101 protein-coding genes, 2 tRNA genes and 1 riboswitch (2 of these 104 cut by a window edge) are annotated in these 114,138 nt (G+C 67.8%); of the genes, 79 read left to right on the plus strand and 24 right to left on the minus strand.

What is annotated here, in order from left to right; genetic code table 11:
- The 4 genes from ABIE65_RS06410 to bluB all read left to right on the plus strand — a co-directional run.
- Positions 1 to 127, plus strand: partial view of a CheR family methyltransferase gene (locus ABIE65_RS06410; RefSeq protein WP_354076409.1) — the final stretch only. Its footprint begins 1,829 nt before the window's first position; the window shows 127 of its 1,956 coding nt (coding positions 1,830–1,956); its start codon lies off the left edge, out of view; its stop codon occupies positions 125 to 127.
- A complete protein-coding gene (locus ABIE65_RS06415) occupies positions 52 to 612 on the plus strand; it encodes a sensor histidine kinase (RefSeq protein WP_354076411.1) in 561 nt (186 codons plus the stop codon). Before ABIE65_RS06410 ends, ABIE65_RS06415 begins: the two co-directional genes overlap by 76 nt.
- Entirely contained in the window at positions 609 to 974 is a 366-nt protein-coding gene (locus tag ABIE65_RS06420; RefSeq protein ID WP_354076413.1) for a response regulator, read from the plus strand. Before ABIE65_RS06415 ends, ABIE65_RS06420 begins: the two co-directional genes overlap by 4 nt.
- 102 nt (positions 975 to 1,076) lie before the next feature.
- Positions 1,077 to 1,712 (plus strand): 5,6-dimethylbenzimidazole synthase, encoded by a 636-nt coding sequence (gene bluB / locus ABIE65_RS06425; protein ID WP_354076415.1) that lies wholly within the window; start codon positions 1,077 to 1,079, stop codon positions 1,710 to 1,712.
- A gap of 18 nt (positions 1,713 to 1,730) precedes the next feature.
- Here bluB and ABIE65_RS06430 read toward each other — a convergent pair whose 3' ends face one another.
- Positions 1,731 to 2,930, minus strand: a complete 1,200-nt coding sequence (locus ABIE65_RS06430; protein WP_354076417.1) for a mandelate racemase/muconate lactonizing enzyme family protein — start codon at positions 2,928 to 2,930, stop codon at positions 1,731 to 1,733.
- Positions 2,931 to 3,153: 223 nt separating this feature from the next.
- Here ABIE65_RS06430 and ABIE65_RS06435 point away from each other — a divergent pair, with 223 nt between their 5' ends.
- The 3 genes from ABIE65_RS06435 to ABIE65_RS27870 all read left to right on the plus strand — a co-directional run bounded on the left by ABIE65_RS06435 (position 3,154) and on the right by ABIE65_RS27870 (position 9,570).
- The gene (locus tag ABIE65_RS06435; protein WP_354076419.1) at positions 3,154 to 5,079 is read left to right on the plus strand and encodes a TonB-dependent receptor plug domain-containing protein; all 1,926 of its coding nucleotides are present in this window, start codon (positions 3,154 to 3,156) and stop codon (positions 5,077 to 5,079) included.
- A gap of 64 nt (positions 5,080 to 5,143) precedes the next feature.
- Positions 5,144 to 6,085, plus strand: a complete 942-nt coding sequence (locus tag ABIE65_RS06440; RefSeq protein ID WP_354076421.1) for a FecCD family ABC transporter permease — start codon at positions 5,144 to 5,146, stop codon at positions 6,083 to 6,085.
- A gap of 350 nt (positions 6,086 to 6,435) precedes the next feature.
- Positions 6,436 to 9,570, plus strand: coding sequence for an adenylate/guanylate cyclase domain-containing protein (locus ABIE65_RS27870; protein WP_502918515.1), 3,135 nt, complete (start codon positions 6,436 to 6,438; stop codon positions 9,568 to 9,570).
- Here the strand turns inward: ABIE65_RS27870 and ABIE65_RS06455 are convergent.
- Both ABIE65_RS06455 and ABIE65_RS06460 read right to left on the minus strand, forming a co-directional pair.
- Positions 9,560 to 10,387, minus strand: a complete 828-nt coding sequence (locus ABIE65_RS06455; RefSeq protein ID WP_354076423.1) for a hypothetical protein — start codon at positions 10,385 to 10,387, stop codon at positions 9,560 to 9,562. The genes ABIE65_RS27870 and ABIE65_RS06455 overlap by 11 nt on opposite strands.
- A gap of 108 nt (positions 10,388 to 10,495) precedes the next feature.
- Positions 10,496 to 11,236, minus strand: coding sequence for a DUF3750 domain-containing protein (locus ABIE65_RS06460; RefSeq protein ID WP_354076425.1), 741 nt, complete (start codon positions 11,234 to 11,236; stop codon positions 10,496 to 10,498).
- A gap of 199 nt (positions 11,237 to 11,435) precedes the next feature.
- On the opposite strand from ABIE65_RS06460, the gene ABIE65_RS06465 reads away from it, so the two are divergent.
- Both ABIE65_RS06465 and ABIE65_RS06470 read left to right on the plus strand, forming a co-directional pair.
- Positions 11,436 to 12,557, plus strand: a complete 1,122-nt coding sequence (locus tag ABIE65_RS06465) for an ABC transporter substrate-binding protein (protein WP_354076427.1) — start codon at positions 11,436 to 11,438, stop codon at positions 12,555 to 12,557.
- A gap of 49 nt (positions 12,558 to 12,606) precedes the next feature.
- Complete coding sequence (locus ABIE65_RS06470) at positions 12,607 to 13,917, plus strand: NtaA/DmoA family FMN-dependent monooxygenase (RefSeq protein WP_354076429.1); 1,311 nt, start codon at positions 12,607 to 12,609, stop codon at positions 13,915 to 13,917.
- 3 nt (positions 13,918 to 13,920) lie between these two features.
- On the opposite strand, the gene ABIE65_RS06475 is transcribed toward ABIE65_RS06470, so the two are convergent.
- Positions 13,921 to 14,511, minus strand: a complete 591-nt coding sequence (locus ABIE65_RS06475) for a histidine phosphatase family protein (protein ID WP_354076431.1) — start codon at positions 14,509 to 14,511, stop codon at positions 13,921 to 13,923.
- Positions 14,512 to 14,614: 103 nt separating this feature from the next.
- Here ABIE65_RS06475 and cobT point away from each other — a divergent pair, with 103 nt between their 5' ends.
- From cobT to cobO, 21 genes are all read left to right on the plus strand, one after another.
- On the plus strand, positions 14,615 to 15,643 hold the full coding sequence (cobT, locus tag ABIE65_RS06480) for a nicotinate-nucleotide--dimethylbenzimidazole phosphoribosyltransferase (protein WP_354076433.1): 1,029 nt from the start codon (positions 14,615 to 14,617) through the stop codon (positions 15,641 to 15,643).
- A complete protein-coding gene (gene cobS / locus ABIE65_RS06485) occupies positions 15,640 to 16,416 on the plus strand; it encodes an adenosylcobinamide-GDP ribazoletransferase (RefSeq protein ID WP_354076435.1) in 777 nt (258 codons plus the stop codon). The genes cobT and cobS overlap by 4 nt, the downstream gene beginning before the upstream one ends.
- 35 nt (positions 16,417 to 16,451) lie before the next feature.
- On the plus strand, positions 16,452 to 17,672 hold the full coding sequence (locus ABIE65_RS06490; RefSeq protein ID WP_354076437.1) for an MFS transporter: 1,221 nt from the start codon (positions 16,452 to 16,454) through the stop codon (positions 17,670 to 17,672).
- Between the two features lie 122 nt (positions 17,673 to 17,794).
- A complete protein-coding gene (locus ABIE65_RS06495) occupies positions 17,795 to 18,745 on the plus strand; it encodes a Bug family tripartite tricarboxylate transporter substrate binding protein (protein WP_354076439.1) in 951 nt (316 codons plus the stop codon).
- Between the two features lie 27 nt (positions 18,746 to 18,772).
- The gene (locus ABIE65_RS06500; protein ID WP_354076441.1) at positions 18,773 to 19,249 is read left to right on the plus strand and encodes a tripartite tricarboxylate transporter TctB family protein; all 477 of its coding nucleotides are present in this window, start codon (positions 18,773 to 18,775) and stop codon (positions 19,247 to 19,249) included.
- Between the two features lie 9 nt (positions 19,250 to 19,258).
- On the plus strand, positions 19,259 to 20,755 hold the full coding sequence (locus ABIE65_RS06505) for a tripartite tricarboxylate transporter permease (RefSeq protein WP_354076443.1): 1,497 nt from the start codon (positions 19,259 to 19,261) through the stop codon (positions 20,753 to 20,755).
- Positions 20,756 to 20,894: 139 nt separating this feature from the next.
- Positions 20,895 to 23,939 carry an intermembrane phospholipid transport protein YdbH family protein gene (locus tag ABIE65_RS06510; protein WP_354076445.1) on the plus strand — a complete coding sequence of 1,015 codons (3,045 nt, stop codon included), beginning with the start codon at positions 20,895 to 20,897 and terminating at the stop codon, positions 23,937 to 23,939.
- Positions 23,940 to 24,012: 73 nt separating this feature from the next.
- Positions 24,013 to 24,201 carry a YnbE family lipoprotein gene (locus ABIE65_RS06515; protein ID WP_354076447.1) on the plus strand — a complete coding sequence of 63 codons (189 nt, stop codon included), beginning with the start codon at positions 24,013 to 24,015 and terminating at the stop codon, positions 24,199 to 24,201.
- Between the two features lie 7 nt (positions 24,202 to 24,208).
- A complete protein-coding gene (locus ABIE65_RS06520) occupies positions 24,209 to 24,556 on the plus strand; it encodes a YdbL family probable chaperone protein (RefSeq protein ID WP_354076449.1) in 348 nt (115 codons plus the stop codon).
- Positions 24,557 to 24,606: 50 nt separating this feature from the next.
- The gene (locus tag ABIE65_RS06525; RefSeq protein ID WP_354076451.1) at positions 24,607 to 25,521 is read left to right on the plus strand and encodes an AAA family ATPase; all 915 of its coding nucleotides are present in this window, start codon (positions 24,607 to 24,609) and stop codon (positions 25,519 to 25,521) included.
- A 211-nt stretch (positions 25,522 to 25,732) separates the two neighbouring features.
- Positions 25,733 to 26,914, plus strand: a complete 1,182-nt coding sequence (locus ABIE65_RS06530; RefSeq protein ID WP_354076453.1) for a vWA domain-containing protein — start codon at positions 25,733 to 25,735, stop codon at positions 26,912 to 26,914.
- The gene (locus ABIE65_RS06535) at positions 26,890 to 27,231 is read left to right on the plus strand and encodes an XdhC family protein (protein WP_354076455.1); all 342 of its coding nucleotides are present in this window, start codon (positions 26,890 to 26,892) and stop codon (positions 27,229 to 27,231) included. The genes ABIE65_RS06530 and ABIE65_RS06535 overlap by 25 nt, the downstream gene beginning before the upstream one ends.
- Positions 27,228 to 27,956, plus strand: a complete 729-nt coding sequence (locus ABIE65_RS06540; RefSeq protein ID WP_354076457.1) for an XdhC family protein — start codon at positions 27,228 to 27,230, stop codon at positions 27,954 to 27,956. The genes ABIE65_RS06535 and ABIE65_RS06540 overlap by 4 nt, the downstream gene beginning before the upstream one ends.
- Positions 27,953 to 29,581, plus strand: coding sequence for an NTP transferase domain-containing protein (locus ABIE65_RS06545; protein ID WP_354076459.1), 1,629 nt, complete (start codon positions 27,953 to 27,955; stop codon positions 29,579 to 29,581). The genes ABIE65_RS06540 and ABIE65_RS06545 overlap by 4 nt, the downstream gene beginning before the upstream one ends.
- Before the next feature lie 243 nt (positions 29,582 to 29,824).
- A complete protein-coding gene (locus ABIE65_RS06550; protein ID WP_354076460.1) occupies positions 29,825 to 30,916 on the plus strand; it encodes a 3-deoxy-7-phosphoheptulonate synthase in 1,092 nt (363 codons plus the stop codon).
- Positions 30,917 to 30,965: 49 nt separating this feature from the next.
- A riboswitch (cobalamin riboswitch) is annotated at positions 30,966 to 31,172 on the plus strand.
- Positions 31,173 to 31,450: 278 nt separating this feature from the next.
- A complete protein-coding gene (locus tag ABIE65_RS06555; RefSeq protein WP_354076462.1) occupies positions 31,451 to 33,334 on the plus strand; it encodes a TonB-dependent receptor plug domain-containing protein in 1,884 nt (627 codons plus the stop codon).
- Between the two features lie 42 nt (positions 33,335 to 33,376).
- Positions 33,377 to 34,183 carry an ABC transporter ATP-binding protein gene (locus ABIE65_RS06560; protein ID WP_354076464.1) on the plus strand — a complete coding sequence of 269 codons (807 nt, stop codon included), beginning with the start codon at positions 33,377 to 33,379 and terminating at the stop codon, positions 34,181 to 34,183.
- The gene (gene cobU / locus ABIE65_RS06565; RefSeq protein WP_354076466.1) at positions 34,176 to 34,700 is read left to right on the plus strand and encodes a bifunctional adenosylcobinamide kinase/adenosylcobinamide-phosphate guanylyltransferase; all 525 of its coding nucleotides are present in this window, start codon (positions 34,176 to 34,178) and stop codon (positions 34,698 to 34,700) included. The genes ABIE65_RS06560 and cobU overlap by 8 nt, the downstream gene beginning before the upstream one ends.
- 2 nt (positions 34,701 to 34,702) lie before the next feature.
- The gene (gene cobW, locus ABIE65_RS06570) at positions 34,703 to 35,737 is read left to right on the plus strand and encodes a cobalamin biosynthesis protein CobW (protein WP_354076468.1); all 1,035 of its coding nucleotides are present in this window, start codon (positions 34,703 to 34,705) and stop codon (positions 35,735 to 35,737) included.
- Positions 35,737 to 39,480: a cobaltochelatase subunit CobN gene (cobN, locus tag ABIE65_RS06575; protein WP_354076470.1), complete on the plus strand. Its 3,744-nt coding sequence runs from the start codon at positions 35,737 to 35,739 to the stop codon at positions 39,478 to 39,480. The genes cobW and cobN overlap by 1 nt, the downstream gene beginning before the upstream one ends.
- An 11-nt stretch (positions 39,481 to 39,491) precedes the next feature.
- On the plus strand, positions 39,492 to 40,100 hold the full coding sequence (gene cobO, locus ABIE65_RS06580; RefSeq protein WP_354076612.1) for a cob(I)yrinic acid a,c-diamide adenosyltransferase: 609 nt from the start codon (positions 39,492 to 39,494) through the stop codon (positions 40,098 to 40,100).
- A gap of 9 nt (positions 40,101 to 40,109) precedes the next feature.
- On the opposite strand, the gene pdxH is transcribed toward cobO, so the two are convergent.
- The gene (gene pdxH / locus ABIE65_RS06585) at positions 40,110 to 40,703 is read right to left on the minus strand and encodes a pyridoxamine 5'-phosphate oxidase (RefSeq protein ID WP_354076472.1); all 594 of its coding nucleotides are present in this window, start codon (positions 40,701 to 40,703) and stop codon (positions 40,110 to 40,112) included.
- Between the two features lie 118 nt (positions 40,704 to 40,821).
- Between pdxH and ABIE65_RS06590 the strand changes: the two genes are divergently transcribed.
- The 9 genes from ABIE65_RS06590 to ABIE65_RS06630 all read left to right on the plus strand — a co-directional run bounded on the left by ABIE65_RS06590 (position 40,822) and on the right by ABIE65_RS06630 (position 50,034).
- The gene (locus ABIE65_RS06590) at positions 40,822 to 41,742 is read left to right on the plus strand and encodes a DnaJ C-terminal domain-containing protein (RefSeq protein WP_354076473.1); all 921 of its coding nucleotides are present in this window, start codon (positions 40,822 to 40,824) and stop codon (positions 41,740 to 41,742) included.
- The gene (locus ABIE65_RS06595; RefSeq protein WP_354076475.1) at positions 41,742 to 42,068 is read left to right on the plus strand and encodes a chaperone modulator CbpM; all 327 of its coding nucleotides are present in this window, start codon (positions 41,742 to 41,744) and stop codon (positions 42,066 to 42,068) included. The genes ABIE65_RS06590 and ABIE65_RS06595 overlap by 1 nt, the downstream gene beginning before the upstream one ends.
- Positions 42,069 to 42,135: 67 nt before the next feature.
- Positions 42,136 to 43,575, plus strand: a complete 1,440-nt coding sequence (locus ABIE65_RS06600) for an amidase (protein WP_354076477.1) — start codon at positions 42,136 to 42,138, stop codon at positions 43,573 to 43,575.
- Positions 43,572 to 44,000, plus strand: coding sequence for a MaoC family dehydratase (locus tag ABIE65_RS06605; protein ID WP_354076478.1), 429 nt, complete (start codon positions 43,572 to 43,574; stop codon positions 43,998 to 44,000). The genes ABIE65_RS06600 and ABIE65_RS06605 overlap by 4 nt, the downstream gene beginning before the upstream one ends.
- Before the next feature lie 173 nt (positions 44,001 to 44,173).
- A complete protein-coding gene (locus tag ABIE65_RS06610) occupies positions 44,174 to 44,842 on the plus strand; it encodes a tetratricopeptide repeat protein (RefSeq protein WP_354076480.1) in 669 nt (222 codons plus the stop codon).
- Positions 44,839 to 46,164: an outer membrane protein assembly factor BamB family protein gene (locus ABIE65_RS06615; protein ID WP_354076481.1), complete on the plus strand. Its 1,326-nt coding sequence runs from the start codon at positions 44,839 to 44,841 to the stop codon at positions 46,162 to 46,164. Before ABIE65_RS06610 ends, ABIE65_RS06615 begins: the two co-directional genes overlap by 4 nt.
- Before the next feature lie 11 nt (positions 46,165 to 46,175).
- Positions 46,176 to 47,591, plus strand: coding sequence for a ribosome biogenesis GTPase Der (gene der, locus ABIE65_RS06620; RefSeq protein ID WP_354076483.1), 1,416 nt, complete (start codon positions 46,176 to 46,178; stop codon positions 47,589 to 47,591).
- A 38-nt stretch (positions 47,592 to 47,629) separates the two neighbouring features.
- Positions 47,630 to 48,553, plus strand: coding sequence for an SMP-30/gluconolactonase/LRE family protein (locus tag ABIE65_RS06625; protein ID WP_354076485.1), 924 nt, complete (start codon positions 47,630 to 47,632; stop codon positions 48,551 to 48,553).
- Positions 48,554 to 48,585: 32 nt separating this feature from the next.
- Complete coding sequence (locus ABIE65_RS06630; protein WP_354076486.1) at positions 48,586 to 50,034, plus strand: TrkH family potassium uptake protein; 1,449 nt, start codon at positions 48,586 to 48,588, stop codon at positions 50,032 to 50,034.
- A gap of 369 nt (positions 50,035 to 50,403) precedes the next feature.
- Here ABIE65_RS06630 and ABIE65_RS06635 read toward each other — a convergent pair whose 3' ends face one another.
- The gene (locus ABIE65_RS06635; RefSeq protein ID WP_354076488.1) at positions 50,404 to 51,108 is read right to left on the minus strand and encodes an OmpA family protein; all 705 of its coding nucleotides are present in this window, start codon (positions 51,106 to 51,108) and stop codon (positions 50,404 to 50,406) included.
- Positions 51,109 to 51,290: 182 nt separating this feature from the next.
- On the opposite strand from ABIE65_RS06635, the gene ABIE65_RS06640 reads away from it, so the two are divergent.
- Together ABIE65_RS06640 and ABIE65_RS06645 are read left to right on the plus strand one after the other, a co-directional pair.
- Positions 51,291 to 52,379 (plus strand): acyl-CoA dehydrogenase family protein, encoded by a 1,089-nt coding sequence (locus tag ABIE65_RS06640; RefSeq protein WP_354076489.1) that lies wholly within the window; start codon positions 51,291 to 51,293, stop codon positions 52,377 to 52,379.
- Between the two features lie 22 nt (positions 52,380 to 52,401).
- Positions 52,402 to 53,496, plus strand: coding sequence for an alpha-hydroxy acid oxidase (locus ABIE65_RS06645; RefSeq protein ID WP_354076490.1), 1,095 nt, complete (start codon positions 52,402 to 52,404; stop codon positions 53,494 to 53,496).
- A 43-nt stretch (positions 53,497 to 53,539) separates the two neighbouring features.
- On the opposite strand, the gene ABIE65_RS06650 is transcribed toward ABIE65_RS06645, so the two are convergent.
- Positions 53,540 to 53,731, minus strand: a complete 192-nt coding sequence (locus ABIE65_RS06650; protein WP_354076492.1) for a DUF465 domain-containing protein — start codon at positions 53,729 to 53,731, stop codon at positions 53,540 to 53,542.
- Between the two features lie 163 nt (positions 53,732 to 53,894).
- On the opposite strand from ABIE65_RS06650, the gene ABIE65_RS06655 reads away from it, so the two are divergent.
- Positions 53,895 to 54,725, plus strand: coding sequence for a universal stress protein (locus tag ABIE65_RS06655; protein WP_354076494.1), 831 nt, complete (start codon positions 53,895 to 53,897; stop codon positions 54,723 to 54,725).
- A 52-nt stretch (positions 54,726 to 54,777) separates the two neighbouring features.
- Here ABIE65_RS06655 and ABIE65_RS06660 read toward each other — a convergent pair whose 3' ends face one another.
- Both ABIE65_RS06660 and ABIE65_RS06665 read right to left on the minus strand, forming a co-directional pair.
- Entirely contained in the window at positions 54,778 to 55,596 is an 819-nt protein-coding gene (locus tag ABIE65_RS06660) for a phosphodiesterase (protein WP_354076496.1), read from the minus strand.
- Positions 55,593 to 56,798, minus strand: coding sequence for a pyridoxal-phosphate-dependent aminotransferase family protein (locus ABIE65_RS06665; protein ID WP_354076497.1), 1,206 nt, complete (start codon positions 56,796 to 56,798; stop codon positions 55,593 to 55,595). Before ABIE65_RS06665 ends, ABIE65_RS06660 begins: the two co-directional genes overlap by 4 nt.
- Positions 56,799 to 56,954: 156 nt before the next feature.
- Here ABIE65_RS06665 and ABIE65_RS06670 point away from each other — a divergent pair, with 156 nt between their 5' ends.
- The 5 genes from ABIE65_RS06670 (at position 56,955) to ABIE65_RS06690 (ending at position 63,779) form a co-directional block, all read left to right on the plus strand.
- Positions 56,955 to 58,583, plus strand: a complete 1,629-nt coding sequence (locus ABIE65_RS06670) for a thiamine pyrophosphate-requiring protein (protein WP_354076499.1) — start codon at positions 56,955 to 56,957, stop codon at positions 58,581 to 58,583.
- Between the two features lie 199 nt (positions 58,584 to 58,782).
- Positions 58,783 to 60,123: a PAS domain-containing sensor histidine kinase gene (locus ABIE65_RS06675; RefSeq protein WP_354076500.1), complete on the plus strand. Its 1,341-nt coding sequence runs from the start codon at positions 58,783 to 58,785 to the stop codon at positions 60,121 to 60,123.
- 109 nt (positions 60,124 to 60,232) lie between these two features.
- Positions 60,233 to 60,928 (plus strand): dienelactone hydrolase family protein, encoded by a 696-nt coding sequence (locus tag ABIE65_RS06680; protein ID WP_354076502.1) that lies wholly within the window; start codon positions 60,233 to 60,235, stop codon positions 60,926 to 60,928.
- Between the two features lie 82 nt (positions 60,929 to 61,010).
- Positions 61,011 to 61,982, plus strand: a complete 972-nt coding sequence (locus tag ABIE65_RS06685; protein WP_354076504.1) for a quinone oxidoreductase family protein — start codon at positions 61,011 to 61,013, stop codon at positions 61,980 to 61,982.
- Between the two features lie 135 nt (positions 61,983 to 62,117).
- Positions 62,118 to 63,779, plus strand: coding sequence for a thiamine pyrophosphate-binding protein (locus ABIE65_RS06690; protein WP_354076506.1), 1,662 nt, complete (start codon positions 62,118 to 62,120; stop codon positions 63,777 to 63,779).
- Positions 63,780 to 63,810: 31 nt separating this feature from the next.
- On the opposite strand, the gene ABIE65_RS06695 is transcribed toward ABIE65_RS06690, so the two are convergent.
- A complete protein-coding gene (locus ABIE65_RS06695; protein WP_354076508.1) occupies positions 63,811 to 65,172 on the minus strand; it encodes a pentapeptide repeat-containing protein in 1,362 nt (453 codons plus the stop codon).
- Between the two features lie 186 nt (positions 65,173 to 65,358).
- Between ABIE65_RS06695 and ABIE65_RS06700 the strand changes: the two genes are divergently transcribed.
- A complete protein-coding gene (locus ABIE65_RS06700) occupies positions 65,359 to 67,170 on the plus strand; it encodes an ABC transporter transmembrane domain-containing protein (protein WP_354076509.1) in 1,812 nt (603 codons plus the stop codon).
- A gap of 2 nt (positions 67,171 to 67,172) precedes the next feature.
- Here the strand turns inward: ABIE65_RS06700 and ABIE65_RS06705 are convergent, their stop codons facing one another.
- The gene (locus ABIE65_RS06705) at positions 67,173 to 67,544 is read right to left on the minus strand and encodes a DUF423 domain-containing protein (protein WP_354076511.1); all 372 of its coding nucleotides are present in this window, start codon (positions 67,542 to 67,544) and stop codon (positions 67,173 to 67,175) included.
- 77 nt (positions 67,545 to 67,621) lie between these two features.
- On the opposite strand from ABIE65_RS06705, the gene ABIE65_RS06710 reads away from it, so the two are divergent.
- The 5 genes from ABIE65_RS06710 (at position 67,622) to rpsD (ending at position 73,369) form a co-directional block, all read left to right on the plus strand.
- Positions 67,622 to 69,355, plus strand: a complete 1,734-nt coding sequence (locus ABIE65_RS06710; RefSeq protein ID WP_354076513.1) for a GMC family oxidoreductase — start codon at positions 67,622 to 67,624, stop codon at positions 69,353 to 69,355.
- A gap of 59 nt (positions 69,356 to 69,414) precedes the next feature.
- Positions 69,415 to 70,452 (plus strand): TIGR03617 family F420-dependent LLM class oxidoreductase, encoded by a 1,038-nt coding sequence (locus ABIE65_RS06715; RefSeq protein WP_354076515.1) that lies wholly within the window; start codon positions 69,415 to 69,417, stop codon positions 70,450 to 70,452.
- Between the two features lie 64 nt (positions 70,453 to 70,516).
- Positions 70,517 to 71,725: a CaiB/BaiF CoA transferase family protein gene (locus tag ABIE65_RS06720; RefSeq protein WP_354076517.1), complete on the plus strand. Its 1,209-nt coding sequence runs from the start codon at positions 70,517 to 70,519 to the stop codon at positions 71,723 to 71,725.
- A 73-nt stretch (positions 71,726 to 71,798) separates the two neighbouring features.
- Entirely contained in the window at positions 71,799 to 72,596 is a 798-nt protein-coding gene (gene otsB / locus ABIE65_RS06725; protein ID WP_354076519.1) for a trehalose-phosphatase, read from the plus strand.
- Positions 72,597 to 72,751: 155 nt separating this feature from the next.
- On the plus strand, positions 72,752 to 73,369 hold the full coding sequence (rpsD, locus tag ABIE65_RS06730) for a 30S ribosomal protein S4 (RefSeq protein ID WP_354076520.1): 618 nt from the start codon (positions 72,752 to 72,754) through the stop codon (positions 73,367 to 73,369).
- Between the two features lie 110 nt (positions 73,370 to 73,479).
- Here the strand turns inward: rpsD and panE are convergent, their stop codons facing one another.
- Together panE and ABIE65_RS06740 are read right to left on the minus strand one after the other, a co-directional pair.
- Positions 73,480 to 74,409 carry a 2-dehydropantoate 2-reductase gene (gene panE, locus ABIE65_RS06735; protein WP_354076521.1) on the minus strand — a complete coding sequence of 310 codons (930 nt, stop codon included), beginning with the start codon at positions 74,407 to 74,409 and terminating at the stop codon, positions 73,480 to 73,482.
- A gap of 108 nt (positions 74,410 to 74,517) precedes the next feature.
- Positions 74,518 to 75,063, minus strand: coding sequence for an RNA methyltransferase (locus tag ABIE65_RS06740; RefSeq protein WP_354076522.1), 546 nt, complete (start codon positions 75,061 to 75,063; stop codon positions 74,518 to 74,520).
- Positions 75,064 to 75,131: 68 nt separating this feature from the next.
- Here ABIE65_RS06740 and ABIE65_RS06745 point away from each other — a divergent pair, with 68 nt between their 5' ends.
- From ABIE65_RS06745 to ABIE65_RS06785, 9 genes are all read left to right on the plus strand, one after another.
- On the plus strand, positions 75,132 to 76,163 hold the full coding sequence (locus ABIE65_RS06745; RefSeq protein WP_354076523.1) for an NADPH:quinone oxidoreductase family protein: 1,032 nt from the start codon (positions 75,132 to 75,134) through the stop codon (positions 76,161 to 76,163).
- A 34-nt stretch (positions 76,164 to 76,197) separates the two neighbouring features.
- The gene (locus ABIE65_RS06750) at positions 76,198 to 77,169 is read left to right on the plus strand and encodes an NADPH:quinone oxidoreductase family protein (RefSeq protein ID WP_354076525.1); all 972 of its coding nucleotides are present in this window, start codon (positions 76,198 to 76,200) and stop codon (positions 77,167 to 77,169) included.
- Positions 77,166 to 78,410, plus strand: coding sequence for a class I SAM-dependent methyltransferase (locus tag ABIE65_RS06755; protein WP_354076526.1), 1,245 nt, complete (start codon positions 77,166 to 77,168; stop codon positions 78,408 to 78,410). The genes ABIE65_RS06750 and ABIE65_RS06755 overlap by 4 nt, the downstream gene beginning before the upstream one ends.
- Positions 78,411 to 78,501: 91 nt before the next feature.
- Positions 78,502 to 81,129, plus strand: a complete 2,628-nt coding sequence (locus ABIE65_RS06760) for a DUF2339 domain-containing protein (protein ID WP_354076528.1) — start codon at positions 78,502 to 78,504, stop codon at positions 81,127 to 81,129.
- Positions 81,129 to 81,899, plus strand: coding sequence for an RNA methyltransferase (locus ABIE65_RS06765; RefSeq protein ID WP_354076530.1), 771 nt, complete (start codon positions 81,129 to 81,131; stop codon positions 81,897 to 81,899). Before ABIE65_RS06760 ends, ABIE65_RS06765 begins: the two co-directional genes overlap by 1 nt.
- Before the next feature lie 110 nt (positions 81,900 to 82,009).
- Positions 82,010 to 83,116: an ABC transporter substrate-binding protein gene (locus ABIE65_RS06770; protein WP_354076531.1), complete on the plus strand. Its 1,107-nt coding sequence runs from the start codon at positions 82,010 to 82,012 to the stop codon at positions 83,114 to 83,116.
- A 29-nt stretch (positions 83,117 to 83,145) separates the two neighbouring features.
- Entirely contained in the window at positions 83,146 to 83,934 is a 789-nt protein-coding gene (locus ABIE65_RS06775; protein ID WP_354076533.1) for an ABC transporter ATP-binding protein, read from the plus strand.
- Between the two features lie 13 nt (positions 83,935 to 83,947).
- On the plus strand, positions 83,948 to 84,736 hold the full coding sequence (locus tag ABIE65_RS06780; RefSeq protein ID WP_354076534.1) for an ABC transporter permease: 789 nt from the start codon (positions 83,948 to 83,950) through the stop codon (positions 84,734 to 84,736).
- Between the two features lie 10 nt (positions 84,737 to 84,746).
- On the plus strand, positions 84,747 to 85,535 hold the full coding sequence (locus tag ABIE65_RS06785) for a class I SAM-dependent methyltransferase (RefSeq protein WP_354076536.1): 789 nt from the start codon (positions 84,747 to 84,749) through the stop codon (positions 85,533 to 85,535).
- Here the strand turns inward: ABIE65_RS06785 and ABIE65_RS06790 are convergent.
- The 3 genes from ABIE65_RS06790 to ABIE65_RS06800 all read right to left on the minus strand — a co-directional run bounded on the left by ABIE65_RS06790 (position 85,516) and on the right by ABIE65_RS06800 (position 91,388).
- Positions 85,516 to 88,257, minus strand: coding sequence for an HAD-IC family P-type ATPase (locus ABIE65_RS06790; RefSeq protein ID WP_354076538.1), 2,742 nt, complete (start codon positions 88,255 to 88,257; stop codon positions 85,516 to 85,518). The genes ABIE65_RS06785 and ABIE65_RS06790 overlap by 20 nt on opposite strands.
- A 225-nt stretch (positions 88,258 to 88,482) precedes the next feature.
- Positions 88,483 to 89,724, minus strand: a complete 1,242-nt coding sequence (locus tag ABIE65_RS06795; RefSeq protein WP_354076539.1) for a pyridoxal phosphate-dependent decarboxylase family protein — start codon at positions 89,722 to 89,724, stop codon at positions 88,483 to 88,485.
- 26 nt (positions 89,725 to 89,750) lie between these two features.
- Positions 89,751 to 91,388 carry a long-chain-fatty-acid--CoA ligase gene (locus ABIE65_RS06800; protein WP_354076540.1) on the minus strand — a complete coding sequence of 546 codons (1,638 nt, stop codon included), beginning with the start codon at positions 91,386 to 91,388 and terminating at the stop codon, positions 89,751 to 89,753.
- 162 nt (positions 91,389 to 91,550) lie between these two features.
- Here ABIE65_RS06800 and ABIE65_RS06805 point away from each other — a divergent pair, with 162 nt between their 5' ends.
- Complete coding sequence (locus ABIE65_RS06805) at positions 91,551 to 92,645, plus strand: 2OG-Fe(II) oxygenase (RefSeq protein ID WP_354076542.1); 1,095 nt, start codon at positions 91,551 to 91,553, stop codon at positions 92,643 to 92,645.
- A gap of 25 nt (positions 92,646 to 92,670) precedes the next feature.
- Here the strand turns inward: ABIE65_RS06805 and ABIE65_RS06810 are convergent, their stop codons facing one another.
- The 4 genes from ABIE65_RS06810 to ABIE65_RS06825 form a co-directional block, all read right to left on the minus strand.
- Entirely contained in the window at positions 92,671 to 93,315 is a 645-nt protein-coding gene (locus tag ABIE65_RS06810; protein ID WP_354076543.1) for a TerC family protein, read from the minus strand.
- Between the two features lie 268 nt (positions 93,316 to 93,583).
- Positions 93,584 to 93,660: transfer RNA gene (locus ABIE65_RS06815), tRNA-Arg, on the minus strand.
- A gap of 21 nt (positions 93,661 to 93,681) precedes the next feature.
- The gene (locus ABIE65_RS06820) at positions 93,682 to 93,975 is read right to left on the minus strand and encodes an ETC complex I subunit (RefSeq protein ID WP_354076545.1); all 294 of its coding nucleotides are present in this window, start codon (positions 93,973 to 93,975) and stop codon (positions 93,682 to 93,684) included.
- A 79-nt stretch (positions 93,976 to 94,054) separates the two neighbouring features.
- A tRNA-Pro gene (locus tag ABIE65_RS06825) sits at positions 94,055 to 94,131 on the minus strand.
- Positions 94,132 to 94,406: 275 nt separating this feature from the next.
- On the opposite strand from ABIE65_RS06825, the gene ABIE65_RS06830 reads away from it, so the two are divergent.
- Positions 94,407 to 94,775 carry a hypothetical protein gene (locus ABIE65_RS06830; protein ID WP_354076546.1) on the plus strand — a complete coding sequence of 123 codons (369 nt, stop codon included), beginning with the start codon at positions 94,407 to 94,409 and terminating at the stop codon, positions 94,773 to 94,775.
- Here the strand turns inward: ABIE65_RS06830 and ABIE65_RS06835 are convergent.
- Positions 94,664 to 95,917 (minus strand): phage tail protein, encoded by a 1,254-nt coding sequence (locus ABIE65_RS06835; protein WP_354076547.1) that lies wholly within the window; start codon positions 95,915 to 95,917, stop codon positions 94,664 to 94,666. The genes ABIE65_RS06830 and ABIE65_RS06835 overlap by 112 nt on opposite strands.
- 23 nt (positions 95,918 to 95,940) lie before the next feature.
- Between ABIE65_RS06835 and ABIE65_RS06840 the strand changes: the two genes are divergently transcribed.
- The 4 genes from ABIE65_RS06840 (at position 95,941) to ABIE65_RS06855 (ending at position 100,752) form a co-directional block, all read left to right on the plus strand.
- Complete coding sequence (locus tag ABIE65_RS06840) at positions 95,941 to 96,294, plus strand: hypothetical protein (protein WP_354076548.1); 354 nt, start codon at positions 95,941 to 95,943, stop codon at positions 96,292 to 96,294.
- A gap of 718 nt (positions 96,295 to 97,012) precedes the next feature.
- Complete coding sequence (locus ABIE65_RS06845) at positions 97,013 to 99,484, plus strand: pectate lyase (RefSeq protein WP_354076549.1); 2,472 nt, start codon at positions 97,013 to 97,015, stop codon at positions 99,482 to 99,484.
- 87 nt (positions 99,485 to 99,571) lie between these two features.
- Positions 99,572 to 99,850 (plus strand): hypothetical protein, encoded by a 279-nt coding sequence (locus ABIE65_RS06850; RefSeq protein ID WP_354076551.1) that lies wholly within the window; start codon positions 99,572 to 99,574, stop codon positions 99,848 to 99,850.
- Between the two features lie 233 nt (positions 99,851 to 100,083).
- Complete coding sequence (locus ABIE65_RS06855) at positions 100,084 to 100,752, plus strand: class I SAM-dependent methyltransferase (RefSeq protein WP_354076613.1); 669 nt, start codon at positions 100,084 to 100,086, stop codon at positions 100,750 to 100,752.
- Between the two features lie 4 nt (positions 100,753 to 100,756).
- Here the strand turns inward: ABIE65_RS06855 and mtgA are convergent, their stop codons facing one another.
- Positions 100,757 to 101,500, minus strand: a complete 744-nt coding sequence (gene mtgA / locus ABIE65_RS06860) for a monofunctional biosynthetic peptidoglycan transglycosylase (protein ID WP_354076552.1) — start codon at positions 101,498 to 101,500, stop codon at positions 100,757 to 100,759.
- 147 nt (positions 101,501 to 101,647) lie between these two features.
- Here mtgA and ABIE65_RS06865 point away from each other — a divergent pair, with 147 nt between their 5' ends.
- Positions 101,648 to 102,748: a DUF2336 domain-containing protein gene (locus tag ABIE65_RS06865; protein ID WP_354076553.1), complete on the plus strand. Its 1,101-nt coding sequence runs from the start codon at positions 101,648 to 101,650 to the stop codon at positions 102,746 to 102,748.
- Positions 102,749 to 102,804: 56 nt separating this feature from the next.
- Entirely contained in the window at positions 102,805 to 103,485 is a 681-nt protein-coding gene (locus ABIE65_RS06870; RefSeq protein WP_354076555.1) for a hypothetical protein, read from the plus strand.
- Positions 103,486 to 103,548: 63 nt separating this feature from the next.
- Here ABIE65_RS06870 and ABIE65_RS06875 read toward each other — a convergent pair whose 3' ends face one another.
- Positions 103,549 to 104,751: an MFS transporter gene (locus tag ABIE65_RS06875; RefSeq protein WP_354076557.1), complete on the minus strand. Its 1,203-nt coding sequence runs from the start codon at positions 104,749 to 104,751 to the stop codon at positions 103,549 to 103,551.
- A gap of 42 nt (positions 104,752 to 104,793) precedes the next feature.
- On the opposite strand from ABIE65_RS06875, the gene ABIE65_RS06880 reads away from it, so the two are divergent.
- Both ABIE65_RS06880 and ABIE65_RS06885 read left to right on the plus strand, forming a co-directional pair.
- Positions 104,794 to 105,384, plus strand: coding sequence for a TetR/AcrR family transcriptional regulator (locus tag ABIE65_RS06880; RefSeq protein WP_354076558.1), 591 nt, complete (start codon positions 104,794 to 104,796; stop codon positions 105,382 to 105,384).
- Between the two features lie 31 nt (positions 105,385 to 105,415).
- Positions 105,416 to 105,739, plus strand: a complete 324-nt coding sequence (locus tag ABIE65_RS06885) for an NIPSNAP family protein (RefSeq protein ID WP_354076559.1) — start codon at positions 105,416 to 105,418, stop codon at positions 105,737 to 105,739.
- On the opposite strand, the gene ABIE65_RS06890 is transcribed toward ABIE65_RS06885, so the two are convergent.
- The gene (locus ABIE65_RS06890; RefSeq protein ID WP_354076560.1) at positions 105,729 to 106,634 is read right to left on the minus strand and encodes a LysR family transcriptional regulator; all 906 of its coding nucleotides are present in this window, start codon (positions 106,632 to 106,634) and stop codon (positions 105,729 to 105,731) included. The two genes, ABIE65_RS06885 and ABIE65_RS06890, sit on opposite strands and share 11 nt — an antisense overlap.
- A gap of 96 nt (positions 106,635 to 106,730) precedes the next feature.
- Between ABIE65_RS06890 and ABIE65_RS06895 the strand changes: the two genes are divergently transcribed.
- The 7 genes from ABIE65_RS06895 to typA all read left to right on the plus strand — a co-directional run.
- Positions 106,731 to 107,471, plus strand: a complete 741-nt coding sequence (locus ABIE65_RS06895; RefSeq protein ID WP_354076561.1) for a sulfite exporter TauE/SafE family protein — start codon at positions 106,731 to 106,733, stop codon at positions 107,469 to 107,471.
- An 89-nt stretch (positions 107,472 to 107,560) separates the two neighbouring features.
- Entirely contained in the window at positions 107,561 to 108,859 is a 1,299-nt protein-coding gene (purB, locus tag ABIE65_RS06900) for an adenylosuccinate lyase (RefSeq protein WP_354076563.1), read from the plus strand.
- Positions 108,860 to 108,929: 70 nt separating this feature from the next.
- Complete coding sequence (locus ABIE65_RS06905) at positions 108,930 to 109,928, plus strand: cysteine synthase A (RefSeq protein ID WP_354076565.1); 999 nt, start codon at positions 108,930 to 108,932, stop codon at positions 109,926 to 109,928.
- A gap of 29 nt (positions 109,929 to 109,957) precedes the next feature.
- Positions 109,958 to 111,010 carry an ABC transporter ATP-binding protein gene (locus ABIE65_RS06910; protein WP_354076566.1) on the plus strand — a complete coding sequence of 351 codons (1,053 nt, stop codon included), beginning with the start codon at positions 109,958 to 109,960 and terminating at the stop codon, positions 111,008 to 111,010.
- A 168-nt stretch (positions 111,011 to 111,178) separates the two neighbouring features.
- Positions 111,179 to 111,475 (plus strand): ACT-like domain-containing protein, encoded by a 297-nt coding sequence (locus ABIE65_RS06915; protein WP_354076567.1) that lies wholly within the window; start codon positions 111,179 to 111,181, stop codon positions 111,473 to 111,475.
- The gene (locus tag ABIE65_RS06920) at positions 111,472 to 112,317 is read left to right on the plus strand and encodes a DUF4743 domain-containing protein (RefSeq protein ID WP_354076568.1); all 846 of its coding nucleotides are present in this window, start codon (positions 111,472 to 111,474) and stop codon (positions 112,315 to 112,317) included. The genes ABIE65_RS06915 and ABIE65_RS06920 overlap by 4 nt, the downstream gene beginning before the upstream one ends.
- Positions 112,318 to 112,414: 97 nt before the next feature.
- Positions 112,415 to 114,138, plus strand: partial view of a translational GTPase TypA gene (gene typA, locus ABIE65_RS06925; RefSeq protein WP_354076569.1) — the 5' portion only. It continues 100 nt past the right edge of the window; the window shows 1,724 of its 1,824 coding nt (coding positions 1–1,724); the start codon lies at positions 112,415 to 112,417; its stop codon lies off the right edge, out of view.

Raw genomic sequence — 114,138 nt, forward strand, 5'->3', positions numbered from 1 at the left:
CCTGCTGGTCGCCGAGCTGAACCACCGCGTGAAGAACATGCTGACGGTCATTTGTCGCTCGCCTCGCAGACGCTGCGGCGGGCGCGATCGCTGGAGGAATTCGGCCAGTCGTTCCTGGGGCGGCTGAACGCGCTGGCGGCCACCTACACGCTGGTCTCGGACGTGCAGTGGTCGACCGTATCGCTCCGCGACCTGCTCATCGCCGAACTCGATCCCTACGATGCCGAGCCGAAGCACATCCACCTCGACGGCCCCGAGGTCCTGCTGGCGCCGCGGGCGGCCCTGTCGCTCGGAATGGTCGTTCACGAGCTCTGCACCAACGCCGTCAAGCACGGCAGCCTTTCCGTCGCCGGCGGTACGGTGCAGGTCGACTGGAGCGCGCCGGACGACCCGGGCGGGACGCTCGTCATCGTCTGGAGCGAGCGCGGCGGGCCGCCTGCCACTCCGCCGGAGCGACCCGGATTCGGCACGCAGCTGGTGGAGCGTAGCATCGGTTTCGAACTCGACGGAGACGTCCACTACGCCTACGGGGCATCCGGCCTCGTGGTCCGGATCACATTGCCGCTGACGGGGGATCTCGTTCGACTTCCCCCGGGCGAGGAGGCGAAATGACGATCATGCGGATCCTCATCGTGGAAGACGAGGTGCTGATCGCAATCAGCCTGGAAGCCGCGATCAGCGATGCCGGCTTCATGCCGGTGGGCCCGTTCAGCCGCCTCGACCAGGCCGTTTCCGCCGCGGAAACGGAGGCGCTCGACGGCGCCGTGCTGGATGTGAATCTGGGGGGCGCCAAGGTCTTCCCCGTCGCGGATGCCCTCATCGCGCGCGGCATTCCTTTCCTCTTCCTCACCGGCTACGCGAACAGCCAGCTGCCCCCCGAATACCGAGGGACGACCACCCTCGCCAAGCCGTTCCAGGAGCGCCAGATCGTCGATCGTGTCGTCACGCTGCTCGACCAGCGGGCGGAGGCGTAACCGGTTTCGGCGGCAGCTGATGATCGAGGGAGCGCGGGGTAGCCGTCGCGCCCTGCGATCGCTAAGACGCGCTCTCATCGATCAGCCAGACGAGCCACTTGAATGGCGACGACCTTTTCGCAGGAGTTCATCGACGCACTCGACCGGCTGTTTCGGTGGCGACGCGACGTACGGTCGTTTCGCACCGATGCGGTGCCGGAGGACCTGTTGGGCGAAGTTCTGGCCGCCGCCGGCGAGGCGCCGTCGGTCGGATTGAGCGAGCCGTGGCGGATCGTCCGCGTGCGCAGTGCCGCGGCACGCGATGCCGTGCGGGCCAGCTTCGACCGCACGAACGCGCGTGCGCTGGCCGGCTTCTCGGGGGAGCGTGCACACCTGTACGCCTCGCTCAAGCTGGCCGGCATCGACCGCGCCCCCGAACAGCTCGCGGTCTACACTGACCACGAGGGCGGGCAGGGGCACGGCCTCGGCCAAATCTCGATGCCGGAGACACGCGACTATTCCGCGGTCTGCGCGGTGATGCTCATGTGGCTCGCGGCACGGGCGCGCGGCCTCGGCCTGGGCTGGGTATCCATCCTCGACGAACAGGAGGTCGCCGCGGCGCTCGACGTTCCCGACGGGTGGCGCCTGACCGCCTATCTCTGCCTCGGCTGGCCGGAACGCGAGTCCGACACCGCCGAACTGGAAGCCGTGGGCTGGGAGAGGCGGCGCCGAATCCTCGACAGGATCGTGGAGCGCTGAACCGGCGTCGCCCCGTGTTCACTTCTTGCCGTAGTGCAGCATTCCCCCGCCGCCCTTCGGTGGCCGAGCGCGGATCGCCTCCTCGTTCGGCTCGGTGCCCCAGCCGGGCGTGTCCGGGATGACGAGGTAGCCGTCCTCGATCGGCGGCAGGACCGTGAACAACTCGTGGTCCCAGTCCAAGCGGTCGATGTCGATCTCCATGATGCGCAGGTTCGGCACGGCGGCCGCGAAGTGGGCGTTCATCATCGTGCAGAGGTGGCCGTAGAAGTTATGTGGCGCGACGTTCATCTCGTGCGCCTCGGCAGATGCCGCGATCTTCATCGACTGCCATACGCCGTTCCACACGGCGTCGATGATCGCGACGTCCATCGACTGGTGCTGGAAATAGGGCAGGAACTCTCGCAGTCCCAGCAGGGTCTCGCACGAGCTGATCGGGTGATGGCTGTGGCTGCGGATGTAGGCGAGCGCCTGGGCGTTGTAGCTGTCGATCTCGATCCAGAACATGTCGAGGTCGGCGATCTCGCGCAGGATCTTGAGATAGCCCTCCGTCTTCGCGTTGAAGTTCAGGTCGAGCAGCATGTCGACGTCCGGCCCGCAGCCGTCGCGGAACGCCTCCAGGTGGGCGCGCAGATTGCGCAGCACGTGCCGGTCGACGTTCAGCTCCGGCATGAACGGAACGCCGAAGCCCGGCCGCCAGCCCTTCGCGCCGTTATCGCCATGAATGAAGATATTCGTTTTGAGTGCTGTAAAATTTTTCTCTTTCACCTCCGCGCCCATCGCCTTCACGCCGTCCAGGTCGGTGATAGGCGGCTTGTAGAACGTCGGGTGATTGATGCGCCATGTGGCGCAGTGCGACCAGTAGAGCCGGACCCGGTCGCGGACCTTGCCACCGAGCAGTTCGTAGCAGGGGACACCGAGCGTGCGCGCCTTCGCGTCGAGCAGTGCGTTCTCGATGGCCCCCAGGCCCTCGGCGACGACGCCACCGGCGGCGGGCCGCGTCAGGCAGTAGAGTTCGGCGTGGATGCGCTCATGGTCGCCGGCGCGTTGGCCGATCACCCGCTCACCCATCTTCTCGATGACCGCGGTGACGCCGGGCGATCCGAAGCCCTCGTCGAACTCGCTCCAGCCGACGACCCCATCTTCGGTCGTCAGCTTGACGAAGTGGTAGTTCCGCCAGCCGGCGTCGCAGTGCAGCGTCTCGATCTTCGCGACCTTCATGGCCTTCTCCTCCGCGCTTCTTGTGTGGGGCATCGGAGACCCGGGCCGGCGCAGTGTCAACGCTCGGAGCGCGGATCAGCGGCGCGCGAACCGAGCCTGTCGGCGCGACCTTGACGTCGCCCGCCTCGCCACGCATTCATGTTGCCGCCTGCCTCATGCAGGCCTCCCCGGGACACGCTAGGCGTGACGGGGGTCCGAAACCGGAACCAGGCAGATCTCGACGATGTCTGAAGGCCCCAGGGCGCGAGCGGCGACCGCCGCGCGCGCAGGAATCGTTTTCGTTCTCTCTGCAACTCTCTCGCTCTCGGTTGCCGCCGCCGAACCGGGCGACGGGTCGACCATCGTGCTGGCACCGCTCGTGGTGAGCGCCACCCGCGTGCCGACTCCCGCCGACCGGCTTGGTAGCGCGGTGACTGTAATCGACCGGGCCGCTATCGAGGCGAGCGGCGCTACCAGCGTCGAGGCGTTGCTGCGCCGCGTCGCCGGCGTGACCGTGGTCAACAGCGGCGGGCTCGGCGCGCGCACCGATGTCTCGATCCGCGGCGCGGACGAGGACCAGACGCTGGTCCTAGTCGACGGTGTCCGCGTCAACGATCCGGCGAGTACCGGTGGACGCTTCGACTTCGCCGGCCTGTCCGTCCAGGGAATCGAGCGCATCGAAGTGCTGCGCGGTGCCCAGAGCGCGCTCTATGGCGGCGAGGCGATCGGCGGCGTGATCAACATCGTCACGCGCCGCGCGGACGAAGGCGTCGGTGGCTACGTCGGGCTCGGCGGCGGCAGCTACGGCACCTTTCGTCAGGAGACCGGCTTCGGGGCGAGGCGGGAGGGTTGGGACTTGACCCTCGACGCCGTCAACCAGACTGCCGAAGGCTTCTCGCGATCGAAGGACGGCGACGAGAAGGACGGCGCGAAGCTGCGCACCCTGTCCGGCCATGGCGGCTATGAGGCGAGCGAGCGACTGCGCTTCGACGCTGCCGCGCGATACGAGGACGTGTTCGCCGAACTCGACCCCACGGCGACCCGCGACGGCTTCGCCGATAAGCACGACCGCGTCTGGTCGGGGCGCTTGGGGGCGGAACTGGCGCTTCTCGATGGCGCCTGGACTCAGCATCTCGATCTCTACGGCAGCCGTACGCTCCGTCGTTTTGAGGACGAATCGACGGCCGGCGTCCGAACCGTGAGCGATTTCGACGGCGCGCGGGCCGGCCTGGAGTGGCGCCACGACCTGGCCTTCGACGATGCAAATCAACTCACGCTAGGCGTCGACGTGCATCGTGACTACGGACAGGCGCGGGAACGGTCGGCCGGTGCGTCGCGGGAGCGCTACGATCGCGACGAGGATGCCTATGCGGCCTATGGGCTCTACAGCCTTGAACTGTTCGACCGGCTGAACCTGACCGCCGGAGGCAGGTTCGACGATTTCGAAGCGTTCGGCACCGAATTCACGTATCGCCTCACGGCGGCGCTGCCCATTACGGAAACCGGCACGGTGCTGCGTGCCAGCCACGCCACCGGCGCCAAGGCGCCGACGATCCAGCAACGCTTCGACGATACCTTTTTGTTCGGTTTCCTTCCCGTGCGAGGCAATCCCGACCTGGGTGTCGAGCGCAGCCGCAGTTGGGACGTGGGTGTGGAGCAGACCCTGTTCAACCGCATGGCCGTCGCCTCCGCGACGCTCTTCCGCAACGACTTCGACGACCTGATCGAGTACGACGCTGGTGCAGGGACGTTTCTCCAACTCGACGAGGCGACGACCGAGGGCGTTGAACTGGGGCTTAAGGTGACGCCGACCGATCGGGTCACGCTGACCGGTAGCTACACCTTCATGACCACCGAGGACCAGAGCGACGGCAGCGAGTTGGCGCGCCGGCCGCGTCATGCCGGTTCAGTGGTCGCCGATGTATCACTGACCGATCGCCTGTCGTTCCAGGCTAGTGCCAGCCATATCGGAAGACGCTACAACCAGAGCGGCGAACGTGGCCGCCTCGATGCCTATACGTTGGTAGGCCTTGCGGCGAGATACGCGCTCCTCGATGGGCTGGAACTGCACGGCCGCATCGACAACCTGTTCAACGCGGACTACGAGGAAGCCGAGAATCTGGCCACCCCTGGCCGATCGGTCTTCGCGGGGCTGCGTGCGACCTTCTGAACAGCGAGCGAGGGCGGGGATCGGGCAGGGTGCCCTGCTCGGCGGCCTACTGCTGCTCGTCCTGGTGCTGGCCGCAGCCGGACTGACGGTCGGTCCGGTGACCATCCCGCCGGGCCGTCTCGTCAGTGCACTGCTCAGTCCCTCGACCCCCGAAGGGATCATCGTCGGCGAGATCCGACTGCCGCGCGTGCTGCTGGCGCTGCTGGTAGGGGCGACGCTGGCGCTTTCGGGCGCGGCGCTGCAGGGACTGATGCGCAACCCCCTCGCGGAACCCGCGGTTATAGGGACCTCGGGGTTTGCTGCGCTCGGCGCCGTCATTGCCCTCTATTTCGGCCTTGCCGATCTCTTCCCGATGGCGCAGCCACTGGGCGGTATCGCCGGCGCCCTCATCGGTATCCTGCTGCTGCGTGCTGTCGCCGGACGCGACGCATCGGTCCTGACGCTGATCCTGGCGGGCGTCGCCCTCGGCAGTCTCGCTGGCGCCGGCGTGTCGCTGGCGCTGAATCTGGCGCCGAACCCTTTCGCGGCCCTCGAAATCGCCTTCTGGCTGCTCGGTTCGCTCGAAGATCGCAGCTTCCTGCATGTCGGACTGGCTGCGGCGCCGATGCTGCTCGGTTGCGCGATCCTCCTCGGTTGCGGCCGCGCGCTCGATGCGATGAGCCTGGGCGAAGAGGTGGCGCAGACACTGGGCGTGTCGCTGCGCGGCGTGCGGGTGCGTGTGATCGTGGGAGTCGGTCTGGGCGTGGGCGCGGCGGTTTCAGTGACAGGTCTGATCGGCTTTCTCGGGCTCGTCGTACCGCACCTGATCCGGCCATTCGTCGGCCACCGGCCGGCGTCGGTGCTGCTTCCTTCGGCGCTGGCGGGCGCCGCTCTTCTGCTCGCTGCCGACAGCCTCGTCCGCCTTGTTCCAACGACAGCCGAGATTAAGGTCGGCGTGGTTACGGCGTTGGTTGGGGTGCCGTTCTTTCTTCTCCTCGTCGTTCGCGCCCGCCGCCGCCTCGTCTGAGGCAGGTGCGCATCTTTTTTGAGCGTGTCGGAGCCGGAGCGACGAGGTAGACTTGCCCCATGCGCGCCGGCTCAGGTGGACCGTCCATCGCGAATAGCCGGCCATGCCTCCGCGAGGCGCCGTTGAGCGCAGATCGGCACTTCAACGCGCCGGCCACGGCCTGACCGCTCATGACCGAAGATCAAATCGCCTGTCCGGCCTGCGGCACTACCTTTCCGGTCAGCTTCAAGTTCTGCGCGGACTGCGGCCAAAGGCTGGGCGGAGTGGCTCCGCCTCCGCCGGTCGATGTGACGACCGACGAACGCCGTGACGTGACGGTCCTTTTCGCCGATGTCAGCGGCTTTACGGCGATGTCGGAGCGGCTCGATCCGGAAACGGTGCATCGGATCATGAACGATTGCTTCGATGGGCTCGGCGTCGCGATCGCCGACGAAGGTGGGCACATCGACAAGTATATCGGCGACAACGTGATGGCGCTTTTCGGTGCTCCCGTGGCGCACGCCGACGATCCCGCACGCGCGGCGCGTGCCGCGCTGTCGATGCAGGCCTATCTCGCTGATTTTGCCGATCGCAATCGAGAAAGGGCGGGCGTGATCTTCCGGATGCGGATCGGAATTCACTGCGGGGTCGTCCTGGCGGGGAGGGTCGGCGCGTCCACGCGTCGCGACTATTCGGTGATGGGTGACGTGGTGAACTTGGCCTCGCGCCTCGAATCGAACGCCGCTCCTGGCACGATCCTCGTCTCACACGAGATGATGCGGCGCCTCCGCGGGCAGTTCGCATTTGGACCGGTGCGTCGCCTGGACGTGAAAGGGAAGACCGGGCAGGTGATCGCGCACGAGCTTCTTCGCGAACTGACCGACGCACCCGATCCGTTTGACGAGTGGCCATTCGTCGGCCGCGCCGACGCGCTTGCGCGGCTCACCGGAAACTGGCGGTCAGGCGCTTTGCCGATGCGCGCGATCGTCTGCGGTCCGTCGGGCATTGGCAAGACGAGGCTGGTAAGAACGGCGGCGGCGAGCGCCGGCATGCGGCTGCTCCCTGTATCGGCCCGTCCGGCGACCCGAAGACGGCCGCTGGCGCTGGTTCGCCGCATCGTGCAGTCGGTCCGAGCGCACGTGTCTAATACGCCGGTGCCCCGATCGTTCGAAGCGTTCACTGCCGACCTTGCGCCGCTGACCGCCGGTCTGGATCCCTATCTCGGCGCGCTCTGGTACCTCGCTGCGCCGGACACGCTGGCGGTCCGGCCGCCGGATCCGGACCCGAGGACGCTGCGTCGCACTCTGGGGGAGGGCTTCGGGCGATTGCTCGCCAATCTTCGTCGGCACGACGACCGCCTCGTCCTGTTCCTCGACTCCTTCGACGATTGCGACGAGGCCTCGGCCCTCCTGCTGCACGATTTGCCGGAAGCGGACACGGAGCCGCTGCCGCCGATCGTGACTGCGGTCCGCGCAGCGCCGTCGCCGGCGGCACCCGACGACGTGCTCGTGGTTCAGCTGCCGCCGCTGACCCCCTGTGAGTCCGAGCAACTGCTCGATCGGCTCGATTATGCCCAGGCGCTGTCGCCCGCACTTCGGGAAGACGTTCTCCGACGGGCGGAGGGGATCCCGCTTTACCTCCGGGAGATGTTGCTGAAGCTGGTCGATGCTGGCGTCCTTCGCCGCTCAGGAGCCGAATGGGAGTCCGATCCGACGGCGTCGGCTGTGATCCTGCCGGAATCCCTGTTCGGCGCGCTCGTGGCGCGGGCTGACGCTTTGGAGCCGCGCCTGAAGCGGCTCCTGCTGGAATGCGCCGTGCAGGGTCCGGAGTTCGATGCGGCGGTCACGGCGGCCGTCGCAGAAGCCGCGCGCGGCGAAACGGCCGACACGGGGGAATCGCTGCGCCGTCTCGCCGAACGCGATCTGGTCGAGCAGGATCCGAGCCAAGCGGGGCGGTGGTACTTCCGTCAGACACTGATGCAGGCGGCCTGCTACGAGACCTTGCTGCTGAGCGAGCGTCGTCGCCTTCATCGCGAAACCGGCCTCGCGCTCGCGGCGACCGCCGGTGGCGTCGAGGCCGTCGCGCCGGAGTTGCTGGCACTTCATTTCGAAGCGGCAGAGGCGTGGGCCGATGCTGCAGCGGCCAACGTCCGTGCCGGCATCCGGGCTGCCGGCCTTTTCGCGAACGCCGACGCGGGGGACCGCTTCGCGAAGGCCATCGCACAGTCGGCATCGGCAGGAGGCCCTGCCGCGGCGACAGCGTTCGCGGCGCACGATGCAGCCGCACGCCTCCGCTTACGGCTCGGTGCCTACGACGAGGTCGAGCAGCACGCCGCATCCATGGCGATGCATGCGGATGGTCCTGCTCAGCATGCTGCCGCGCTGCGCCACCTTGCGGCAGCGTGCGCCAGTACCGGCCGTGCGGAGGCCGCGGCCCAACATCTGACCGAAGCGGTGGCCATGCTCGACGAGCATAATGGTGGTCATGTCGAGGTTCTGAGAGACCTCTACTTCGATCTCGCTCATGTCGAACTGCGGGCGGCGCGTCTATCCCAGGCACTCGACCATGCGGCGCGTTCGCGTCGTCTGTGTGATCCCTCAGATCGGCCCGCGCTGGTGCGCCTGGACATCCTGGACGGAAGGCTCGCACATACCGGCGGCCGGTTTGCGGAGGCCGCTGCACATTTCCGGGCGGCACTCGCGGCAGCCGAGGTCCTGGGAAGCCTCTCGGAGCAGGCGCGGGCCTGCAATTACATGGGCGATGCCGCCAGGGATGTCGGCAACTATGAGGACGCGGATCAACTCTTCCGACGGGCCCTCGAACTGTGGAGACGCATCGGCGACGCCGAAGGCGTGGCGGGCGCGCAGAACAATCTCGCAAACCTTGCCATGAGCCGCGGCGACCTGGAGGGCGCGGCGCATCGGCATCGGCTGGCGCTGCACGCATTCGAGGAGATCGGGAACGTCAATGGTGCGGCCCTCGCGCGCGCCAATCTGGCGATCCTCGCCTTAGAGAATGGCCGGCCGGACGAGGCCATAGCCGAAGCTGGCCGTAGCTTGGCGCTTCTAGACGATCTCGGAACGGCACTGCTGCACGCCTTGACGCGCGTGGTTCTTGGGGAGGGGCATCTGGCGGCAGGTGCATGGGACGAGGCCGAACGCGTGTTCCGCGGGGTCCTTGATTCGGAACCTCCGCCGCTCGCGGTGGCTGGTGCCGAACGAGGACTGGGCCGCATCGCGCTCGCCCGCGGCGACGCCGGAGCTGCACGTGAGAGACTGGAGATCGCATTTGCAGCCTTCGGTCGCCTCGAACGAAAGCAGGAGGCTGCGCGAACGCTCCTCGATCTCGCCGAGGCCCGACACCGGCTCGGCCAGATCGATGAGGCTCGCGACACCGTTGCTTCGGCGATAGAGGGCTTCGATCGGCTCGGCGCGACGGCGGATGCCGCCCGTGCTCGCTCTCTCGCCCTGCGGCTGAGACAGACGGCGGCCGATCTCAGAAGTTGAAGCCGATACCGATATAGGCGGCATCCTCGCCCCAGTCGTCCGACCGTACGAAGGCGAGGCTGGCGCCATAGCCGCGCGCATCCCGCCACTGCACACCCACTGAAAAGGGGGTGCGGTCGTAGACATCGTCTTTGCCGGACACTTCGCCCACCAGATGCAGGTCGTGGGGCAGGGCGACCTCCATTCCGCCGTAAGCGATCGAGCCGTTGCGCTCCTTTACGTCCGGGTCCTGCCACAGCTGCCGGAAACCCACATGGAACCGTACGCCGCGGACCACACCCTCCGGGTCCAGGTCGAAGCCCTTCGAAGCGGCGACGAACAACTGCTCCTGTCGCAGGTACTCGTCGCCCGCACGGAACATGCCGCCGATACTCACCTCGGGAAGGATGCCCTCGTCCTTTAGGAGACGGAGGCGGACATTGCCCTGTCCGGCGCCCATCGTCCTGTTCGCACCCGACAGTCCGTCATCCCCCGGGCCGGGGCCGCCGTCGCCGGTCGGAACGCCATAGACGCCAATCCCGTAGACGCCGAGTTCCAGCCAGTCCGCAGCCCCTACGGTGGCGAGAACGGCATGCGAGACGACGGTCTCGCCGCCGATATCGAAGATCAGCGCGCAGGATTGAAGGGAGATGTCTCCGGCGTTCGCGGTTCCGGACGTCGGATTCAGGAACATCCCCGTCTGGCCAGAGTAGGTGATGAGTCCCCTGCCGCCCGAATAGCCTTCGGTGCGGTCCGCATCGTCGCGTCCGAACATCGCAGCGGACGCGACGAAGGACTGAGAGACTAATGCCGTGGCAAGGACTGCCGCGCGGATCATGGTCATCTCCGATCCCCCTGTTCGAGTACCCTACTACAAGGTCTCGCCGTGTGTAACTGCGCCGGAATCTCAAGGGGATCCAAGTGCCGGGCGTCATACGCCGATACGTCACATGCCGACTCTGCCGAGGGCGGGCAGCTTCACTGCTGGGCGCCGGATATCGAGGCCGACGACGGCGCCCAGCAGGCTGAACTCAAGCCCCTCGATCCAGCCGACGGTCAAGGTGAGGTAGCCGCCGAGCGTCATTCGGAAGCCCGTGCCGGAGGGAGTGGGCGCCAGCCATCGCCCGTGATGCGGATAGTCCTTTCCGATTGCCGTCGGGGGCAGGGCTTTGCGTATTTCGGGCACAGCTTCCATCACCGCGGCGACGAAGGTGTTAGAGTTGGGGCCGGGCCAAGCCCTGTAATCGCCGTACTCGCTATACGAGTAGCTGGCGATCGCTGCCTTCATCTTCGGGATCAGGCGGGCCGCCGATTCTCCGTCGGCGGCATAGACGAGTTCTGGATACCTGCCGAACCAGCGGCCGTCGGCGACGAAGCCGTTCACCCGGATGGGCTGGCCCCAGGCCGTATAGTCATAGCGTGTGTAGGCGTCTTCGCCAGCGTCCTTGATGACGATCCAGGTGTGGGTTGCGAAGATGCCGCGCCAGCGGACGGTGCGCGCAGCGAATATGCGCACGACGGCCGGCGTGTTCCGCGCCGCCGCCGGCAGCAGGCCGGAACTCGACCGATCGGCTGCTCGCCAGTCGACGCCGTGGTCCCGGGCGAAATAGACCCCCGCCGCCAAACCAATGGGCAGCACGAAAAGGATGGCGAACGCGAGAAGCGCAGTGCGCAGGAGGTCCAGCATGCAGGAGGGGCTCGGGTGACGGAATCCGCATCGAACGCATGCAGAGATGGTGCCGCATCGGTCGGAATCCGAGCCGCCGCGAGGTGCGGCTGCCGCCCTCGTGCATCATGGCACGCGCCTTGCTGATTCGGAACTGCCGGAGGGGCGGCGGCATCGGCCGTACCACCTGACGGCAGACCCCTAGCGGACCGAGGTGATCATGTCGCGGTACCAGACCCATGCCGAGGATTGCGGCGAGATCCTGAAGGAGGAACTGGCTGCCGGCCGGCTCGGGCGGCGTCAGTTGCTCGGCCTGATGGCGGCGCTCGGCGCGACGACAGCACTCGGCGGTCTGGGCGGCCGCGCGGCGTCGGCTGCCTCAGGCGAACTCGTGCTGTGCAACTGGGGCGGCGATGCCGTCAAGGCGTTCACCGAGGCCTTCAAAGCCCACTACGACAGCGGTTCGCCGCTCAAGATGGTGGTCGAAGGCGGCGGTCCCTCGTCGGGGAAGGTCCGCGCGATGGTCGAAGCCAAGAACGTCATCTGGGACGTTTGCGATTCAGGTGCCGGCGACTCCATCGTCATGGGCAAGGCCGGCGTCCTGGAGGAGATGGATTACGCGATTATCGACAAGGCGAAGATGATCCCAGGCTTCGCGTACGAGACCGGCTGCATCAACTACACGTTCGGTGTCGTGCTCGCCTACAACGCAGAGAAGTACAAGGACAATCCGCCGAAGACGATGGCCGACTTCTTCGACCTGAAGAAGTATCCGGGACGGCGCATGCTGCGGAAGCGCGCGCTCGCTATGCTGGAATGCGCCCTGCTCGCCGACGGCGTGCCCATGGACAAGATCTATCCGATCGATGTCGACAGCGCTCTGAAGAAGATCGGCTCGATAAAGGCGGAATCGCTCTACTGGAGCAGCGGTGCCGAGAGCCAGCAGCTGCTGCGCAGCGGCGAGTGCGACATGGGCCTGCTCTGGCACACGCGCGCCCACCTGCTGAAGCGCGACAGCGACGGCCGCATCGACTGGACCTTCAACCAGGGCATCCTGCACCCTGGCATGTGGATCGTCCCGAAAGGCAATCCTGCCGGCAAGAAGGCCGCCATGGAGGCCATTGCCAGCATGCAGGCCCCGGAAGGTCAGGTGAAGCTGCTGGAACTCATGGCGAACGGCCCCGCCAATCCGGCGGCCACCGCCTTGGTCCCGGCGGAACTGAAGCCGATCAACCCCTCCGACCCCGCCAACCAGAAGGTGATGCTGGCTTCCGACGGCCGATGGTGGGGTGAGCACAGTCCGACCGTCGAGCAGAAGTACGCGGACCTTATCAGTTCCTGAACAGCCTCCGCACCGACACTCTGTCCGGTCTTCATCGGAGATACGAAAGATGCAAGCGAAGCCTTTCCACCTCGGGTGGTTTCTCCAGGGCTCCAGCGTCCAAGCGTGGGGCGAGCCCTGGACCGGGAATATCGGCACCGAGTGGATGGTGCCGGAGTTCTTCGTCGGGATGGCGCGCGAACTCGAGCGGGCGGGCTTCGATTATCTGCTGATCGAGGATTCCTCTTATGTTGGCGAGAGTTACGGAGGGTCGCGGGAGGTTTATCTGAAGTACGGCCTGTCGGTGCCGCGCCAGGATCCATCGGTCGTGGCGGCGCTGATGACGGCGGCCACCTCGCGAATCGGCATCGTGCCAACCTTTGCCACCTTCGCCTATCCGCCCTACCTGCTGGCGCGGCTCGTCGCCACCCTCGACCAAGTATCGTCCGGCCGGATCGGGTGGAACGCCGTCACCGGCAGTTCAGACATGGCTGCCCGCAATTTCGGGCTCGACGGTCTGCCGGAGCACGACCTCCGCTACGACATGGCGGACGAGTATATGGAGGTCGTGAACGGGCTATGGGGGTCGTGGGAGCCGGGGGCGATCGTCGCCGACCGAGAAACCGGAGTCCTCGTCGATCACACCAAGGTCCATTCGATCGACCATGAGGGGAAGTTCTTCAGGTCCCGCGGCCCGCTGAACTCCGGACCATGCCCACAAGGGCGGCCCGTCATCGCCCAGGCGGGCGGTTCGCCACGTGGCCGCCAGTTTGCGTCCAAGCATGCCGACACCATCGTGACGCATGTGAAGGGCATCGCCGCGATGCGCGAGTATCGCGACGACATCCGGGCGCGCATGGTCGCGCACGGCCGCAACCCGGACGACTGCAAGGTGCTCTTTCTCGTAGCGCCCATCCTCGGGGAGACCGAGGCCGACGCGATCGAGAAGAAGAAGCTGCGTGAGATGAGGGCGGAGACGCACATCGCTCAGCGGCTCGCCCATTTCAGCAAGATCACAAATATCGACTTCGCCCAGTTCGACCTCGACCAGCCGCTCGGCAAGCTGACGACGAACGGCCACCAGCAGAGCCTCGACATGTTCCTGAAGAAGGCCGGCGGCAGGACGCTGCGCCAGACCATGACCGAGGGGAGCACCGAACTTTCGGTTGAACTGGTCGGCACGGCCGATTCGGTGGCGGCACGGATGAGCGAGGTGATGCAGGAAGTCGGCGGCGACGGCTATCTGATCTCGCTGCCGAACGTCAGCCGGCGTGTCGTCGCGGAGATCACCGACGGCCTGGTGCCGGCGCTGCAGGCGCGCGGTCTCGCCCGCACGGCCTACAGCCACGCCCAGTTTCGCGACAATCTGCTGGAATACTGATGCTTATGGCCGCACGTTCACCTGCTCGATCCGTCGGCCCGCCGGCCCGAGGCAGGTGATGCGCGTGATGCTGCCGCAGTCGACGGCGAAGGCCTGTGCCTTGGCCGGCGGCATGTCGAGGGCGTGGGCGAGGGCGGCGCGGATCACGCCGGCGTGGGTACACACGATGAGGGGAACATCGGATCCCACCGCATTGTGGCCCTCGATCCCGCCCGCCACACGGGCGCACATCGCGGCAAAGCTTTCGCCGCCGGGCGGCGCCTTCTCGGCGTAGTCGTGGATCGTCCAGGACGATAGGGCCGGTATGTCCGCGTAGCGCCGGCCCTCCCAGTCGCCGAAGGACTGCTCCAGGAATTCCGGCGCCGGATCAGGGTCAGCCTGCGGGCCGCCCGCCGCGCGAATGGCGGCCATCGTCTGGCGGCAGCGGGCGAGGGGGCTCGACAGGACCTGCGCCGTCGTCGGCAGCGAAGCGGCCAGCGCGGCGGTCCGCGCCGGATCCGGCTTCGCGATGGGTGGATCGAGCCGCCCGCACAGCGTCCCCTCCGTCCCGGCGGCAGGCAGGTGTCTTAGCCAGATCCAGCTGACCGGAGTCATTGCGGCATCCGTTTCTCTCCTTGCCGCCACCCTATGCCACGGCCGGCAATGCCAATATGGTCGATGCCTATTCCAGTCACCATTCCCCGCGGTTCTCATCTCCATGTCTACCGACCGACAGGCCTTCCACGGCCTGCTGCGTGACCTGCCCGGGCCGTCTGCCGCTGCGACCGAGGCGGCCCGCGCGCGCCAATCCATATTGACCAAGCCGCCCGGCTCGCTGGGGCGACTGGAGGCGGCGGCGGTCTGGCTGGCGGGCTGGCAGAATCGCGAGCGGCCCCGGCTGGAGCAGGTGCAGGCGCTCGTCTTCGCCGGTAACCACGGGGTCTGCGCACGCGGGGTATCACCCTATCCGGCGAGCGTTACCGCGCAGATGGTCGCGACCTTCGAGGCGGGCGGTGCCGCGATCAGCCGACTGACGCGCGCCTATGATGCGGCCCTGTCCGTCATCGCCCTGGACCTCGACCGGCCGACCGCCGACTTCACCGCAGCCCCGGCGATGAGCGAGGCGGAATGCCTCGATGCCGTTCGCCGCGGTGTCGCGGCCGTGCCGGAGACGGCGGACCTGCTGCTTCTGGGCGAGATGGGAATCGGCAACACGACCGTCGCAGCCGCCCTCTGCTGCGCGCTGTTCGGCGGCGCGCCCGCCTCCTGGGTCGGCCCCGGCACCGGCCTCGACGATGTCGGTATGGTGCGTAAGACGGAGACTGTCGCGGCGGGAATCGCGCTGCATCGTTCTAACCTCGACGATCCGTTCGAGGTGCTGTGCCGGGTCGGTGGCCGGGAGCAGGCGGCGCTGGTCGGTGCGATCCTGGCGGCGCGGCGGCGGTCGATCCCGGTTGTGCTCGACGGTTTCGTCTGCTGCGCGGCCGCCGCCGTCGTGGCCAAGCTCGCGCCCGCAGGCCTCGCTCACTGCCTCGCCGGCCACCGCTCCGCCGAACCGGCGCACGGACGCCTGCTCGAGATGCTCGGGCTGGTGCCGTTGCTCGATCTCGGCATGCGGCTAGGTGAGGCCAGCGGTGCGGCGATGGCGCTCGGCATCTTGCGCGGTGCCGTCGCCTGCCATGCGGACATGGCGACGTTCGCCCAGGCCGGCATCGACGATCGCGCCGCCGCGGAGCCTGCGCCGTGATCCGCGTCTTCGCTGCCCGAGAGCGGGTAGACGAGATCCGAGCCGCCATTCAAGTCCTCACGCGGCTGCCGGTTTGGCGCCCGCAGGCTGAACAGGCTCCGACCACGGGGGTTTGTATCTGGGCCTTTCCGTTGGCCGGTGCAGCCGTCGGCGCGATCGGCGGCGCCGCCTACGCATTGGTCGCCGGTTGGGGGGGCGCATCGCCTGCGCTTGCAGCCGTGGTGGCGCTAGCGGCGATGGTGATGGCGACCGGAGCGTTCCACGAGGATGGGTTGGCGGATACGGTCGATGGCCTCGGCGGTGGGCGGACGCGCGAGCGAAAGCTCGAGATCATGCGCGACAGCCGGATCGGCACTTACGGAACCTTGGCCATTGTCCTGAGCTGCGCTTGGCGTGTCGCCGCCCTGGCCGCGATCGCCGATCCGTGGACGGTCGTCGGCGCGCTTGTCGGTTGCGGCGCCCTCAGCCGCGCGGCCATTCTGCTACCGATTGCGCGGCTGCGGCCGGCACGAACTGATGGCCTAGGTATCTCTGTCGCGGCACCCGACGAGCGTCTCGTGACCGCCGGCTTCGCTATCGCATTCGTCATAGGTTCGGCGACGCTGCCGGGGGCTGCTGTGCTGATCCTGCCGGTCGCGGCTATCGCGGTCGCATTCGCGATGATCCTGATCGCCAAGCGCCAGATCGGCGGCTACACCGGCGATATTCTCGGTGCGACACAGCAGCTTTCCGAAGGGGCAATGCTGCTGGCTCTGGTCATGCTCCTCGCCTGAGGATGGGCACCGCTGCGCCGGCAGGGAACTGAGCGATGAATCGGCAACTCATGATCATCCTGGTGCCGTTCGCGCTGACTCCGATGGTCTCCTTCCTCTACAGGATGGCAAATGCGGTGATCGCACCGGACCTTGTCGTCGAACTCGGCCTCGATGCGGCAGGCCTTGGCTTGCTCACCAGCGCCTTCTTCATGGGCTTCGGGCTGACGCAGCTACCGCTCGGCATGTCTCTCGACCGATGGGGCCCGCGACGCGTTGCTGCGCTGCTTTTCCTCGTCGGAGGCGTAGGTGGTGCCGTGTTCGCAACCGGACAAACGGTGCTGCATCTCGGCATCGGCCGGGCGCTGATGGGGGTCGGCATGGCGTGCAGCGTCATGGCGGGCCTCAAAGCCGCCAATCTTTGGTTTCCGCCGGGCCGGGTGCCGCTGCTGACGTCATTCTTCTTCGGTATGACCGGGGTCGGCGGCATGCTCGCCACCGTACCCATCGCCGCGCTGCTCGAAGAGGTGCATTGGCGCATTGTTCTGCTCGGTATCGCGGCGCTGGCGGTGGTCGTCGCGGGGCTGATCTTCTTGCTGGTGCCGGAGAAGCCTGCTTCATCGGGCCGCTCGGTCAGTTTATTCACCCAGGTGCGTCAGCTGGGCAGCATCTTTGGCGCGCTCGCTTTCTGGCGCATCACGCCACTCGCGGCGATCGCGATCGGCGCTTCGGCCGCTTACCAGAGCCTTTGGGTCGTGCCCTGGCTACGCGATATTGCCGGTTTCGACCGACAGGCGCAGGCCTTTGGCCTGTTCGTGATCCTCAGCGGTTCCGTTATCGGTAATTTTGGCTTCGGCGCGCTCACCCAGTTGCTGGCCCGTTTAAACATCCCGCTGATTGTGCCGGCAATCGCGGGACTATTGGGCTGCATGGCAATTCAGGTCCTGCTCGCCACCGGCTACACCGGCGCGGTGCTGCTGATGTGGTTCCTCTTTGGTATTCTGGCGGCAGGTCCCATCGGCCTCTACGCCGTGCTGGGTCCGAACTTTCCGGTTGAGCTCTCGGCCCGCGTCAGTACCGCGATGAACCTCTGCGTCTTTCTCACCAGCTTCGCCTTCCAGTGGCTGGTTGGTGTGATCATCGACCAGTGGCCGCACTTGCCGGAAGGCGGCTATCAGTCAGACGCTCACGCTGCCGGGCTGATGTTCGTTGTTGCCGCCCAGGCTGCCGCACTTTTCTGGTTCATCGTGTCGGGGATATGGGCCAGAACCCGTTGAGGGCGTTTTCGATCCGGTCGCAATGGCCTCAGCTGACCCGAGATGGCAGTCGCGGGTTGTGCAGGACGCTTCATCCGCTAAGCTTCCATGAATAAAGAAAAGGGACACGGGAGGAGATGATGATGTCACGCACTCTGTTCAGCGGATTCGCGGCGGGGGTGCTTGCTATCGCGGCAGCGGTGGCGCCTGCAGAGGCCTGGGAGCCGAAGAAGCCGATCAACGTCGTCGTCGGCTTCGCGCCGGGCGGCGGCACCGACATCATCGCGCGCACTGTGACCAGTGCGGCGCAGCCGTTCTTTCCCGTGCCGCTGGTCATCGTGAACCGGGCCGGGGCGTCGGGGACGATCGCGGCGGAATATGTCCGCAACGCGCCGCCCGACGGCTACACGCTGCTCGTCGCCGGCGGCAGCGAGAGTACGTCGGTCGGCAACCACCAGAACCTGCCCTACGACATCCGCACCGACTTCACCTCCATCATCCAGTTCAACCGCCAGCGCACGCTCCTTGCGGTCAAGGGCGATGCGCCGTTCAAGACGCTGCAGGACTTCGTGACAGAGGTGAAGGCCAACCCGGGCAAGTACACCTACGGCTCGTCCGGCGCCGGCGGGATCTATCACTCGGCGCTGCTGGTCTTCACCAAGTCTGCCGGCCTCGACATGAAGCACGTTCCGTACAAGGGCGGTGCGCCGGCCATGGCGGCCCTGCTCGGGGGCCATATCGACGCCACGGCCCTGTCGCCCGACGAGGGCAAGGCGATGCTCGATTCCGGGCAGGTGAGGGCGCTCGCGACCTTCTCCGATGCGCGCTATCCGGCGCTTCCCGACGTACCGACCCTGCAGGAGCAGGGCTACGACATCTATCTGGAGAACATGAAGGGCCTGGTCGGGCCCAAGGGCATGGATCCGGAAATCGCCGCCTACCTGCACGACAATTTCAAGAAGGCGCTAGAGACAGACACGTTCAAGACGTTGGCGGAAAAGGCGAATATCGAGCTGCAGTACCGTGACGGGCCCGGCTTCCAGCAGGCGATGACCGATATGTACAACGCCATCGGCAAGGCGGTTAAGCAGTAGCCGCGGTTCCGCGGCCGGAATCGCGCCGTGCACGCCGACCGGTTCTTCGGCGCGGTCGTCTGCATCCTTTCGCTCGCCTTCCTGATCGTCGGGGTGCCGACGATCAGCGACGACTGGATGCGCGCGACCGGCGCTCAGTACTTCACCGTCGGGCCGCGGCTGTTCCCTTACGTGGCGGGGGTGCTCTGCCTGCTGCTCGGCCTGCTGATTGGGCTCGGCCGTCCCAAGGGGGAGACGGGGGCGTTCCTGACCGACGCAGGTGTGCGGCGCAGGACGGTCGGTCTGGCGCTGCTCGCGCTCGGCTATGCTGCGTTGCTCGACGTGCTGGGCTTCGTCCCGGCGAGCAGCCTCGCCATGGTCCTCTTCATGGCGGGTTTCGGCATGCGGCGCTGGACGGTCGTCCTGCCCGTGGCGCTGCTGCTGCCGTGGCTCACCGCCCTGGCGTTCGAGCACATCCTGCAGCTTCGCCTGCCCGAGGGCATCGTGCCCGTGCCCTTCGTCTGACCGGCGCCGATGGACCTCTTCCTCGCCACGCTGACCGGCGCCCTCGAACCGCTGAACATCCTCGTGCTCGCCGCGGGCGTGATGCTCGGGATCGTGATCGGCGCCATTCCCGGCCTCACCGTGAATATGGCGGTGGCGCTGGCGGTGCCGTTCACGCTGACGATGGGGCTGACGCAGTCGCTCTTCCTGCTGCTCGGCATCTACGGCGCCGGCATCTACGGCGGGTCGGTCTCCGCCATCCTCATCAACGCGCCCGGGACGCCCGCCTCCGCCGCCACCTCGGCCGACGGCTACGCTCTCGCCAAGCAGGGGATGGCGGGCAAGGCGCTGAAGATGGCGATCTACGCCTCGGTCTATGGCGGACTGTTCAGCACCCTGGTGCTGGTCGTGCTGGCGCCGCAGATCGCCGCCTTCGCGCTCCGCTTCGGCCCGCCGGAGATGGCGGCGCTGCTGCTCTTCTCGCTGACCGTCGTCGGCGTGCTGTCCGGCGGCTCGATGGCCAAGGGACTGTTCTCCGCCGCGCTCGGCCTGGGTCTGGCGACGATCGGCGCCGACCCAATGGTCGGCGTGCCGCGCTTCACCTTCGGCAGCTTCGAGCTCTATGACGGCCTCGCCTACATCCCGCTGCTGATCGGCCTGTTCGCCGTCGCCGAGATGTTCACCCAGGCGGAGCGCTCCTTCACTGGCACCGCGACGGCGCTGATGCTGGGCGGCGACGTCGACAGGAACCGCGTGACCCGCGCCGACTGGAAGGCGAGCTGGTTCGCCATCGTCCGCTCCGGCTTCCTCGGCGTCTTCATCGGCGTCCTGCCCGGTCTCGGCGCCACGATCGCCACCTTCCTCGGCTATGCCGAGGCGAAGCGGGCTTCGAAGCGGCCGGAACGGTTCGGCAAGGGCGCGATCGAGGGCGTGGCCGCCGCGGAATCGGCCAACAACGCCGTCACCGGTGCGGCCATGGTGCCGCTGCTGGCGCTGTCCATTCCGGGAGACTCGGTGACCGCCATCCTCCTCGGAGCGTTTCTGATTCAAGGGGTTACGCCGGGTCCCTTGATCTTTCAGACGAACCCGGAGGTGCCCTACACCGTCTATATCGGCCTCATCCTGTCGAACCTCATGATCGCCGCCGTGGCATGGTTCGCGATCCGGCCGATGATGCTGGTCCTGCGCATACCGAAGACGGTGCTCTATCCGATCATCCTGATGATCTGCGTCGCCGGCAGCTTCGCCATCCGCAACAGCGTCTTCGACGTTTACGTCATGATCGGCGCCGGCATCGTCGGCTACGTGCTGCAGATCTTCGCCGTGCCGGTGGCGCCGCTGCTGATCGCCTTCATCCTCGGCCCGCCGTTCGAGGAGGCGCTGCGCCAGGCGCTGGTCGGTTCCGAGGGCAGTGTCGCCGTCTTCTTCACCGAGCCCATCGCCCTGTTCTTCATGGTCCTGACCGCCATCGCCGTCTGGGTCACCGCCCGCCGCGCCCGCCGCGGCGGCATGCCCCTCGAGGGTTGACGCGGCGGGATCGGAGCGCGCATGCCCTCCGCACCGCTGCGGCCGGTGAGCGTTGTCACCTCCCGGGGCCGCGCGCGGGCTGGCCTGTGCTGCGCTTCGGGGGCATTTTGGGACGGTGGTCGAGCCGGCGGAAAACAGTGTGAAGAGGCGTCGCTGGGGCCGATGGATCGCCAGCCTTCTGTTGCTGGTGGCACTTCTCCTCGCGGCTGCCTGGATCTGGCGCATCGCCCTCGTCGAGCGCGTCGCGCGTCTGCTGCTCCCGTCGGCGGGCATCGGCTCCGTCGCTTTCGAGGTCGAGCGGGTCGATCTGCGGGGGCTCCGCATCCGCGATATCGCCGTTCCCGCGCTGGATGCCACGGCCGAGGCCGTCGAGATCTCCTACCGCGTGGGCGAACTGTTCGGCGGCCGGGTGCGCACGATCCGCATCGAAGGCCTTACCGCGCAGGTGGAGGTCGGACCGGACGGCGTCGTCATCCCTGGAATGGCCGGCAGCGGCGACGGCGCGGGCATCGCGCTGCCGGCGGTCCCGGCCGAGAGGGTCGTGCTCGAACGCTACAGCGTGACGCTCGACACGCCCCGGGGACCGGCCCTCGCGGCGGGCGATGCGGTGCTGTCGTCCACCGGCGGCGACATGCGCCTCGTCCTGCTCGCGACGGTCACATCTGGCGAAGGACGCCTGCGCGTCTTCGCCGATCTGGATGCATCTCCCCAGGGCGCCGCCGCTTTCCGCGTCGGCGGGGACTGGTCCGTCGCCGGCGACTGGTCGGGCATCGGCGGCCGCGTCGGCGGCGAGATTAAGGCGGGCATCGCCGATGGGGCGGTGGAACGCGTGTCCGCGGACATGACGATCGACGATGCGACGGCGGCGGGGATAGCCTCGATCGGCGGCAGTGCCACGGTGCGCTATGCGCCGGATACGCTGGTGGCCGATGCGGACCTGCGTATCCCAGCCGGCTGGCTGCGGCTGCGCGCGCGGCCGGCACCGGGCGAACGCACCGATTTCCGGGTGGCCGCCCAGCTGGATGCGGCATGGTTCGCCGCCCGCGTCGCGTCGCCGTTCCGTATGGCCGGGACGGTCGGCCTGTCCGCGCGGGGCTCGGCTCCGCTCGATCCGTCGGCGATCCTCGGGGAGGGTGCGCTGGCGGGCACGCTCTCGCTCGACCTCGCCGATATCGTGCAGCTGGGTGTCGGGGCGGCCGGCAGCCTGGATGGCCGCATCGGCTTTGCCTATGCCGACGGCCGCCTGTCGGTCGAGGCCGAGCCGGGTTTCGCCGCCGCCGGCATCGACCTCGACGCACAATTCCTGTCGGCACTTCCCGCCGAACTCCGCCCGGTCCTGGCGGCGCCGCTGGCCGTGTCCGGGCCGGCGGGCGATGCCCCCGGCCGCGCGCCGTTCCGTGCAGCCGTCACCCTATCGCCGCTGGGCGCCGCCGCGATGGATCTGGCCGTCGATTTATTCGGGCCCGGTTTCGCCGCCACGGCGACGGGTGCCGCGGCGATCGTGCCGTCGCGGGGCCGGGTCGCGGTCGTCGCCCCGGACCTGACGGTGCGACTGGCGCGCGCGGCGACGGCGTCCGGCACCGCCTCCGGCACGCTGCGCCTGACCGACCTGCTGGCGCGCCGCGAGGCGGTGCGCGCCGGGCTTTCCGCAGACCTCGTGATCGACCGCCCGGCCTATGCCGGCATCGCCGCCGCCGAGGCGACGATCTCGATGGCCGGCGACGTCCGTCTTGCCGACGGCGTCGCCGTCTTCACCCCGGCGAGCCCCCTCAAGCTTTCCGGCCGCGGCCTGGATCTCGGCGTCGGGCGGCTGCCCGGTGATATCCGGCTGACCGTGACGGCCGATCCCGCCCGTCCGTTGCGGTTCGACACCGTGACCGGAGCGTTCGACGGTGCCGTGACGCTGGCACCCGCGAACTTTGCCGTCACGGGCACGCCGGCCGGCCGCCTCGACGCCAGGCTCGACCGCGGTCGGTTCGCGGTGGCCGGCGGTGCGCTGCAGGCCGATCTGTCGGGACGTCTCGGCCTGCCAGAAGCCGACATCGCGCTGAGCGGCCTGCATCTCTCCCTCGCGAGTGACGACACGCAGACCGTGCACCTCGACGTCGATCGCATCGTGGCCGCGGGGACACCGGCGCCGGTCATTCCGCTGAAGCTCGCCGTGCGGGCCACCCGGCGCGGCGACAGGGTGACGTTCGACGGCGAGGTGTTCGATATCGGCCGCCGCCTGGTCGTCTCGGGCAAGGGTACCCACCGGCTCGATACCGGTACGGGCGACGCCGGCGTCGCGCTGAACCCGATAACCTTCCTGCCGACCGTTCTCCAACCGTCGAACCTGTTTCCCATCCTCGCGGGCCGCTTCAGCGAGGTCGACGGAACCGTTGACGCAAGAGGCTTCTTCCGCTGGGGCCGAGCGGGCGTGAGATCCGGCGGCTCCGTCTCCATCGCGGCGCGGACGCTGGCCGTCAGCGGCGCCGACCTGCACGGTGTCGCGACGGAGGTGCAGTTCGACAGCCTTCTGCCGCCGCATTCGGCGCCCGACCAGATCGCCACGGTGGACCGGATCGAGGTCGGCCTGCCGTTCACCGACGGCCGCACCGTCTTCACCGTGGAGGACGGGCAGCGGCTGCGCGGCCGGCTGGAGAAACTGTCGCTATTCGGCGGCACCATCCGAACCGAGCCCTTCGTGTTCGACATGGCTTCGCCGGATGTTACGGTGATGTTGAGCGTCGACGGGGTCGACCTGCAGAGCTTCCTGTCGTTCGCAGACTATGGCGACGTCAAGGCGAAGGGCAGCCTCCGCGGCCGCCTGCCGATTGTCGTCAGCAATGGGCGCGCTTCGATTCGCGACGGGGTGCTGGAAACCGAGGCACCGGGCACGCTGAGCTACGTGCCGGCCGGTGCCGAGGCTCTGGGCCAGGCGAACGCCGGCACGGAGATGCTGTTCGAGGCGCTGCGCGACTTCCGCTACGAGCAGATCAGGATCGAGATAACCGAGACGCCGGAGCAGCCGCTCGTCCTGCGTCTGAAACTGAAGGGCGCCAGTCCTAACGTCTATGACGGCTTCCCGCTGGAACTGAACGTCAACGTCGGCGGCGCCCTCCGGGACGTCCTGGAGCGCGGCCTGAAGACCTACCAGCTTCCGGCTGGGGTCGCCGACAGGCTGGGTGAAGCCGCCAAATAGGCCGATTGCGGGTGGCGTGCGCCCATCCGGTTCGCCATATTGGTCGGATGCTCATCTCGCGCAGCCAGGGCTCATGATGATCCGTTTCGGGACCGCGTTCGGCGCTCTGTTCCTCGCGTCGGCGTGCCAGCCGACGGTGAGGGTCGAAGCCCCCAAGGATCCGATCGTCATCAACCTCAATGTGAACATCCAGCAGGAGGTTCGCGTCAAGGTGGACCGGGCGCTCGACGACGTGCTGAGCAAGAACGAAGCCATTTTTTGAGGGCGATGTGACCAAGTTCCTGCGACCGTTCATCCTCGCGTTGACGTTGCTCGTCGGGCTGGCGTCCGGGCTGGGGCCCGCCGCGGCGCAAGGCCTGCAGCTCGACGATGCGCGCGCCCAGGGTCTCGTCGGCGAAACCGCGCGCGGCTACGTGGCGCCGGTGAAGGCCGCGACGCCCGATGTCACCGCGCTCGTCAACCGGGTGAATGCCGCGCGGCGTGCCGAATATGAAAAGGTCGCCCGCCAGAACGGCACCCAACTCTCGGATGTCGAGGTGTTGGCGGCGCGCAAGATCCTGGACCGCGTGCCGAGCGGCACCTACGTCCAAGGTTCCGGGGGTTGGACCCGAAAGTAGGCGTTGCTGCCCGGGCCGCGTGAAGGCGACACTTCTCGAAGAGGGCCGATTTGACCTCCATTCCCGATTCTGCGGACGCGGTCCTCGCGCTCCTGGAGCAGGGCGACTACGTCGCCGACACCAGCCTCGCGACGGCGCTGTTCCTGGCGCTCCGCCTAAACCGGCCGCTCTTTCTCGAGGGCGAGGCCGGCACCGGCAAGACCGAGATCGCGAAGGTCCTGTCGCAGACCCTCGGCCGCCGGCTGATCAGGCTGCAATGCTACGAAGGCCTTGACGTCTCCTCCGCGGTCTACGAGTGGGACTACGCCCGCCAGATGATCGAGATTCGCATGGCGGAGGCTGCCGGCAGCGCTGATCGGGAGGTGCTCGGCGAAACGATCTTCTCCAGGCGCTTTCTCATCGAGCGTCCGCTGCTCCAGGCCCTGGAGCCGTCCGTCGAGGGGCCGCCGGTCCTCCTCATCGACGAACTCGATCGGACCGACGAGCCGTTCGAGGCCTACCTTCTCGAGGTTCTGTCCGACTTCCAGATCACCGTTCCCGAGATCGGCACGATCAAGGCGGACCGGCCGCCGATCGTCATCATCACCTCGAATCGGACGCGCGAGATCCACGATGCCCTGAAGCGCCGCTGCTTCTATCACTGGGTCGACTACCCCAGTGCCGAGCGCGAGCTGGAGATCCTGCGTCGCAAGGCGCCGGGGGCGGCCGAAGCGCTGACCCGCGAGATCGTGGGCTTCGTTCACAAGCTGCGCGGCATGGACCTGTTCAAGCTGCCCGGCGTCGCCGAGACGATCGACTGGACCCAGGCGCTGATGCAGCTCGACGCCCTGGTGCTCGACCCGAAGACGATCGACAACACGCTCGGCGTCCTCCTGAAGTACCAGGACGACATCGCCCGCATCCAAGGCAGCGAAGCGGCTAAAATCCTCGACCAGGTGAGGGCCGAGGTCGCGGCGGGGCGGTGATGGGGGGCGTGCCTACCCATCTCCGTCATTGCGAGCCGAAGGCGAAGCAACCCAGGGGCCGGCGCTCCGACCGCCGGTGCGCGTGCCCTGGGTTGCTTCGTCGCTTCGCTCCTCGCAATGACGGTCGGTGGGGGGATGGAGCAACCGCTCCATGCTAGGCGCCCCCACTCAACCAGCCCGGCCCAACGGCGGTCGCCTGCTCGAAAACATCATGCACTTCTGCCGCGTGCTGCGCGCGGCAGGCCTGCCTGTCGGTCCCGGCCAGACCCTGAAGGCCATCGAGGCCGTGCGGGCGATCCAACTCGCCGACCGTGACCAGTTCTACTGGGCGCTCCATTCCGCCCTCGTGAACCGCCGCGACCAGCGCGAGATCTTCGACCAAGCCTTCCACGTCTTCTGGCGCAACCCGCGCATCCTCGACCGGATGATGGGGATGCTCGTCCCCGACGTGGACGTCGACCGGTCGCAGGAGGACCAGGAGGAGATGTCGCGGCGCATCGCCGACGCGATGAACCCGCCCGACGCCGACCTGCCGCAGCGCGAGCTGGAGGAGGAGATCGAGGTCCGGGCGGAGATGACCACCTCGGACAGCGAGATGCTCCACAGGATGGATTTCGAATCGATGTCCGCCGAGGAGGTGGAGCGGGCGAAGCGCGCCATCGCGCGGATGCGCCTGCCGATCGCCGACGTGCCGACGCGCCGCTTCCGTCCCGACCCGTCGGGACCGCGGGTCGATATGCGCGCCACCCTGCGCGGCCTGCTCCGTGCCGGCCCGGACGCCATCCTCGTCGCCCGCAAGCGCCGCCGCACCCGCCCACCGCCACTGGTCGTGCTCTGCGACGTGTCCGGGTCGATGGCCCAGTATTCGCGCATGCTGCTGCACTTCCTGCACACGCTGACCAACGACCGCGACCGGGTCCACACCTTCCTGTTCGGCACGCGCCTGACCAACGTCACCCGCCATCTGCGCCAGAAGGACGTCGACGTCGCCCTCGACAAGATCGCCGGCTCGGTCGAGGACTGGTCGGGCGGGACGCGCATCGGCCACGCGCTGCACGACTTCAATCGCTTCTGGTCGCGTCGCGTGCTGGGGCAAGGCGCGGTGGTACTGCTCATCACCGATGGCCTCGACCGCGATGCCGCCGAGGGCCTGGGCGTGGAGATCGAGCGGCTGCACAAGTCCTGCCGCCGCCTGATCTGGCTCAACCCCCTATTGCGCTACGACGCCTTCCAGCCAAAATCCAGGGGAGCGCAGGCGATCCTGCCGCACGTCGACGAATTCCGTCCCGTGCACAACATCGCGAGCCTCGCCGAACTCGCTGCTGCACTCAGCCGCGAGCCGACGCGGCGACAGGAAGGGGTAAGGGAATGGCTACGGATGCTGCCGGCCTGACCGAAAAGGACCAGATCCTGGAGCAGGCCGCGCTCTGGCGCGGCGCCGGCAAGGGCGTGGCGCTCGCCACCGTCATCACCACCTGGGGCTCGTCGCCTCGCCCGATCGGCAGCCAGCTCGTCGTCGACGACGCCGGCGCCTTCGAGGGCTCGGTCTCCGGCGGCTGCATCGAGGGCGCCGTGGTGCTGGAGGCCGTCGACGTCATCAAGGCCGGCAAGCCCAAGCTCCTCGACTTCGGCGTCACCGACGAGCAGGCCTGGGACGTCGGCCTCGCCTGCGGCGGCAAGATCCAGGTCTATGTGGAGCCGGTGCAATGAAGGCGGCGATCCTCGACAAGGTCCGCGCGGCGCGTGCCGCCAAGCGCGCCGTCGCCGTGGTCACCGACATCGCCGACGGCAGCCAGGCGCTGGTCGACCGCGAGGATACCGAGGGCGACCTCTCCTTGTCCGACGAGACGCTGGCCGAGGTGCGCGACGCGCTCCGCCACGACCGCTCCATGACCATCGAGCGCGACGGACGGCGGCTCTTCATCCATGCCTTCACGCCGCCGCTGCGCCTCGTCATCGTCGGCGCCGTCCACATCGCCCAGCCGCTGGCCCGCATCGCGCTCTACAGCGGCTACGAGGTGGTGCTGGTCGATCCGCGCGGTGCCTTCGCCACCGCCGAGCGCTTTCCCGGTCTCACCCTGATGGAGGACTGGCCCGACGAGGCGCTGGAGAAGCTGAACATCGATTCGCGCACTGCCGTCGTGACCCTCACCCATGATCCGAAGCTAGACGACCCGGCCCTGCTCGTGGCGCTCCGCTCCGAGGCCTTCTACATCGGCTCCCTCGGCAGCCGGCGCACCCATGCCAAGCGCGTCGACCGGCTGAAGGAGGAGGGGCTGACCGACGAGCAGATCGCCCGCATCCACGCGCCGGTCGGCCTCGACCTCGGCGGACGCGCCCAGGCGGAGATCGCCATCGCCACCATGGCGCAGATCGTCCAGGCCCTGCACGCCGCGCCGGCGACACCCGAGCGTAAGGCGGAGAAGGCGGCGTGAAGTTCGGCCGCATCCCCGCACGGGAAGCGGCCGGGGCGCTCCTCGCTCACAGCGTCAAGCTGCCCACGGGCGGCTTCAAGAAGGGCCGCGAACTCTCCGGCGACGACGTGGCGAAGCTGCTCGGCGCCGGGATAGAAACGGTCGTGGCGGCACGCCTCGAACCCGACGACGTGCTCGAGGACGAGGCGGCGACCGTCGTGGCGGAGGCCGTCTGCGGCGAGAACGTCTCGATGACCGCCGCCTTCACCGGCCGCGCCAACCTCGTGGCCGAGGCGGCGGGGGTCGTGGTCCTCGACCGCGAGCGGCTCGATCGGCTCAACCTGGTCGACGAGAGCGTGACCGTGGGCACCCTGCCGGCCTACGGCGTCGTGGCGCCGAAGCAGATGGTCGCCACCGTCAAGATCATCCCCTTCGCCGTTCCGCGCGCCACGGTCGACGCCTGCGCCGCCATCGGCCGCGAGGCCGGCGCGCTGCTGCGCGTCGCACCGTTCCGGCCGAAGCGCGTCGCCCTGGTGCAGACCGTCCTGCCCGGGATGAAGGACAGGATCTTCGACAAGACGGCCGAGATCACCCGCGCCCGGATCGAGGCGCTCGGCGGCGAAATGGTCGCCGAACTGCGCTGCGGCCACGACGAGGGCGAGGTCGCCGACCGCCTCGCCGAGGCGCGCGTCGCGAAGGCGGATATATTCCTGGTCGCCGGCGCCTCGGCCATCGTCGACCGTCGCGACGTGGTGCCGGCCGGCATCGAGCGGGCCGGTGGGCGGGTCGTGCATTTCGGCATGCCGGTCGATCCCGGCAATCTGATCCTGATGGGCGACTGGGACGGCGCGCCGGTCGTGGGGCTGCCGGGCTGCGCCCGCTCGCCGAAGCTGAACGGCTTCGACTGGGTGCTGCAGCGCCTTTCCGCCGACCTCCCCGTCGGTCCGCGCGAGATCATGCTGATGGGACCCGGCGGCCTGCTGACTGACGTGCCGACGCGGCCCCTGCCGCGCGCCGAGGCGATCGCCGAGGACGCCCCGCGCGAGCCGCGCATCACCGCCGTGATCCTCGCCGCCGGCCTGTCGCGGCGCATGGGTGCCGCGAACAAGCTGCTGGCGGAGGTCGACGGCATGCCGATGCTGGCGCGCGTCGTCGACAGCGTCGTCGCCTCGAAGGCGAAGCCGATCCTCGTCGTCACCGGTCACGAGGCGGAGGCGGTGCGCGCCGCCCTCGGCGACCGTCCGGTCACCTTCGTCCACAATCCCGCCTTCGCCGAGGGGCTCGCCGGGTCGGTCAAGGCCGGCATCGACGCCGTCCCCCCCAACGCCGACGGCGCTGTCGTCTGCCTCGGTGACATGCCCCAGGTGACGGGGCGCCACATCGACCGGCTGATCGCCGCGTTCAACCCGGTCGAAGGCCGGGCGATCTGCATCCCGACCTGGCAGGGCCGCCAGGGCAATCCCGTCCTCTGGGCGCGGCGCTTCTTCGACGAGATCATGGCCCTTTCCGGCGACAGGGGCGCCAAGGCGCTGATCGAGGAGCACGGCGATCAGGTCGCCGAAGTCGCCGTGCCCGACGCCGGCGTCGCCCTCGACATCGACACGCCGGAAGCCTTGGCGAGCCTCGCTCGCGCGAAGGAGACCTGACCGAGAAGCCTCGGCTGCGCGCACTGGCGATTTATTTCGGTGACAGACGATTCATGCGCGGCTATATGTCGGCCATGATCAGTGCGACCGCCGCTACCTACTTTTGGTACTTTAGCTATCCGACAGTGCCGGCGGAGGCAGGGGTGCGCGCGATCTGACGATCGATCCATAGAAGTCCCGAAGCCGCCAGCCACCTGGCGGTTTTTTTATGCCGCCGGTGTGGCCAACGAAGGAGCCCACGCCGTGCCGACAGCCACTGACGATCTCCGGATCCGGAGCCTCACCGAACTGACGCCGCCCGCCGCCGTGATGGCCGGGCTGCCGCGTACGGATGCGGCGAGCGAAACCGTGACGCAATCGCGCCGCGCCATCCACGACATCCTGCACGGCCGTGACGACCGGCTCGTGGTCGTCATCGGCCCGTGCTCGATCCACGACCCGGAAGCGGCGCTCGATTACGCCTCCCGGCTCGCCGCGCAGCGTCGCCGCTTCGCCGCCAGCCTGGAGATCGTGATGCGCGTCTATTTCGAAAAGCCGCGCACGACCGTCGGCTGGAAGGGCCTGATCAACGACCCCCGCCTCGACGGCAGCTTCGACATCGACACCGGCCTGCGCAGCGCACGCGGGCTGCTTCTCGCGATCAACGACCTCGGCCTGCCGGCCGGCTGCGAGTTCCTCGATACGACGACGCCGCAATATTTCGCCGACCTCGTCGCCTGGGGTGCCATCGGCGCGCGCACGACCGAGAGCCAGGTGCATCGCGAGATGGCGTCGGGTCTGTCCTGCCCGGTCGGCTTCAAGAACGGAACGGACGGCAACGTGCGTATCGCTCTGGACGCCATCCTGTCGGCCTCGCAGCCGCACCACTTCCTGGCCGTCACCAAGGACGGGCGCGCGGCGATCGCATCGACGGCGGGCAACGAGGATTGCCACGTCATCCTGCGCGGCGGCAAGGTGCCGAACTATGACGCGGAGAGCGTCGACGCGGCGTGTGCCCAGGCGGCGGCCGCCGGCCTGCGCTGTGCGGTCATGATCGACACCAGCCATGCCAACAGCAGCAAGAAGCCCGAGTGCCAGCCGCTGGTTTCCGAGGATGTCGCGCGCCGTATCGCCGCCGGCGACAAGCGCATCGTTGGGCTGATGGTGGAGAGCAATCTCGTGGCGGGGCGCCAGGATCTCGTACCGGGCAAGCCTCTGGTCTACGGCCAGAGCATCACCGACGGCTGCGTCGACTGGGATACCTCCGTCGCGATGCTGGAGACACTGGCGGAGGCTGTCGAGGCCAGGCGGGCAGGGGGAAAAGCACCCCGGCGCGAACTCGCCGAGGCCAGCTGAGGCCGCTACGCCGGGCGGCCCGTCATTGACGGGCGCCGCCCGGCGTGGCAACACTTGCGATGCACGTGGTGCCTCGCGAGAGGCCCAGAGGGAATCCGGTGCGGCCCATATGGCCAATTCCGGGGCTGCCCCCGCAACTGTGAGTGGCGAGCGTTCGACCCACGAAGTCACTGGGACCGGTCCGCCGGTCCTGGGAAGACGGGTAGAAGCGCGACGACCCGCGAGCCAGGAGACCTGCCGCGCGCATCGTCATCCATCCTGTGTGCGGGGTGTCTCGCAGGTGCGGCCTTTCCGTCGTGATGGCGAATGTTTCCCGGGCGTTCGGGGACAGGAGTCGCGATGGATACGGGTCGACGACGATTCAGAACCTTCGCATCGACTGCGGTCTCCGCGCCCGTCGCCGCGTCCGACTCCGATCCGGAGCTGGATGCTCACGTCATCGACGGGGGTCTCGAAGGAATGTCGTCTGCAAGAAGCCGTTGCGCCCGTGCCTTGGCCGGTGCGGTCGTCGGCATGGCAGGGGCGAGTGCCGCATTGGCTCAGTCCGCGGAATCGCTTGTCCTGCCCGAGTTGGTGGTCACGGCCAGCCGTACGACGGTCGCGACCAAGGAGGTCGGCAGCGCCATCACCGTCATCACGGCGGAGCAGATCGAGCGCAGGCAGGTCCGGTTCGTCTCCGACATCCTGCGCCAGGTACCGGGCGTCGCCGTCAGCCGGGCCGGCAATGTCGGCGCAGTCACCCAGGTCCGCATCCGCGGCGCGGAGGGTAACCACACGCTGGTGATCATCGATGGCGTCGAGGTCAACGACCCGATGAACGGGTCGGAGTTCGATTTCTCCTCGCTGCTGGCCGAGGATATCGAGCGGATCGAGGTTCTGCGCGGTCCGCAGAGCGCCATCTGGGGCTCCGACACTATCGGCGGCGTCGTCAACATCGTGACCAAGCGCGGCCGCAGGGGGCTGCGCGGCCATGCATCGGCCGAAGGCGGTTCGTTCGGAACATACCGTCTCAACACAGGTCTCAGCGGCGGCAACGAGGGCGCCAGGGCGTCCGTCAGCGGCAGCCTGCTGGAGACCGACGGCATCAACGTCGGCAGCACCGGCAGCGAGAAGGACGGCTATAGCAACGGTACCCTGAACCTGACCGGCGACCTCGACCTCGCGCGCAATCTCAGCGTCGCCCTGAACGGTCGCTACACCAAGGCGAAGACCGAGGGTGACAGGCAGGATTTCGATTTTCCTGCCACGCCGACGCAGGGGCTGCTGGTGGACAGCGACGACTTCACCGAGACGGAGCAGATGTTTGGCCGTGCCGAGGCACGCCTCCTGCTGTTCGACGGCGCCTGGCAACAAAAGTTCGGAGCCGCGGCGACCCGTGCCGACCGGCGGTCCGTAGAGAGCGGGACGACCAGCGAAAGCACCGGCACGAAAGGCAGGCTCGACTATCAGAGCACCTTCGTCTTCGACACGTCCACGCTGGCCGACGCTGCCCACTCGCTGACTTTCTACGCCGAACGTGAGCACCAGGACTTCCGGAACCGCAGCGAGGGCTTCCCGTCGGCCGACCAGTATCGGGATCCCACCGACTACGGCTATGTCGGAGAGTATCGCCTGGGCTTGTGGGACAGGCTGTTCCTGTCGGCGGCGCTACGCTTCGACGACAACGAGCGGTTCGAGGACGCGACGACCTATCGCGCGACGGCGGCCTACGTGTTTCCCGGATCCGGGACGCGGCTGCACGGCAGCTACGCCACCGGCGCTACGAATCCCACCTTCTTCGAACTGTTCGGGTTCGACCCGAACACGTTCGTCGGCAATCCGAACCTGAAGCCGGAAACCTCGAAGGGGTGGGATGCCGGTATCGAGCAGAAGCTGTTCGGCGACCGTGTCGTGCTCGACGTCACCTATTTCGAAACCGATCTGCGCGACGAGATCCAGACGGCGTTCCTGCCGGGATTCCGGTCGACGCCCGTCAACCTGTCCGGCAAGAGCACCCGCCGCGGGATCGAGGTCGCGGCCCAAGCGCGGGTCACAGACGCGTTCGATCTTTCCGGCAGCTTCACCTGGCTGGACGCCGAGCAGCCGAACGGCAGGACCGAAGTCCGGCGTCCGAAGTACATGGCGAGCGCCAACGCGAACTATCGCTTCTTCGACCGGCGGGCGAACGTCAATCTCGGCGTCGACTATAACGGCCGCGCCATCGACAACGAGTTCGTCGACCGCACGAACCGGGTCCGTATCGGCCTGGAAGACTATGTGCTGGTCAATCTCGCAGCGTCGTATCGGCTCACGGACAGTGTCGAACTCTTCGGCCGCGTCGAGAACCTGCTCGATGAGGATTATCAGGACGTCTACGGGTTCAATACGCCGGGGATTGGTGCCTATGCCGGTATCAGGGTGGCCTTTGACACACCGTGATCGGATGCTCTTAAGCCCGGTAGGTGCGATGCGGGGCACGGCATGAGCGTGCTGGCGACCGAGGGCCTGAGCAAGGCGCTGGGGGGACGACAGGTGTTGCGCGACGTGTCGCTGTCGCTGGCGGCCGGCAGCGTCGTCGGTCTGCTCGGCCCCAACGGCGCGGGCAAGTCGACGTTGCTGCGGCTGCTCGTCGGCCTGCTGGAACCGGACGGCGGGCGCATCACCCTCGACGGCATACCGCTCGATGCGGTCCCGGCCCGGGAGCGCGCGCGACGGATCGCCTACCTGCCGCAGCACGGCGTGGTGCACTGGGAACTCTCGGTGGAGGCCGTGGTGGGGCTCGGGAGGATACCCCACCAGGGCGCGCCCTCGATCTTCTCCGGTGACCGGATCGCGCCTGCGGATCGGGCGGCGATCGACGCTGCGATGCGGCTGACCGATGTGTCCGCCTTCGCCGAGCGTCCGCTGGGCACGCTCTCCGGCGGCGAGCGGGCACGGGTGCTGCTCGCGCGTGCGCTCGCTGGAACGCCGCGTGTTCTCCTCGCCGACGAGCCTGTTGCCGGCCTCGATCCGGCTCATGCGCTCGACGCGATGGTGCGGCTGCGCGGCGTCGCGGCGAACGGCACACTGGTGGTCGTGGTGCTCCACGACCTCGCCATGGCCGGGCGCTTCTGCGACCGCATCGTGCTGCTCCATGAGGGCTGCATTCACGCCGACGGGGTGCCCGCCGATGTGCTGACCGCTGCGGCGCTCGCACGGGTCTACGGCGTGACCGCGGTGTGCGGCACCAATGAGGGCATGCCCTATGTCCTGCCCTGGGCGAAGGTGGGAGAGGGGCATCATGCCTAGCCTCCTGGTCCTGGGCGGCGCGCGTTCGGGCAAGAGCCGCTATGCCGAGAGGCGTCTCGCCGGCTGGTCCGGCCGAAAACTCTATCTCGCGACGGCCGAGGCGCACGACGCCGAGATGGCGGCGCGGATCGCCGCGCATCGGTCGCAGCGCACCGATGCCGGCTGGGAGACGGTGGAGGAGCCACTGGCCCTTACCGAGGCGCTTGCCGCCACGGCGGCGGCCGATACGGCCGTCCTCGTCGACTGCCTCACCCTCTGGCTCGGTAATCTCTTCGGCGCGGAACGGTCGCCGGCCGTGGAATCGGCACGTCTCGTGTCGATCGCGCCCGACCTTCCGGGGACCGTCGTCTTCGTTTCGAACGAGGTCGGGCTCGGTATCGTCCCCGACAACGCCCTGGCCCGCCGGTTTCGCGATGCCGCGGGCCGCCTGCACCAGGATCTGGCGGCTGTGGTCGACGAAGTCGTCTTCGTCGCTGCAGGCCTGCCGCTCACGCTGAAATCGCCGTGCAAGGATTGAAGATGTCTGCCAACCCGATCGGAAAGATCCCCGCGACGGTCATTACCGGCTTCCTCGGCGCCGGTAAGACCAGCGCGATCCGTCACCTGTTGGCGAATGCGGGCGGCCGGCGAATCGCACTCGTCATCAACGAGTTCGGCGACCTCGGCATCGATGGCGAGATCGTGCGAGGCTGCGGCATCGAGGGCTGCGACGACGTGGTCGAACTCGCGAACGGCTGCATCTGCTGCACGGTCGCGGACGACTTTCTACCGACGATCCTGGCGATCCTCGCCCGGCCGAACCGTCCCGACCACATCGTCATCGAGACGTCGGGCCTCGCCCTGCCGAAGCCGCTGGTGCGCGCGTTCGGTTGGCCGGAGATCCGCACCCGAGTGACGGTCGACGGAGTCATCGCGATGGTGGACGGACGGGCCGTTGCCGACGGCCTGTTCGCCAGCAATCCACGCGCGGTCCAGGCCCAGCGCGAGGCCGACGAGATGCTCGACCATGAATCGCCCTTGGAAGAGCTTTTCGAAGAACAGATCGGCTGTGCCGACATGGTGGTGATCAACAAGACCGATCAACTCGACGACGCCGCGCTCGCCCGTGCGACGGCTGCAGTCGAGCGTGAGCTTCGGCCCGGCGCCAGGATCGTGCGCGCCGTACAGGGGGCGGTCGATCCGGCCGTACTGCTCGGTCTATCGGCGGCGGCGGAATCCGACCTCGACAGCCGGCCGTCGCACCACGACGGGACCGACGATCACGACCATGACGATTTCGACTCGTTCGTCGTTGAACTCCCGGAGATCGCCTCGCCGCAGGTCTTCGCATCGCGGATCGCCCTGGCTGTCGCCGAGTTCGACATCCTGCGGGTCAAAGGTTTTGCGGCCGTCGCCGGCAAGGACATGCGCCTAGTGGTCCAGGGCGTGGGCCCGCGGCTGCAGCATTATTTCGACCGCGGCTGGCAGCCTGGCGAGGCCCGCCGCACCAGGCTCGTCGTCATCGGACATCACGGCCTGGACGCTGCAGCGGTGAGCGCCCGGCTGGCGGCCTGATGCATCTTCTCGCCGCCCGAGCCGGATCCGTCGCCGACGGCGGCGAAGCGGTCGATCTCGGCCAATCGCCTGGCGATGTCGTCTTCCTGTCGGCCGCCGACAGTGAACTCGCCGGGCTCGCCGCCGCCCGTGCCGCTCTCGGAGCCGCTGCGCCCGATCTGCGGCTCGCGAGCCTGCTGCAGCTGTCGCATCACGTGTCGGTCGACCTCTATCTCGACGAAGTCGTCCGCCACAGCCGGCTGGTGATCGCCCGTGTCATCGGTGGGAGCGGCTACTGGCCCTACGGTATCGAACAGCTGACCGCGGTCTGCGCCGAGGCCGGCGTACCGTTGGCGCTGATACCGGGAACCGATCAGCCCGACCCCGACCTCACCGAGGCGTCGACCGTCACGCCCGAAGCCTGCCATCGCCTGTGGCAGTTCATGGTGCAGGGCGGGCCCGAGAATCTGCGCAGCCTGCTGGCCTATGCGGGATCGCTGATCGGCGGCACGGCGGCGTGGCACGAGCCGCGACAACTCGTTCGTGCGGGGATCTATTGGCCCGGTGCGTCTGTGGCCGATCTTGCGGATCTGCGGCGGCATTGGCAGCCCGACCGTCCGGTCGCGGGCATCGTCTTCTACCGTGCGCAGTATCAGGCGGCGAACCTGGATCCCGTCGACGCTCTGGTCGCGGCGCTCGCAGAGCGGGGGATCAATGCGCTGCCGATCTACGTTGCCAGTCTGAAGGATGCTGTCTGCGCCGATACGATGGTGGCGCTGACGGCCCAGGGCGGGGTCGGCATTGTCCTCAACACGACCGCCTTCGCGCTGTCTCAGCCTGGAGCCGCGGTCTCCACGCCCTTCGACCATCTGGACTGTCCCGTGCTCCAGGTCGTGCTCGCCGGTAGCGACGAAGCGCAGTGGCGCGCCGGCGCCAATGGCCTGTCGTCGCGCGACATCGCGATGAACGTGGCGTTGCCGGAGGTCGACGGCCGACTGCTCGCCGGTGCCGTGTCCTTCAAGGACGATGCCGGCTGGGACCCGGCGACCCAATGCCGGCTCGTCCGGTACAAGCCCGTTCCCGACAGGATCGCCGCCGTCGCCGACCAGACGGCGCGCTGGCTACGTCTGCGCGGCAAGCCGCCGGGGCAGCGTCGGATTGCGGTGGTCATGGCGAACTATCCCAACCGCGACGGCCGGATGGGCAACGGCGTCGGCCTCGATACGCCAGCGGGCACATGGCAGGTGCTGCGTGCGTTGCGCGGGTCCGGATATGCGGTCCATGACCTGCCGCCCGACGGACAGGCGCTCATAGAGCGTCTGGGAAGAGGACCGACAAACGCGCTCGGCGGAGATCGTGTCGGCGGGGAGCCCTATCCGCTGACCGACTACGCCCGCTTCTTCGCGGCTCTGCCTGAATCCGTCCGCACCGCAGTGACCGATCGCTGGGGCGCCCCAGAAGCGGACCCCTTCGTGCGCGACGGCGCCTTCCGGCTCGCTGCCTTCCGCCTCGGCAACGTCGTGGTCGGCCTGCAGCCGGCGCGCGGTTACAACATCGATCCTGTTCGCAGCTACCACGACCCCGACCTGGTGCCGCCGCACGGCTATCTCGCCTTTTACGCCTGGCTTCGAGACGCCGTCGACGTCGACGCGATCATCCATATGGGTAAGCACGGGAACCTGGAATGGCTGCCGGGCAAGTCTCTGGCATTGTCCGGCGACTGCTTCCCCGATGCGATCCTCGGCCCCGTCCCGAACCTCTATCCCTTCATCGTCAACGATCCCGGTGAGGGGACCCAGGCGAAGCGCCGGGCGCATGCGGTGATCGTGGACCACCTCACGCCGCCGCTGACCCGCGCCGAGACCTATGGGCCGCTGGCCGACCTGGAGCGCTTGGTCGACGAGTATTACGAGGCGGCGGGCGTCGATCCGCGCCGTCTGGCGCTGTTGCGCGAACAGATCCTGGAGCTGAGCAGCGCCACCGGCCTCGACCGCGACTGCGGGATCGCCGCGGCCGAAGAACCTGGCGAGGCACTCGCCAAGCTCGACAACTATCTCTGCGAACTGAAGGAGATGCAGATCCGGGACGGCCTGCACGTGTTCGGCCTGTCGCCGGAGGGAATGCAGCGCACGGGTCTGCTGGTGGCGCTGCTGCGCGTCCCGCGCGGCGCGGGAACGGAGGGCGACGCGTCGCTCATCCGCGCACTCGCGGCGGATCTCGCGCTGGGCGACCAGTTCGATCCGCTGGACTGCCGCATGGGGTCGCCATGGCATGGACCGCGGCCGCCGACACTGGCACGGCTGCTGGACCGTCCGTGGCGGACCTGCGGCGACACGGTCGAGCGTTTGGAACTGCTGGCGCAGGACCTCGTTGCCGGGGAAACTCGATCCGATCCGGCATGGCATCGCACGATGGAGGTGCTGAAGGCACTGGAACGCACGATTCGGCCAGCCGTCGACGCCTGCGGCGCGGCGGAGCTTTCGGCGCTGCTCATCGGACTCGACGGGCGGTTCGTGCAGCCGGGACCGTCCGGTGCTCCGACCCGCGGACGGCCCGACGTGCTGCCGACCGGGCGAAATTTCTACTCGGTCGATACGCGTACCGTGCCCACCCCCGCGGCTTGGCAGCTCGGCTGGGCGTCGGCCATGCGGCTCGTCGAGCATCATCGCCAGCAGGAAGGGGCATGGCCGCGGCGCATGGCCATTTCCGCCTGGGGAACCGCGAACATGCGCACCGGCGGCGACGATATCGCGCAGGCGATGGCGCTGATGGGCGTGCGTCCGACGTGGGATCCGGGGTCGCGCCGCGTGACGGGCTTCGAGATCATGCCCATAGGTGTGCTCGATCGGCCGCGCGTCGACGTCACGCTGCGCATCTCGGGTTTCTTCCGCGATGCCTTCCCCGGCCTGATCGATCTGTTCGACGCCGCGGCGCGCGCCGTGGCCGCGCTCGACGAGCCGGAGCACGACAATCCGCTCGCGGCGAAGTTCGGGGCAGATCGAGCAGCGATGATCGCCGACGGCGCGACCGCGGCGGAGGCGGAGCGTGCGGCAGGCTTCCGGGTGTTCGGGTCGAAGCCAGGGGCTTACGGCGCCGGATTGCAGGCGCTGATCGACGAGCGGGGCTGGGAGACGTCCGCCGACCTCGCACGCGCCTATGTCGCCTGGGGCGGCTATGCCTACGGTGCCGGCGCGGGCGGCGAGGCGCGGCACGGCCTGTTCGAGCGGCGCCTGTCGCAGATCGAGGCTGTCGTACACAATCAGGACAACCGCGAGCACGACCTATTGGATTCGGACGATTACTATCAGTTCGAAGGCGGCATGGCCGTCGCGGTCAAGGAGGCCGCGGGCACCGCGCCGGTCGTCTGGCACAACGACCACTCGCGTCCGGAACGGCCGGTCGTCCGGCGACTCGAGGAGGAGATCGCCCGCACCGTGCGCGCCCGGGTCGTCAATCCGAAGTGGATCGCCGGCGTCATGCGACACGGCTACAAGGGCGCCTTCGAGATGGCGGCGACGGTAGACTATATGTTCGCCTTCGCGGCTACGACCGGGGCCGTCCGCGACCATCATTTCGACGCGGTGCTGGAGGCCTATATCGAGGACGACGCGGTGCGCGGGTTCATGGCGGACGCCAATCCCGCCGCGCTGCGCGAGATGGCGGAGAGGCTGCGCGAAGCGATCGACCGCGGCCTCTGGCGGCCTCGGCGGAACGCGGCCTACGGGACACTGGTGGAGTTGAGCAGGATAGGAGAAGCGGCGTGAAGACCGACGGCATGACCGAGGCGGAGATCGATCTGCGCCACGCGGAGAAGATGGCGAAGAAGAAGGCGGCCCGCGACAAGATCATGGCCACGAAGACGATCGAGAAGGGGCTGCTGATCGTCAACACCGGCAAGGGCAAGGGCAAGTCCACGGCCGCCTTCGGCATGGTCTGCCGCGCCGTCGGCCACGGCTTCAGGGTCGGCGTCGTGCAGTTCGTGAAGGGCAGGCGGGAGACGGGCGAGCGCAAGCTGCTTTCGGCATTCCCCGACCAGGTGACGATGGTCGCCATGGGCGACGGCTTCACCTGGGAAACCCAGGATCGCCAGCGCGACATCGCGGCGGCGCGCGAAGCCTGGGACAAGGCCAAGGCGATGATCGCCGATCCGTCCTACAGGATGGTCCTGCTCGACGAGTTGAACATCGTCCTGCGGTACGACTACCTGCCCCTCGACGAGGTCCTCGACACACTCCGTTCGAAGCCGGCGGACACACATGTCATCGTCACGGGCCGCAATGCCAAGGACGAGTTGATCGAGATCGCCGATCTGGTGAGCGAGATCGAGGTGGTGAAGCACCCGTTCCGGTCCGGGGTGAAACCCCAGGCCGGAATCGAGTTCTGAGCGGTTGGCTCAGGGAAACAGCTGCATCGTCGTCCAGCCGCCGTTGCCATCCGGTTCGTAGACGATCCGGTCGTGCAGACGGTACTTGCCCTCGCGCCAGAACTCGATGCGCACGGGCGAGACGCGATAGCCCGACCAATGCGCCGGTCGCGGCACCGGGGCGTCGCCGAATCGCTTTTCCAGGTCCGCGATCCGCGCCTCCAGCACGGCGCGGCTCTCCAGCGGCTGCGATTGGTCGGACGCCCACGCGCCGATCTGGCTGCCGCGTGGCCTGGTCGCGTAATATGCATCCGCTTCCGCTTCGGAGACGGGCGCCACCGTGCCCTCGACCCGGACCTGCCTGTCGAGCGTCTTCCAGAAGAAGCAGAGCGCGCAGTTGGGATTCCCGGCAAGTTGCTGGCCCTTGCGGCTGCGCTGGTTCGTGTAGAAGACGAAGCCGCGGCGATCGAGCCCCTTCAGGAGCAGGATCCGCGCCGAGGGCATGCCGTTTTCGCCGACCGTCGTTACCGTCATCGCGTCGGGATAGGTCGGCTCCGATTGCTTCGCCTCCTCGTACCAGGATTCGAAGAGCGTATACGGGTCGTCGACGACCATGTCGTACATTGGACGGGGGTTCCTTAGCTGCGCCGCCGGCCGCTTGTCCGGTGGTCCAATCGCTACCACTTGTTAGAGCTTACTGAAACGGCGACTCTTGCCGCATCCTCTGCGGCGGATCGAGGCGATGAGAGATCCTTACGACGTGTTGGGCGTGCCGCGCACGGCGAGCCCCGACGACATCAAGAAGGCCTACCGAAAGCTCGCGAAGAAGCTGCACCCGGACCTCAATCCGGGCGACGCCAAGATCGAGCTGCAGTTCAAGGAGGTCTCGGGCGCTTACGACTTGCTGTCGGATGCGGAGAAGCGGGCGCGCTTCGATCGGGGTGAGATCGACGCCGCCGGCAACGAGCGCCCGGAGCAGAGCTTCTGGCGTTCGCACGCCGAGAGTGCGGCGGGAGCCCGCTACGAAGCGCAGGGTGGCGCCGGGTTCGATCCGTCCGACCTCTTCAGCGAACTCTTCGGCGACCGGGCGCGCGGTGCGCGTGGAGGGGGACGCATGCGGCGCCGGGGTGCCGACGTATCGATGCGGCTGGCGGTAGACTTCGTGACCGCGGCACTCGGCGGCTCTCGCCGGGTGACGTTGCCGAGCGGGCGCAGCCTCGACATGCGCATTCCCGTCGCCGCGACCTCCGGGCAGGTTCTTCGCCTCGCGGGCCAGGGAATGGAAGGTGCGGCCGGCGGACCGGCCGGCGATGTCCTGGTCGAACTCGAGGTGACACCTCACCCCTGGTTTCGCCGTGACGGATTCGACGTGCACGCCGAGGTGCCCATCACGCTGCCCGAGGCGGTTCTCGGCGGGCGCGTGACGGTGCCCACCATCGACGGGAAGGTGAATCTCACGGTGCCCGCCGGCTCGAACACCGGCGACACGCTTCGCCTGCGCGGCAAGGGAATCCAGGACAACGGTCGCGGCGTGCGCGGCGACCAGTTCGTGAAGCTTCGGGTCGTCCTGCCTGAACGGCCGGACGCGGATCTGCGTGCGTTCGTCGAGGATTGGGCGAAGAAGCACCCATACGACGTGCGTGCCAAAGTCGGAATGGACTGATGCTCGACATCGACGATGTCGTCCGGCTCGCCGGCGTGCGTCGGACAGAGTTGGTCACCTGGATCGAGGAACGCTGGGTTCTCCCGGCGGAGGAGGACGGGCGTTGGCTGTTCGCCGAGGTCGACGTCGCGCGCGTCAGGCTGATCGTCGAGTTGAACCGCGACCTCGACATCGGCCCTGACGCAATGCCCGTCGTGCTGGCGCTTCTGGACCGGGCCAACGCACTGCACCGCAGTCTGCGGATGATCGGTGCGGCGGTTGCGGAGCTGCCGGAAGACCAGCGGAACGCCGTTCTGGCCAGACTGCTCGGTGAAGAGAGCGACTGATCTGGATTCGTGCGCCGGCATTGCGCATGGTTGACCGGACGACGCACCGCCCGGAGGCCGTTTTCCGATGTCTGAATCCGATCTGATCCGCCTGACCGCGACCGATGCGGTCACCCTGTTGAAGCGTGGCGAGATCACCCCGCTCGATCTGGTGGAGGCCGCCGCGGCGCGCATCGAAGCGGTCGACGACCAGGTCAACGCCCTGCCGATCCGTTGCTACGACCGGGCGCGCGACCATGCGAAGCAGCTGGCATCCGGCAAGGGCAGGGAGCAACAGGACCATCCGGGCTGGCTCGCGGGCCTGCCGATCGCCATCAAGGATCTGATGGACGTCGAGGGGACGCTGAACACCTATGGCGGCTCCCCAGTCTACGCAGACAATGTCTCGAAGACCTCGGACGTGCTGGTTAAGCGCCTCGAGGCGCGCGGTGGCATCGTCGTCGCGAAGTCGGCGAGCCCGGAGTTCGGCGCACTGCCGGTCACCTGGAACCGGCTGCACGGGACGACGCGCACACCCTGGGATACGCGCCTTCACGCCGGCGGATCGTCGGGCGGCGGAGCGGCAGCGGTCGCCTCGGGCGAGGTGTGGCTGGGTCACGGCTCGGATATCGGCGGGTCGCTCCGGATACCGGCCTCCTTCTGCGGGGTCGTGGGCCTGCGCCCGTCGGCGGGCCGGGTGCCGCGCGGCGTTACCTCGCGTGCCTTCAATCCTCTGGCGGTGCAGGGGCCGATGGCACGGACCGTAGCCGACTGCGCCCTCTTCCTCGACGCCATGGCCGGCTGGTGGCAGGGCGATCCACTGAGCTTGCCTGACCCCGTCGTGCCCTTCGCCAAGCTTGCGGCGGAGCCGAAAGTGCCGCTGCGCGTCGGCTTCAGCGTCGACCTCGGCTACGCGAAGATCGATCCCGAGGTCGCTGAGATCTGCGCCGCGGCGGCGAAGCGGTTCGCCGAGGCGGGCGCCAGCGTCGATGAGGCCGATTTCGACCTCTCCGAAACCCCCGACATTTACTCGATCCTCTATCCGATGAGCGTCCTTGGCGACCGCCAGCAATATGCCGAGGGCAACCGCGACCGGGCGTTCGCCGGTCTCGTCGCGTCGGTCGAAAACGCCAAGCGATTCACCGTCGACGACATTGTTCGCGCCGAGCGCGGCCGCGGCAGGCTCGTCACGAAGGCGGCAGCGGCGTTCGAGACATTCGACGTCATCGTCACGCCCACCCTCGGAACGCCGCCGTTCGGGATCGAAGAGCGCAGCCCCGGCAATGCCGAAGCGAACAGTCTCGAGTTCGACTTTCCCTGGATCGCCCCCTGCTGCGCGACGGTGCTGATCGGTGCCCCGGTGATCGCTATCCCCGCGGGCTTCACCCGTGACGGCCGGCCGGTCGGGTTGCAGATCGTCGGCAAGCCGCGCGACGAGGCGGGGATCATCCAGGCCGCAGCGACGTTGGAGAGCATTCTGGGGCTGCACAGGCAGCTTCCGATCGACCCGCGGGAGGCGCGCGCATGAACGAGGCAGGCGGCTGGGATTTCGAGGACCTCGAGATCGGAACGACATCGAGCTTCGCGAAGACGGTGACGGACGCCGACATCGTTCTCTTCGCCGGCATCTCCGGCGACACCAACCCCGTGCACCTCGATCACGACTATGCGTCGCGCACCATGTTCAAGGGGCGGATCGCCCATGGCATGCTGACGGCTGCCTTTCTGTCCGCGGTCCTGGGCGCACGCATGCCAGGGCCCGGCGCGATCTATCTCAGTCAGTCGCTGAGGTTCCGGGCACCGGTGCGGATCGGAGACACCGTCCGCGCGCGTGCGACGGTAACGGCGCTCGATGCCAAGCGCCGGCGGGCGACGCTCGAGACGAAGTGTACCGTGGGTGACACGGTGGTCGTCGACGGCGAGGCCGTGGTGATGGTTCCTGCCCGGGCTTAGATCGGCGCGGATACGCGCAGGGATGGCGGACGGCAGCCATCGACGCCATATCAGCCCGCTGACCGCTCGCCAATTCTGGGTGATCGGGCGATGGGACTCCTGGGCCGCGTTTGCGAACCCCAGGCTGCAGGTCTATGTTGCCGGCCTTCGCCGGTCGAGGAGCAGAGGAACGCGTGGCAGACATCTTCCGCGAAGTCGATGAGGACCTGCGCCGCGAAAGCGCGGAACGGATCTGGCAGAAGTATGGGACGTATATCGTCGCCGCCGCTCTTCTCGTGATCGTGGCTACCGCAGCGTGGGTCGGTTGGCGCGAGTGGCGCGAGTCGCAACTCCAGGCAGACGGTGCCCGCTTTGCACAGGCGTTGCAGAGTGCGGAGGCGGGGAACGTCGATCCTGCCACCGCGACCCTCGACGCACTGGCGGCAAGCGGCGTCGCCAGCTATCCGCTTCTTGCCGAATTGCAGTTGGCCGCCGTCCAGGCGGAGCAAGGCGATACGGCTGCCGCCGTGGCCGTTTATCGACGTATCGCGGACGATGACTCGGTTCGCGCACCGTATAAGGACCTTGCTGTTGTCCTGCTCGCGCTGCACGGCTTCGAAACCGAGGACCCGCAGGCACTGATTGAACGGTTGCAGCCTCTCACCGCCTCGAGTCCGCTCCGCTTCAGCGCAATCGAACTGACGGCGCTGCTGCACCACCGCGCAGGCGATGACGCGAAGGCGCTCGAAAGTTTGAGTGTGCTGCGCGACGAAAGTGCGGAACTCCCCCTGCCGATGCGTGACCGTGTCGACCGGCTCTATCGGATCTTCGGCGGCGCTACGCAGACCACGGTGGCGGGATGATCAGGTACAGCAGGCTCCTGCCGCTCTGCATCGTCGGTCTCGCGCTTACGGGATGCGGAATCGGGTCCTGGTTCGACGGTGAGAGCGAACCTCCTCTGCCGGGGGATCGGATCGCCGTACTCCGCAGCGACGTGGCCGTGGCGCCCGACCCTGCGGTGGCGCAGCTGGATGTCGTGCTCCCGCCTGCGGCGTTGAACCCCGATTGGCCCCAGGCGGGGGGCACGCCCGATCACGCACCCGTTCATGCCCAGCTCGCGCCGTCGCCGACCCGGATCTGGCAGGTGAGCGTCGGCGAAGGAACGGGCCGCGGCGCCCACATCCTGTCGGCACCGGTCGTCGCCAACGGTCGCGTCTTCGCGATGGATGCCGAGACCAATGTGAGCGCGGTCAGCGCGGCCGACGGTGAGCGGCTCTGGAGCCGCAGCATGCGGCCAGAGAATGGCGAGGGCGGCTTCGGCGGTGGCGTTGCCGCAGTCGGTGACCGCGTTTACGTCACCACCGGTTACGGTGGCGTAGCGGCATTGGATGCCGCCACCGGGGACCCGATCTGGAGCCGGACCCTTCCAACCCCGATCCGGGCTGCACCGACCGTTGCCGAAGGCAGGGTCTATGCCGTCACGGTGGACAGTCGGACGGAGGCACTGGACGCTGCCACGGGTCAGCCCGTCTGGACGCACACCGGGATTGCCGAGACGGCATCCGTTCTCGGCGGCGCCAGCCCGGCGGTCAGCCGCGGTGCGGTCGTGGTGCCTTACAACTCCGGCGAGGTCTTTGGCCTGCGCGAAGACAACGGGCGGATGGTCTGGACGGACAGTCTGGCGGCCCTGCGGCGTGCCGACGTCGTCTCAGAGCTGGCGGCGATCCGCGGGCATCCCGTCGCCTACCGCGGTCTCGTGTTCGCTACCAGTCACAGCGGCCGGTCGGTGGCGATCGACCTGCGGTCCGGCATGCGTATCTGGGACCGTGACTTCGGTGGGGTAGAGATGCCCTGGGCAGCCGGCGACTTCGTCTTCATGCTCACCAATCGGAACGAACTGCTGGCGCTCGTCGCCGCAGAAGGGCGTGTTCGGTGGGTCAATCCGCTGCCGCGCTTCGAGGATCCGAAGGATCGTAGCGACCCGATCGTCTGGGCCGGACCTGTGCTCGCTGGTGGGAACCTGATTCTGGTCAACTCGCTGGGCCGCGCGGTGTTCTTCTCGCCGGCCACAGGGGAACAGGTGAACGATCTGGCCCTGCCGAGCGGTGCCACCGTCCCGCCGGTCGTCGCCGGCGGCACGATGTTCGTCCTCTCCGGGGACGGCACACTTTCGGCCTACCGCTGACAGGCCCCGGGATGACCGCCACGGTCGCCATCATCGGACGGCCGAACGTCGGCAAGTCGACGCTCTTCAACCGTCTCGTCGGTAAGAAGCTGGCGATCGTCGCCGACACTCCGGGTGTCACCCGCGATCGGCGCGAGGGGGACGGGCGTGTGTCCGACCTGCACTTCCGGGTCATCGATACGGCCGGGCTCGACGAGGCGCTGGTTACCGAGGTCGAGCAGGGGATGCGCTTCCAGACGGAGCGCGCGCTCGCAGGCGCGGATCTGGTGCTGTTCCTGATCGACGCGCGAACCGGCCTGACGCCGATCGACAGACACTTCGGCGAATGGCTCCGCGAACGGCCCATACCCGTCCTGCTCGTCGCCAACAAGTGCGAGGGCAACGCCGGAAACATCGGCTACTACGAGGCATTTGAACTCGGCCTCGGCGAGCCGGTGCCGATCTCCGCGGCTCATGGCGAGGGGATGGCCGAGCTGTATCAGGCACTCGTTCCCCACCTGCGGCCGGCGGAACCGAATGTCGACGAAGCGTCGGCCGAAGACGCTGCCGACGGTGCGATCGATCCGGACGCAGTCGACCCGGATTCGGACGAGGCCGACGACGGGACGGCGGATCCGGCAATTCCCATCCAGCTTGCCATCGTCGGCCGGCCGAACGTCGGCAAGTCGACGCTGGTCAATCGCCTGCTCGGAGAGGAGCGAGTCTTGACCGGCCCGGAGCCGGGGGTCACCCGCGATTCGATCGCCGTCGCATGGCAGTGGGAGGGGCAGGCGTTCCGCCTCATCGACACGGCCGGCATGCGCCGCCGCGCCCGCGTGTACGAAGCGATCGAGAAGATGTCGGTCGAGGACACGTTGCGCGCCATCCGCTTCGCGCAGGTCGTCGTGCTGGTGATCGATGCGATCGAGGGCATGGATCGGCAGGATCTGGTCATCGCCCGCATGGTGGCCGACGAAGGACGCGCGCTCGTGATCGCGGTCAACAAGTGGGATCTAGTCGACGACGGGGCCAAGACGCTGGCCGAGATCGAGGATCGCTTGCAGACCTCGCTGGCACAGCTGCGCGGGGTGCCCGTGGTCACCCTCTCCGCGATCACGGGACGCCGGCTCGACCGGTTGATGAGATCGGTCCTCGACATCTACGCGCTGTGGAACCGGCGCATTCCGACCGGCGCGCTGAACCGCTGGTTCGGCGACATGCTGGAGCAGCATCCGCCGCCGCTGGTGGACGGGCGGCGCCTGAAGCTGCGCTACATCACCCAGATCAAGCGCCGGCCGCCCACCTTCATGCTGTTCACGACCCGCCCGAAGGACGTGCCCGAATCCTATCTCCGTTATCTGATCAATGGATTGCGGGAAGCTTTCGGCTTGCGCGGGGTACCGATCCGCATAACGATGCGGAAGGGTCGAAACCCCTTCGCGGACTGATCGTCCACCCGCGTATCACAAGGTGAGCCGACCTGCCGATGTCTCTCTTCGCGCCCCCCGAAGTGATCGAAACGGAAGTCTTCGTCGATCTTCCGAGCAATTTCCGCACCCGTCGCGAACGCACGGTATGGGCGGATACCAATCGCGCGGGACAGGCGATCGACAGCTTCCTCGAAGGTCCGGCGTTCGACGCCGATGGCAATCTCTATGTCGTGGATATTCCGTGGGGCCGCATCTTCCGCATCACGCCGGCCGGCGCGACATCGTTGATCGCGGAGTATGACGGCGAGCCGAACGGCCTGAAGATCCATCGCGATGGCCGGATCTTCGTCGCCGACTACAAGAACGGGATCATGTTGCTGGATCCGGACACCGGATCGGTCACGCCCTGGTGCGACCGCTACCGACTGGAGCGGTTCAAGGGTTGCAACGACCTGATCTTCGGTGCGGCCGGAGAGATGTATTTCACCGACCAGGGTCAGACCGGCCATCAGGATCCGACGGGGCGGGTGTTCCGACTGTCCCCGGACGGCCGGCTCGACTGCCTGATCGACACCATCCCGAGCCCGAACGGGATTGCCATCGATCCCTCGGGAAAGATCGTCTACGTCGCGGTCACGCGGGCGAACGCGGTGTGGCGGATGCCGATGATGGCCGACGGCGGGGTGTCCAAGGTCGGGACCTTCATCCAGCTCTCCGGCGGCGGGGGGCCTGACGGGATGGCGATGACGGCCGACGGGGGCTTGCTCGTTTCCCACGTGGGCATGGGCTGCATCTGGGTATTCGACAAGCTCGGCCAGCCGCGCTGGCGGGTCAATTCCTGCACCGGATTGTCGACGACGAACGTGGCGTTTGGCGGCCCCGAAAATCGGACTCTCTACATAACCGAATCCGAGACCGGTACCATCCTGCGTGCGGAGTTGCCGGTCCCTGGCCTGATGCTCTTCTCCCATCAGGCCTGACGGCCGGCAGGGCCGCCACAGGCGCAAGGCACATGCCCGACTTCAGGCCGGTTCTCTACATTCTGGGACTGTTCGTCAGTGGCCTCGGGGCGACCATGGTCGTCCCGGCCCTGGTCGACGCCGCTCTGAACAATCCGGACTGGGAGGTGTTCGTCGCCGGCGCGCTGATATGCCTCTTCGTCGGCGGCACGCTCGTCCTCGTCAATCACAGCAAGAGCATGCTGCTCGACCTCAAGCAGGGCTTTCTGCTGACGGCGGCGAGTTGGATCGCGCTGCCCGCCTTTGCCGCGGTGCCATTCACCTTCGGCGAACTCGACCTTCGCTTCGTCGACGCCTACTTCGAGGCCGTTTCCGGTCTGACAACGACGGGGTCGACCATCCTCGTCGGGCTGGACCACATGCCGCCGGGCATCCTCCTCTGGCGCGCTCTGCTACAATGGGTCGGCGGTCTCGGGATCATCGCCATGGCCATCGCCATGTTGCCGTTCCTGCGCGTCGGCGGAATGCAGCTGTTCCGGATGGAGTCCTCCGACCGCTCGGCAAAGATCCTGCCGCGTCCGGCCCAGATCGTCGGTGGAATCGGCGGCGCCTATCTCGGCCTCTCCGCCCTCTGCGCCGCCTGCTACTGGGTTGCGGGGATGGATGCGTTCGAGGCGATCACGCATGCGATGACCACCCTGTCCACCGGCGGTTTCTCGACGTCGGACAGCTCGCTGGCGTATTTCGACAGCGCTTGGGTCGACGCGGTCGCCACGATCTTCATGCTGGCCGGCGGCATACCCTTCGTTCTCTACGTTCAGGCACTGAGGGGAGAGCCCGCGGCCCTCTGGCGTGACCCGCAGGTTCGCGCACTCGTCGGGGCGCTCGCGATCGTCGTGATGGTGATCGTTCTCTGGCTGTGGCTACACCAGGGCATGAACCCATACACGGCGTTCCGCCACACCGCCCTCAATGTCGTTTCCGTGGTCACGACGACCGGCTTTGCCTCGACCGACTACAGCCAGTGGGGTGGGTTCGCCGTTCTCGCCTTCTTCTTCCTGACCTTCGCCGGTGGCTGTACGGGATCCACCTCCGGCGGCATCAAGGTCTTCCGGTTTCTGGTGGGCGGGATCCTGCTTGCGGCGCAGATCAAGCGGCTGGCGCACCCGAACACCGTGTTCGTGCGGAAATTCGGTGGCCGCCCCCTCGGCGAGGATGTCATCGTCTCCGTCTCGGTCTTTATTTTCCTGTACGTGGCCGTGGTCGCGCTGTTGTCGGCCGGCCTCTCGCTGCAGGGGCTCGATTTCATCACCGCGGCGAGTGGCGCCGCCACCGCCGTCTCCAATGTCGGCCCCGGGCTTGGCCCAATCATCGGGCCCGTAGGCAACTTTCAGCCGTTGCCGGATGGGGCGAAGTGGCTCCTTTCCCTGGGAATGCTGCTCGGCCGCCTGGAATTCTTTACGATCCTGGTGCTGCTCACGCCGGCATTCTGGCGCGGCTGAGGGTGGGTTGCGGTCAGCGCGGGCGCCAATAGGGCGGCAGCCGCTCGCCGCGGGGACCCGCGCCATTCACGCCGCCCGTCGGCGGCACAGGCGACGGCGTCGAAGGCTCCGCCCGAGAGAATTCCGGCGGAGGGTGGACGGCTGGCGACTGGCCAGACGTTCCGCCCACCGCCTGACGCACGAGAGCGACGATCCGGTCTGTCGCGGCGCGTTCACCTGATCGGCGACCCGCTTCCAGGATACGGGCGGAGAGATCACGAATCTCACGTTCGAGATCGTCGGTCGGCATGCGGCGGCTCTGCTGGATTGACGCAGCGGCAGCGTGCCCACAGTTCTCCGAAATGTCGAGGTGGCATCGCGCCTGTGCGGTCAGCGTGCGAGTTCGATCTCGACGCGTCTGCTCTTCTCCGCAGACCGGTTCGACTGATCGGGCAGGGCAGGGTCGATGCCCTCCCAGTCCATGGCGATCCGATCCCCCGGCACGCCCGCTTTCTTGAAGGCCGCGGCAACGCTCTCGACGCGCTTGCGCGACAGGGCGAGGTTGAGTTCTCGTGAACCGGTCGAATCGGTGAAGCCGCGCAGCCGTACCTGCAGGCCGTCTGCTGCCGCGCGCTCTGCGAGGGGCGTGATCGCGCGCCGGGCGGCGGCATCGAGAGACGAGGCGCCGATGCCGAAGTATACCGCCGTCGGTTCTGGCACCGTCGAAACAGGCGGGGGTCGGGAACCAGCGGAGGCGAGCGGCGCCTCGGCCGCGGCTCCCGATCCAGCTGATGCCGCAGCTGGCGCGGGTGTCTCCATGGCGGGACTCGGCGCGGTGGCCGCCGTCGCGGCGGGCGGGCGCGGCTGTTCGATAACCCGCTGGGCTTCCGCGAGGGCACGGCGGCAGGCACTCTCGTTGTCCAGATCGGCAAATGCGGCCGCTGCCTGCGCAAGGACACCCGCCTCGCGCCGCGCGGCCTCTGCCGGCATCGTCGACAATCGCTGCTGCATCGCGGTCGCCTCTCCCGCGCAATCCTGAGCCTTGACAGCGCCGGCGCAAGCCAGGAGCGAGAACGCCGCCGCTGCGGCCATCATCGGTCTAGCCATCCGGATCATCCAGGATTCTGCGTGGGGAGCGACATTCAGCGGACAACGTGGCCGGTGGTGGCCGGTTCCGCGAATTGCGCGCCGGTCCGTGCCCCGTATAGTGCACGGCTGGAGCGGCGAGGCATAGGTTGGGCAGGGGCGATGATTTTGCGTCTCCACGGCGTGATACGATGACGACGCTGGATCTCCGCGCGCGAATGACGGCATTCGCGTCGGAGCAGGTACGCCCGCGTCCCGATCTGGCGACGCTGCATGAGTTGCCGCCCGATGTCTGGCGCGCGCTGGGCGATGCTGGACTGATGGGACTCGGCGTGCCGAGCGCCTTCGGCGGCACCGACGTTCAGCCGGAGGAGCAGGCGGCGCTGGGCGAAATCCTCGTCGCCGTCGGCCGCAATCTCGGGGTCTCCACCATCTGGCAAGGCCACAACACGCTCACCCGGTACCTGTTCGGGTTTGCGAACGAAGCCCAGAAGGAAAAATGGCTGCCGCGACTGGCGGCGGGCGAGACGACGGTGGCCGTGGCGATATCCGAGCCCGGGGTCGGCGCGCACCCCAAGCACCTCGCCACCCGCGCGACTCGCGCAGGCGGTCGCTGGCGCCTCGATGGTCGAAAGGCCTATGTGACGAACGGGCCGCTTGCCAGCCTGTTCGCGGTCCTCGCCGTCAGTGGCGAGGACGGCGGCCGAAAGCGCTACAGCGTGTTCCTCGTCGAGCGCGATACGCCCGGTCTCGGCTTCGGCGAAGGCCATGTCGGCGAGAGGCTTCTGCCGGCCGGGCACTGTGGGCTGATACTCGACGGCTGCGAAGTTGGTGACGACGCTGTGCTGGCGCCGTTGCACGACGCCTATCGCGCCGTCGCCCAGCCCTTGCGGGACGTCGAGGACCTTCTGCGATTGGGGCCGCTGGTCGGCGCGATTCTCGCGCAGGTGGATCTGATCGCCGAGCGGGCCAGCCTGGGCGAGGAGGATCGCGAGGCTGTCGGCGGCCTCCTCGCTCGTGCCGACGGGCTTCGCGCGCTGCGTCGTGCGGCTTTCGCCGCCGATCCCACGGCGCGGCAGCCGCTGCTCCTCGCCGTCGTCGGGATCGCTCGTGATGCCCAATCGATTCTCGATGGCATCCGCGAACGGACCGGCCTGTCCGAAGACCCGGTACTGTCCCGTTTTGCGGCTGACATGGGCGTCATTCTGGGAATCGCGCGCTATGTCGAGCGCAGCCGGCTCCGGGGGCTGGCCGATGCGCGGCTCGGGCGGGTAGATTGACGCCGACATTCTGGAGGAAAAGATGCTGAACGACGCCGGAGAGGGATTCCTCAACCTGCACGAAATCGTGCGCGCGGCGCGCCTGAAGCTGCCGCTGCACACATGGGACTATCTGATCGGCGGAACCGAGTCGGAGACGACTGTCCGGCGCAACCGGCACGCACTGGACACGGTGGCCTTCCGTCCGCGCGTCCTGCGTGACGTCTCGTCGATCGACTGCTCGTCGAGCCTCTTCGGCGTGAAGACGCGACTGCCGGTGGCACTGGCGCCGATCGGCGGGCTCGAATCCTTCGATGCCGGCGGCGCCGCGACCGGCGCCAAGGCGGCGGGCGAATTCGGCGTGTTCCATATCGTCAGTTCGGTATGCCAGCCGGGGCTCGAGCCCGCGGCGGAGGCTTCGAGTGGTCCGAAGATCTTTCAGCTCTATGTCCGAGGCGACGACGCCTGGATCGACGACCACGTCCACCGCGCTAAGGCGGCAGGATATAATGCCTTCTGCCTGACCGTCGATACCGCCGTCTATAGCCGCCGGGAGCGCGATATCGCACGGCGTTTCGTGAAGCCCTGGCGCACGCGTGCCGCGGGCCTCAGCTATCAGGCCGGACTGACCTGGGACCATGTGAAGCGGTTCAAGGACCAGCATGACCTGCCGCTGATCCTGAAGGGGATCGCGACGGCGGAAGATGCCGTGGTCGCGTGCGAGCACGGGGTCGATGTCGTCTACGTGTCGAACCATGGCGGTCGCCAGCTCGATCACGGTCGCGGGTCCTTCGACGTCCTGCCGGAGGTGGTCGACGCGGTCGCCAAGCGGGCGAAGGTCATGGTGGATGGCGCTTTCTGCCGTGGCACCGATATCTTGAAGGCGATCGCCGTCGGCGCCGACGCTGTCGGCATCGGTCGGCTGTACGGCTACGGCATGGCCGCGGGCGGACAGGCGGGTGTCGTCCGAATGCTGGAACTCCTGGAAGAGGAAATCGTCGAGAGCATGGGCCTTCTCGGCGTGGCCAGTCTCGCCGAGTTGGACCGGTCTTTCCTGCACCCCGCCGCATCGGTGGTGGAGCCGCATGTCCACAGCGCGTTCCCGCATCTCAGCCTCGACGAACGCGACTATCGCTGAGCGGTGGGCCGTGCGCCCCGATCCGGGGTGCACGGCCCGGTTGTCAGGCCGACGCTACGGCGGGGCTGCTGCGCCGCTGGAGATCGGTAATCTCGTCCTTGAGTTTGAGCTTCTGCTTTTTGAGGGCTGACATCCGGACTTCGTCCGGTGCCGGTTTGGCGTTCTCGGTCTCGATTTCCCGTTCGATTTCTGCGTGCTTCGCCATGAGCGAATTGAGCCGAACCGCCAAATCCATGTGTCTCTCCTTGCGTTTTCCGGTCCTGTTTGACCGGTGGCCGGGGACTCTGCCATGATCCTGGTGCATGGCAGCAATGCGACGGACGGGTAGCTTCAGTCGTCCGTCATACAGTTGACATAGCGAGCGCTACGCGCGGGTCAAATAGCTGCTGGAGGCCGACGTGAAGAATATCCTCGTGCCTGTGAACGAATCGGACGGCCTCCCGTCGATGATCGAGACCGCCGTGCTCGTCGCCGAGATGTTCGAAGGTCACATCGAAGGGCTGCGCGTGCGCCAGGATACGAGCGCCGTCCTTGCCGCCGACGACCTCGGGGCGGCGTCGCCGGCGCTGTTGGAGAACTTCGACCGGGAGGAGGCGGAGCGGGGCCGCCGCGCGCGTGAGGTCTTCGAGGGATATCTGCAGGGGCGGCACCGCGACGCCGGCGGGCGCTTCACGTCGAGTTGGCTTCAGGTGAACGCGTCGGACACCGATGTCGGCGGCCATGGCCGCCTGTTCGACGTCATCGTCGTCGGCCGTCCGACCCGGGCGCGGACATCGCCGCCGGTCTCGGTCCTCGAAGCGGCGCTGTTCGAAACCGGCCGGCCCATCCTGATCGCACCGCCGACACCTCCCGTCGGCCTGGGCAAGGAAGTCGTGATCGCCTGGAACGGCAGCACGGAGACGGCTCTGACCATAGCGCACGGCATGCCCTATCTGGCACGGGCCCGGCAGATCACCGTCCTTACGATAGAGGGCGGCACGGTTCCGGGGCCGACCGGCACGGAAGTAGCGGCGAAGCTTCGCCGACATGGATTCGCCGTCGACGCGGTCACCATTCCCCCAAACGGCCGTTCGGTCGGGGAGGCGATCCTCGAGGAATCGTCGAGGCTCGGCGCCGACCTGCTGCTCAAGGGCGGCTACACCCAGAGCCGGCTGAGGCAGATGATCTTCGGCGGCGCGACGCACCATATCCTGGCCGAGGCAACCCTGCCTGTGCTGATGGCCCACTAGGGACGGCGCGTACCCCGGCTCAGCGTACCCCCCAGCTCGCGTACCCCCCGGCTCAGCGGATCGTGCGGCCGTCCTTGAGGAAGGGGAAGGGGCCATCCCAACTACCGATCGGCACGAGGTGCGATAGAAGCCCGTGGGCCGTCCATCGATGCACGGCGAAGGCCGGGGGTTCCATCATGTAGGCGAGCGGTGCGCCCTCGGTCGTGTCGAGCGCGAACTGGTAGCAGGTGGACGGCACCGTCGACGCGATCGTCCCGCCGAAGCGGACATGCATCGCGCGGTGCACATGGCCCGACACGACACGCTCGACCTGAACGTTGTCGGCAATGATCGCCTTGAACGCATCCAACCCGCCGAAGCCGCCGCGGTCGATCTCTGGAAGTCCCGTGGGGAAAGGCGGGTGATGCAGGGCGACGATCGTCGGCCGCGCCGGCGCCTCGGCCAAGCGCGCGGCGAGCCAGGAGAGGCGCTCATCGCAGAGTGCGCCGCTTCCGGCTCCCGGAACGGTGCAGTCGAGGGCGACGAGGCGCAGGGGGCCCGCGTCGTCGATCGTGAATTGGATGAAGTCGCCGTCCTGCGGCATCCATGGCGCATCGGTGAACGCGGCACGCATCGCATCGCGGCCATCGTGATTGCCGGGAATGGCGTAAAAGGGCGCGCGGAGGGCCGCGGCGATCTCCCTGAACGCGGCGTATTCCGCGGGCGTCCGGCGCTCGACCAGGTCGCCCGTATGGAGAACGAGGGTCGGCTGCGGCTCAAGCGCGTTTATCTGGGCGATGCAGCGGGCGAGCGCCTCCGCGGTGTCGATCCGCCCGCCCGCCGCCGGTCGCGCGGGATCGATGTGCGTGTCGCCGATCTGGACGACGATCACGGCGCTGTCTCCACCCCGGGCTGTGGCGTGTCCGCCAGATAGGCGATGGCCGCGGCGGTCCCACCCTGTCCATGCGGGACTCTTGCCGCCCGCAGCGCCGCCTCAACGCTGGCGATCGTGCCCAGGATCATGGGCTCGTTGAGGTCGCCGAGGTGGCCGATCCTGAAGACGCGACCGGAGAGCGTGCCGAGGCCGCCGCCGATCGAGACGTTGAACCGATTGAGGCAGATCCGCCGCACAGCCTCGGCGTCATGACCCTCCGGCATCAGAACGGCGCTCACCGAATCCGAGAACACACGTGGATCCGATGCGTAGAGTTCTGGTCCGCCGCCGACGCTCCATGCAGCGATCGCCCGCCGGACGGCCTCGGCCAGCCGGTGATGTCGCGCGAAGATCGCCTCCGTGCCCTCCTCCCGGATCATCCGGACCGCCTCCTGCATGCCGAACCAGAGGTGCACTGCGGCCGTGCCGGAGAAGCCCGTTTGGCGTCCGTCGCTCAGCAGGTTGCGCCAGTCCCAGTAGCTGCGGGCGCAGCGCGCCGATTGCGTTGCGGCCAGTGCCTTGCCGCTGATCCCGTTGAACGACATGCCGGCCGGTAGCATCAACCCCTTCTGCGACCCACCGACCGCCACGTCGACGCCCCATTCGTCCATGCGGAAGTCGAAGGACATCAGCGAGGAGATGGTGTCGATCATGTAGAGCGCCGGGTGGCCAGCGGCGTCGATCGCCCGCCTGATGTCGGCGGCACGGTTGGCGACCCCGGTCGACGTCTCGTTGTGAACCAGCAGGACGGCGTGGATGTCACGTGCGGCGTCGGCGCGCAGCCGCGCCTCGACGGCAGCGGGGTCGACGCCCTTGCGCCAGTCACCGGGCAGCATCTCGGCTTCGACGCCGTGGGCCTTGGCCATCGCCGCCCAATGCAGCGCGAAATAGCCGGAATCGCAGACCAACACGCGGTCGCCCGGCGACAGCGTGTTGACCAGCGCGCCCTCCCAGGCGCCATGCCCCGATGCGGTGTAGACGACGATCGTCCCCTCGGTCTTCAGAGCGTACTTTAAGCCTTCGACGCACTCGTCGACGACGGCGCGGAAGTCCGTCTGCACGAAGTCGACCGCCGGACGGTTCATCGCGCGCAGGATGCGGTCAGGAATGTTCGTCGGACCGGGATTCTGGAAGAACTGGCGCCCGCGGATGACGGCCATGCGAAACTCCGGCTAAGCTTAGGTTCCGCGACTGATAGCACGAAGGCGATCGGTCCGGCGACGCCGACGGCGTCACCGCAATCAAGGCAGCCGGCCCGGCTTGCCCTCGCGCGGAAGGTACCGACAGAATGGCGTCACGCCACAGGGAGGAAACCCATGAAAGCCGTAGAAGCCGTCTGTGAGATCCTGAAACGCGAGGGGATAGAGGTCATCATCGGCTACCCGGTGAACCATGTGCTGGAATATGCGGCGCGGGCCGACATCCGGCCGGTGATCGTGCGTCAGGAGCGCGTCGGGCTGCACATGGCCGACGCCATGTCGCGCCTCAGCAGCGGAAAGACCATCGGCGTCTTCGCCATGCAGCACGGGCCCGGTTCGGAAAACGCCTATGGCGGCGTCGCCCAGGCCTATGGCGAGTCGGTACCGCTTCTGGTGCTGCCGATGGGCTATGCCCGCCGCATCGCCCACATCGACCCGAACTACAATTCGACCATCAGCATGAAGTCGATCACCAAGTCGACCGAGCCGGTGGTCTTCCCGCAGGAGATCCCCAACATCTTCCGGCGGGCCTTCTCCAAGCTGCGCAACGGACGCGGCGGCCCGGTCCTGGTCGAGATTCCCTCCGACGTCATGAACGAAGAGATCGGCGAGATCGACTACGCGCCGGTGATCTCCACCCGCTATGGTCCGGACCCGGCAGAACTCCGCCGCGCCACCGAAATGCTGGTGAACGCCAAAAATCCGGTTCTCTATGTCGGCCAGGGGGTGCATTACGCCAAGGCTTGGCCGCAGCTGAAGCAACTCGCCGAGTTGCTCGCCATTCCCGTCTGCACCAGTCTCGAGGGCAAGAGTGCCTTCCCCGAGAACCATCCGCTGGCACTGGGTTCGGGCGGGCGCGCGATGCCGAAGCCGGTGCACCAGTTCCTGCAGGATGCCGACGTCATCTTCGGCATCGGCTGCAGTTTCACTGAGACGAACTTCGGCGTGTCGATGCCGAAGGGCAAGACCATCATCCACTCCACCCTCGACCCCGACCATTTGAACAAGGATGTGCGCTGCACGATCGGCCTCGTCGGCGATGCCGGCCTGACGCTCGACGCCATGCTCGCGGAGGCCGGCAAGACCGTGACGAGCCCGCGGGACGCGGCGCCCGTCGGCAAGCGGATCGCGGCGATGCGCGAGGAATGGCTGGCACAGTGGATGCCGAAGCTGACCTCCGACGACAACCCGCTCTCGCCCTACCGGGTCATCTGGGACCTGATGCACACGGTGGACGTGGCGAACACGATCATCACCCACGACGCCGGCAGCCCGCGCGACCAGATCTCGCCGTTCTGGACGTGTACGGAGCCGCTCACCTACATCGGCTGGGGCAAGACGACCCAACTCGGCTACGGCCTCGGCCTCGCGATGGGGGCGAAGCTCGCGTGTCCGGACAAGCTTTGCATCAACGTCTGGGGCGACGCGGCGATCGGCTTCACAGGGATGGATTTCGAGACCGCAGTTCGCGAGAACATCCCGATCCTCTCCATCCTCTTCAATAATTTCTCAATGGCCATCGAACTCGCGGTCATGCCGGAGTCGACGAAGAAATATCGTTCGACCGACATCTCCGGAGACTATGCGGCCATGGCCAGGGCGTTCGGCGGCTACGGCGAGCGCATCACCGAGCCGTCGGAGATCATCCCGGCGATCAAGCGCGGGATCGAGCAGACCAAGCAGGGCAAGCCGGCACTGCTCGAGTTCATCACGTGTAAGGAGACGAGCATCTCCACGTTCAAGTAAGTATCGCACTATCCCCGGTCGCCGGACCGGGGATAGTGGCTCCCTGGCGCAGCGGGTAGCGATGGTCCGCGCCTAGACCGTCTGGCCGCAACGTGGACCGTCTGGTCCATGCCACGACACCGGCTGTGCCGGTCTGAGCGATCCGTGTTCGGGGCGGGGGAAGATGGCTGGGAGCCGGGAGGGGACGAGGTGCGGCCGCGTGGCGATAGAGCGCCGCCGGTCGAAGACGCCGCTGTCGGTATGGCTGGCCGCCGCGACGGCCGGCTGTCTGGCCGGCGGCGCCGGTTGGATTTCTGGCGCTGGAGGCATGGGCGCGGCCGTACTGGCCGTTATCGGCGCCATGGCGACGCTCGCCGGATCCGTCCTCGCCACCCGGGGGACGAACGGCGGTAGGTCGCCGGCTCTCACGCGCATGATGGGCCCGAACCAAGTGCGTGCATTGCTGGATCAGGCGCCCTTGCGCATCGTCTTGAAAGATACTGCGGGGCGCTACGTCTTCCTCAACCGCAGTGCTGAGGCCTGGTTCGGCATCGGCACCGACACCGCGCTCGGCAAGCACCCCTCAGAGGTGTTCCCCCGCGAGTTGGCGAAGCTCTACGATGCCGCGGACCGTCTGGTGCTGGAGACCGATCAGCCTCAGCAGACGCAGATCGCCCATCCGCGCGGTGACCGGGTCTTTCACTCCAGCGTCATGAAGTACCCTATCCACGCGGACGACGGCGCGATTGTCGGCATCGGCGCCATCGGCACCGACGTGACCGGGCGCTTCGACGCAGAACGCGCACTGTTGGATGCGAAAGAGGCGGCCGAGCGCGCGAATCACCTCAAGAGTGCGTTCCTCGCCGCGATGAGCCACGAACTCAGGACGCCGCTGAACGCGATCATAGGCTTCTCCGACCTGATCGACATGGAACTGTACGGGCCCGTCGGCGACCCGCGTTATCGCGAGTACGTCCGCGACGTGGGGGCAAGCGGCCGTCACCTGCTGGGCATCGTGAACGACATCCTGGATCTCGCACGGATCGAGGCCGGGCGTGAAGCTCTCAACGAAGAGACGATCGATCTCGAAGAGGTGATCGACAACGTCATGCGGACCATGCAGGTGCATGCCGACCGCGGTGGCGTCGATCTTCGCCTGAGAGTCGTGCGGGCGCTTCCGCATCTCTATTGCGATGCGCGCCGCGTGCGCCAGATCCTGTTCAATCTCGTTTCCAATGCGGTCAAGTTCACCCCTTCGGGCGGTCTGGTGACCGTCGCCGCACGCGTGGTCGGGGACCTGGAAATCGAAGTACGCGATACCGGTGTCGGCATTCCGGCCCATGAGATCCCCGCGCTGTTCGAGCCGTTCAACCGCGTGATCAACCATCTGACGCGCGGCGCCGAAGGTGCTGGCCTCGGGTTGGCGCTGACCCAGCGCTTCGTTCAGATGCACGGCGGTTCCATCTCCGTCTCGAGTGCCCCTGGGACCGGGACGGTGGTGACGGTCCGCCTGCCTGCCGCGCGGCTCGTCGAGCATGCGGATGCAGGCATGCCGGGCTGACTTGGAGCCTGATCCGGGTCTGCGGTGGAGCGGCGGACGGTTGGAGAGGTGGGGCTGCCGCGTTAATGTCTGCGGCGACCGCAAGCAGCGCGATACGGAGGAACGGCAAATGGCGACGACCACGATCAAGGCCGCCGACGGCGGCAGCTTCTCGGCCTATGTGGCCATGCCCAAGGCCGGCAAGGGGCCCGGCGTTCTCTGCATCCAGGAGATATTCGGGGTCAACAAGTCGATGCGCGACATCGCCGACATGTGGGCGTCCGAAGGCTATATCGCCGTCGCGCCGGACCTGTTCTGGCGGCAAGAGCCCGGCGTCGACATCACCGACCAGACCGAGGCGGAATGGAATAAGGCGTTCGCGCTCTATAAGGGCTTCGACGTCGAGAAGGGGATAGACGACCTGAAGGCGACGCTCGCCGCGATGCGGGCGATGCCGGAATGCACCGGCAAGGTCGGGACGGTCGGCTTCTGCCTGGGCGGCTTTCTCGCCTACATGATGGCGTGCCGTTCGGATGCCGATGCGAACGTCGGCTATTACGGCGTCGGCATCCAGGACAAGCTGGGCGAGGCCCATGCGATATCGAAGCCGCTGATGCTGCATATCGCCGAAGCCGACAAATTCGTTCCACCGGAGGCTCAGGCGAAGATCGTCGACGGCCTGTCGGGCAACCCGCTCGTGACGATCCACACCTATCCCGGAATGGATCACGCCTTCGCCCGCATCGGGGGGCAGCCTTACGACAAGGACGCGGCCGACGCCGCGAACGGCCGGACGGCCGAGTTGTTCAAGTCGGCGCTGCGCTGAACCAACCTGCCGGCCGCGGTTGTCCGTGGCCGGTATCTTCACACGATGGCCGGCCCGTGACCGGCCCTGCATCGGGGGACATATGGTCAAGGCGATCCGCATCCATGAAGCCGGCGGTCCCGACGTGCTGCGCTGGGAGGACGTCGATGTCGGGGCGCCCGGTCCGGGCGAAGTTCGCGTCCGCCAGACCGCAGTGGCAGTCAACTACATCGACACCTATCAGCGCAGCGGCCTCTACCCGATGAAGCTGCCCGGCGTGATCGGCAACGAGGCGGCCGGCGTCGTCGAAGCCGTGGGCGAGGGGGTGACGAGCCTGAAGGAAGGCGACCGCATCGCCTATCCCGGGCTGCTGGGCGCCTATGCCGAGGCGCGGCTGCTGCCCGCGGACAAGATCGTCAGGATCCCGGAGGGCATCGAGGATCGCCAGGCGGCTGCCATGATGATCAAGGGGATGACCGCGGAGTATCTCCTGTTCCGGACCTACGCGGTCCAGAAGGGCGACACGATCCTGATTCACGCGGCGGCGGGCGGCGTCGGCCTCATCGCCTGCCAGTGGGCGAAGCACATCGGTGCGACGGTCATCGGAACGGTCAGCACCGACGAGAAGGCGGCGCTGGCGAAGGCGCACGGCTGCGACCACACGATCATCTACACCCGGGAGAGCTTCGTCGATCGCGTGAAGGAAATCACCGGCGGCAAGATGCTGCCAGTGGTTTACGATTCGGTGGGGGCGACGACCTTCATGGACAGCCTCAAGTGCCTGAAGCCGCGCGGGCTGATGGTCAGCTTCGGCCAGTCGTCGGGCAAGATCCCGCCCATCGACGTCGGCGTGCTCGCGGCGCATGGGTCGCTCTATCTCACACGGCCGACTTTGGGCAGCTACACGCTCAATCGCGAGGAATTGGAGGAAGTCGCCGGTCATGTGTTCGGTGCGGTGCGCCAGGGGATCGTGAAGGTCGAGATCAATCACACCTATGCGCTCCAGGACGCGGCACAGGCACATCGTGACCTTGAAGGGCGGAAGACGACGGGATCGAGCGTCCTGATCGTGTGATCTCGCCCTGGGCGAGGCTGGCTGGGCCGGACGGCCGTTGCGTGCCAACGGTTGTCCGGTCAATGATGCCGGCCAGGATCTGCCGCCGCCGACTGCTGGCGGGGCCGCCGGACCATCCAAGGGAGCGAACCCAAAATGGCTGACACGTATACGGTCGCCGATCTCGTCGCCGAGTTTCTTCAGGGCTGCGGCGTCCAGACCGCATTCGGCATCGTCTCGATCCACAACATGCCGATGCTCGACGCGATCGGCCGTCGCAACGCGATCCGCTTCGTCCCGAGCCGCGGCGAGGCCGGCGGCGGCAGCATGGCCGACGCCTATGCGCGGGTGGTCGGCGGACTGGGCGTGATGTTCACGAGCACGGGTCCGGGTGCCGCGAACGCGGTCGGCGCTATCGTGGAGGCACGCTTCGCCGGAAGTTCCCTGCTGCACATCACGGGGCAGACGTCGACCCTGCACGTGGACAAGGGCCGCGGCGCGGTGCACGACGTGCCCGACCAGCTCGGGATGCTGAAGTCGATCTCGAAGAGTGCCTATCGCGTCACCTCCGCCGAGACGGCGTTCGGTACGCTGATGCGCGCCGCGGCGGAAGCGCTGACCCCGCCGACCGGGCCCGTCAGCGTCGAGATCCCGATCGACCTGCAGCGCGCGCCGGTCGAGCGCCCGGCGGCGATGGACAATTTCAAACTGCCGGTACCGGCGCCACAGCCGGCCGATCCGGCGATGCTCGACGCGTTGGCCGACATGGTCGCGGCCGGCAAGCGGCCGGCACTGTGGCTGGGCAACGGCGCGAAGAACGCCGGCGCTGCGACCAAGCGCCTGCTGAACATGGGCTTCGCGCTGTTTACGAGCGTCAACGGCCGCGGCGTCGTGCCGGAGGATCATCCTCAGGTGCTTGGCGCCTTCAACAATTCCGGCGCCGTCGAGAAGTTCTATGCGACGGTCGACGCCTTCGTCATTGCGGGTTCGCGGGTGCGTGGGCACGAGACGCGCGACCTGTCGATGAAGCTGCCCCCGAAGCGCGCGCAGATTGACGTCGACCCGGCCGCCAACGGCCGAACCTATTCCAGCGATCTGTTCATCTGCGCCGACTCCGCCCTGGCGCTGGGCGGGCTGGCCGATCGTCTCGAAAATCGGGGCTACAAGGCCGATCCCGGCTATGTCGAAGAGGTCAAGGAACTCCGGAAGAGCGAGCACGCCGCGCTGAAGTCCTTCCTCGGCCCTTACGGCACGTTCCCCGAGCAGCTTCGCGCTGCTCTGCCGCCGGATACGGTGTGGGTCCGCGACATTACCCTGAACAACACGACGTGGGGCAACAGGCTCTTCCCGCTGAACGACCCCAAGGACAGCGTCTATGCCGTGGGTGCGGCCATCGGAATGGGGCTGTCGCACGGTATCGGGGCGGCGATCGCCGCACCCGGCCGCAAGACTGTGGCGATGTGCGGTGACGGCGGCTTTTTCCTGAATATCGCCGAGATCCTCACGGCGACCCAGGAGAAGGCAGACGTCATGTTCCTGGTCATGAACGACAAGGGCTATGGCGTCATCAAGCACATCCAGGACGCCCTCCAGGGCGGCCGCAACTACTATGCCGACTTCAAGAATCCCGAACTGTCGGATGTCGCGAAGCTCGCTGGCATGACCTATGCCAAGGTCAGCCGCGCGGACGAACTGGGCGATGTGGTCGCGAAGACGATCAAGACGCCGGGGCCGTCGCTCGTCGAGGTGGACATGGCCGCCATCGGGCCGTTCCCATCCTACTTCGCCGAGCAGGTGAAGCTCGGCCGCAAGCACTGACGGTCATCGGTCCGCGCTCCGGCGTCGGGCGTCAGCCGAAATAGACGCGCGGAGCCGCCGTGGCGGCGTCCAGCATCGGGGGAGGGAGGCCGACAGCATCGGTGAGGTCGGCCCGCTCCAAGTTGGCGCCGTCCATCTGCGCCCCGATCAGCACGGCGCCGCGCAGATTGGCGCCGCGCAGATTGGCGCCGCGCAAGTCGGCGCGCTCCAGCACGGCGCCCGAGAAGTTCGCCGATTGAAGATCCGCTCCCTGGAGGTCCGCCCCGACCAGCACCGCGTCGGCGAGGCAGGCCGGCCACGTGACGGCATGGGAACTGGCAATGCGCATCGGGCCGAGCTTGGCCCGTCGCAGGATGGCACCGGTCAGGTTGGCGCCGCGCAGGCGGGCGCCGCGCATGTCGGCGTCGGCGAGATGGGTGCGGTACAGCAGGGCTCCGCCGAGATCCGCCATCGTCAGGCGCGTCGACGCCAGTCGCGCTTCGGTCAGCGTCGCACGCTCGAGCCGCGCCGCGGAGAGGTCGGTGCCGGACAGGTCGGCGCGCGTCATGTCCACGGCGGTGAGGTCGGCCTGTTCGCCCTCGCGCCCCAGGCTCTGTACCCAGAGCAGGTGATCCTCGATGATGACCTGAATGGATTTCGCCAACGTCTTGAGCTGCTTGGGGAAGAGCGCCCCGGAGAGGGCCGTCTTCGACAGGTCGGCGTCGGCGAAGTGCGCTGCCGTCAGGTCGGCGTTGGACATGTCGGCACCGGCGAGCGACGCCCCTGATAGCACGGCGCCGTTGAGCAGGCAGTTCGCGAGCACCGCTCCCGTCAGATCGGCGCCGATGAAGCTCGCACCGCGCAGGTCCGAATCGCTGAAGTCGGTCTGTGCCAAGCGGGCATTGCGGAAATTCGCCTGCTGGAGGTCGGTACGTCGGCTGCCCGAGCGATTCAGCTTCGATTCGGACAGGTTGGCGTTGGTGAGGATCGTGTCCTCGATCACCGTGCCAGTGTGGTTCGGCCGGTAGTCGGAGATTCCAGTATCGCGATCCCAGCCCATCAGCACTGCGTCTCGGATGTCCGCACCGGTCAGGTTGGCGGAATCGAGATTCGTCCGGCGCAGGGAAACGCCCCGCATGTCTGCGCGGTTCAGGTCAGCCTTGCGTAAGTCGGCGCCAAACAGGTCGGCGCCGAAGAGGTTCGCGCGGGCAAGGATGGTGCCACTCATCTGGGCGTAATGCAGCTTCGTGCCGACCATCTCCGCGGTCGTCAGGTTGGAGTTGCGGAATCTGAGGTTGGACGCGTCGCGCCCGTTGAGAATCAGCCGACGACCACCCGGTACGCCCCGGAGGAACTTGTCGTGCGACGCCATCGCCAGATCGAGCGTCGCTTGGTCGAGCGGCGTGCCGGTCAATGTTGTGTCTCCGGTTTCGAGCCATGCGAATGTCGCGGCGAAACGTTAATTGTCGCCAAATGCCGCCAATCAATCCGCGCCGGATTGCCGCGGATACGTTGTCCCGGCGTTCCACGATTGGTAAGACCAGTGGATGAAGTGCAGCCGACGAATGGGCCATTGACCTCGTCCGATCCCGAACCAACCGTGCCGGTCGAAACCGACCGGCCAGACGAAGCGAGCGGCCGGTCGCGGCGGGTATCGCCGCGACAGCTGCGTCCGCTCGTGGAACTGGCCGGCTTTCTCAGACCGTATCGTGCCCGGGTCCTGGGCGCGCTCTTCGCGCTCACAGTCGCCGCCGGTACCGTGCTCTATGTCGGCTTCGGACTTCGCCGCCTGGTCGACAACGGCTTCGAAGGGCAGGATCCGGCCGTCCTCGACCGGGCGCTCCTGCTCATGCTGGCGATCGTCGCGGTGCTCGCGGGGGCCACCTTCGCGCGCTTCTACCTCGTCTCGTGGCTCGGGGAGCGTCTCGTCGCCGACGTGCGCAAGCGCATCTTCGACCGCATCCTCACATTGAGCCCGACCTTCTACGAGACGAACAAGACAGGCGAAATCCTGTCTCGCCTCACCACCGACACGACCCTCGTGCAGACGGTCATCGGTTCCTCGGTGTCGGTGGCGCTTCGCAACATCCTGCTGCTGCTCGGCGGCTCAGCATTGCTGGTTGTGACGAGCCCGAAGCTGACCGGCCTCGTCGCCCTCGTCGTTCCCCTCGTGGTCGCCCCGATCCTCATTCTGGGCCGGCGCGTACGCAGCCTGTCGCGGGCTAGCCAGGACCGCTTGGCCGATGTGAGCGACAACGCAGAAGAGACGATCAACGCCATCCAGACGGTTCAGGCCTTTGGCCGGGAGCGGCATGACGCCGAGGCGTTCAGTGGCCGGGTCGAGGAGGCCATGCGGGTTGCGGAGCGCCGCATTCGCGCGCGTGCCATCCTGACCGCGGTCGTCATGATGCTGGCCTTCGGCGCGGTCGCAGTCGTTCTGTGGCTCGGCGGTCAGGAAGTCATGGCGGGCACGATCAGCGGTGGCGAATTGGCGGCGTTCATCTTCTATGCGGTCGTCGTCGCGGGCAGCGTCGGCGCTCTCAGCGAGGTCATGGGCGACCTGCAGCGCGCGGCGGGCGCCGCCGAGCGCCTGCTGGAACTGATGCATGCGCAGTCGGAGGTGCAGCCGCCAGCGGTTCCGCGTCCTCTGCCCGACCTCGCCCGTGGCGAGGTGGTCTTCGACCATGTGACCTTCCGCTATCCCGCCACGCCGGACCGCTCGGCCCTGCACGATTTCTCGCTGCACGTCAGGCCCGGTGAGACGGTGGCGCTCGTCGGGCCGTCCGGCGCCGGCAAGACGACCGTGTTCCAGCTGCTTCTGCGCTTCTATGACGTGCAGGCGGGCAGCATCTCAATGGACGGCGTCGACGTGCGCGACGCCGACCCGCAGGCGTTGCGCGGCCGAATCGGCCTCGTGCCGCAGGATCCCGTCCTGTTCTCGGCCGACGCGTTCGAGAACATCAGGTATGGCCGCCCGCAGGCGACGGAGCGCGAGGTCCGTGCCGCAGCGGATGCGGCGGCTGTAACGCGTTTCGCGGAGCGGCTTCCGGAGGGCTTCCAGACCTTCCTCGGCCAGCGTGGCGTGCGGCTCTCCGGCGGGCAGCGCCAGCGTGTGGCGATCGCTCGGGCGATCCTGCGCGATCCGGCCATCCTGCTGCTCGACGAGGCGACGAGCGCCCTGGATGCCGAGAGCGAGCATGTCGTCCAGGAGGCCCTGGAGAAGCTGTCCCGCGGTCGCACCACGATCGTGATCGCCCACAGGCTCGCCACCGTGCTGAAGGCCGACCGTATCGTCGTCATGGACGAGGGCAGGGTGGTCGGCAGCGGTACCCATCAGGAACTCGTTGCGCAGGGCGGCCTCTACGCGCGCCTCGCCGAACTGCAGTTCGCGCAGCCCTACGCGGCCGAGTAGCCTCAGCGCCGCATCAGGCCGGCGATCCCGAGCACGACCCAACCTGCCATCAGCAGCAGGCCCCCGGCTGGCGCGGACATCGGAAACAGCGACACGCCGTCGGTCGCGGTCGCATAGAGCGAGCCGCAGAAAAGCAGAATTCCCGCGAGGAAGCAGAAGCCGGAGACGCCGATCACCCCCTTCGGCACGCCGGGATCGTCGGAGAGCCACGCGACCCCGATCAGGGCTAGAGCGTGCCACATCTGATACTGGACGCCCGTCTTCATCAGTGCCGCGGCCGTCGGGAAGTCGACCATCCCGTGCGACGCCCATGCACCTAGCCCCACGGCACACAGACCGTTCAGGCCGGCGAACACAATCCACAGGCGCATCATCGGTCGTCGCCCTCCTCTTGGCGGCGATAGGATAATCGCGTCACACTCCGGACATCAGAACGATAGGGGAAGCCCGGATGGAATACGACTTTATCATCGTTGGCGGCGGCTCCGCGGGATGTGTCATGGCCAATCGGCTGTCCGCCCGGAGCGCTAACCGGGTTCTGGTGCTCGAGGCGGGGCCCGACACACCGCACGGCAAGGTGCCCGCCGAGATTCTCGACAGCTATCCGGGCACGGCATACTTCGATCAGCGCTTCCACTGGACGCAGTTGAAGGTCTACACGCAGCCAATCCCCCACAACGACCCGACGAACCGGCCGCCGTTGCGCAAATACGAGCAGGCGCGGGTGCTGGGCGGCGGCTCGTCGATCAACGGGCAGCTCGCCAACCGTGGCGCGCCCTACAATTACGACGAGTGGGAGTCGATGGGCGCCGAGGGCTGGGGCTGGGAGAAATGCCTGCCCTTCTTCCGCAAGCTCGAACGCGACATGGATTTCGAAGGTCCGTACCATGGTAACGAGGGCCGGATCCCGATCCGCCGCATCTTTCCGGACCTCTGGACTCCCTACGCCCATGCTGCGGCGAAGGCCTTCGAGCAGGCCGGCTATGCCTATCATCCCGACATGAACGGCGAATGGCAGGACGGGCATTTCCCCATCACCATCTCGAACGCCTACGACCGGCGGGTCTCCGCCGCGATCGGCTACCTCGACCCAGGTGTGCGCCTGCGTGAGAACCTGAGGATCCAGGCGGAAACCCAGGTAAAATCGTTGATTTTCGAAGGGCTGCGCTGCGTCGGCGTGGTTGCCGAGCACAAGGGCCAGGAGCAGACGTTCCGGGCGCGCGAGGTCATTCTCTCCAGTGGCGCCATCCATTCGCCCGCTATGCTGATGCGCAACGGCATCGGCCCCACGGGGCACCTCAAGGACATGGGAATCGAAGTCCGGCACCACCTCGCCGGCGTCGGCCAGAACCTGATGGACCATCCGGCCGTCGGCGTTTCGGCCTTCGTCGCTCCCGATGCGCGACTGCCGGACGACATGCGGCGCCACCTGTTGGTCTACCTGCGGTACTCGTCGAACATCGAGGATTCGCCGCCGGGCGACATGGCCATGGTCGCGGTGAACAAGTCGGCCTGGCATGCCGTCGGCGAGCAACTGGGCTCGATGCTGATGTGGGTCAACAACACCTACTCCAGCGGCCAGGTGCAACTCGACAGCCGCGATTGGCGGGACGAGCCACGGGTGGAGTTCGGTCTGCTCTCGGACCGGCGCGATCTGCTTCGTCTTATGCAGGGCGTACGAATGGCGGCCGGTTTCCTCGCCTCGGAGGCGATGGCACGCTACGTGTTCGACGCGTTCCCGTCGACCTACAGCGATCGGGTGCGGGCGATCGGCACGGTGACCACGCGCAACAAGCTGATCACCGGCATCCTCGCCCGACTGCTCGACGGGCCTGTCTGGCTGCGCAAGAACCTCATCGAGAAGATCATCACGGAGGGCGACGGTCTGCAGAAGGTCCTGTCCGACGAGGAGGCGCTGGAAGCCTTCGTCCGTAAGTCCGCGATCGGCGTCTGGCATGCCTCCTGTTCCTGCCGGATGGGCCGTGACGGCGACCCGATGGCGGTCACGGACAATCAGGGGCGGGTGCGCGGCGTCGGGGGATTACGCGTGGTGGACGCCTCGATCTTCCCGCGGGTGCCTTGCGCGAACACGAACATCCCGACAATCATGAGCGCCGAAAAGATCGCCGACACGATCCTGACCAGCCAGAAACAGGCGGCCGGGGAGCGCGTCGCGACAGCCTGAGAGGGACGCGGCCGCCGTTCGAGCGGCCGTTCCGACTATCCGAGGAGGAACGAGAGAGAATGCGCGTCGACACGTCGCTGCCGGAAGACGATTGGCAGGCCGTCACCGCCGCCGCGAAGACGGCCGAAGCCGTCGGCTTCGACGGCGTTCGGACGAACGAACTGCGGCACGATCCCTTCGCGCCGCTCGTCCTGGCCGCCGTTGCGACGGAGCGGGTTCGGCTTTCGACGAGCATCGTGGTGGCGTTTCCGCGCAGCCCGATGGTGGTGGCGAACATCAGCCGCGACATCCATGCCGCGAGCAACGGCCGCTTCCATCTCGGCCTCGGCAGCCAGGTGAAGGGCCACAACGAGCGACGCTTCAGCGTGCCCTGGACGCCACCGCAGCCACGGATGCGCGAGTATGGCGAGAGCCTGCGCGCCATCTGGGCCGCGTGGGAGGACGGCGAGAAGCTGCGTTACGAGGGCAAGCACTACAGCTTCACCCTGATGACGCCGGAGTTCATGCCCAAGAAGACCGGGCTGCCAATGTTCGGCATGTCCGTCGCGGCGGTCGGCGAGGCGATGATGCGGCTCGCCGGGACGACCTATGACGGCGTCCGCCTGCACGGCTTCTGCACGCGCCGTTACACCGAGCAGGTGGCGTTCAGGAATGTCGCCGAGGGGCTGCGCCAGGCGGGGCGTACGACCGAGGGCTTCGAGGTCGTCGGCGGCGGCTTCATCGCCACCGGTCCCGACGAGGCGACCGTGAAGGAACGCATGGACTGGGTGCGCTACCGCGTCGCCTTCTACGGCTCAACGCGCACCTATCACGGGGTCTTCGCCGTGCACGGTCTGGAGGAACTGGGCCTCAAGCTGCACAAGATGTCGCTGGCCGGCGAGTGGGACAAGATGGCGGCTGAGGTGTCCGACGACGTGGTTCGGCTGTTCGCGGCCGTCGGTACGTACGATACGATCGCCGACGCTATCGCCGAGCGTTTCGGCGGCGTCGCGGACTGGATCAGCTTCGACTTCGCGCCGGGCACGGATCTCGACCAACAGCGCGAAGTCCTAAGCAAAATCAAGGCCATACCCGGCGTTTCTTGGCCAACCGCGTGAAGCGCCTTCGGCCCCGTCCCATGAAACCGGGCGGCAGTCCCGCGCGGCCATCGGAGTGCAGCAGATGAGCAAGCCCTTCAGCGGCGTTCGCGTCCTCGACTTCACCCAGGTGTTGGCGGGACCCTACGCCACGAACCACCTGGCACTCCTGGGCGCGGACGTCATCAAGGTCGAGCAGCCCGCGGGCGGCGACCAGGCGCGCGAGATGCTGGCAGCGCCTGGGCCGCTGCAGGACAACCGCCTCTCGCCGATGTTCATCAGCATGAACACGGGCAAGCGCTCGCTCACCCTGGACCTGAAGAAGCCGGAGGCGCGCGACGTGGTGAACCGCCTCGTCGCGCAGTCCGACGTCCTCATCCAGAACTTCAAGGCGGGCACGATGGAGCGGATGGGCTTCGGCCCGGATGTGCTGCAGGCCGTGAATCCGCGCCTGATCTACTGCTCCATCTCCGGATTCGGCCAGTCCGGGCCCAAGTCGAAACAGGCGGCCTACGATCCGGCGATCCAGGCGGCATCGGGGATGATGTCGATCACCGGCCATCCCGACACCGGGCCTATGAAGACCGGCTTCTGGGCGACGGACATGGCGACTGGCGTTACCGCCGCCTTCGCCATTGCCGGCGCGCTGTTCGAGCGGCACAGCACCGGCAAGGGGCGCAGCCTCGATGTCTCGATGCTCGATACGGCGCTCTCGTTCATGAGCCCCGTGATCAGCATTTTCCAGAACGGCGGCATCGTCCCGGGGCTCTATGGCAATCGCAGCCAGACCGGCAGCGCGACGTCGGATGTCTTCCCGACCGGCGACGGCTTTCTGCTGATCGCTGCGGCGACGCCCGGCCAGTACGTGATCCTCTGCAAGGCCATCGGCCGGCCGGATCTCGCCGAAGATCCGCGCTTCAACACGCGCGAGGGCAGGGTGACCAATGCCGAGCCGTTGCGCGCTGCGATCGTCGAAGCGCTGGCGGGCGCCGATGCGCCGACCTGGGAGAGCCGCATCGGCGCGGCGGGCGTGCCGTGCGCCGCCGTCGCCACCGTCCCGCAGGTCGTCGAAAGCCCCCAGGTGCAGCATCGTCGGATCATCGGCAAGGTGGCGGCGCCCGAGGGTTTCGGCCGCGAGCTCTCCGTCGTCGGTCTGCCGTTCAAGCTGGACGGCGACGATGCCGCCACCGACGTGCCGCCGCCATTTCTCGGACAGCATACCGACGCCATCCTCGACGAGATGGGTTTCGGTGCCGACGAGGTGGCCGCACTGCGCGCCGCCGGCGTCGTCTGACACTGGGCATGATACGCGGGACCCGGCAGCCGGCGCGTGCGTTTGCACAGTTTGTCGGAGCGTGGGAGACGGCATGAGCAGCAGCAGCGGACGGGAGCGACCCTCGGCCCTTGCGGAGATCGACGCGATCATGGCGCTGGCGGCGGGGCGGCCGCCGGCATTGTTCCTCGATTTCGACGGTACCCTCGCGCCGATCGTCCCCCGGCCCGAGGATGCCGTTCTCGCACCCGGCCTGCGCGAGGTCATCGCGCGAGAGGCTGAGCGCGGGCCCGTGGCGGTGGTCAGCGGCCGCGACATGCCGGATGTCCGTGCCAGGGTCGGAGTCGACGGCATCGCCTATGCGGGCAGCCACGGCTTCGACATCCTGAAGGCCGACGGCACCCATGTGGAGCACCCGGAGGCGGCGCGCTTTCTGCCGGTTCTAGATGCCGTGGAGGCGGAACTGCGCGACGCGCTCGCCGACATCGACGGCGCCATCGTCGACCGCAAGCGCTTCGCCGTCGCGATCCACTACCGCCTTTGTGCGGAACAGGACGCGCCAAGGGTCGAAGCCGCCGTCGATTCGACCCTTTCCGGCCACCCGGACCTGAAAAAGTCCGGAGGCAAGAAGGTCTTCGAGCTCAAGCCCGGGATCGAGTGGCACAAGGGCAAGGCTGTCCTCTTTCTCCTCGACGCACTGGCCGATGGCGGGGAGGGGCTAATGCCGGTCTTCGTCGGCGACGATGTCACGGACGAGGATGGTTTCGAGGCGCTTCGGGGCAGGGGCATCGGCGTCCGGGTCGGCGATCCGGCCGAGCCGTCCGCCGCGGCCTATGCCCTGCGGGATCCCGACGAGGTACGGCGCTTTCTGGACCTGCTCTGCAAGGCCTGACCGCCGGGCGGCGCGGCTTTCTTTGACACGCGCCCGACGATCACTATATTGCGCGCCACTTCCGAGAATGCGGGTGCGCACGACGTGCCCCGTCCGGTCCCAGCCGGCGACCGGAACTATCGGGACAAGAACGAACCGCAACGGGACATTGTCTTATGAGCAAGCGCATCAGCGCCAAGTACAAGATCGACCGACGCCTCGGCGTCAATCTCTGGGGCCGCAGCAAGAGCCCGCTCAACCACAACCATGATTATCCGCCCGGCCAGCACGGCCAGCGCCGCCGCAAGTCGACGGACTTCGGTGTGCAGCTCCGCGCCAAGCAGCAGCTGAAGGGCCATTACGGCAACGTCAGCGAGAAGCAGTTCCGCAAGTACTACGCCGAGGCCGTGCGCCGTCGCGGCGACACCGGCGAGAACCTGATCGAGATCCTGGAGCGCCGCCTCGACGCGGTGGTCTATCGGATGAAGTTCGTGCCGACGCCGTTCGCGGCCCGCCAGATCGTGAACCACGGCCATGTGCTGGTGAACGGCAAGCGCGTGAACATCCCGTCCTACCTCGTGAAGGACAACGACACGATCGAGCTGCGCGAGAAGGCCCGCAACATGGCCCTCGTGCTCGAGGCGGCGGAGTCCGGCGAGCGCGACGTGCCCGACTATCTCGAGGTCGATCACAGCGCGATGAAGGGCCGCTACATCCGTGGCCCGAAGCTGGCCGACGTGCCCTATCCCTGCCAGATGCAGCCGAACCTGGTCGTCGAGTTCTACTCGCGCTGATCCTCGGCCAACCGACCTTTAAAGGGCCGCTCCTCAGGGCGGCCCTTTTTCTTTGCGGCTACGGCGACCCCGGTCCTAAGGGATTGCGTCGTCGAGCCGTCACCGCCCGCTCAGGCCGCCCCCGCATCGCGGCGCGCCTGATAGACGCACAGATTGGCGTATGCGGCAGCGAGCAACGGGGTGGAGATGCCCGCTGCGCGGCCTCGAGCCGCCATGTCGCCGACGATCTGGTCGGCCTCGACGGATGCTCCCGACTGCAGGTCGCGGTACATGGACGGCGCCTGCGGCGAGCCTTTCTGGGTCAGGCTCTTGCGGATCGTTTCGACGAACGCGTCGGCGGGTGCAACGCCGACGGCGCGCACCACCGCCAGGACCTCTTCGAGCAGCGCCAGTACGAAGTCCGTGCCGCCGGGGGCCGCTTCGATCTCGCCGATGGTGCCGCGCATCAGGCAGGTAGCCGCGCCGATCGTGGCCAGCATGGTCCACTTCTGCCACATCTCCTGCATGACGGCAGGCGACAGCTTGGCGTCGAACAGGGCGCCCTGCATGACGGTGTCGAGCGCGATGGTGCGCTCCGACGGCTTGCCGTCGGCCTCCCCGTAGACCAGTTCGCTCAACCGGTTGAAGTGGACGACCCGCCCGGCCTCGTCCAGCGTGCTGCCGATCTTGCAGACGCAGGGAAGGGGCACCGACGCGCCGAACCGCCCTGCCAACACGTCCATGTGGCGCATGCCGTTCAGGAACGGCAGGATCATCGTCTCTGGCCCGACGGCCGGCGCCACGTCCGCCATCGCCGCGTCCAGCGTATAGGCTTTCACCGTCATGAGGATGGCGTCGAACCGACCATCCAGGCTGTCGGTGGTCGCGATCTTCGGCGTCACCGTGACGTCGCCTAGCGGACTGGTGATCTGAAGGCCGCTCTCCTTCAGTTTCACCGCACGCCCGGGCCGCACCAGGAAGGTCACGTCGCGGCCCGCTTCCGCCAGACGGCCGCCGAAATAGCCACCGGTAGCACCGGCGCCGACAACAAGGATCCTCATATACCTCTCCCCTTCGGACGTCTGTCCGATGCACGCTTTGCGCCATGGGCCGTCATGATCATCGCGCTGTACGAAGCGCTTCTGGCCGGCCGCGCCTGACCCGCCGCGTCACTTGGTCTTGCGCGCCCACAGGTGGCGGAGAATCGGTCCGCCATGGACGTGCGGCTTGAGTTCCTCCGTCGGGCCGCCGGCCTTCACGGGACGCTGGGGGAAGCGGCCGAGGCTGAGCAGGCGGTCGTACATGACGATCGATCCGGCGACGCCGAGATTGACGCAGAAGCGCATCGGGATCTTCACGACGAACTCGCAGCGCTCCACCAGCGCCGGCGACAGCGAACTGCGTTCCGGGCCGAGAATGTAGGCAGCGGACGTCGGATGGCGGAAGCTCGGCAGTTCGATGGCGTCCTCGGTCAGTTCCACGCCGACGAGCCGGCAGCCCTGGGGCAGCTGCATCGACGCCACGTCGGGGAAACTGTACAAGGGCACGTGCCCCGGTGCGTCCGAGGTGTCCGTCTTCGCGCCCGCCTTGCGCGCGTACTGGGCGTTCACCGTGAAGATGAAGCTCGCCCCGAAGGCATGGGCCGTGCGGAACAGCGTGCCGACGTTCGTCGGCTTGCTGATACCTTCGGCCCCAATTCCGAAATAGCCACGCATCGCTTTCTCCTAAGCCGGCGGACCCCGCGGCGCAAGCGATGCGGCGGCGGCAGGCAGAGGGAGTACACATGCGCGCGGTGCTGGTACGCGAGTGGACGCCGTTCCACGAACTGGAGATCGAGGAACTGCCGGACCCCGAGCCGGGCCCGAAGCAGCTGCGCATCCGGGTCCAGGCGACCGGCGTCAGCTTCGCCACCAGCCTCGTCGTCGAAGGCAAGTACCAACGCAAGCCGCCGCGCCCCTTCACACCCGGGACCGAGGTCGCCGGCCTCGTCGAGGCGGTCGGCGCCGAGGTGACGCGCTTCCAGCCCGGCGACCGCGTGATGGCCGCGCTCGACTGGGGCGGCCTCGCAGAGAAGGCGCTGGCGCTCGAGGTGAACACGTTCGCGGTGCCCGAGGGCGTCGCCTTCACGCGGGCGGTGCCGCTCATCAACTCCTATGCGACATCGGGGGCGGCGCTGCTGTGGCCGCATCTCCTGCGGCTGGCGGCAGGGGAGACGCTGCTGGTGCACGGTGCGGCCGGTGCCGTCGGCCTCGCCGGGGTCGAGATCGGCAAGGCGATGGGCGCCACCGTCATCGCGACCGCCGGCGGCGACGATAAGGTCGCGCTGACGCTGAAGCACGGTGCCGACCACGGCATAAACTATCGCGACACGGCGTTCCGCGACGCCGTCCTCGATCTGACGGGCGGCAGGGGCGTCGACGCCGTCCTGGACCCGGTCGGCGGCGACGTGTTCGACCAGTCCCTGCGCTGCATCGCGCCGGAGGGACGGATCGCGCCCGTCGGGTTCGCGGCCGGCCGCATCCCGCAGATCCCCGCCAACATCCTGCTGGTTAAGAACATCACGGTCGTCGGCCTGAACCTCGGCTATTATTACGGCTGGAGCCCCTACGACGCGCGCTACGATTACGAGGAGCGCATGCGTGGCCTGATGGACCGGCTGCTCGGCTGGCTCGGTGCCGGCCGCCTGAATCCCGTCGTCAGCGACGTCCTGCCGCTCGACGGCTTTCGGGACGCGATGGCGTTGGTGCTCGGCCGCAAGTCCACCGGCAAGGTCGTACTCGCGATGAACGAGGAAGCGGCGGGCAGGGGACTCTAGTCTCCCGCCGTCGAGAAGCAGGAAAGGAGCCGCCATGCGCGCCGTCGTCTGCCGCGACTGGGGACCGGTCGAGACACTGAAGATCGAGAACATGGCCAAGCCGTCGCCGGGACGCCACGAGATGGTGCTGGCGGTGAAGGCTTCGGCGGTGAATTTCGCCGATTCGCTGATGGTTCAGGGCAAGTACCAGACGCGGCCGGAATTCCCGTTCGCACCCGGCCTGGAGGCCTCCGGCACCGTGCTGCGCGTGGGCGAGGGCGTCACCCGCTTCCGCACCGGCGACCGGGTCATGGCGCTGCTCGACCATAGCGGCTTCGCCGAGCAGACCCTGGCGCGCGAGGACCAGACCTTTCCTCTGCCGGCAGGCATGGACTTCGTCACCGGCGGCGCCTTCCTGCTGGCCTATCTTTCCTCCCACGTAGCGATCCGCTGGCAGGGGCGGCTCGAGCCCGGCGAGACGATGCTGGTGCTCGGTGCGGCGGGCGGTGTCGGCCTCACCGCCGTCGAGATCGGCAAGGCGATGGGCGCCCGCGTCATCGCCTGCGCCAGCAGTGCTGAAAAGCTGGCCATCTGCCGCGATCACGGTGCGGACGCCTGCATCGACTACACGACCGAGAACCTGACCGAGCGCGTGATGGCGCTGACGGACGGCAGGGGAGTCGACGTCTGCTACGACCCCGTCGGCGGCGATCTGTTCGACGCCGCCGTCTCCTCGCTCGGCTGGGGCGGGCGCATCCTGGTCATCGGGTTCGTCGCCGGCATCCCGAAGCTGGCCACCAACCGGCTGCTCGTGAAGCATCGCGCCGCCCTCGGCTCGTCCCTGCGCTACTTCCGTTTCGACCGCCCGGACCAGCTGCGCGTCAGCGCCGAAGAGCTGATCGGCTGGTATGGCGAAGGCAAGCTGAAGCCCCTGGTCTCGGAGACCTTTCCGCTCGATCGCGCCGTCGAGGCGATCCAGGTGCTGACGTCGCGCCGTGCCCGGGGCAAGGTCGTGGTGACCGTGTGACCGATCCGGTCGCCGCCCAGTACGAGGCGCTGCCCTATCCCGCCCGCGACCCGCGCGACGAGCGCAAGCGGCTGATCGTCGGGTCGCCGAGTCATCTCGACGAGGTCAACCACTACGTTTTCGGCGGCCGCCTCGACTTCGCCCGGCCGTTCCGCGCGCTGGTGGCGGGTGGCGGCACCGGCGACGCCACGGTGATGCTGGCCCAGCAGATGGCCGACCGCGGTGTGCCCGGCGAGGTGGTGCAACTGGACATGTCGCGGGCCTCGCGCCGCATCGCGGAGGCGCGCGTCGCGGCGCGCGGCCTGACGAACGTGCGGTTCGTGACGGGCTCGCTGCTCGACGTGGGCGAGGTGGCGCCCGGCTCCTACGACTACATCGATTGCTGCGGCGTGCTGCACCATCTGGAAGATCCGGCTGCCGGCCTGCGGGCGCTCGTCGCGGTTCTGGCGCCGCATGGCGGGCTCGGCCTGATGGTCTACGGCATGTTCGGCCGTGCCGGCGTCTACGAGGTGCAGGATCTGCTCCGCCGCCTGGCACCGGTCGACGAGGCCCCCGAGGTGCGGCTCGCCCTGGCGAAGCGCCTGGTGCCGGCCCTGCCGTCGACAAATCCGCTGGTGCGCAATCCCTTCGTCCGCGACCATGTCGGCGGCGGCGACGCCGGGCTCTACGACCTCCTGCTGCACCCCCGCGACCGGGCCTACACGGTCGACGATGTTCACGTGCTCTGTGAAGAAGCTGGGCTCACGGTGTTGAAATTCATAGAGCCCTGCGCCTACGACCCTGCGACCTATGTCCGGGATCCGCACCTGCGCCGGGTTCTGACCGACCTGCCTCTGCGAGACCGGCAGGCGGCGGCGGAACTGCTCGCCGGCAACATGACCAAGCACGTTTTCTACGCGGCCCCCGCCGCGCACCGTGTGTCCATGCCCGACGCGGCCGATCCGGCCGTCGTGCCGGTGCTGCGGCGCCTCGATGCCGCGGCACTGGCCCGCTCGCTGCGCAGCGGCAGCATAGCCGTGACGGTCGGGGGACTCGACCTGCGCTTCCCGGTGCCGCCGCTGGCGGCTGCGATCGTCGAACGGATCGATGGCAGGCGTACCGTCGGCGGGATCGCGGACGATCTGGCCGTGGGCGACGGCACGGAAGGGGCGGAGCGTTTCCGGAGCCAGTTCCGCGCGCTCTACGACGTGCTGAACGGTCTGAACGAACTGCTGCTGCGTCATGCCGACGTGACAGAGTGACGGCTGGCGCTTCCATGGCCGCTCGCGGAGCATTATGCGCTGATCGCCCGTCGGTCCGGCCGGCGGACGCGGAATCGGAGGTCTCCGGCTGATGCTCTTCGACGAGGTGATATGGGTTTTGCTGGCGGCGGGCCTCGTGCTCGCCACGCCGGTCCTGGCCATCGCCGGCTTCGTCCAGGCGCGCCGCGCCCGCCGCGAACTGGCCGCCCTGCGCGCCGACCTGGCCGCCGGCCGCTTCGGCCCGGCCCAACCGGCCGCGGAGGTCGTCACCTATCCGCTGCCCGCACGGGAGGAATCGCGCCCGACGACGCCCGAGGTGTCATCGGAGGTGCCACCCGAGGTACAGGCCGAGCCGCCGCTGCCGCCCGAACCCGAACCGGCGGCCCTCGCCGGGCCCACGGCGAGCGTGCGCCGCAGCCTGGAGGAGAACCTGACCTCCCGCTGGCTGGTCTGGCTCGGCGGCGCGACGCTGGCCCTCGGCGGCGCCTTCCTCGTCAAGCTCTCGATCGACAGCGGGCTGCTGGGCCCCGCCGTGAGGCTGACGCTCGCCGTGCTGATCGGCGCCGCCCTCGTCGGCTTCAGCGAATGGCTGCGGCGGCGCTCCCCGCCCGACGGAACGGGGGGGCGGCGCGATTTCGTTCCGGCGGCCCTGTCCGCGGCCGGTCTCTGCATGGGCTTCGCGGCGGTATTCGCCGGACATGCGCTCTACGGTCTCCTGCCGGCGCTCGTCGCGTTCGCCGGGCTGGCCGCGATCGCCCTGTCGGCCATCTTCCTGGCATTGCTGCAGGGGCCGTTCGTCGCCGCCCTCGGCATCGCCGGCGGCTATCTCGTCCCCGCGCTGATGTCGTCGGAGGAGCCCTCGGCCTGGCCACTCTTCCTCTATCTGCTCGTCGTCGCGGCTGCCGGCGCTGGCGTGCTGCGCTGGCGCGGCTGGGCATGGCTCGCAGTTCTCAACCTGGCGGGGGCGGTCGCATGGCCCTTCCTCTGGTTCATCGCGGGTTGGAGCGCGGGCGACGCCGTCCCGGTCGGACTCTACCTCCTCGGCCTCGCCGCGATGATGGTCTGGCTGCGCCCGCCGGCCCTGCTGCCGGCAGTGATCGGCGCGGCGGCGATCTGCGTCGTCGCCTTCGCGCTCGTCCGCACGGATCACTACGGGGCGGCATCCCTCGTGATCCTCGTCCTGCTGTCGCTGCTGTTCTGCACGGCCGCCCGCATCCGGCAGGAGGTGGATCTCTATGCCGTCCTGCCGCCGGTCCTGGTGACGGCACTGCTGGCCACATGGCATCTGCCGCAGATCCTCTATGCGTCCGAGGTGCGGCCGCCGATCGTGCCGCCGGAACTGGAGGGCTTCGTCTTCGCCGCGGCGGGCTTCGCCGTCGCGTTTGCCGCGGGCGGTTTCCTCGCCCTGTGGGGCGCACGCCGGCCGGGGCTGTGGGCGGCGGTATCCGCTGGCGCGCCGATCGCCCTGCTGGCGGTCGCCTATTGGCGCCTCGCCGATTTCGAACTCGATCTCAGCTGGGCCGGCCTGGGTCTCGTCCTGGCGCTGCTGCAACTCGCCGCCGCCGCGCGGACGGCGCGCTATCGCGATCGTGGGCTGGAGGCGGCGCTCGCCGCCTATGCCGCCGGCGTCGCGCTGGCCCTGGCCCTCGCGGCGACCATGGCCCTGCGCGAGGCATGGCTGACCGTGGCACTGTCCCTCGTCCTGCCCGCCTTCGCCTGGATTGCCGGCCGGGTCGATCTTCCCGCACTGCGCTGGCTGACGGCACTGTTCGCGCAGGCCGTGCTCGTACGGCTCGTCTTCAACCCCTACGTGCTCGACTACGATCTCACGATCGGCGTCGGGCCGGTCAACTGGCTCCTGTGGGGCTACGGGGTACCGGCGGTCGCGATGTTCGTCGCGTCGCGCCGCTTCGCCGCGCTCGGCGCCGGCGCGCTGGCGGAACTGCTGCGCGGCGGGACGCTGGTTCTGACCGTCCTGCTGGTCAGCCTCCAGATCCGCCACCTGACCGGCAGCGGCGAACTGGCCGCGCCCTTCTATCCCCTGGCGGAGCAGGGGCTGCACGCCGCGGCATGGCTCGGCATCGCGCTGCTGCTGTTCCGCCTGTACGGCGGCGGCGTCCGCACGGTCGTGGTCACCTGGGGCTGGCGCATCCTGGGCGGCCTGACCGCGGCACAGCTGCTCGTGCTGCATCTGATCGTCGACAACCCGCTGCTGACCGGCGTCCCGGTCGGCGACCGGCCGATCCTGAACGACCTGCTGTTCGCGTTCGGCGTCCCGGCGGTCCTCGCGGGTCTGTTCGCCGGCGAGGCCCGCCGGCAGGGCCTCGACCGGTTCGCCGATATCGTCGGCGGGGCGGCACTGCTGCTGGCGTTCGCCTGGATCTCGCTGGAGATCAGGCGCAGCTTCCATGGGACGGTCCTCTCCGCGGGCGCCGATACCGAGGCCGAACTCTACGCCTATTCGGCCGCCTGGCTCGCCTTCGGCGGCCTGCTGCTCGGCCTCGCCCTCTGGCGGCACAGCGCCGTGCTGCGCTATGCCTCGCTCGCCGTGGTACTCCTGGTCGTCGCCAAGGTGTTCATCGTCGACATGTCGGAACTGGAAGGGATCTACAGGGTGCTCTCGTTCATGGGCCTCGGTGCCGCGCTGATCGGCATCGGCTGGCTCTATCAGCGGTTCGTCTTCCTGCCCGCCAAGGCTCCCGAAGCGGGGCCGGCGTGATGGCCGGCACCGACGGGACCAGGACCTCCTGGGAGGGCGGTCCGGCAATCGTGCTCGTCGAGCCGCAGCTCGGCGAGAATATCGGCATGGCGTCGCGCGCCATGCTGAACTGCGGCCTGACCGATATGCGCGTGGTGAATCCGCGGCAGCCCTTTCCTAACGATTATGCAATGGCAGCGGCCGTCGGGTCCGATCGGGTGCTGACCTCGGCCGGCGTGTTTGGCAGCGTGCGCGAGGCGATCACCGACCTGCAGCACGTCTTCGCCGCGACGGCACGGCCGCGCGACATGGTGAAGCCGGTCGTGACGCCGCGCGAGGCGGCGCGCCTGATGCGCGAGGCGGCGGCGCGTGGCGAGCGTTGCGGCATCCTGTTCGGCCGCGAGCGTACCGGCCTGCACAACGACGAGCTGATGATGGCGCAGACGATCGTCACGGCGCCGCTCAACCCTGCCTATTCCTCGCTCAACATCGCCCAGGCCGTTCTGCTGCTCGCGTGGGAGCATCTGATGGCGGCGGACGCGACGCCGGTGCGCGACCTGCCGCTGGGCGGCAACCGTCTGGCGAACGGCGAGGAACTGGCGAACTTCTTCGACCATCTCGCGCGCGACCTCGACGAGGTCGAGTTCTTCCGCGCCGAGCATATGCGTCCGGTGATGTGGCAGAACCTGCGCAACATCTTCCTCCGCGCCGAACTCACCGAGCAGGAGGTCCGAACGCTGCACGGTGCGCTCGCCCGCCTGTCCGGCCGCCGCCAGGGGCGCCAGAACTGAAACGATCTGCCGCACCGGGCCGCGTCCTGGCCCGGCGTTTGCTTCTTGCGGCGCGACGGCGGACGCCAGTAGCCCGCACCCGATTCATGCCCATGCCGAGGATCCGACCGATGCCGACCGAACCCACCCGCGCCGGAGCGCCGCCGCGCTTCCGGCCCGCCGCATTCTTCGCTGCCCTGTTCGTCGCCGCTGCGGCCGTGGCCCCTGCTTCTGCCGCCGAGAAGATCGTGTTCGGCAACGTCACGACCTTTTCCCTGAGCCAGGCGCCGATCGTCGTCGCCGAGGAGATGGGCTACTTCGACGCGGAAGGCCTGGATGTCGAGCGGATCAAGCTCGAAGGGTCGGCGGCCCTCATTCCGCAGATCGCCGCGGGTCGCGTCCAGATCGGCTACCCGAACCCGGACATCCTGATCATCTCGCGTCAGCCCGGCCGCGATCACCTGCCGATCAAGTTCATCTACAACGCGACCCGCGAATCGGCGTGGGAGATCGTCGTTCCGGAGGCCAGCCCGATCAAGGCCGTCGCCGACCTGAAGGGCACGAAGCTCGGCGTCGGTGCGCTCACCTGGGGCAACATCCCGATCACCAAGGCGATCCTCAAGAATGCGGGACTGACTGCCGGTACGGACGTCGAACTGCTGCCCGTCGGCACCGGCGCGCCCGCGTTCCGGGCGCTGACCAGCGATCAGGTCGCGGCACTCAACCTGTTCGACGTCCAGCATGCGCTGCTCGAACAGAGCGGCGTGGCGATCCGGCGCGTGCCGCTGGAGCAGAAGTTCCTCGACCTCTTCAGCAACGGCTTCGTCGCCCACGAAGACCTGATCGCGAACAAGCCCGAGGCGATCAAGGGATTCGGCCGCGCCATGGCCAAGGCCACCGTCGTGTGCGAAGCGCGGCCGGACGCCTGCGTCCGCATGTTCTGGAAGGCCTATCCCGAGCAGAAGCCGACGCAGGGGACCGAGGCCGAGCAGGTCGCAAACGGCGTGAAGGCGATGCGGGCGCGCTTCGACAAGTGGGTGGCCTTCCCGGAAGGGGAGCGCCGTTACGGGGAGTTCCCGGAGCAGGGCTGGCGCGACTTCGTCGAGGTGCTGCACTCCGTCGGCCAGATCTCGACGGACAAGATCGACATCGCGTCGCTCTACACCGGCGCCTTCGTCGCGGACTACAACGATTTCGACGCCGAGGCGGTTCGTGCCGCCGCGATGAAGCTGCCGTGACGGCGGCGGACACTGCGGAGAGCCGTGCGGTGCGGGACGTCCCGGAGGCCTCTCCCTGCCTGACGGTGGAGGGTATCGACGTCGCCTACCGGACGACGCGGGGTCCCGTGGTGGCGTTGCAGGACTTCTCGATGGAGGTCGCGACCGGCGAGTTCGTCGCGATCCTCGGCCCCTCCGGCTGCGGCAAGTCCACGCTCCTCAAGATCGTGTCGGGCCTGATGAAGCCTACGGCGGGGCGGGCGACGCTGCTCGGCCGGCCGATCGAGGGGCCGCGGCCGGAAGTCGGGATCGTCTTCCAGCAGCCGACCCTGCTGCCCTGGAAGTCGGTGCTCGACAACGTGCTGCTGCCGGCCCGCGCGCTCAAGCAGCCCCCGGCCGAAGCCGAGCAGCGGGGCAGGGACCTCCTGCGCCTCGTCGGCCTGGAGCCGTTCGCGCGGCACTACCCGCACGAACTGTCGGGCGGCATGCAGCAGCGCGTCGGCATCGCCCGGGCGCTGGTGCACGACCCGGCCGTCCTGCTGATGGACGAGCCGTTCGCCGCGCTCGACGCGATGACGCGCGAGCACATGACGATGGAACTGCAGCGTATCTGGATGTCGACCGGCAAGTCGGTCGTCTTCATCACGCACAGCATCCCGGAGGCGGTGTTCCTCGCCGACCGGATCGTCGTTCTGTCCAGCCGCCCGGGTCGCGTCATCGAGGAGGTCGTCGTCGGTCTCGGCCGGGAGCGCGACCTGGAGACGATGGCCGACCGGCGCTTCACCGAGACCTGCAACAGGCTGCGCGCCCTGTTCCGCGAACTCGTCACCTTCGACTGAGTGAGGATAGTCCGTGCCCGCCGCAGTGAAGACCGTCCTCTATCCGCTGATCACCCTCGCCGTGATCCTCGCCGCCTGGTATTTCGGCCGGATCTGGTTCGACGTGCCGAGCTACGTGCTGCCGGCGCCGGAGGCCGTGTGGACCGCCCTCGCGCGGGCCTATGTCGACGGCGTCTTCCTGCCGCACATCGCCTTCACGCTGCAGTCGACGGTGCTGGGCTATCTGGCCGGTTGCAGCATCGCGATCGTACTGGGTGCGTTTCTGGCCGAATCGCGGACCTTCGAGCGGTTCGTCTATCCGTTCGTCGTGGCCCTCCAGTCGATGCCCAAGGTGGCGCTCGCACCGCTGCTGATCGTCTGGTTCGGGTTCGGACTGGAATCGAAGGTCGTCATGGTCGGGCTGATCTGCTTCTTCCCGCTCTTCATCAACACGATGGTGGGCGTGCGGAGCACCGACCCCAACCTCGTCGACCTGATGCGGGCCTTCTCGTCGTCGCGCCTGCGCATCTTCTTTGAGGTGAAGCTGCCGTCGGCCGCCGGTCACATCTTCGCGGGCCTGCAGATCGCCGTCGTCCTCGCGCTGATCGGGGCGGTCGTGTCGGAGTTCATCGCCTCCAGCAAGGGCCTCGGCAACGTGATCCAGGCGGCGTCGGTTAACATGGACGTGGCGCAGATGTTCGCGGCACTGATCACGCTCGCGGCGATCGGCATTGCCGGCAGCCAACTCGTCCGGTTCGCCCAGCGCAAGGTCGTCTTCTGGGAGCGCCGCGCGGTCGACACCGGCGCCGAAGCGTCCGGTTGAGGGATCGCCGATGTCGGTCTACGTCGCGGACGATCCGGTCGCCTATGAGGCCTTCATGGGCCGGTGGAGCCGACGGCTCGCGCCGCGGCTCATCGCCCATGCGGGCATTGCGGCGGGCGACCACGTGCTCGATCTGGGCTGCGGCACGGGCACGCTGACCGAGGCGCTGGCGGATCACGGCGCCGCCGTCACCGCCGTCGACTTTTCGCAGGCCTACGCCGACCATACCGCGGCGCGGCTCGCCGGCCGCGCCGTCGTCGAGCAGGGCGACGCACGCAGCCTGCGGTTCGGGGACGGCGCCTTCGACGCCGCCATGGCGTCGCTCGTCCTCGACACCATCCCGGAAGCCGATCGGGCCGTTGCGGAAATGCGGCGGGTCGTGCGGCCGGGTGGTACGGTGGCGGCCGGCGTCTTCGACTATTGGGGCGGCTACGGCGTCTTCGCCCTGCTCTGGGACATCGCCGCCGTGCTCGACGAGGCGGGCAGGGCGCTGCGCGACGAACTCCTGTCGCACCCGCTGCCGCGGGCCGGTGCACTGACCGGCCTGTGGCGTGCGGCGGGCATGGCGGAGGTGGAGGAGGTGCCGGTCGTCCTCTCGTTCGACTATGCGGATTTCGCCGACTACTGGTCGACCTTCGAGACGGGACAGGGCCGTACCGGCCGCTACGTCCTGTCGCTGTCGCCGCCTGCCCGCGAGCGCCTGCGTGGCCATGCGGAAGCGGCCTACCGGGCCGCCATGCCGGACGGACCGCGCTCCTTCGCGGTCATCGTCCGGGCGGTCAGGGGGAGGGTGCCGTAGGGGCAGACGCGCGACCTCCGCCCCTGAAGCCCCGGCGCAGCGACTTCTCGACCTCCAGCACCACCAGCAGCGCCACGCCGGTCGCGACGATCGCGAGACCGTCCAGGACGGTCACGGGCCGGGTGTGGAACAGCGCCTGCATGAACGGCAGGTAGGTGAACGCGAGCTGGAGCACGACGACCAGACCGACGCCGATCAGGACCGGCGAGGTGCCGCGGACGCCGATGAGCGTCATCGACCCGACGCGCAGGTAGCGAACGCTGAAGAGATAGAACACCTCCATCGCGACCAGGGTGTTCACCGCAATCGTCCGCGCCTCCTCCAGCGGCAGGCCGCGCGCAGTCGCCCAGGCGAACATGCCGAAGATACCGGCGACGAACAGGCCCGACACCAGCACGACCCGCCAGACCAGGAAGGCCGAGAGCAGCGGCTCGTCGGCCGGTCGCGGCGGCCGGCGCATGGCGTCCTTCTCGGTCGGCTCGAACGCCAGCGTCATGGCCAGCGCCACCGAGCTGACCATGTTCACCCACAGGATCTGCAGCGGCGTGATCGGCAGCGCCCACCCGAGCAGGATGGCCGCGACGATGGCGAAGGCCTCGCCCCCGTTGATCGGCAGCAGGAAGGCGATCGTCTTCTTAAGATTGTCGTAGACCGTCCGCCCCTCGCGCACCGCGGCGGCGATCGAGGCGAAATTGTCGTCCGTCAGCACCATGCCGGCGGCTTCCTTGGCGGCTTCGGTGCCCTTCCGGCCCATTGCGATGCCGACGTCGGCGCGCTTCAACGCGGGCGCATCGTTGATGCCGTCGCCGGTCATGGCGACCACCGCCCCCTCGGCCTGCAGGGCGGCGACCAGCCGCAGCTTGTGCTCGGGACTGGTGCGGGCGAACACGTCCGTCTCCACGACGCGCCGGCGCAGGGCCGGATCGTCCAGGCCCTCCAGTTCCTGGCCGGTCGCGACGCTGTCGGTCTTCTCCAGTCCCAATTGTGCGGCGATCGCCCGTGCGGTCGCCGCGTGGTCGCCGGTGATCATCTTGACGCCGATCCCCGCCGCTCGGCAGTCGGCGACGGCGGCGATGGCCTCCTCGCGCGGCGGGTCGATCAGACCGACGAGGCCGAGCAGGACGAGCCCTCCTTCGACGTCGCCGAACGCGAGTTCGTGCATGCCGGGCGCCGGTCGGGTCGCCAGCGCGAGCACGCGCTGCCCGTCGGCGGCCAAGGCTTCGACACGCCGATGCCAGTCATCCGGCGCGATCGGCACGTCGCCGTCGGCCCCGCGCGCATGGGAACACATGCCGATGATCCGTTCGGGGGCTCCTTTCACGACCACGAACCGGTCGCCGCCGGCATGGCCGTGGTGCAGCGTCGCCATGAAGCGGTGCTCCGCGTCGAACGGGATTTCATCCGCCCGCCGCCAGCGCACCCGGTCGTCGTGCTCGTCCAGTCCCGCCTTGATCGCGAAGGCTGCAAGAGCCCCTTCCATCGGGTCGCCGTCGACCGCCCAGCCCTCGTCGGTCCTGTGCAGTGCGGCGTCGTTGCAGAGCAGGGCGGCGCGCGTCAGCTCGGCCAGGGGCGCCGTCTGCGCCGGATCCACGTCCTTTCCGCCGGACCGGATGGCGCCGCGCGGCTCGTAGCCGACGCCCGTCACCTCGTACTGCCCGGAGTGCGTCGCCACCGAGCGCACCGTCATCTCGTTGCGGGTGAGCGTCCCCGTCTTGTCGGTACAGATGACCGACACCGCCCCTAGAGTCTCGACCGCCGGCAGGCGGCGGATGATGGCGCGCCGCGCGGCCATCCGCTGGACGCCGATCGCCAGCGTGATCGTCATGACCGCCGGTAGCCCCTCCGGGATCGACGCAACCGCAACCGCCACCGCCGCGAGGAACATCTCCGCCGGCGCATAGTCGCGGACGAAGACGCCGAAGGCGAAGATCGCGGCACTCGCCGCCAGGATCACGAGCGTGAGCCGGCGTGCGAGCAGGTTCATCTGGCGCACCAGCGGGGTGGTCAGTTCCTCGACGGAGCCGAGCATCCGGCTGATCCGGCCCAGTTCGGTACCGCTGCCCGTCGCGACCGCCACGCCGCTGCCCTGGCCGCCCGTGACGAGGGTTCCGGAGAAGGCCATCCCGGTGCGGTCTCCGAGCGGCGCGTCCGGAGCCACGGCGGCAGGCGACTTCTCGACCGGAACCGATTCGCCGGTGAGGACGGCTTCCTCGATGCGCAGGTTGCGGGCGCGCAGAATCCGGACGTCCGCCGGGACCCGGTCGCCGGCTTCGAGCAGCACGATGTCACCCGGCACCACCGCGTCGGCGTCGATACTGGCGCGACGGCCGTCGCGCACGACAGATGCGTGCGGCGTCAGCATGTCGCGGATCGCGTCGAGGGCCCGTTCGGCTCGGCCTTCCTGAATGAAGCCGACGCTGGTGTTCACGACGACGACGAGGAGGATGACCGCCGCATCGATCGCATGGCCGAGGAGGGCGGTGACGCCGGCGGCGCCGATCAGCACGTAGATCAGCAGATTGTCGAACTGGGCGAGCAGTCGGCGCAGTGTGCTTCGGCCCTGCGCCGCCGGCAGCCGGTTGGGACCGTAGGTTTCGAGCCGACGGGCGGCTTCGGTACCGCTCAAGCCGTCGGGGCCGGCATCGAGCGCCTGGAGAGCGGACTCGGCGGGCGTCGCGTGCCAGTCGTCCCGACGGGACTCCACGGGGGCGTCAGGTGGCATGCGCATACTCTCGTTACGGATCGGATGAGCGGCGGTCGCTCGCCAGTAGGCTGGCCCTGCATGAGATCGACGAGCCCGGCTCCGCACGCTGGTCTCCGAGACAAACGCGTCACCCATGCTTACGGGTGCAGTCCGCCCCCGCATTGACGAACCTCAATGCGCGGACGGCCCGTCCGCCCCGACCGGCTCACCCGACCGGCTGCCCACCAGGCCGATGCGCCGGAATCAGTAGGTCGCCGTCATTGTCGCTGCCGTTCCCGCTTGCCGCACCGCCGCCACCGCCGCACGCAGGTCCGCCACATAGGTTTCCCGCGCGTCCTCGTGCAGCAGCGACATCATCATGTGCAGCGCCGGGGGCAGGCGGGTGGCGTTCACCAGCCATCCTTTCGCCGACATGCGTTCGCCGACGGCCAGGATGTCGAGGTCGCGCGCGCGGTAGGAGATGACGCTGATGTCGGGCGATCCGACGATCTCGAGCCCGTCGATCGCCGCGATGTCGGCGATATAGGCCTTCGTCATCCGCATCAGGCGGCCCGCGATCTCGGTATAGCCGTCCTCGCCGAGATGGTTCAGTAACGCCCAGGCGGCCGCCACGGCGCCACCGGGGCGGGTGCCGACCAGCGTCTCGGTGATGAACCGGCCCGACGACCACTCCGCGTGGTCGAACTTCTGATGCTCGCGATAGGCCTCCGAACGGTAGAAGACCGTCGAGGCGGGCTTCGCCGCCCAGCCGAACTTGTGCAGGTCGGCCGACATGGAGCGTACCCCCGGCACCGAAAAATCGAAATCCGGGATTGGGTAGCCGGCGCGGCGCACGAACGGCGCCAGATAGCCGCCGACGCAGGCATCGACGTGCAGCCACAGGTCGCGCGCCTCGGCGATCGCTCCCAGTTCCGCGATCGGGTCGATCACGCCATGCGGAAAGCAGGGTGCCGATCCAACGATCATCATCGTCGACCCGTCGATCGCCGCATCCATGGCGCGGGCGTCGGCACGGTAGTCGGGGCGCAGATCGACCCGCCGGATCTCCAGGTCCATCAGGTCGGCCGCCTTGTCGAAGGCGGGGTGGAGCGACAGGGGGGCGACGATGTTCGGCCGGCCGTGCACGGGCCTGTTCGCCCTGGTCCAGTCCCGGCACGTCTTCACCGCGAGGAGGATGCTCTCCGTCCCGCCCGTCGTCATGTTCCCGCAGGCCTCGTCGGGCGCGTTGAACAGGCCGAGCGCCATGTCCACCACGTCCTGTTCCATCCGGCGCAGGCTGGGGAAGGCGCGCTTGGCGCCCAGGGCGTTCTCGCTGAAGAAGGCCATGTAGGCGTGTTTCACCACGTCCTCGGCCTCGGGCGTGGCGCCGAACATATAGGCCGGGGTCCGGCCTTGCCGCCAGGGGGCGTCGTCCGCCTTCATCGACGCGAGTGCGGCGTCGACCGTGGCGCGGTCCAGGCCGTGGGCGGGCAGGGTCTTGCGCATCGTCTTCTCCTTCGGTCCCGTCCGCGTCAGGCGCCGGCAGTCGCCAGGACATAATCCTTGAAGCGCTCGCGCAGGGCGGTCTTCTGGATCTTTCCCGTGGCCGTGTGAGGAATCTCGTCGACGAACACCACCGCGTCGGGCAGCCACCATTTCGCGATCTGCGGCGCCATCCAGTCGAGCAGGGCGGCGGTCGACACGACCGTTCCGGGCTTTCTTACGATGACGAGAAGCGGCCGCTCGTCCCACTTCGGGTGCCGGACGCCGATGACCGCCGCCTCCGCCACGTCGGGATGACCCACGGCGATGTTCTCCAGGTCGATCGAGCTGATCCACTCGCCGCCCGACTTGATGACGTCCTTGGAGCGGTCGGTGATCTGCAGGAAGCCGTGGGCGTCCAGCGATCCGACATCGCCCGTGTCCAGCCAGCCGTCGCCGTCGACGATGTCGCCGCCTTCTCCCTTGAAGTACCTCGCAGCCACGCCGGGTCCGCGCACCAGGATGCTGCCGAACGAGACGCCGTCGCGCGGCATGACGCTGCCGTCGGGTGCGACCACCTTCATCTCGACGGAGAAGGCGGGCCGGCCCTGCCGTGTCTTCAGCGACAGGCGTTCGTCGTGGGACAGGTCGCCCATGCCGCCCTTCATCGTGGCGATCGTGCCGAGCGGCGACATCTCCGTCATGCCCCAGCCCTGGAAGACCTCGACGCCGTACCGGTCCTCGAAGGTCTCGATCATGCTGCGCGGCACCGCGGATCCCCCGATCGTCACGCGCTTGAGGGTCGAGAGGTGGCCGCCGGTCTTCTCCAGATGCTGCAGCAGCATCAGCCAGACCGTCGGCACCGCCGCCGTATAGGTCACCCCCTCCGTCTCCAGCAGCTCGTGAATGCTGGCCCCGTCGAGCTTCGTGCCCGGCAGGACCAGCTTCGCGCCGGCCATGGGCGCCGTGTAGGGCAGGCACCAGGCGTTCGCGTGGAACATCGGCACCACCGCCAGCACCGTGTCGGCGCTGGTCAGGCCCATCGCGTCGGCGCCGTTGATGACCATCGCATGCAGCAGGGTCGAGCGGTGCGAGTAGAGAACGCCCTTGGGGTTGCCCGTGGTGCCGGAGGTGTAGCAGAGCGCCAGCGCGTCCCGCTCGTCGACGCTGCGCCACCGGAAGCCCTCGTCCTCGGCGGCCAGCAGGTCCTCGTAGCAGTGGACGGGGACGGTCAGCCGGGTCGGGGGCATGTGTTCCCGGTCGGTCATCAGGACCACCGCCTCGACGCCCGGGATCCGGTCCGCGATGCCCTCCAGTACCGGCAGGGTGGCGAGGTCCGCCAGGATCACCCTGTCTTCGGCGTGGTTGACGATGTAGGCGATCTGGTCGGCGAACAGGCGCGGGTTGATCGTGTGCAGCACCATCCCGGTGCCGGCGGTCGCGAAATAGGCCTCCAGGTGGCGGTAGCCGTTCCAGGCGAGCGTGCCCACGCGGTCCCCGGCCTTCAGGCCCAGCCGCTCCAGTGCCGCCGCGAGGCGCCGCGTGCGTCGGTGAAGTTCCGAATAGGTGTATCGGTGGAGTTCGCCCTCGACCGTCCGCGTGACGATCTCGCGCTCGCCGTGCCAGTCGGCGGCATGGTCGATGATGCGCGGAACGAGAAGTGGCCAATCCTGCATCAGGCCGTGCATGCGATTCTCCCCATGAAGCGCGATCTTTGCGATCGTCGTTGATCCGAATCACTCTAACACCGATGCGCCAGGGTACGATCTCGCCACGAGATTGCGCGACCCGCCTCCGGGGGTACACTCCGCGGCGGCCGGTGCGTCGGCCGCATCGGAGGATGTGCCGCCATGACCAATCTCCACATCGGGGACCCGGCACCCTGGTTCATCGCGCCCGCCTCGAACAATCCGCGCTTCGTCTTCGCCAGCGCGGGCGGCCGCCACATCGTGCTGACCTTCTACGGCTCGGCCGCAGACCCCGAGGGCGGCGAGGCGATCCGCCGGATCGAGGCCGCCGCCGCGCTGTTCGACGACACGCACTGCGCCTTCTTCGGCGTGACGGCCGACCCGGCCGACCGCGACCAGGGGCGGGTGACGCCGAATCGCAACGGCTATCGCTTCTTCTGGGACACCGAGGGCGAGGTCGCCCGCCTCTACGACGTGCTCGACGAGAATGGGCGGATGCGGCTGACCACGCTGATCCTCGACCCCAATCTGCGGGTCCTCGGGCGCATCACCCTGCCGGACGGTGCCGCCCATGCCCAGGCACTGCTCGACATCGTCCCGCGCCTGCCGCGCAACCCGCCGCCGGCGGCGGCGGCGATGCAGGCGCCGATCCTCGTGGTGCCGCGCGTCTTCGAGCCGGAATTCTGCCGCCACCTCATCGGTCTCTACGAGTCGAACGGCGGCGAGGAATCCGGCTTCGTGCGCGACGAGGACGGCCGCACCAAGCTGGTGGTCGACCACGCGCACAAGCGCCGCCAGGACTACATCATCGCGGAGGAAGGCGTGCGCAACGCGGTGCGCGCGAGGATCCGTCGACGCCTGCTGCCGGAGATCCAGAAGGCGTTCCAGTACGGCGTGACACGCATGGAGCGCTACATCGTCTGTTGCTACGACGCCGGCACCGGCGGCTATTTCCGGCCGCATCGGGACAACACCACCAAGGGCACGGCCCACCGGCGCTTCGCCGTGACGCTCAACCTCAACGCCGAGGAGTTCGAAGGCGGCGAGCTGCGGTTCCCCGAATACGGCTCGCACCTCTACAAGCCGCCGACGGGCGGCGCGGTCGTGTTCTCATGCTCGCTGCTGCACGAGGCGATGCCGGTGAGGAAGGGCAGGCGCTACGTCTTCCTGCCGTTCCTCTACGACGATGCCGCCGCGGCGATCCGCGAGCAGAACAACGCCTATCTCGATGAGAGCATCGGCGCCTACAACCGCTGAGGCGCGGTCGCGGCTCCGTCATGCCCTATTGCACGGCGGCCGAAACCACCGGCCAGACCTCGTCGGCGCCGCGCCAGATCATTTCGATTGCGACGTAGAGGATCACCAGCAGGCCGACATAGGCGATCCACCGGTGCTTGTTGAGCAGGCGGGCGATGAAGGACGCCGCCAGCCCCATCAGGGCGATGGAGAGCGCCAGGCCGAAGATCAGCACCTCGGGATGCTCACGCGCGGCACCGGCGACCGCCAGGACGTTGTCGAGCGACATAGATATGTCGGCCACGACGATCTGCCATGCGGCCTGGGCGAACGTCTTGCGCGGCGGTTCTGCGGGCGCTTCGCCACTCTCCAGTGCCGCCGCGGCCTCCGCCTCGTGCTGATGCGAGATCCGCAGCTCCCGCCACATTTTCCAGCAGACCCAGAGCAGCAGCACGCCGCCCGCCAGCAACAACCCGATCACCTGGAGCAGTTGGGTGGTCAACCCGGCGAAGACGATGCGCAGCACCGTGGCCGCGATGATGCCGACCAGGATCGCCTTGTTGCGCTGGTCCTTCGGCAGCCCCGCGGCGGCGAGCCCGATGACGATCGCATTGTCGCCGGCCAGCACGAGGTCGATCATGATGACCTGGAGCAGCGCGGTAAGCGCCTCCGGGGTCAAAAACTCAGTCATCTAAGCGTTTCCTCCCAGCGGATGCGGCGGAGGGTGCACCAGAGGACCGACCCACTACGCCACGGCCAATAACGTTCCGGGCAAGGTGGGGTGCCCTGGAACGGAAGCAGCAGTGGGATGGGGAGGGCGGCGGACCACTCCGACGAATGATCAGTCCGACATCGCAACTCACGGGAGTTGCCAGAGGGGCCCGGCCTGAGCGACGGATTTATCCCGGAACCGGGATCCGCTCAAGGTGCGGCGGAGTGTCCGACGGATCGAGGGGAGATGGCGCGCCCTGCAGGACTCGAACCTGCGACCCACGGCTTAGAAGGCCGTTGCTCTATCCGGCTGAGCTAAGGGCGCGTGTCTCGGGCGCTGCGGCGATCAGCGCGCGCGGTCCCATCGGAAGTTGTCGGCGTAGGCCTGGATCCGTACGAGCCGCTCCTGCGGTTCGCGCACGCTGTAGTCCAGGCCGTGCTTCTCGGCGTACGCGATCGCGGCGTCGCGGGTCTCGAAATAGAGACGCACCTGCTGGCGGGTGTCGCCGGAACTGGTCCAGCCCATCAGCGGGTCATGGCGCCGCGGCAACTCGGGCTCGTAGTCGAGCACCCAGTCGTTGGTCTTGCGACGGCCCTGCTGCATCGCCGTCCGCGAGGGCTTGTAGATCCGCGCCTTCATCGATCCGAACCGTTACGCTGGAAGTATGAGGTCAATCTAGGTGTCCCGCCATGTCCGGCGCAAGCGTCGTGCGGTTGGTTGGTCGGGGAGCCCGGATTCGAACCGGGGACCTTCTGCTCCCAAAGCAGACGCGCTACCAGCCTGCGCTACACCCCGCCCTAGAGAAACCGCCGTTTAGCACGCCCACCGCTCGATGGAAACTGCGGGATTTTCCGGAACGCCGCGGGAACTGTGGCCATCTGTGGCCAGGAATTCCCCATAGTGACGTTCATGGCGTGTTCGGTGTTGCCGCCGCATGCGATGCGGCACCTGCCATGGAGAAGAATGCGTCGGAGGCGCGAAGACACCCGGCAACAAAGGCAAGCAAGGATACAAATGCGAATGCGACCGCTATCGCCCTGACGTTATTCCCCCACTTAGGGAGGATGGGCTTGGCCTTTGTGCCGAGCCCGTACCAGTGCCAGCGGCTCGCATGGATCGGCCTGCGCCAGGTGCGCCAGCAGGGCGTGTTCCAGGGCACCCTCGGCCTGACCGGAATGAAGGCGCGCGCCACGGACGGCGTGCGGCTCACATTCCCGCGCTTCGGTTTCGACGCCCGCACGATGGTCTGCCAGCGGTGGGAACTGACGACCGGCGACGATGGCCATCCGGTGATCGAGGTAACGCTGCAGGATGACGCCGCCTCGGTCTATGCGCAGCCCCAACTGGTCGAGATGCCGCCGGTCGGAAAGTCGAGCGTCTCGAGCAGCTCGTTGTCATTGTCGTCGGCGACCGCCTGCGTGTCCTGGCACTGCGGATAGTCGCGAGGCTGCCACAGCCCGTCCGGGTCGACGAAGGTCCCGCGGATCGTGTTGAACAGCTCCTTGCGGCTCCGGCGGGGGGCGAACGTGACGCCGCCGACGAAGTCGCCCTCGTCGAAGTCGACCGTCGGCTCGATCCATGCCCCCGCATAGACCCGCCACTGGCCGCCGCTGTAGGTGTAGCGGCCGCCCATCGCGGCGCTGAGGCCCTGCAGGATCTCGCGCCGGTCCTGGCTGGTGTCGACGATGCCCCAGCAGCGGTAGCGCGCCTCGGTGCCGGTCGTCGTCGCCACCGTCTCGTCGCAGATGTTCGCCGCCGCGGCGATCAGGTCCCAGTCGATTTCCTCGGCCGGCGCCCGGTATCCGAAATCGGCCGTCAGATAGTCGGCGAAGGCGAGAGCGGCGTTGTCGCTGTAGGCGGTCAGGCCGGTGCGCGGGTCGTAGAGTTTGCGGCCGCGCACGACGACGGTGACGCTCGGCAGGCCGGATGCGAACGCCTTTGCGTCGAAGGTCGCCTCGAACGCAATGTAGGGCCGCCCGCGCAGGCGATGGCCCGCCGTCCACTTGTCCGGGCACTCCGCCAGCAGCAGCGGGTCGGCCGCCTGGTCAGCCGTCCCGAGGCCGCTGCTGACGCGCAGATAGCCGGTGAAGTCGCCATTGAGCACCGTCTTGCCATCGGCGATCGACAGGTTGGCGCCGCTCACCGCCAGCGGGAATTCCGGATCCGGCTGCCCGTCCCAGGCGATGACGATCCGGCCCGTCGGCGTGAGGATGTCGCCCTCGGAGGTCTCGATGTCCGTTCCGTCGTAGACGGTCGAGATGTCGGCCTCCTCGACCCGGCCAGGCTGGCTGCCGGCATTCAGGACGGCGTCGATGTTGTCGAGCGTGGTTTCCAGGTCCACGCCGATGTTGATCTGCTGACCCGTCGCGCCGGAGGCGACGAAGGTGTAGGTCACGCCGTCGAGCGAGAAGGTGTCGCCGGCGGTCGGCTGATCGGCGAACTCGATCGCCGCCTCGGCCGGGTCGTATTTGCCGTAGGGCTCGGTCGTGACCCAACCGTCTTCGTTGATCCGCCGCCACTGGCGCCGGACACGCCGGACCGTGTCGAACCCCAGCCCGCCGCTTCCGGCGGGTTTTTTCATGCCCTGATGCGGAGGATCTTCGGATGAACGCCTCGACCGGTCGCTACAAGCTCCCCGACCGCAACGTGCTCGCCGGCGGGATCGCCGGCCTCGTCACCTGGGGCCTCACCCTGCTTCTGGCGCGCCTCGGCGTCGAGATCCCCGCCGAGCTGGTCGGCCTGCTCGTCACCGCGGCCGCCGGCACTTTCGCCTACATGGTGCCGCCGACGGCGCGCGACTTCCTGGCGCGGCTCGACGGTGTTGTGCGGCGCGCCGGTGCGGCAGACCCCGCGACAAGCCGCGGTGAGGTCGAGGCGGCGGCCGCGGCCATCGCGCGGGCGGTCAAACTGGCGGACTGCGGCAACGGCACCGAGCAACGAGGTGCGGCAGGTAGCTGAGGGACGATACGATTGTCGGTGCTCTTCTGGGTTAAGCCAGTAGCGGCCCTCGCTATCGCGCCTCCTTCGCCCGCCGCCCCTCCGGGCCTGGGACCGCACCTCTGGCGAAGACAACTATTATAACTTAACCTCTCCGCCGGTTGCGGAGGGGGCGCTTAGGAATGCTGACGGTCGATCTCAACACTCGCGTTCTGTCGCAGGACCATCAGGTTTTCTTCGCACGTCCAGGGCATGCATACCGCCTATATCCGGAGTTTGTGGAGCATCGCGCCGTCTTCGCTGAGCTGCCACTTCTCGATCTAACTCAGGGCGTTCCGATCGAACAGCAGCCTCGCCTCAATGCGAGGATACATCGGTCCAGGGCAATACGCTCTTGGTATGCGGCCGGTCGGCCCGAACATCGGGTTCCGAGCCGGGAACTCGATGATTATCCTGACGGCTTAGGTGATCGGGGGGTGTCGCAGATTCGCGGTTCGCTGTTAGGACTGTTTGGACGTGCGCGAGTCGGCGATCTGGTGGTTGTTTCGCCGAAGGCATACTCCCTTCCTGCATTAGTTGGAGAATTCACGGACGAAGCAGGAAACTACGTGACCCACCGCTCCGAGAAGTACGGGCGTCAGGAATTTCTCACTGGCCGCAGTGTCAGGTGGCTCGGCCGCACGACTAGAAGGAAGCTTCCTGCGCGGGTCAACGAAACCGTGACGACAGGGGGAGGCCCATGACCGTCGCTAAAATCGCGGCTGCGCTCGAAGTCCTCTACGATAGTAGCTCGTATATGACGAGCTTGGCGTTTCGCGGCGGGTACGCTGGAACCTACTCGTTGGACGATGACAGGGCCTGGGGAGAGGCGCCGTTCCAGGAATTGCTGCAGGGGGAAGCGTGGCTTCAGCCTCCCGGCACGCCGGAGGTCGGAGCCAGCTACCTACGGTCATACCAGGTCACGGCCGATCCTGCCTTTCTCGTCGCTGCTACAGACGTCGGTCTCGCCCTGGCAGAAGCCCAGAAGGAATTGGGAGGCTGGAGCTATCTGAGCCGGCGCACCGATCGTCAAGCCGACTATCTCAGCGCCGATCTTTCTCCAAGGGTCACACTCGACGATGACGTTACGACCGGAGTGCTACGGTTTCTGATCGACCTCGATAATTATCTCGATGCGCCTTGGCTGACCGTTGCCGTTGAGGAGTCGCTTCACTTCCTAGAGACGGTGCAGTCGCCCGAGGGGGGCTGGTCTCACAGTTACCCAGACTATGGTGACTACCGGCGCAACTACACCTACGCGGATAACGTCCACGGAGGCGCAACTCAGGCCTTCATCAATGCCTTTGTCAGATGGCCAGAGCAGTCCAACGAAACGCGCGCTACTCTTCTCGAACGCGCAAAGCTCGGAGCTGAGTTCATCCTCACGACGCAGCTCGGCGGTGCAACTCCCGCGTGGGCGCAGTTCTATGATCACGATCTCACTCCTGCACACGGTCGCGAGTTCGAACTGCCCGCGGCCGTGAGCCGAGAGTCCGCCTACAATATTATGGCGTTGATCGACGTTTATGAGTTCGACCGCGACCCACGGTATTTGGACGCTGCGCGGCGTGCCGCCGACTGGCTCCGTGACAGTGCGATCGCTTCCGATGAGAACGGCAACCCGTCCCTTTGGACGCGCTATTATGAACTGGAAACGAATCGGCCCTTTTACGGCGTGGACACCAACGGCGCGAAGCTCTACACGCCAGAAGACGCTGAAGCGTTTGGCACTTACCCGACCTACGAATGGACCGGGAGCTACGGAATTCTCAAAGCCCTCCGATACCTCGACGAACTATTGGCGGATCCGGAAAATTTCTACGATAATGTCTATGAGCGCGGCCCACTCGATCATCGGCTTGTCTTTGAGGAACTCGAAGCGGCGGCGCTTGCCGCCAGCGACGTCTGGTCGACGGGGCGCTGGGAAACTACCGGTTATCTCGATCCAAACGATCCAGACACGCGCTTCTTCACGACCGCGGACTTCAACGACCGTACGCTGGAGATCCAGCGTTATCTGATCGCCGCACGCGACGAGTTGGTTGCTCAGGGTCGCGAGCAGGACTGGGTCACGCTGGTCGAAGCGGCCCGCGAGGCCCTAACGACGGGCGAGCGCCGCTATGAGATTTTGGGTACCGGCGGCGACGACGACCTTCTCGGAGGGAACTTGTCGGACACTTTGACGGGTGGCGCGGGTAATGACCAGCTTTCCGGCGGGGGCGGCGCGGACATCATGACCGGCGGCCCCGGCAATGACCGCTTCAATGTGGACCATCCCCTGGATCTCATTGTGGAAGACAAGGACGGCGGGCTGGATGCGATCTGGGCGAGCATCACCGACGTAATCCTGCCGGAGAATGTCGAGAACCTTATGCTCTTCGGTGCCGCCGCGATCAACGGCACCGGCAATGCCGCCGACAACCGCATCTCCGGAAACGACGGCACGAACTTGCTGATTGGATCCATCGGCAACGACATCATCACCGGAGGTGCCGGATCGGACCGCTTGCTCGGCTCATCCGGCAATGACCGGATCGACGGCGGGGAAGGGGTGGATCGACTCGAAGGAGGCCTCGGCAACGACATCTTCACCGTGGATATGCCAAACGACATTGTCATTGAAATGGCCGGTCAGGGGATCGACACGGTTCGGGCCGCCGCCGACTTTTCCTTGCCGAATCACGTCGAAAACTTGGTGATCATCGGATCCGCTCCGCTTACTGGCACCGGCAACGCCTCAGACAACGTGCTGAGCGGGAACTTAGCGAGCAATCTTCTGATCGCGGCTGGCGGGAATGACCGCATCTACGGGGCGGCCGGTGACGATCGATTATTGGGCGGCGCTGGGAGCGACGCTCTTTTCGGAGAAGATGGTAACGATCGTCTAGAGGGAGGCCTTGGTAACGACACGTTGACGGGCGGCCCCGGCAACGATCTTTTCCTGTTTCGCGACGGCACGGGACACGACCAGATTGCGGACTTTCAGCCCGGCATTGGCGTACCAGACGTGATCTATCTCCGCGGCGACGCGCAGATTAGCAGCTTTGCGCAGATCCTAGCGAACGCGGCGCAGGTCGGTGCTAACACCTTGATCGACCTAGGGGACGGCGACAGCTTGACCCTCGTCAACGTGTTGAAGAGCAGCCTCGTGGCGGATGATTTTGTGATTTGAGACCGTGTCGCCGGCGACCGCAGAGGTGCGGCCGGTGATGCTCTCGCCGTTGATGGCGAACGGCATTCGTGTCGCTATGCTCCGCCCATGTCCGAGCCGTTCCTGTCCAGCAATCCCGAATTCGACCTGATCGGCTACTGCGAACACATAATGCCCGACGGCCGCCGCTGCCGACACTCCGCTCAAATCGACCGCGCCGCCATGCTCGTCCGCTTCGGCGACATGCCGAGGTCCGAGTTTGCCCGCCGCATGCGCTGCCCGGCCGGCCATCGAGGCGGGTCGGTGCGTCTGGGGATCAGGGGAGACAGCGGATCGCCGTGGGAGGCGTGGCCGGTGCAATCTGGCCAGGAAATCCCCAAAGCGTAAATTGGGGATGCGGTAGAACCGAGGATTCCCGCGGGCTTGCAACGAACCGCGCCACTGCTCCCAAAGCAGACGCGCTACCAGCCTGCGCTACACCCCGCCCGTCACAGCGGCTCCTAGCACGCCGGCGTTCGTTTGCAAACGATGCTGCGACTGGATGGATCCTTCAGCCGCCGTTAACCGCGGATTTACCTCGTCGCGCAAGGATCGTCGGCATCCTGTAAGGGAGTGTGCCGATGATCGCCATGCGTTATGTGCAGCCACCCGTGTCGCTCCTCAAGGAGATCTCGGCCGTCCAGAACCAGGATATCTCGCTCGACGTCTACTGTTCGGAGCAGCGGCTTCTCCGCGACTTCTTCTGGCTGCGGCTGCGCCTGCTCACGGCGCTGATCCGGTGGATGAAGCCCGCGACGCGACGCTGCCTGGATTTCGGCGGCGGAAGCGGGGTGTTCGCGGCGAGCCTGTCGACCGGATTCAACCGCGTGACGCTGATCGACCAGAATACCGACGAGGCCCGCGATCTCGTCCGTAAGCTCGGCATCCGCAATGTCGACCTGGTGGGCGCCAACATATTCGACCACGACTTCGCGCCGGGGACGTTCGATGCGGTCACGGCGGCCGATGTGCTCGAACATTTCGTCGATCCGCGAGAGCCGATTGCCCGTATTCGCCGCTGGATTGCCGACGATGGGGTCCTGTTCACGTCGCTCCCCACCGAGAACGCCTGCTACCGGGTCCTCCGCCTGATCTTCCGCAAGCAGAAGCCCGTGGATCACTACCACTCCGCCGCCGAAGTCGAGGCCTTGCTGCGTGCCGGCGGCTTCCGGAAGGTGATGGGCCTGTATCACCCGCTGTTGCTGCCCGTGTTTCCGCTCTTCCGGATCAGCGCGTGGCGCAAGGTCTGACCGTTCATTGGCCGCCGGCGCAGTCGAGCAGCGGCCCGAGCTGCCCGATCCGGGTGGAGATGACGTTCGCCCGCCGGGAGATGTAGCCGGTCGGTTTGCCGGCCGACCAGCGGCGCGGGTTGGGCAGCACTGCCGCCAGCAGCGATGCCTCGCGCCGCGTCAGGTCGGCTGCAGCCTTGCCGAAATGCGCCTGCGCCGCCGCCTCCGCGCCATAGATGCCGTGCCCCCATTCCGCGACGTTCAGATAGACCTCCAGGACCCGCCGCTTCGGCCATTGCAGTTCGATCAGCATCGTGAACCAGGCCTCGACCGCCTTCCGGACCATCGTGCGGCCCGGCCAGAGGAAGACGTTCTTTGCCGTTTGCATGCTGATCGTGCTGGCGCCGCGGAACGAATCCCCGCTGCGGTAGTCGTCGTAGGCGTCGCGCAGTGCCCCCCAGTCGAAGCCGGCGTGTTCGCAGAAGCGGTTGTCCTCGGCGGCGATGACGGCGGCGCGCAGGTCCGGCGCGATCCGCTCCATCGGCACCCAGTCGTGATCGATGCCCTCGCCCTCGACGAGGCGGATGATCATCAGCGGGGTGAACGGTGGCGGGACGATTCGGTAGATCAGGATCGTCGCCGGCGGGCCGAGCAATGCCACGAGCGCGGCGATGCCGAGCCAGCGGCGCAGCGGTGCGCGCCATGCCCGCAGGCGGCCGCTCGCGGGCGCCGCCTTGGCCGCCCGCGCCTTTGCGGACGGCGTCTTCATGCGCGACGGGGGATGGTGCGGCCGGGATCCGGCCCGTTGACGATCTTTTGACATTTGCAGGCGAAGCTAGATAGCGGCCAGGGGCCGACGCAAGGCGCAACGAAGATTTGAGCGTCTGCCGGTGTTCGTCGAACAGAAGGCTCTAAGGTGACAAAGGACCGCGTCGAACGGCTCCTCGCGGATTTGTCGGCACGGTCGCGGACCGAGACGGCATCGATCGTTGCCGCCGAACTGTCGTCTGGCCGCTTGAGCGACGCCGAACGGCAGATCGCGCTCGACATCGTGGCGGTGCTGGCCCAGGACGCCATCCAGACGGTTCGCGAGGCGCTCGCCGAACATCTGAAATCCTGCCCGTTTCTGCCACGCGAACTCGCGCTCACCTTCGCGCACGACATCGCCACGGTGGCCGTGCCGGTTCTCCGCTGCACCGAAGTGCTGCGCGACGAGGATCTGATCGCCATCATCCACGCCGGCAATGTCGCCAAGCAGATCGCCATAGCCGGCCGCAGCTCCGTACCGGAGGCGGTGTGCCATGCGCTCATCGCGACCTGCGACAGAGCCGTCGTGAAAACCACGGTCGGAAATCTCGGGGCGCAGTTGGGCGAGGGCGCGATGCACCGCGTCGTCGAGCAGTTCTCGCATGATCCGGCGATCCAGCGCCTGCTGATCGACCGTCCGGCGCTGCCGATCACCGTCGCCCAACGTCTCGTCGAATGCGCTGCGGACGATCTGCGGGCGCGACTGATGTTGCGGCATCGCCTGCCGCCGGCCCTGTTCGAAGAACTGATGATGCACGGCCGGGACCGGGCCTTCTCCAGCATGATCGCCGACGTTCCGGAGGAGCAGACGGAGGCCTTGGCACGCAGCCTGTCCGAGCGCGCCATGCTGCCGCCATTGCTGCTGTTGCGCTGCCTCTGCGACGGCAGCATCGCCTTCGTCGAGGCGAGCTTCGCCGTTCTCGCCGGGCTTCCGATCGATCGCGCAAGGATACTCATCCACGACCAGGGGCCGCTGGGGTTCCAGGCGATCTATCGCAGGGCGGGCCTGCCTGACGTTCTGCTCCCCGCCTTTCGCGCCACGGTCACGGTGCGGAAGGGCGTGGAGGAGGGGGCGGAAGACCTGATCCTCGAACGCATCCTCGATCACTACCCGGGGCTCCACGCGGCGGACCTGGAGCAGGCGCTGGCGCAACTCTGGCGCGTGCTCATCCCCGACGCCACCGCGTTGCCGCCCCCGGCGCTTCCCTGAGCTTTCCTCGCTGCCGGCTGCGGCCTAAGATCCGATCCCTCGACGGATTAGGACCAATGCGGCGCACGCGACTGGCAATCACGGCTCTCCTCCTGCTGGCGGCACCTTCGGCCGCCATGGCGCAGGCGGGAGAGGAATGCCTGCTTCCCGGAGAGACCGGCGCCCGTCCGATCGATGGACGGGGTAGCGGATACCTCACATTCCGGACGCCCCGAAGCGAGATCTGCATTCCCCGATCGAGTCCCGGATGCTTCGGCTGCGAGCCGGGTTACGTCCATCGCTGTATCGACGGCGGATGGCAGCCGCTCGCCGAGCGGCGCTGCGGCGGTGAGGGATACGTCGGCGCGGCCGTCCCGCCCGAGCGCGACGACGCCGGGCGGAACACCGCGTCGGACCGGGATGCGGCATGGCCGGGGAGCCTCGACCGGCAGCGGAGCGGCCCGTCCGGCACGGTGCCCTTCAGGCACTGCCGCTATTTCGACGGCGATGGGACCGAGCTTCGGATTCCCGCAGCTGAGGCAGGACGGGCCCGGGAGCTTGGCCTCGTCGCGTGGCAGAGGTGCGAGACCGTGTTCTGCCGGCTCTACGGCGGGGACGGGCGGCCGCTCTATTATGCGCCCGATGATCAGGATCTGGTGCGCGAGGACATCCGTAGTGGCCATGTGTCGGTGCGGGCGTCGGAATGCCATGTGTCGCCGCGCCCCACGGCCGGAGCGATGGCCGGCGAGCGGCGTTGAGCGCATGGGGAGGGCTGCATGTCTGCACGCTCGATCGATCCCCGCGTTCCGCCGTCGCGGCGGTCAGGCCGCCGCCAGCCGCGGAACCGGCCGATCGTCCATGAGGACGTTCAGGAGCGCCGCGGTGAAGCCGACCGCTATCATCGCCGCCCAGAGCAGACCGTAGGAGCCCGTGGCATCGAACACGAGGCCGCCGACCCAGGCGCCGAGGAACGATCCGACCTGATGGCTCAGGAACACGAAGCCGTAGAGCATCGACATGTGTCGCAGCCCGAACAGCTGAGCCACCAGCGCGCTGGTCAGCGGGGCGGTGCCGAGCCACAGGAAGCCCATCGTCCCGGCGAAGACCAAGGTGGAGGTCGCGGTGATCGGCAGCGCCAGATACACCAGGATCGCGACCGTGCGGGCGAAGTAAAGGCCCGCCAGCAGGTTCTTCTTGCTGTAGCGGCCGCCGAGCCAGCCGAACGTGTAGGTTCCGACGACGTTGCACAGGCCGACCAGTCCAAGAGACTGGGCCGCCACCATCGGCGATATCCCGCAGGTCGACAGGAAGGTGGGCAGGTGGGTCACGATGAACACCAGTTGGAAGCCGCACGCAAAGAAACCCAGCGTCAGCAGGAGGAAGCCGCGATGGTTCATCGCCTCCGCCATGGCGTCGCGCAGGGACTGGCGCGTTCCGGCCGTATCGGCACCGGTAAGGGCGGGCTTCGGCCCCAGCATCCAAGCGAACGGCAGCATCGCCAGCGCCAAGCCGGCCATGCAGAGGATTGCCATCTGCCAGTCCACCGCCTCGATCACGATCTGGGACAGCGGTGCGATCAGCATCGTCCCGAACGAGCCGAGGGCCGCAACCGCACCCAAGGCTTCGCTGCGGCGCGCCGGCGGCACGTGAGCGGCGACGGCGCCCATCAGGATGCCGAAGGCCGTCGCGGCCACGCCCGTACCCACCAGCACGCCGGCGCCGAACACGAGGCCCCAGGTTCCGCCGGCGGTCATCATCATCAGCAGCCCGAGCGCATAGACCAACGCGCCGCCGACCACCACCGGCCGGGCGCCGTAGCGATCGGCGAGCATGCCGAGCGGCGGCTGCGCCAACCCCCAGACCAGGCTCTGCAGAGCGATCGCGAAGCCGAACCCGGCGGCCGTTACCGGCAGGTCCGCCAGGACGGGCGCCTGGAACAGGCCGAAGCTCTGACGCATGCCCATGCAGAGGGTCAGCACGACGGCTGCCCCCGCCAATGCGAGGGCGCTGTTTCTCTTGATCATAGACATGCTCTCATCATGTATACCGACCGGTAGGGATACTTTATGGCCGACGCGATGAGCAGGCAAGACACTCCCGAGCGGATTCTCAAGGCCGCGACGCGGCTGTTCTATGCGCAGGGAATCCGCGCGGTGGGGGTCGACGCCGTGGCGGCTGCGGCCGGGGTCACCAAGCGGACGCTCTACTATCACTACCCCTCGAAGGACGCTCTGATCGCGGCGTTTCTCGCCCGTTGGGCCGCGACGGTTCCGGATGCGCCCGATCTCACGCCCGATGCCGCCATAGCGGCGATCCTGGGCCGGTTCGGCGAACTGCGCGCCTGGTTCGGCACCGACCGTTTCCGCGGGTGCCCCTTCGTCAACGCGGTCACCGAAGTCGGCACGGAGAACCAGCCGGCGGTCGCTGTCGCACGGTCGTTCAAGGCCGGACGTCGCGCATGGTTTTCGGCTCTCCTTGCCAGGGCTGGGGCACGAGATCCGGACGCGCTGGCGGGGCAGCTGATGCTGCTCGTGGACGGCGCCATCGTTGCGGCGCTGGTCAGGGGCACGCCCGAGCCCGCGGCGGAGGCGGAGGCGGCCGCCCGGACGTTGCTCGGTGCGGCCGGACTGCTTCCCACGGAGCCCCGCGGCTCATAAGCTGCGCCGGCAATAACTCCAGGAGGGGGCCATGCTGCTCGACGTTCGAACCTATACGTGCCGCCCGGGCACGATCCGCAAGCATCTCGAACTCTACGAGAAAATGGGCTTCGGCCCGCAGAGCCGGCATCTGGGACAGCCGCTAGCCTACCTCACGACCGAGACGGGCGACGTGAACCAGTATGTCCACATCTGGGTCTACGAGAACGCCGCCGACCGGGAGAAGAAGCGTGCCGCCATGGCGGCCGATCCGGACTGGGTGGCCTACACCCAGGAGAGCGCCAAGCTCGGCGCCCTGATCGAGCAGAACAACAAGCTGATGGTCCCGACCAGCTTCGCGCCGATCAAGCGCTGAGCCCGGCCGCCCTGTCCGACCGCAGGTGGGCCACGAGGTCGCGTGCAGGGCCGGGCAGGGCGTCCAGGCGTCGGACACAGATCAGAAGGCGCCGCGTCGTCCAGGCGTCGCTCAGCGGAACGATGGCGATCGCCATCGTTCGCCGGCAGCGCATCGCTGCGGTTCGCGGCAGGATCGCGAGACCGACGCCGGCCTCTGCCATGCGACAGACAGCGTCGAAGCTGTCGAGGCGCACCCGCATCCGCAGAGGCTTTCCCTCCGCCGCGGCGTAGCGCGCCACATGTGCCTGGAGCACGCTGCGCGCATCGAGCCCGACGAAGGGCTCGTCGAGCACCGTCCGGAACGCGACCGCGCGCGAGCCGGCCAGGGCGTGCGAGGCCGGGACCGCCAGGACGAGGCGATCCCGCGCGAACGGATAGGTTTCGAGCCCGCCTATGTCTGTCGTGTCAGCCGCGATTCCGACGTCCGCCTGACCTCCCGCGACCGCTTCGACGATCGCGTGGCTGGGTCGTACCTCCAGGTCGATGTCCAGTTCCGGGCGCGCCGCCAGGAAGCGAGCCAGCGGCTCTGGCAGCGATTCGCTGACCGCCGACGTGTTCGCGAGCAGCCGCACATGTCCCTTGAGACCGCGCGCATAGGCGCGGAGGTCGCCGCGCATGTGCTCCATCTGCCCGAGCAGCAGGATGGCGTGATGCTGCAAGGCGCGTCCGGCGGGCGTCGGGTCGACGCCACGTGCTCCACGTTCGAACAGTGATATGCCGAGCATCTCCTCCATGCCACGGATCCGTGCACTCGCAGACGCGAGCGCCAGCCCGGACCGTTCGGCACCGGCCGTGATGCTGCCCGCCTCCGCGACGTTCAGAAACAGCCGGAGGTCGGTCGGATCGAAACGCATACCGATTCTCCAAGGGGGCGTGGCTTCGCTTTTTCCGAAGCACGCTTGCCGAAGATCCAGATTGAGGCTGGCGTCGATCCGCCTCAAGCATTACCGATGCTTGATATAAACACCGTCTTCGCGGTCGTCGTGGCGACCTTCATTCTCGCAGGCTTCGTCAAGGGCGTAGTCGGCCTTGGGTTGCCCACCGTGGCGATGGCGCTGCTGGCGCTGGCGATGCCGCCTGTTCACGCGGCCGCGCTGCTGATCGTGCCGTCCGCCGTAACCAACCTGTGGCAGTTCGTGGCGGGGCCTAGGGGCTCGCGTGCCCGTCTGCTTCGCCGGCTCTGGCCGATGATGCTGGCCAGCGGAGCGGCGACCTGGATCGCCGCGGGAAGCCTTCTGGCAGACGGTCCGGGCATCGCCGGCACGGCCCTGGGCATCGCTCTCGCGCTTTATGCCGTCGTCGGACTGACGGAGGTGCGGGTCGGCATTCCGGCACGGCTGGAGCCACTGTTGTCGCCGATCGCCGGGGCGGCGACGGGGCTCGTCGCCGGCGCCACGGGCATCCTCGCAGTCCCCTCGGTGCCCTATCTCCAGGCGCTCGAGCTCGACCGGGATGACCTGGTCCAGGCGCTCGGCCTGTCCTTCACCGTTTCCACATTGGCCCTTGCGGGCGGTCTGGCGCAGAGCGGCGAGTTTGACGCCACGCGGGCGTTCGGCTCGACGCTGGCCCTGTTTCCGGCCCTCGCCGGCATGGCGATGGGACAGTGGCTCCGGTATCGGATCGCGGCGCGGACCTTCCGTCGATGCTTCTTCGTTGCGCTCTTCGCTCTCGGCCTCCATCTCGCGTTCTAGCAGGGATGGCGCCGCGCTTGCCGGGCACCCACCCCGTCCGTATGGTGCGCGCCGCTCGACCCGCCACGATTCAGCCGCGAGGCCTCCCGATGATCCCCCGCTACAGCCGGCCGGAAATGGCAGCCATCTGGGAGCCGGAGACGCGGTTCCGCATCTGGTTCGAGATCGAGGCGCACGCCTGCGACGCCCAGGCCGAACTCGGGGTGATCCCCAAGGAAGCGGCGAAGGCGGTGTGGGAGCGCGGCGGCTTCGACATCCCGCGCATCGACGAGATCGAGCGTGAGACCAAGCACGACGTCATCGCCTTCCTGACCAGCGTCTCCGAGCATGTCGGCCCCGAGGCGCGGTTCGTGCATCAGGGCATGACTTCTTCGGACGTGCTCGACACCTGCCTGTCGGTGCAGCTGGCGCGCGCCTCCGACATCCTGCTCGACGATCTCGACCGGCTCCTGGTCGCGCTGCGCCGGCGCGCCGAGGAGCACAAGTTCACGCTCTGCATCGGCCGCAGCCACGGCATCCATGCCGAACCCACCACCTTTGGCCTGAAGCTCGCCGGTCATTACGCCGAATTCGCGCGGAACCGTGCGCGCCTCGCCGCCGCGCGTGCCGAGATCGCCACCTGCGCCATCTCCGGCCCCGTCGGCACGTTCGCCAGCATCGACCCGGCGGTCGAGCGGCACGTGGCGGAGAAGATGGGCCTGACGGTCGAACCCGTCTCGACCCAGGTCATCCCGCGCGACCGGCACGCCATGTTCTTCTCGGTCCTGGGCGTGATCGCCAGTTCCGTCGAACGGCTGGCCGTCGAGGTCCGTCACCTCCAGCGTACCGAGGTGCGCGAGGCGGAGGAGTATTTCTCGCCGGGCCAGAAGGGCTCCTCGGCGATGCCGCACAAGCGCAATCCCGTGCTCAGCGAGAACCTGACCGGGCTCGCACGCCTCGTCCGCGGCATGGTGGTCCCGGCGCAGGAGAACGTCGCCCTCTGGCACGAGCGCGACATCTCGCACTCTTCGGTCGAGCGCGTGATCGGCCCGGACGCGACGATCGCCCTGGACTTCGCGCTGAACCGGCTCGTCGGCCTCGTCGACAAGCTGGTCGTCTATCCCGAGATGATGCAGCGCAATCTCGACGCACTCGGCGGCGTCGTCTTCTCTCAGCACGTGCTGCTCGCCCTGACCCAGTCGGGAATGGGCCGCGAGGACGCCTATCGCGTCGTCCAGGCCTGCGCCATGAAGGTCTGGCACGAGGGCGGCCGGTTCATCGACAAGCTGCGGGGCGATGCGGAGGTGATGCGCTGCCTGTCGGAGGCGGACCTGGAGCGCGCGTTCGACCCGGCTGTGCAGACCCGCCACGTCGACACGATCTTCGCCCGCGTTTTCGGCAGCGCCTGACGGCGCGGCGCTTGCCGCTCCGCGGCGTGCCGCTTACCCTCAGGATCCCTTGTTCCGAAAGGTCGGATGGATGGACGTCCGGGACGGTTTCATCGGCGCGATCGGCAACACGCCGCTCATTCGCCTGCGCAGGCTCTCCGAGCAGACCGGCTGCGAGATCCTCGGCAAGGCCGAATTCCTCAACCCCGGCGGCTCGGTCAAGGACCGTGCGGCGCTCTCGATCGTCCGCCATGCCGAGGCGAAGGGCCTGCTGCGGCCCGGCGGCGTGATCGTCGAAGGCACCGCGGGCAATACCGGCATCGGCCTCGCCCTCGTCGGCAATGCGCTCGGCTACCGCTCGGTCATCGTCATCCCCGAGACGCAGAGCGACGAGAAGAAGGACATGCTGCGGCTCTGCGGCGCCGACCTGCGCCAGGTGCCCGCCGTTCCGTACAAGGACCCGAACAACTACGTCCACATCTCCCAGCGCCTCGCGGAGGAGATCGCCGCGAAGGAACCGAACGGAGCGATCTGGGCGAACCAGTTCGACAATGTCGACAACCGGCAGGGGCATATCGACACCACCGGCCCCGAAATCTGGGCGCAGACCGACGGCAAAATCGACGGCTTCATCTGCGCCGTCGGCACCGGCGGTACGCTGGCCGGCGTCGGGATGGCGCTGAAGGAACGGAGCAAGGACGTCACCATCGCCATCGCCGATCCGATGGGGGCCGCGCTCTACAGCTACTACAAGACCGGGGAGCTGAAGTCCGAGGGTAGCTCGATCACCGAGGGCATCGGCACCGGCCGGATCACGGCCAATCTGAAGGACGCTCCCGTCGACGATGTCTTTCAGATCCCCGATGCCGAGGCGTTGCCGATCCTGTTCGATCTCGCGAAGCACGAAGGCCTGCTCCTCGGCGGCTCCAGCGCGATCAACGTCGCCGGCGCGGTGCGGCTGGCGAAGCAGATGGGGCCGGGGCACACCATCGTCACGATCCTCTGCGATTCGGGCCAGCGGTATATGAGCAAGCTCTGGAATCCGGCGTTCCTTAAGAGCAAGGAACTCCCGGCTCCCGATTGGCTGTGACGGCGGGCGCGGCCCAAGCTGCCGCACCGATGGCTGCCGCGCCGAGGGTGGACGTCAGGCCGCCCGAACCGCTGCTCGAGGTGCGCGACGTGGCGCGCCACTTCGACGTGTCCGGTCCCTGGCTCGCGCGAACCATCGCCGGTGCGCCGCGTCTCTCCCTGAAGGCGGTCGACGGCGTCAGCTTCGACATCCGCCGCGGCGAAACGCTGAGCCTCGTCGGCGAATCCGGCTGCGGCAAGACGACGGTCGCCCGGCTGATCGTCGGCCTCTACCAGCCGAACCGCGGCCAGATCCTGTTCGAGGGCACGGACCTCACATCGCTGCGCACCCGGGCCGCCCAGCGGCCCTATCGTCGGCGCATGCAGATGATCTTCCAGGACCCCTATGCCAGCCTGAACCCGCGCTGGCGGGTGCGCGACATCGTCGCCGAACCGATCCGCGCGTTCGGCCTCGCCCGCAGCGGCAGCGAGGTGCGCGACCAGGTGGCGGCGCTGCTGCGCCAGGTCGGGCTCGGCCCGGCCGACGGCGAGAAGTTCCCGCACGAATTCTCCGGCGGCCAGCGCCAGCGGATCTCGATCGCGCGCGCGCTGTCCAACCGCCCGGAATTCCTGGTCTGCGACGAACCGACCTCGGCGCTCGACGTGTCCGTGCAGGCGCAGATCCTGAATCTGATGAAGGACCTGCAGCGCGAGCTCGGCCTGACCTACCTCTTCATCAGCCACAATCTCGCGGTCGTCCGGCACATCTCGGACCGGGTCGGCGTGATGTATCTCGGCAAGCTCGTCGAACTCGCCGATTCACGGACGCTGTTCGGCACGCCGCGGCACCCCTACACGCGCCTTCTGCTCGACACGATCCCCGACCTGGACATGACGGGCAGGGCGCGCGTGCCCGTCGGCGGCGAAGTGCCCAGCCCGATCGCGCCGCCGCCGGGCTGCTCCTTCAATCCCCGCTGTCCCTTCGCCAACGACCGCTGCCGAAGTGAGGAGCCGAAGCTCGCCCGGCACCGCGGCGGCAGCGCCGTCGCCTGCCACGGCGTGGAGGAGGGGCGTATCCCGGAGCGGCCCGTCGCGGCGGCATGAGCGACGCCGCGACGGGCCTTGACCTGCCGGCGCCCCGACATCATTGTCCGGTCATGGCCATGCATCCGCGCCAGATGCCGATCACGCGGCGAATTACCGACCCGGTCCCTTCGGGGGGCCGGGAACTGGTCGTTCGTCCCGTCAATCGGTCACTGGAGTGTGCCCGCCATGTCCGCGTCCACGCGTGAATCCCTTCCGACCACCTGTTTCTCCGTCCAGGCCTGCAGCGAACCCTCGGTGATGTCCCGGGTGCTCGAACTGTTCGTCAAGCGCGGCCTCGTGCCGACCCGCATCGTCAGCGACGTGAGCGGTCCGGCCGACGATGTCCTGACCATCGACATACAGATGCGCGGGCTCGAGCCGGAGCTCGCCGGCTACATGGCGCGCTGCATGCGGCAGCTGGCCTATGTCGACTGCGTGCTGACCAGCGAGCGGGGCACAGTGCCGGACGCCCGCACGGGATGAGCTTCCTCGACCGCATAGCCGAGTGTAATAACTGGCAGCCCGCCGGCTTTCGGCCGTTCCTGGTGGCGGCGACCGAGGTGGGGCAGGTGGGCGACGCCTTCGCCGACCGGCTCGCCGACTTCCCCGACGTCTTCCGGGTCGACGCCGATGCGGTGCGACTGCACGAGGAACTCGGCGACTTCCGGAGCCGGACGGCGGCCGTGGATGCGGTCCTGCGGCAGCTCGCGGACGAGGGGCTGATCCGCGGCTGGCGGGACGAGGCATACCCGATCGCCACCGCGTGGGGCGCCGAAGCGCTGCTGCAGATGGAGCGCGCCGCGGTGCCCTTCTTCGGCGCGTCGTCCTACGGGGTGCACCTGAACGGCTTCGTCCGGGACGGCGAGCGTATCCTGATGTGGATCGGCCGCCGGGCCCGTGACAAGCACACCTACCCGGGGATGCTCGACAACACCGTGGCGGGCGGCCAGCCGATCGGCCTGTCGCTACGCGACAACCTCGCCAAGGAAGCCGCCGAGGAGGCCGCCATCCCGCGTGCTCTGGCCGATCGGGCGGTCGCGGTCGGGGCGATCTCCTACCGTCACCAAACCGCCGAGGGCTACAAGCCCGACGTCCAGTTCTGCTACGACCTGGAACTGCCGCGGGATTTCGTGCCGCACAATACCGATGGCGAGATCGAGTCGTTCCACCTCTGGCCGATCGAGCAGGTCGCGGAAATCGTCGCCGAGACGCGGGACTTCAAGTTCAACTGCAATCTTGTCGTCATAGACTTCCTGGTGCGCCACGGCATTCTCGATCCGTCGCGGCCGGACTATCTCGCCATCGTGCGCGGACTTCACCGCTAGGCCCCGTCGCGGCGCTTGCGCGACGTGCGCCGCCGCCTTACATCTCCGCCATGTTCGCGGCCGATCCTTCCGGCCGCGCTTTTTGTGCTGGAGTCCCATGGAAATCCGCAACGTCGCCATCATCGCGCACGTCGACCACGGCAAGACGACGCTCGTCGACTGCCTGCTCCGGCAGAGCGGCTCGTTCCGCGAGAACCAGCAGGTCGCCGAGCGCGTCATGGACTCCAACGACATCGAGCGCGAGCGCGGTATCACCATCCTCGCCAAGTGCACCTCGGTCGTCTGGAAGGACACGAGGATCAACATCGTCGACACGCCAGGCCATGCCGACTTCGGCGGCGAGGTCGAGCGTATCCTCAGCATGGTCGACGGCGTGGTCGTGCTGGTCGACGCATCCGAGGGCCCGCTGCCGCAGACCAAGTTCGTGGTCGGCAAGGCGCTGAAGCTCGGCCTGCGGCCGATCGTGCTGATCAACAAGGTCGACCGCGCCGACGAGCGCGCCTTCGAGGTCCAGGACGAGACCTTCGACCTGTTCGCGGCACTCGACGCGAACGACCAGCAGCTCGACTTTCCGACCCTGTTCGCCTCCGCCCGCCAGGGCTGGGCCGCCGAGAGCCCGGAGGGTCCGAAGGAGGACATGGCGCCGCTGTTCGACCTGATCGTGCGCCACGTGCCGGCGCCGAAGGTCGAGGCCGACGGCCCGTTCACCATGCTGGTCACCACGCTGGAGCGGGATCCCTATCTCGGCCGCGTGCTCACGGGACGTATCGAGACCGGCACCGTGCGGACCAACATGGCGGTCAAGGCGCTCGGGCAGGACGGCCGCGTGATCGAGCAGGGCCGCATCAGCAAGCTGCTCTCCTTCCGCGGCATCGAGCGCGTGCCGGTCGAGGAGGCGCAAGCGGGGGACATCATCGCGATCGCCGGCATGCCGACGGCGACCGTCGCCGATACGATCTGCGTGCCGGAGGTCGACGCGCCGATCCAGGCGCAGCCGATCGATCCGTCGACGCTGGCAATGACCTTCTCGGTCAACGACAGTCCGCTCGCCGGGCAGGAAGGCGACAAGGTCACCTCCCGCATGATCCGCGACCGGCTGATGCGCGAGGCGGACGGCAACGTCGCGATCCGCGTGACCGAGACCGAGGACAACGACGCGTTCGAGGTCGCCGGCCGCGGCGAACTCCAGCTGGCGGTTCTGATCGAGAACATGCGGCGCGAGGGCTACGAGCTGTCGGTCAGCCGTCCGCGCGTGCTCTACCGCAACGATCCCGCGACCGGCCAGCGTCTGGAGCCGATCGAGGAGGTCGTGATCGACGTCGACGAGGAGTATTCCGGCGTCGTCGTCGAGAAGCTGTCCCTGCGCAAGGGCGAACTGCAGGAGATGCGGCCCTCCGGCGGCGGCAAGCAGCGCCTCGTCATGCACGTGCCGTCGCGCGGCATGATCGGCTATCACGGCGAATTCCTGACGGACACGCGCGGCACCGGCGTGATGAACCGCCTGTTCCACGGCTGGGCACCCTACAAGGGCACCATCGCGGCCCGCCGCACCGGCGCCCTGATCTCGACGGAGCAGGGCAAGTCGGTCGCCTACGCGCTCTGGAACATCGAGGAGCGCGGCATCCTCTTCATCGGCCCCGGCGAGAAGATCTACACGGGCATGGTGATCGGCGAGCACACCCGCGGCAACGACCTGGAGGTGAACCCGCTGAAGGGCAAGCAGCTCACCAACATCCGGGCCGCCGGCAAGGACGACGCGATCCTGCTGACCACGCCGGTCCGCATGACGCTGGAGCGCGCCATCTCCTATATCGGCGAGGA

The sequence above is a fragment of the Constrictibacter sp. MBR-5 genome, from assembly GCF_040549485.1.
GTDB lineage: Bacteria > Pseudomonadota > Alphaproteobacteria > JAJUGE01 > JAJUGE01 > Constrictibacter.

Excerpts from the sequence above, each read along its gene's own strand:
- ABIE65_RS06870 (WP_354076555.1), top strand. The coding sequence starts at position 102,805 with ATGCGGCGCACGCGACTGGCAATCACGGCTCTCCTCCTGCTGGCGGCA.
- ABIE65_RS06770 (WP_354076531.1), top strand. The coding sequence starts at position 82,010 with ATGCCGACCGAACCCACCCGCGCCGGAGCGCCGCCGCGCTTCCGGCCC.
- ABIE65_RS06505 (WP_354076443.1), top strand. The coding sequence starts at position 19,259 with ATGGACCTCTTCCTCGCCACGCTGACCGGCGCCCTCGAACCGCTGAAC.
- cobU (WP_354076466.1), top strand. The coding sequence starts at position 34,176 with ATGCCTAGCCTCCTGGTCCTGGGCGGCGCGCGTTCGGGCAAGAGCCGC.
- cobT (WP_354076433.1), top strand. The coding sequence starts at position 14,615 with ATGTCTACCGACCGACAGGCCTTCCACGGCCTGCTGCGTGACCTGCCC.
- ABIE65_RS06890 (WP_354076560.1), bottom strand. The coding sequence starts at position 106,634 with ATGCGTTTCGATCCGACCGACCTCCGGCTGTTTCTGAACGTCGCGGAG.
- bluB (WP_354076415.1), top strand. The coding sequence starts at position 1,077 with ATGGCGACGACCTTTTCGCAGGAGTTCATCGACGCACTCGACCGGCTG.
- ABIE65_RS06685 (WP_354076504.1), top strand. The coding sequence starts at position 61,011 with ATGGTCAAGGCGATCCGCATCCATGAAGCCGGCGGTCCCGACGTGCTG.
- ABIE65_RS06745 (WP_354076523.1), top strand. The coding sequence starts at position 75,132 with ATGCGCGCGGTGCTGGTACGCGAGTGGACGCCGTTCCACGAACTGGAG.
- ABIE65_RS06465 (WP_354076427.1), top strand. The coding sequence starts at position 11,436 with ATGTCGCGGTACCAGACCCATGCCGAGGATTGCGGCGAGATCCTGAAG.
- ABIE65_RS06820 (WP_354076545.1), bottom strand. The coding sequence starts at position 93,975 with ATGAAGGCGCGGATCTACAAGCCCTCGCGGACGGCGATGCAGCAGGGC.
- mtgA (WP_354076552.1), bottom strand. The coding sequence starts at position 101,500 with ATGAAGACGCCGTCCGCAAAGGCGCGGGCGGCCAAGGCGGCGCCCGCG.
- ABIE65_RS06495 (WP_354076439.1), top strand. The coding sequence starts at position 17,795 with ATGTCACGCACTCTGTTCAGCGGATTCGCGGCGGGGGTGCTTGCTATC.
- purB (WP_354076563.1), top strand. The coding sequence starts at position 107,561 with ATGATCCCCCGCTACAGCCGGCCGGAAATGGCAGCCATCTGGGAGCCG.
- ABIE65_RS06875 (WP_354076557.1), bottom strand. The coding sequence starts at position 104,751 with ATGATCAAGAGAAACAGCGCCCTCGCATTGGCGGGGGCAGCCGTCGTG.
- ABIE65_RS06430 (WP_354076417.1), bottom strand. The coding sequence starts at position 2,930 with ATGAAGGTCGCGAAGATCGAGACGCTGCACTGCGACGCCGGCTGGCGG.
- ABIE65_RS06470 (WP_354076429.1), top strand. The coding sequence starts at position 12,607 with ATGCAAGCGAAGCCTTTCCACCTCGGGTGGTTTCTCCAGGGCTCCAGC.
- ABIE65_RS06665 (WP_354076497.1), bottom strand. The coding sequence starts at position 56,798 with ATGGCCGTCATCCGCGGGCGCCAGTTCTTCCAGAATCCCGGTCCGACG.
- ABIE65_RS06705 (WP_354076511.1), bottom strand. The coding sequence starts at position 67,544 with ATGATGCGCCTGTGGATTGTGTTCGCCGGCCTGAACGGTCTGTGTGCC.
- ABIE65_RS06590 (WP_354076473.1), top strand. The coding sequence starts at position 40,822 with ATGAGAGATCCTTACGACGTGTTGGGCGTGCCGCGCACGGCGAGCCCC.
- ABIE65_RS06910 (WP_354076566.1), top strand. The coding sequence starts at position 109,958 with ATGGCTGCCGCGCCGAGGGTGGACGTCAGGCCGCCCGAACCGCTGCTC.
- ABIE65_RS06615 (WP_354076481.1), top strand. The coding sequence starts at position 44,839 with ATGATCAGGTACAGCAGGCTCCTGCCGCTCTGCATCGTCGGTCTCGCG.
- ABIE65_RS06850 (WP_354076551.1), top strand. The coding sequence starts at position 99,572 with ATGTCCGAGCCGTTCCTGTCCAGCAATCCCGAATTCGACCTGATCGGC.
- ABIE65_RS06625 (WP_354076485.1), top strand. The coding sequence starts at position 47,630 with ATGTCTCTCTTCGCGCCCCCCGAAGTGATCGAAACGGAAGTCTTCGTC.
- ABIE65_RS06540 (WP_354076457.1), top strand. The coding sequence starts at position 27,228 with ATGAAGGCGGCGATCCTCGACAAGGTCCGCGCGGCGCGTGCCGCCAAG.
- ABIE65_RS06805 (WP_354076542.1), top strand. The coding sequence starts at position 91,551 with ATGACCAATCTCCACATCGGGGACCCGGCACCCTGGTTCATCGCGCCC.
- ABIE65_RS06920 (WP_354076568.1), top strand. The coding sequence starts at position 111,472 with ATGAGCTTCCTCGACCGCATAGCCGAGTGTAATAACTGGCAGCCCGCC.
- ABIE65_RS06460 (WP_354076425.1), bottom strand. The coding sequence starts at position 11,236 with ATGCTGGACCTCCTGCGCACTGCGCTTCTCGCGTTCGCCATCCTTTTC.
- ABIE65_RS06515 (WP_354076447.1), top strand. The coding sequence starts at position 24,013 with ATGATGATCCGTTTCGGGACCGCGTTCGGCGCTCTGTTCCTCGCGTCG.
- ABIE65_RS06855 (WP_354076613.1), top strand. The coding sequence starts at position 100,084 with ATGATCGCCATGCGTTATGTGCAGCCACCCGTGTCGCTCCTCAAGGAG.
- ABIE65_RS06605 (WP_354076478.1), top strand. The coding sequence starts at position 43,572 with ATGAACGAGGCAGGCGGCTGGGATTTCGAGGACCTCGAGATCGGAACG.
- otsB (WP_354076519.1), top strand. The coding sequence starts at position 71,799 with ATGAGCAGCAGCAGCGGACGGGAGCGACCCTCGGCCCTTGCGGAGATC.
- ABIE65_RS06600 (WP_354076477.1), top strand. The coding sequence starts at position 42,136 with ATGTCTGAATCCGATCTGATCCGCCTGACCGCGACCGATGCGGTCACC.
- cobW (WP_354076468.1), top strand. The coding sequence starts at position 34,703 with ATGTCTGCCAACCCGATCGGAAAGATCCCCGCGACGGTCATTACCGGC.
- rpsD (WP_354076520.1), top strand. The coding sequence starts at position 72,752 with ATGAGCAAGCGCATCAGCGCCAAGTACAAGATCGACCGACGCCTCGGC.
- ABIE65_RS06845 (WP_354076549.1), top strand. The coding sequence starts at position 97,013 with ATGACCGTCGCTAAAATCGCGGCTGCGCTCGAAGTCCTCTACGATAGT.
- ABIE65_RS06475 (WP_354076431.1), bottom strand. The coding sequence starts at position 14,511 with ATGACTCCGGTCAGCTGGATCTGGCTAAGACACCTGCCTGCCGCCGGG.
- cobN (WP_354076470.1), top strand. The coding sequence starts at position 35,737 with ATGCATCTTCTCGCCGCCCGAGCCGGATCCGTCGCCGACGGCGGCGAA.
- panE (WP_354076521.1), bottom strand. The coding sequence starts at position 74,409 with ATGAGGATCCTTGTTGTCGGCGCCGGTGCTACCGGTGGCTATTTCGGC.
- ABIE65_RS06560 (WP_354076464.1), top strand. The coding sequence starts at position 33,377 with ATGAGCGTGCTGGCGACCGAGGGCCTGAGCAAGGCGCTGGGGGGACGA.
- ABIE65_RS06790 (WP_354076538.1), bottom strand. The coding sequence starts at position 88,257 with ATGCCACCTGACGCCCCCGTGGAGTCCCGTCGGGACGACTGGCACGCG.
- ABIE65_RS06640 (WP_354076489.1), top strand. The coding sequence starts at position 51,291 with ATGACGACGCTGGATCTCCGCGCGCGAATGACGGCATTCGCGTCGGAG.
- ABIE65_RS06750 (WP_354076525.1), top strand. The coding sequence starts at position 76,198 with ATGCGCGCCGTCGTCTGCCGCGACTGGGGACCGGTCGAGACACTGAAG.
- ABIE65_RS06690 (WP_354076506.1), top strand. The coding sequence starts at position 62,118 with ATGGCTGACACGTATACGGTCGCCGATCTCGTCGCCGAGTTTCTTCAG.
- ABIE65_RS06530 (WP_354076453.1), top strand. The coding sequence starts at position 25,733 with ATGCACTTCTGCCGCGTGCTGCGCGCGGCAGGCCTGCCTGTCGGTCCC.
- ABIE65_RS06915 (WP_354076567.1), top strand. The coding sequence starts at position 111,179 with ATGTCCGCGTCCACGCGTGAATCCCTTCCGACCACCTGTTTCTCCGTC.
- cobO (WP_354076612.1), top strand. The coding sequence starts at position 39,492 with ATGACCGAGGCGGAGATCGATCTGCGCCACGCGGAGAAGATGGCGAAG.
- ABIE65_RS06905 (WP_354076565.1), top strand. The coding sequence starts at position 108,930 with ATGGACGTCCGGGACGGTTTCATCGGCGCGATCGGCAACACGCCGCTC.
- ABIE65_RS06595 (WP_354076475.1), top strand. The coding sequence starts at position 41,742 with ATGCTCGACATCGACGATGTCGTCCGGCTCGCCGGCGTGCGTCGGACA.
- ABIE65_RS27870 (WP_502918515.1), top strand. The coding sequence starts at position 6,436 with ATGTCGGAGCGGCTCGATCCGGAAACGGTGCATCGGATCATGAACGAT.
- ABIE65_RS06720 (WP_354076517.1), top strand. The coding sequence starts at position 70,517 with ATGAGCAAGCCCTTCAGCGGCGTTCGCGTCCTCGACTTCACCCAGGTG.
- ABIE65_RS06630 (WP_354076486.1), top strand. The coding sequence starts at position 48,586 with ATGCCCGACTTCAGGCCGGTTCTCTACATTCTGGGACTGTTCGTCAGT.
- ABIE65_RS06760 (WP_354076528.1), top strand. The coding sequence starts at position 78,502 with ATGCTCTTCGACGAGGTGATATGGGTTTTGCTGGCGGCGGGCCTCGTG.
- ABIE65_RS06800 (WP_354076540.1), bottom strand. The coding sequence starts at position 91,388 with ATGCACGGCCTGATGCAGGATTGGCCACTTCTCGTTCCGCGCATCATC.
- ABIE65_RS06715 (WP_354076515.1), top strand. The coding sequence starts at position 69,415 with ATGCGCGTCGACACGTCGCTGCCGGAAGACGATTGGCAGGCCGTCACC.
- ABIE65_RS06785 (WP_354076536.1), top strand. The coding sequence starts at position 84,747 with ATGTCGGTCTACGTCGCGGACGATCCGGTCGCCTATGAGGCCTTCATG.
- ABIE65_RS06710 (WP_354076513.1), top strand. The coding sequence starts at position 67,622 with ATGGAATACGACTTTATCATCGTTGGCGGCGGCTCCGCGGGATGTGTC.
- ABIE65_RS06765 (WP_354076530.1), top strand. The coding sequence starts at position 81,129 with ATGGCCGGCACCGACGGGACCAGGACCTCCTGGGAGGGCGGTCCGGCA.
- ABIE65_RS06635 (WP_354076488.1), bottom strand. The coding sequence starts at position 51,108 with ATGATGGCCGCAGCGGCGGCGTTCTCGCTCCTGGCTTGCGCCGGCGCT.
- ABIE65_RS06880 (WP_354076558.1), top strand. The coding sequence starts at position 104,794 with ATGGCCGACGCGATGAGCAGGCAAGACACTCCCGAGCGGATTCTCAAG.
- ABIE65_RS06645 (WP_354076490.1), top strand. The coding sequence starts at position 52,402 with ATGCTGAACGACGCCGGAGAGGGATTCCTCAACCTGCACGAAATCGTG.
- ABIE65_RS06490 (WP_354076437.1), top strand. The coding sequence starts at position 16,452 with ATGAATCGGCAACTCATGATCATCCTGGTGCCGTTCGCGCTGACTCCG.
- ABIE65_RS06895 (WP_354076561.1), top strand. The coding sequence starts at position 106,731 with ATGCTTGATATAAACACCGTCTTCGCGGTCGTCGTGGCGACCTTCATT.
- ABIE65_RS06680 (WP_354076502.1), top strand. The coding sequence starts at position 60,233 with ATGGCGACGACCACGATCAAGGCCGCCGACGGCGGCAGCTTCTCGGCC.
- der (WP_354076483.1), top strand. The coding sequence starts at position 46,176 with ATGACCGCCACGGTCGCCATCATCGGACGGCCGAACGTCGGCAAGTCG.
- ABIE65_RS06670 (WP_354076499.1), top strand. The coding sequence starts at position 56,955 with ATGAAAGCCGTAGAAGCCGTCTGTGAGATCCTGAAACGCGAGGGGATA.
- ABIE65_RS06435 (WP_354076419.1), top strand. The coding sequence starts at position 3,154 with ATGTCTGAAGGCCCCAGGGCGCGAGCGGCGACCGCCGCGCGCGCAGGA.
- ABIE65_RS06795 (WP_354076539.1), bottom strand. The coding sequence starts at position 89,724 with ATGCGCAAGACCCTGCCCGCCCACGGCCTGGACCGCGCCACGGTCGAC.
- ABIE65_RS06535 (WP_354076455.1), top strand. The coding sequence starts at position 26,890 with ATGGCTACGGATGCTGCCGGCCTGACCGAAAAGGACCAGATCCTGGAG.
- ABIE65_RS06840 (WP_354076548.1), top strand. The coding sequence starts at position 95,941 with ATGAACGCCTCGACCGGTCGCTACAAGCTCCCCGACCGCAACGTGCTC.
- ABIE65_RS06455 (WP_354076423.1), bottom strand. The coding sequence starts at position 10,387 with ATGATCCGCGCGGCAGTCCTTGCCACGGCATTAGTCTCTCAGTCCTTC.
- ABIE65_RS06650 (WP_354076492.1), bottom strand. The coding sequence starts at position 53,731 with ATGGATTTGGCGGTTCGGCTCAATTCGCTCATGGCGAAGCACGCAGAA.
- ABIE65_RS06885 (WP_354076559.1), top strand. The coding sequence starts at position 105,416 with ATGCTGCTCGACGTTCGAACCTATACGTGCCGCCCGGGCACGATCCGC.
- ABIE65_RS06835 (WP_354076547.1), bottom strand. The coding sequence starts at position 95,917 with ATGAAAAAACCCGCCGGAAGCGGCGGGCTGGGGTTCGACACGGTCCGG.
- pdxH (WP_354076472.1), bottom strand. The coding sequence starts at position 40,703 with ATGTACGACATGGTCGTCGACGACCCGTATACGCTCTTCGAATCCTGG.
- ABIE65_RS06740 (WP_354076522.1), bottom strand. The coding sequence starts at position 75,063 with ATGCGTGGCTATTTCGGAATTGGGGCCGAAGGTATCAGCAAGCCGACG.
- ABIE65_RS06810 (WP_354076543.1), bottom strand. The coding sequence starts at position 93,315 with ATGACTGAGTTTTTGACCCCGGAGGCGCTTACCGCGCTGCTCCAGGTC.
- ABIE65_RS06420 (WP_354076413.1), top strand. The coding sequence starts at position 609 with ATGACGATCATGCGGATCCTCATCGTGGAAGACGAGGTGCTGATCGCA.